Source organism: Burkholderia sp. Ac-20345 (genome assembly GCF_017104825.1).
GTDB lineage: Bacteria > Pseudomonadota > Gammaproteobacteria > Burkholderiales > Burkholderiaceae > Burkholderia > Burkholderia lata_B.
In genome coordinates, this window is sequence record NZ_JAAGPO010000018.1 from 1 (window position 1) to 89,278 (window position 89,278).

Annotated in this window: 82 protein-coding genes and 2 pseudogenes; 43 read left to right on the forward strand and 41 right to left on the reverse strand. The window is 67.0% G+C overall.

All coding sequences use genetic code 11. The features are described from left to right. The 3 genes from G3O06_RS09660 to G3O06_RS09670 all read right to left on the reverse strand — a co-directional run. Nucleotides 1-856: glycosyltransferase (locus tag G3O06_RS09660; protein WP_205815860.1), on the reverse strand; the 856-nt coding region annotated here is incomplete at its 3' end. A gap of 17 nt (nucleotides 857-873) precedes the next feature. Further along, on the reverse strand, nucleotides 874-1,443 hold the full coding sequence (locus tag G3O06_RS09665) for an isoprenylcysteine carboxylmethyltransferase family protein (RefSeq protein WP_205815861.1): 570 nt from the start codon (nucleotides 1,441-1,443) through the stop codon (nucleotides 874-876). Nucleotides 1,444-1,510: 67 nt separating this feature from the next. Continuing rightward, nucleotides 1,511-2,413 carry an alpha/beta hydrolase gene (locus G3O06_RS09670; RefSeq protein WP_174981201.1) on the reverse strand — a complete coding sequence of 301 codons (903 nt, stop codon included), beginning with the start codon at nucleotides 2,411-2,413 and terminating at the stop codon, nucleotides 1,511-1,513. A 720-nt stretch (nucleotides 2,414-3,133) separates the two neighbouring features. Here G3O06_RS09670 and betI point away from each other — a divergent pair. Genes betI through betA form a run of 3 tightly spaced genes read left to right on the forward strand, consistent with a single transcriptional unit; the run spans nucleotide 3,134 to nucleotide 6,946 of the window. Continuing rightward, on the forward strand, nucleotides 3,134-3,718 hold the full coding sequence (betI, locus tag G3O06_RS09675; RefSeq protein ID WP_059730775.1) for a transcriptional regulator BetI: 585 nt from the start codon (nucleotides 3,134-3,136) through the stop codon (nucleotides 3,716-3,718). A 32-nt stretch (nucleotides 3,719-3,750) separates the two neighbouring features. Beyond that, a complete protein-coding gene (gene betB / locus G3O06_RS09680; protein WP_205815862.1) occupies nucleotides 3,751-5,220 on the forward strand; it encodes a betaine-aldehyde dehydrogenase in 1,470 nt (489 codons plus the stop codon). 25 nt (nucleotides 5,221-5,245) lie between these two features. After that, entirely contained in the window at nucleotides 5,246-6,946 is a 1,701-nt protein-coding gene (gene betA, locus G3O06_RS09685; RefSeq protein WP_174916989.1) for a choline dehydrogenase, read from the forward strand. An 84-nt stretch (nucleotides 6,947-7,030) separates the two neighbouring features. On the opposite strand, the gene G3O06_RS09690 is transcribed toward betA, so the two are convergent. The 10 genes from G3O06_RS09690 to G3O06_RS09735 all read right to left on the reverse strand — a co-directional run bounded on the left by G3O06_RS09690 (nucleotide 7,031) and on the right by G3O06_RS09735 (nucleotide 17,049). Continuing rightward, nucleotides 7,031-7,615 carry a dual specificity protein phosphatase family protein gene (locus tag G3O06_RS09690; protein WP_205815863.1) on the reverse strand — a complete coding sequence of 195 codons (585 nt, stop codon included), beginning with the start codon at nucleotides 7,613-7,615 and terminating at the stop codon, nucleotides 7,031-7,033. A gap of 13 nt (nucleotides 7,616-7,628) precedes the next feature. Then, a complete protein-coding gene (locus G3O06_RS09695) occupies nucleotides 7,629-8,123 on the reverse strand; it encodes a hypothetical protein (RefSeq protein WP_174916991.1) in 495 nt (164 codons plus the stop codon). Then, nucleotides 8,120-9,262, reverse strand: a complete 1,143-nt coding sequence (locus G3O06_RS09700; protein WP_205815864.1) for a glycosyltransferase — start codon at nucleotides 9,260-9,262, stop codon at nucleotides 8,120-8,122. The genes G3O06_RS09695 and G3O06_RS09700 overlap by 4 nt, the downstream gene beginning before the upstream one ends. Before the next feature lie 415 nt (nucleotides 9,263-9,677). Further along, nucleotides 9,678-10,769, reverse strand: a complete 1,092-nt coding sequence (locus G3O06_RS09705) for a hypothetical protein (RefSeq protein WP_205815865.1) — start codon at nucleotides 10,767-10,769, stop codon at nucleotides 9,678-9,680. Nucleotides 10,770-11,002: 233 nt separating this feature from the next. Next, nucleotides 11,003-11,506, reverse strand: a complete 504-nt coding sequence (locus G3O06_RS09710; protein WP_205815866.1) for an activator protein — start codon at nucleotides 11,504-11,506, stop codon at nucleotides 11,003-11,005. 182 nt (nucleotides 11,507-11,688) lie between these two features. Further along, nucleotides 11,689-12,192, reverse strand: a complete 504-nt coding sequence (locus G3O06_RS09715; protein ID WP_205815867.1) for an activator protein — start codon at nucleotides 12,190-12,192, stop codon at nucleotides 11,689-11,691. 121 nt (nucleotides 12,193-12,313) lie between these two features. Continuing rightward, a complete protein-coding gene (locus G3O06_RS09720) occupies nucleotides 12,314-13,138 on the reverse strand; it encodes an OmpW family outer membrane protein (RefSeq protein WP_174916995.1) in 825 nt (274 codons plus the stop codon). Between the two features lie 73 nt (nucleotides 13,139-13,211). Next, complete coding sequence (locus G3O06_RS09725) at nucleotides 13,212-14,465, reverse strand: DUF2957 domain-containing protein (protein WP_174981224.1); 1,254 nt, start codon at nucleotides 14,463-14,465, stop codon at nucleotides 13,212-13,214. A gap of 71 nt (nucleotides 14,466-14,536) precedes the next feature. Beyond that, entirely contained in the window at nucleotides 14,537-16,135 is a 1,599-nt protein-coding gene (locus tag G3O06_RS09730) for a DUF2957 domain-containing protein (protein WP_205815868.1), read from the reverse strand. A 617-nt stretch (nucleotides 16,136-16,752) separates the two neighbouring features. Beyond that, the gene (locus G3O06_RS09735) at nucleotides 16,753-17,049 is read right to left on the reverse strand and encodes a cupin domain-containing protein (RefSeq protein WP_174969792.1); all 297 of its coding nucleotides are present in this window, start codon (nucleotides 17,047-17,049) and stop codon (nucleotides 16,753-16,755) included. Between the two features lie 434 nt (nucleotides 17,050-17,483). On the opposite strand from G3O06_RS09735, the gene G3O06_RS09740 reads away from it, so the two are divergent. From G3O06_RS09740 to G3O06_RS09750, 3 genes are all read left to right on the forward strand, one after another. Further along, nucleotides 17,484-18,428, forward strand: coding sequence for an ABC transporter ATP-binding protein (locus tag G3O06_RS09740; protein ID WP_174916999.1), 945 nt, complete (start codon nucleotides 17,484-17,486; stop codon nucleotides 18,426-18,428). A gap of 3 nt (nucleotides 18,429-18,431) precedes the next feature. Continuing rightward, on the forward strand, nucleotides 18,432-19,193 hold the full coding sequence (locus G3O06_RS09745) for an ABC transporter permease (protein ID WP_083266168.1): 762 nt from the start codon (nucleotides 18,432-18,434) through the stop codon (nucleotides 19,191-19,193). Between the two features lie 161 nt (nucleotides 19,194-19,354). Then, nucleotides 19,355-20,776, forward strand: coding sequence for an MFS transporter (locus G3O06_RS09750; RefSeq protein WP_122947884.1), 1,422 nt, complete (start codon nucleotides 19,355-19,357; stop codon nucleotides 20,774-20,776). 296 nt (nucleotides 20,777-21,072) lie between these two features. On the opposite strand, the gene G3O06_RS09760 is transcribed toward G3O06_RS09750, so the two are convergent. Further along, nucleotides 21,073-21,297 (reverse strand): hypothetical protein, encoded by a 225-nt coding sequence (locus tag G3O06_RS09760; protein ID WP_205815869.1) that lies wholly within the window; start codon nucleotides 21,295-21,297, stop codon nucleotides 21,073-21,075. Nucleotides 21,298-21,506: 209 nt separating this feature from the next. On the opposite strand from G3O06_RS09760, the gene G3O06_RS09765 reads away from it, so the two are divergent. The 7 genes from G3O06_RS09765 to G3O06_RS09795 all read left to right on the forward strand — a co-directional run bounded on the left by G3O06_RS09765 (nucleotide 21,507) and on the right by G3O06_RS09795 (nucleotide 27,160). Then, nucleotides 21,507-21,938: a YciI family protein gene (locus G3O06_RS09765; protein ID WP_174917001.1), complete on the forward strand. Its 432-nt coding sequence runs from the start codon at nucleotides 21,507-21,509 to the stop codon at nucleotides 21,936-21,938. 196 nt (nucleotides 21,939-22,134) lie between these two features. Beyond that, nucleotides 22,135-22,941 (forward strand): DinB family protein, encoded by an 807-nt coding sequence (locus tag G3O06_RS09770; RefSeq protein WP_174998040.1) that lies wholly within the window; start codon nucleotides 22,135-22,137, stop codon nucleotides 22,939-22,941. Continuing rightward, on the forward strand, nucleotides 22,938-23,678 hold the full coding sequence (locus tag G3O06_RS09775) for an alpha/beta hydrolase (RefSeq protein ID WP_205815870.1): 741 nt from the start codon (nucleotides 22,938-22,940) through the stop codon (nucleotides 23,676-23,678). Before G3O06_RS09770 ends, G3O06_RS09775 begins: the two co-directional genes overlap by 4 nt. Nucleotides 23,679-23,776: 98 nt before the next feature. Then, nucleotides 23,777-24,667 carry an alpha/beta hydrolase family protein gene (locus tag G3O06_RS09780; RefSeq protein WP_205815871.1) on the forward strand — a complete coding sequence of 297 codons (891 nt, stop codon included), beginning with the start codon at nucleotides 23,777-23,779 and terminating at the stop codon, nucleotides 24,665-24,667. A gap of 81 nt (nucleotides 24,668-24,748) precedes the next feature. Continuing rightward, complete coding sequence (locus G3O06_RS09785; RefSeq protein WP_174917005.1) at nucleotides 24,749-25,642, forward strand: LysR family transcriptional regulator; 894 nt, start codon at nucleotides 24,749-24,751, stop codon at nucleotides 25,640-25,642. A 132-nt stretch (nucleotides 25,643-25,774) separates the two neighbouring features. After that, complete coding sequence (locus tag G3O06_RS09790; protein ID WP_174969799.1) at nucleotides 25,775-26,101, forward strand: carboxymuconolactone decarboxylase family protein; 327 nt, start codon at nucleotides 25,775-25,777, stop codon at nucleotides 26,099-26,101. Between the two features lie 51 nt (nucleotides 26,102-26,152). After that, nucleotides 26,153-27,160 (forward strand): aldo/keto reductase, encoded by a 1,008-nt coding sequence (locus G3O06_RS09795; protein ID WP_205815872.1) that lies wholly within the window; start codon nucleotides 26,153-26,155, stop codon nucleotides 27,158-27,160. Nucleotides 27,161-27,257: 97 nt separating this feature from the next. Here G3O06_RS09795 and G3O06_RS09800 read toward each other — a convergent pair whose 3' ends face one another. Both G3O06_RS09800 and G3O06_RS09805 read right to left on the reverse strand, forming a co-directional pair. Further along, nucleotides 27,258-27,491 (reverse strand): hypothetical protein, encoded by a 234-nt coding sequence (locus G3O06_RS09800; RefSeq protein ID WP_205815873.1) that lies wholly within the window; start codon nucleotides 27,489-27,491, stop codon nucleotides 27,258-27,260. Between the two features lie 207 nt (nucleotides 27,492-27,698). Beyond that, nucleotides 27,699-28,598: a hypothetical protein gene (locus G3O06_RS09805; RefSeq protein WP_174917008.1), complete on the reverse strand. Its 900-nt coding sequence runs from the start codon at nucleotides 28,596-28,598 to the stop codon at nucleotides 27,699-27,701. 78 nt (nucleotides 28,599-28,676) lie between these two features. On the opposite strand from G3O06_RS09805, the gene G3O06_RS09810 reads away from it, so the two are divergent. Continuing rightward, a complete protein-coding gene (locus G3O06_RS09810) occupies nucleotides 28,677-29,015 on the forward strand; it encodes an XRE family transcriptional regulator (protein ID WP_174969801.1) in 339 nt (112 codons plus the stop codon). Between the two features lie 408 nt (nucleotides 29,016-29,423). Continuing rightward, a complete protein-coding gene (locus G3O06_RS09815) occupies nucleotides 29,424-30,830 on the forward strand; it encodes a methyl-accepting chemotaxis protein (RefSeq protein ID WP_205815874.1) in 1,407 nt (468 codons plus the stop codon). A gap of 24 nt (nucleotides 30,831-30,854) precedes the next feature. Here the strand turns inward: G3O06_RS09815 and pbpC are convergent, their stop codons facing one another. Both pbpC and G3O06_RS09825 read right to left on the reverse strand, forming a co-directional pair. Beyond that, nucleotides 30,855-33,269 (reverse strand): penicillin-binding protein 1C, encoded by a 2,415-nt coding sequence (gene pbpC, locus G3O06_RS09820; protein WP_205815875.1) that lies wholly within the window; start codon nucleotides 33,267-33,269, stop codon nucleotides 30,855-30,857. A 54-nt stretch (nucleotides 33,270-33,323) separates the two neighbouring features. Next, nucleotides 33,324-39,320, reverse strand: coding sequence for an MG2 domain-containing protein (locus G3O06_RS09825; RefSeq protein ID WP_205815876.1), 5,997 nt, complete (start codon nucleotides 39,318-39,320; stop codon nucleotides 33,324-33,326). Between the two features lie 300 nt (nucleotides 39,321-39,620). Here G3O06_RS09825 and G3O06_RS09830 point away from each other — a divergent pair, with 300 nt between their 5' ends. Further along, nucleotides 39,621-40,874, forward strand: a complete 1,254-nt coding sequence (locus tag G3O06_RS09830; protein ID WP_241019707.1) for a lipoprotein-releasing ABC transporter permease subunit — start codon at nucleotides 39,621-39,623, stop codon at nucleotides 40,872-40,874. A 39-nt stretch (nucleotides 40,875-40,913) separates the two neighbouring features. On the opposite strand, the gene G3O06_RS09835 is transcribed toward G3O06_RS09830, so the two are convergent. Continuing rightward, entirely contained in the window at nucleotides 40,914-41,726 is an 813-nt protein-coding gene (locus tag G3O06_RS09835) for a hypothetical protein (RefSeq protein WP_205815878.1), read from the reverse strand. A gap of 593 nt (nucleotides 41,727-42,319) precedes the next feature. Here G3O06_RS09835 and G3O06_RS09840 point away from each other — a divergent pair. After that, the gene (locus G3O06_RS09840) at nucleotides 42,320-44,269 is read left to right on the forward strand and encodes a Xaa-Pro dipeptidyl-peptidase (protein ID WP_205815879.1); all 1,950 of its coding nucleotides are present in this window, start codon (nucleotides 42,320-42,322) and stop codon (nucleotides 44,267-44,269) included. A gap of 136 nt (nucleotides 44,270-44,405) precedes the next feature. On the opposite strand, the gene G3O06_RS09845 is transcribed toward G3O06_RS09840, so the two are convergent. Further along, on the reverse strand, nucleotides 44,406-45,314 hold the full coding sequence (locus G3O06_RS09845) for a LysR family transcriptional regulator (RefSeq protein WP_174981287.1): 909 nt from the start codon (nucleotides 45,312-45,314) through the stop codon (nucleotides 44,406-44,408). A 142-nt stretch (nucleotides 45,315-45,456) separates the two neighbouring features. Between G3O06_RS09845 and G3O06_RS09850 the strand changes: the two genes are divergently transcribed. From G3O06_RS09850 to G3O06_RS09860, 3 genes are all read left to right on the forward strand, one after another. Continuing rightward, a complete protein-coding gene (locus tag G3O06_RS09850) occupies nucleotides 45,457-46,578 on the forward strand; it encodes an alkene reductase (RefSeq protein ID WP_205815880.1) in 1,122 nt (373 codons plus the stop codon). A 73-nt stretch (nucleotides 46,579-46,651) separates the two neighbouring features. After that, a complete protein-coding gene (locus G3O06_RS09855; RefSeq protein WP_205815881.1) occupies nucleotides 46,652-47,092 on the forward strand; it encodes a DoxX family protein in 441 nt (146 codons plus the stop codon). 76 nt (nucleotides 47,093-47,168) lie between these two features. Continuing rightward, complete coding sequence (locus G3O06_RS09860) at nucleotides 47,169-48,176, forward strand: zinc-binding dehydrogenase (RefSeq protein ID WP_205815882.1); 1,008 nt, start codon at nucleotides 47,169-47,171, stop codon at nucleotides 48,174-48,176. A gap of 96 nt (nucleotides 48,177-48,272) precedes the next feature. On the opposite strand, the gene G3O06_RS09865 is transcribed toward G3O06_RS09860, so the two are convergent. Further along, nucleotides 48,273-49,202: a 2-hydroxyacid dehydrogenase gene (locus G3O06_RS09865; RefSeq protein ID WP_205815883.1), complete on the reverse strand. Its 930-nt coding sequence runs from the start codon at nucleotides 49,200-49,202 to the stop codon at nucleotides 48,273-48,275. Nucleotides 49,203-49,369: 167 nt separating this feature from the next. Between G3O06_RS09865 and G3O06_RS09870 the strand changes: the two genes are divergently transcribed. The 6 genes from G3O06_RS09870 to G3O06_RS09895 all read left to right on the forward strand — a co-directional run bounded on the left by G3O06_RS09870 (nucleotide 49,370) and on the right by G3O06_RS09895 (nucleotide 54,496). Further along, nucleotides 49,370-50,293: an ABC transporter substrate-binding protein gene (locus tag G3O06_RS09870; RefSeq protein ID WP_174969812.1), complete on the forward strand. Its 924-nt coding sequence runs from the start codon at nucleotides 49,370-49,372 to the stop codon at nucleotides 50,291-50,293. Then, the gene (locus G3O06_RS09875; RefSeq protein WP_174969813.1) at nucleotides 50,290-51,468 is read left to right on the forward strand and encodes an ABC transporter permease; all 1,179 of its coding nucleotides are present in this window, start codon (nucleotides 50,290-50,292) and stop codon (nucleotides 51,466-51,468) included. The genes G3O06_RS09870 and G3O06_RS09875 overlap by 4 nt, the downstream gene beginning before the upstream one ends. Beyond that, nucleotides 51,465-52,403 (forward strand): ABC transporter ATP-binding protein, encoded by a 939-nt coding sequence (locus tag G3O06_RS09880; RefSeq protein ID WP_205815884.1) that lies wholly within the window; start codon nucleotides 51,465-51,467, stop codon nucleotides 52,401-52,403. The genes G3O06_RS09875 and G3O06_RS09880 overlap by 4 nt, the downstream gene beginning before the upstream one ends. Next, complete coding sequence (locus tag G3O06_RS09885; protein WP_174969814.1) at nucleotides 52,400-53,167, forward strand: ABC transporter permease; 768 nt, start codon at nucleotides 52,400-52,402, stop codon at nucleotides 53,165-53,167. Before G3O06_RS09880 ends, G3O06_RS09885 begins: the two co-directional genes overlap by 4 nt. Nucleotides 53,168-53,401: 234 nt before the next feature. Beyond that, nucleotides 53,402-54,076: a lytic transglycosylase domain-containing protein gene (locus G3O06_RS09890; protein WP_174917023.1), complete on the forward strand. Its 675-nt coding sequence runs from the start codon at nucleotides 53,402-53,404 to the stop codon at nucleotides 54,074-54,076. Nucleotides 54,077-54,097: 21 nt separating this feature from the next. Continuing rightward, nucleotides 54,098-54,496, forward strand: coding sequence for a lysozyme inhibitor LprI family protein (locus G3O06_RS09895; RefSeq protein ID WP_205815885.1), 399 nt, complete (start codon nucleotides 54,098-54,100; stop codon nucleotides 54,494-54,496). A gap of 30 nt (nucleotides 54,497-54,526) precedes the next feature. Here G3O06_RS09895 and G3O06_RS09900 read toward each other — a convergent pair whose 3' ends face one another. Continuing rightward, the gene (locus tag G3O06_RS09900) at nucleotides 54,527-55,402 is read right to left on the reverse strand and encodes a LysR family transcriptional regulator (protein WP_205815886.1); all 876 of its coding nucleotides are present in this window, start codon (nucleotides 55,400-55,402) and stop codon (nucleotides 54,527-54,529) included. Nucleotides 55,403-55,573: 171 nt separating this feature from the next. Here G3O06_RS09900 and G3O06_RS09905 point away from each other — a divergent pair, with 171 nt between their 5' ends. Beyond that, nucleotides 55,574-56,647, forward strand: coding sequence for an alkene reductase (locus tag G3O06_RS09905; RefSeq protein WP_205815887.1), 1,074 nt, complete (start codon nucleotides 55,574-55,576; stop codon nucleotides 56,645-56,647). A gap of 266 nt (nucleotides 56,648-56,913) precedes the next feature. Here G3O06_RS09905 and G3O06_RS09910 read toward each other — a convergent pair whose 3' ends face one another. Genes G3O06_RS09910 through G3O06_RS09935 form a run of 6 tightly spaced genes read right to left on the reverse strand, consistent with a single transcriptional unit; the run spans nucleotide 56,914 to nucleotide 63,950 of the window. After that, on the reverse strand, nucleotides 56,914-57,354 hold the full coding sequence (locus G3O06_RS09910) for a dihydroneopterin aldolase (protein WP_085042872.1): 441 nt from the start codon (nucleotides 57,352-57,354) through the stop codon (nucleotides 56,914-56,916). After that, nucleotides 57,351-57,983, reverse strand: coding sequence for a sarcosine oxidase subunit gamma (locus G3O06_RS09915; protein WP_174969821.1), 633 nt, complete (start codon nucleotides 57,981-57,983; stop codon nucleotides 57,351-57,353). The genes G3O06_RS09910 and G3O06_RS09915 overlap by 4 nt, the downstream gene beginning before the upstream one ends. Further along, entirely contained in the window at nucleotides 57,973-60,984 is a 3,012-nt protein-coding gene (locus G3O06_RS09920; RefSeq protein ID WP_205815888.1) for a sarcosine oxidase subunit alpha family protein, read from the reverse strand. The genes G3O06_RS09915 and G3O06_RS09920 overlap by 11 nt, the downstream gene beginning before the upstream one ends. Then, nucleotides 60,981-61,280, reverse strand: a complete 300-nt coding sequence (locus G3O06_RS09925; RefSeq protein WP_174379763.1) for a sarcosine oxidase subunit delta — start codon at nucleotides 61,278-61,280, stop codon at nucleotides 60,981-60,983. Before G3O06_RS09925 ends, G3O06_RS09920 begins: the two co-directional genes overlap by 4 nt. A gap of 24 nt (nucleotides 61,281-61,304) precedes the next feature. After that, nucleotides 61,305-62,549: a sarcosine oxidase subunit beta family protein gene (locus tag G3O06_RS09930; RefSeq protein WP_006480591.1), complete on the reverse strand. Its 1,245-nt coding sequence runs from the start codon at nucleotides 62,547-62,549 to the stop codon at nucleotides 61,305-61,307. Between the two features lie 15 nt (nucleotides 62,550-62,564). Then, complete coding sequence (locus tag G3O06_RS09935) at nucleotides 62,565-63,950, reverse strand: L-serine ammonia-lyase (protein ID WP_205815889.1); 1,386 nt, start codon at nucleotides 63,948-63,950, stop codon at nucleotides 62,565-62,567. A 300-nt stretch (nucleotides 63,951-64,250) separates the two neighbouring features. Here G3O06_RS09935 and G3O06_RS09940 point away from each other — a divergent pair, with 300 nt between their 5' ends. The 8 genes from G3O06_RS09940 (at nucleotide 64,251) to denD (ending at nucleotide 72,419) form a co-directional block, all read left to right on the forward strand. Continuing rightward, entirely contained in the window at nucleotides 64,251-65,318 is a 1,068-nt protein-coding gene (locus tag G3O06_RS09940; protein WP_205815890.1) for a GlxA family transcriptional regulator, read from the forward strand. 189 nt (nucleotides 65,319-65,507) lie between these two features. After that, nucleotides 65,508-66,212: a FadR/GntR family transcriptional regulator gene (locus G3O06_RS09945; protein WP_174917031.1), complete on the forward strand. Its 705-nt coding sequence runs from the start codon at nucleotides 65,508-65,510 to the stop codon at nucleotides 66,210-66,212. A gap of 64 nt (nucleotides 66,213-66,276) precedes the next feature. Next, nucleotides 66,277-67,173: an L-threonate dehydrogenase gene (gene ltnD, locus G3O06_RS09950; RefSeq protein ID WP_346779502.1), complete on the forward strand. Its 897-nt coding sequence runs from the start codon at nucleotides 66,277-66,279 to the stop codon at nucleotides 67,171-67,173. A 19-nt stretch (nucleotides 67,174-67,192) separates the two neighbouring features. Continuing rightward, nucleotides 67,193-68,488, forward strand: coding sequence for a 3-oxo-tetronate kinase (otnK, locus tag G3O06_RS09955; protein ID WP_205815892.1), 1,296 nt, complete (start codon nucleotides 67,193-67,195; stop codon nucleotides 68,486-68,488). Then, a complete protein-coding gene (locus tag G3O06_RS09960) occupies nucleotides 68,488-69,126 on the forward strand; it encodes an aldolase (RefSeq protein WP_205815906.1) in 639 nt (212 codons plus the stop codon). Before otnK ends, G3O06_RS09960 begins: the two co-directional genes overlap by 1 nt. A gap of 110 nt (nucleotides 69,127-69,236) precedes the next feature. Next, the gene (locus G3O06_RS09965; protein WP_175003255.1) at nucleotides 69,237-70,562 is read left to right on the forward strand and encodes an MFS transporter; all 1,326 of its coding nucleotides are present in this window, start codon (nucleotides 69,237-69,239) and stop codon (nucleotides 70,560-70,562) included. An 80-nt stretch (nucleotides 70,563-70,642) separates the two neighbouring features. After that, nucleotides 70,643-71,419, forward strand: a complete 777-nt coding sequence (otnI, locus tag G3O06_RS09970; protein ID WP_205815893.1) for a 2-oxo-tetronate isomerase — start codon at nucleotides 70,643-70,645, stop codon at nucleotides 71,417-71,419. A gap of 28 nt (nucleotides 71,420-71,447) precedes the next feature. Next, nucleotides 71,448-72,419, forward strand: coding sequence for a D-erythronate dehydrogenase (gene denD / locus G3O06_RS09975; protein ID WP_205815894.1), 972 nt, complete (start codon nucleotides 71,448-71,450; stop codon nucleotides 72,417-72,419). Nucleotides 72,420-72,462: 43 nt separating this feature from the next. Here the strand turns inward: denD and G3O06_RS09980 are convergent, their stop codons facing one another. The 3 genes from G3O06_RS09980 to G3O06_RS09990 all read right to left on the reverse strand — a co-directional run bounded on the left by G3O06_RS09980 (nucleotide 72,463) and on the right by G3O06_RS09990 (nucleotide 75,129). Then, nucleotides 72,463-73,551, reverse strand: coding sequence for a lysylphosphatidylglycerol synthase domain-containing protein (locus G3O06_RS09980; protein ID WP_205815895.1), 1,089 nt, complete (start codon nucleotides 73,549-73,551; stop codon nucleotides 72,463-72,465). Next, the gene (gene hpnI / locus G3O06_RS09985) at nucleotides 73,548-74,717 is read right to left on the reverse strand and encodes a bacteriohopanetetrol glucosamine biosynthesis glycosyltransferase HpnI (protein WP_205815896.1); all 1,170 of its coding nucleotides are present in this window, start codon (nucleotides 74,715-74,717) and stop codon (nucleotides 73,548-73,550) included. The genes G3O06_RS09980 and hpnI overlap by 4 nt, the downstream gene beginning before the upstream one ends. A 61-nt stretch (nucleotides 74,718-74,778) precedes the next feature. Beyond that, complete coding sequence (locus G3O06_RS09990) at nucleotides 74,779-75,129, reverse strand: hypothetical protein (RefSeq protein ID WP_205815897.1); 351 nt, start codon at nucleotides 75,127-75,129, stop codon at nucleotides 74,779-74,781. Between the two features lie 189 nt (nucleotides 75,130-75,318). On the opposite strand from G3O06_RS09990, the gene G3O06_RS09995 reads away from it, so the two are divergent. Then, complete coding sequence (locus tag G3O06_RS09995) at nucleotides 75,319-75,846, forward strand: cytochrome b (protein ID WP_205815898.1); 528 nt, start codon at nucleotides 75,319-75,321, stop codon at nucleotides 75,844-75,846. Further along, entirely contained in the window at nucleotides 75,843-75,968 is a 126-nt protein-coding gene (locus G3O06_RS49650; protein ID WP_277403703.1) for a hypothetical protein, read from the forward strand. The genes G3O06_RS09995 and G3O06_RS49650 overlap by 4 nt, the downstream gene beginning before the upstream one ends. A 144-nt stretch (nucleotides 75,969-76,112) precedes the next feature. Here G3O06_RS49650 and G3O06_RS10000 read toward each other — a convergent pair whose 3' ends face one another. After that, on the reverse strand, nucleotides 76,113-76,388 hold the full coding sequence (locus G3O06_RS10000; protein ID WP_205815907.1) for a DUF4148 domain-containing protein: 276 nt from the start codon (nucleotides 76,386-76,388) through the stop codon (nucleotides 76,113-76,115). 80 nt (nucleotides 76,389-76,468) lie between these two features. Further along, a complete protein-coding gene (locus tag G3O06_RS10005; protein WP_174931189.1) occupies nucleotides 76,469-76,813 on the reverse strand; it encodes a DUF4148 domain-containing protein in 345 nt (114 codons plus the stop codon). A gap of 243 nt (nucleotides 76,814-77,056) precedes the next feature. Here G3O06_RS10005 and G3O06_RS10010 point away from each other — a divergent pair, with 243 nt between their 5' ends. Beyond that, a complete protein-coding gene (locus G3O06_RS10010) occupies nucleotides 77,057-77,746 on the forward strand; it encodes an aspartyl/asparaginyl beta-hydroxylase domain-containing protein (protein ID WP_205815899.1) in 690 nt (229 codons plus the stop codon). 25 nt (nucleotides 77,747-77,771) lie between these two features. On the opposite strand, the gene G3O06_RS10015 is transcribed toward G3O06_RS10010, so the two are convergent. Next, entirely contained in the window at nucleotides 77,772-78,728 is a 957-nt protein-coding gene (locus G3O06_RS10015; protein ID WP_205815900.1) for a LysR substrate-binding domain-containing protein, read from the reverse strand. 80 nt (nucleotides 78,729-78,808) lie between these two features. Here G3O06_RS10015 and G3O06_RS10020 point away from each other — a divergent pair, with 80 nt between their 5' ends. Next, nucleotides 78,809-79,207 (forward strand): nuclear transport factor 2 family protein, encoded by a 399-nt coding sequence (locus G3O06_RS10020; protein WP_205815901.1) that lies wholly within the window; start codon nucleotides 78,809-78,811, stop codon nucleotides 79,205-79,207. 64 nt (nucleotides 79,208-79,271) lie between these two features. Here G3O06_RS10020 and G3O06_RS10025 read toward each other — a convergent pair whose 3' ends face one another. Continuing rightward, on the reverse strand, nucleotides 79,272-79,637 hold the full coding sequence (locus G3O06_RS10025; protein WP_205815902.1) for an ASCH domain-containing protein: 366 nt from the start codon (nucleotides 79,635-79,637) through the stop codon (nucleotides 79,272-79,274). 237 nt (nucleotides 79,638-79,874) lie between these two features. Here G3O06_RS10025 and G3O06_RS10030 point away from each other — a divergent pair, with 237 nt between their 5' ends. Beyond that, nucleotides 79,875-80,144, forward strand: a complete 270-nt coding sequence (locus G3O06_RS10030) for a MoaD/ThiS family protein (protein ID WP_205815908.1) — start codon at nucleotides 79,875-79,877, stop codon at nucleotides 80,142-80,144. 67 nt (nucleotides 80,145-80,211) lie between these two features. Then, nucleotides 80,212-81,360, forward strand: coding sequence for an exo-alpha-sialidase (locus G3O06_RS10035; RefSeq protein ID WP_205815903.1), 1,149 nt, complete (start codon nucleotides 80,212-80,214; stop codon nucleotides 81,358-81,360). A 45-nt stretch (nucleotides 81,361-81,405) separates the two neighbouring features. Here G3O06_RS10035 and G3O06_RS10040 read toward each other — a convergent pair whose 3' ends face one another. Continuing rightward, on the reverse strand, nucleotides 81,406-82,335 hold the full coding sequence (locus G3O06_RS10040; protein ID WP_205815904.1) for a LysR substrate-binding domain-containing protein: 930 nt from the start codon (nucleotides 82,333-82,335) through the stop codon (nucleotides 81,406-81,408). A gap of 147 nt (nucleotides 82,336-82,482) precedes the next feature. Here G3O06_RS10040 and G3O06_RS10045 point away from each other — a divergent pair, with 147 nt between their 5' ends. Continuing rightward, a complete protein-coding gene (locus G3O06_RS10045; protein WP_174998017.1) occupies nucleotides 82,483-82,908 on the forward strand; it encodes a PACE efflux transporter in 426 nt (141 codons plus the stop codon). A gap of 9 nt (nucleotides 82,909-82,917) precedes the next feature. On the opposite strand, the gene G3O06_RS10050 is transcribed toward G3O06_RS10045, so the two are convergent. The 5 genes and pseudogenes from G3O06_RS10050 to G3O06_RS10070 all read right to left on the reverse strand — a co-directional run. Further along, nucleotides 82,918-83,544, reverse strand: coding sequence for a trimeric intracellular cation channel family protein (locus tag G3O06_RS10050; RefSeq protein WP_205815905.1), 627 nt, complete (start codon nucleotides 83,542-83,544; stop codon nucleotides 82,918-82,920). A gap of 296 nt (nucleotides 83,545-83,840) precedes the next feature. Next, a complete protein-coding gene (locus G3O06_RS10055; protein ID WP_174950513.1) occupies nucleotides 83,841-84,788 on the reverse strand; it encodes a choline ABC transporter substrate-binding protein in 948 nt (315 codons plus the stop codon). A gap of 99 nt (nucleotides 84,789-84,887) precedes the next feature. Continuing rightward, a complete protein-coding gene (locus G3O06_RS10060) occupies nucleotides 84,888-85,886 on the reverse strand; it encodes a GlxA family transcriptional regulator (protein WP_174917049.1) in 999 nt (332 codons plus the stop codon). 391 nt (nucleotides 85,887-86,277) lie between these two features. Next, nucleotides 86,278-87,174 carry a choline ABC transporter permease subunit gene (gene choW / locus G3O06_RS10065; RefSeq protein WP_174969847.1) on the reverse strand — a complete coding sequence of 299 codons (897 nt, stop codon included), beginning with the start codon at nucleotides 87,172-87,174 and terminating at the stop codon, nucleotides 86,278-86,280. After that, a pseudogene (locus G3O06_RS10070) lies at nucleotides 87,167-88,458 on the reverse strand (glycine betaine/L-proline ABC transporter ATP-binding protein); the annotation flags it as partial. The gene choW and the pseudogene G3O06_RS10070, both read right to left, overlap by 8 nt. A gap of 493 nt (nucleotides 88,459-88,951) precedes the next feature. Between G3O06_RS10070 and G3O06_RS10075 the strand changes: the two are divergent. After that, a pseudogene (locus G3O06_RS10075) lies at nucleotides 88,952-89,278 on the forward strand (DUF2339 domain-containing protein); the annotation flags it as partial.

Sequence of the window (89,278 nt, forward strand, 5' to 3'; positions counted from 1 at the left end):
TCAGCAGGATCCCGCGCGCGCCGGTCGCGCGCAGCGCGTCCGCCACCGCGCGCGCGTAGGCCGCGTGATCGACGCGTGTCGAACCGGCCGTGAACACGACCGGGGGTTCACCGGCCGCGAGATACGCATCGAGTGCCACATCTTCATCGGGTGTCGCAATATCGTTGAACAACGGAAAGCCGCTTTGCAGGTGATTCGACGGCCAGTCCGGCTGCGGCGGCGCGAACCAGCCGGGAAACAGGCACAGCACGCCGTCGGTCGAATGCAGCCAGCGGCCCAGCACGCGCCGCGCGGGCGCGAGCCCGAGCTCGCGGCGCACCGCGTTGAGCGCGGGGCCGCACGCGCGATCGAGCACCTGGCGCTCGATCAGCGTCATCAGCGCCGCCTTCACGGTCAACGGCCAGCGCGCGGGAATCGTCAGGCGCGGGTGCGTCGGCGGCGCATGCGCGGACAGCAGCGTCGACGGCGACACCTGCACCGACACGTACGGCGTGCCGTGCAGTTCCTGCATGAAGCGCGCGGAAAACGCCCACAGCGTGCCGACGAGCACCGTATCGCCGTCGGTCAGCGCACGCAGCGCGTCGTAATGCGGGCGCAGCGTCGGCACGATCACCTGCCACAGCGTGCGGAACGACGTGCGCGAATCCCACAGCGCGGGGTTCGCCATCGCGGCCTCGTATTCGGCTGCGGTGCCGATCGGCACGAAGGCGAACCCGCAACGCCGCACGGCCGCCTCGAACGGCGCGTGCGTGCAGAACACGACGTCGTGGCCGCGCGCCGCGAGCGTGCGCGCGACGCCGAGCAGCGGATGCACGTCGCCCGCCGAGCCGATCGCGGTCACGATCATCTTCGCCATCGCGCGCCTCGCGGGGTTCAGTAGAAGCCGGGAATCAGCGCCGCGACCTCGCGGCGATACTGCGCGTACGCCGGCCCGAAATACCCGGTCAGCCAGCTCTCCTCGACGCGCACCTTGTACGCGAGCGACGCGAACACGAGCAGCACGCCGATCGCGCCGCGCCATTCGCCGCCGATCAGCGCGGCACCGACGAGCGCGATCAGGCAGCCCGTATAGATCGGGTGACGCACGAGCGCATACGGCCCCGTGCGGACGAGTTCATGGTCTTCCTTCAGCGTGACCGACACGCTCCAGTTCGTGCCGAGGTGCAGCCGCGCCCACACCGAGAACAGCAGGCCGGCCACCAGCACCGCGAGCCCGCACTGCGCCTGCAGGCCGAAGCGCTGCCAGTCCGGCACGAACGCTTGCCACGACGGATCGGGCAGGATGATCAGCGCGCCGCCGACGATCAGCGGAATCGACTGCAGCGTGCGCGAGCGCGACGCTTCCTTGCGCACGGTCGTCTTCACGCCTTGTGAAGTGGCGATCCAGTAGGCGAGCCACGCGGCCCACGGAACGACGATGGCGATGGTCTGAACGATATTCACGGCTGGCCTGCCTCGTTGGGATGGGAATTCGGGAGCGCCGCGCGTACCGGACGCACGGCGTGCGGCGTTACGACGACAGCGCGTGCATCGATGCGGGCACGCACGATTGCGCTGCGGCGAGCGCGATGCCGGCGGCGAGCGACGACCCGCCGCAGAAAAAGTCGAGCAGCGCCGAACGCGTGTATTCGCGCTGCGCACGGCCTTCGATGTCGAGGAAATGGCCGGCATCCGGCACCGTCGCGAACCGCGCGCGCGGCACGTGCGCGCCGAGCTGGCGCACGTCGGCGGGCGTCGTGTACTCGTCACGCTCGCCGTTCAGGAACAGCAGCTCGCAGCCGATGTTCGAGAACTCGCTGAAGTAGCGCTCGGGCTGCAGCGACAGGATCTGGTCGACGTGGAACGCGACCTGGTCCTGCTCGTCGCGCGGCAGGCGCGTGAGATACCGGTAGTTGTACAGCTTCATGATGCGCGGCAGGTAGCGGCCGACGGTGTCGTTCAGCAGCTGCGCAGCCTTCAGGTTCTCGCCGGCCGAGATGTGGTCGCGGGCGCGCGTCACGTAGTCGACCATCGCATCGTTCAGGAACGGCGAGAACGAGCAGATCGCCGCGCGCCGCACGCTCGGGCAGCCGCGTGCGAGCGCGAACAGCGACGCGACGCCGCCCCACGACACCGACACGAGGTACGCCGGCGCGAAGTGCTCGACCAGGTGCTGCAGGATCGCGGCTTCGTCGTCCTTCGTCAGGATGTAGCAGCCCGGGTTGTGCTGGCGCGACTGCCCCGCGTACGGCAGGTCGAAGCAGATCGTGTTCATCCGCTCGCCGAGATACTGGACGGTCTGCCCGAACGACGCGGTCGTCGCGAGTGCGCCGTTGACGAGCATCGCCGTGTCGAACGCCGGGTCGAACACGTTCCGTTCGACGTAGACCTTCAGACCATTCGGCAGCGGAACCACGTGTTTTTCGGTCAGCATCGTCGTTCTCCGGTGGATGCGGCGTCTCGACGTCGCGGCATGCTGCAGGTGCGCAATGACTGCGCCGGTTTTGGCGCGCAATCCGAATCGCGCTGTTGGCCAATGCACCGCGGCAATACCGGCGGTATCGATTCATTCCTCTTAGTGCGGCGCCATACTAATACGGACAATATTACTGACTCAAGTCATTCCAACGATACCCTCTACTCTGTTAGGAAATGCTTCAGTTTCAAATTATTTCGTCATTTTTTATGGTATGCGCAATGCTTTCGAGGGCGATCGCAATCGTTTGCGGAACATCGGCCGATTCCTGTCAATACGATAAATATCCCTGTTAAATCAACATATTGAACCGTTTAATTCGCCCATTTCAAACGGATTTTCGTGAATGAATCGTGACGACGTTTTGCAGGCCGGCTTCCCTGTTTCATCGAATATCACACAGCTCAAAACTCTTTCATTCCGTAATCGCTTCGGCACCTGCAACGATTAACCGGATTGATCACCCGCTTCAGAAAGCGTTTTAAACAAACTCCAGCTTTTTTAATCATCTTTCAATTATTTTTCCGCACCTGCACAACGCGCGATCGGGTGCCCTTCCCGCCTGCCGGACCCGCATCGTCACCGTCAGACCCCGATTTTTTGTTGATTGAACGATCAATAAAAAACCGCTAAGCTCTCGACTTCCATGGACGGCCCGTCCGGGCGAAAGGAGTCGCGATGCCGAAAGTCGGAATGCGGGAGATTCGCCGCGCACAGTTGATCGACGCCACGCTGCGTTCGATCGACGAAGCGGGCCTGCCCGGCACGACGCTCGCATCGGTCGCGCAACGCGCGAACATCTCGACGGGCATCGTCAGCCACTACTTCGGCGACAAGGACGGCCTGCTCGAAGCGACGATGCGGCACGTGCTGCGCGACCTGTGGTCGGCCACCACGCGCCGCCGCACGGCGGCACGCAAGGATCCGCGTTCGCGGCTGCGCGCCATCGTCGCCGCGAACTTCGACGACACGCAGGTCAGCGCGCCCGTGATGAAGACGTGGCTCGCGTTCTGGTCGCAGAGCATGCACGACCCGATGCTCAAGCGCCTGCAGCACGTCAACACGCGGCGCCTCCATTCGAACCTGTGCGCCGAATTCGCGAAGGCGTTGCCGCGCACGCAAGCGCGCGAAGCCGCCAGCGGCCTCGCCGCGCTGATCGACGGCCTGTGGCTGCGCGGCGCACTCGCCGGCGGCCCGATCGACACCCGGGCTGCATTGAAGCTCGCCCACGATTACATCGACCTGCTGCTCGCGTCCGACTGACGCGTCACGCAGTCGCCCTCAAGGAGATCCTCATGTCCGTATTCGGTTTGCAGCGCCTCTACATCGGCGGCGGTTACGTCGACGCCACGAGCGGCAAGACTTTCGACACCTTCGATCCCGCCACCGGCGAACTGCTCGCGCAGGTCCAGCAGGCGAGCGCGGCCGACGTCGATCGTGCAGTCGCGTCCGCACAGGAAGGCCAGCGTGAATGGGCCGCGATGACCGCGATGCAGCGCTCGCGCATCCTGCGCCGCGCGGTCGACCTGCTGCGCGAGCGCAACGACGAGCTCGCGGCGCTGGAAACGCGCGACACGGGCAAGCCGATCGCCGAGACGCTCGCGGTCGACATCGTCACCGGCGCGGACGTGATCGAGTACTACGCGGGCCTCGCCACCGCGATCGAAGGGCTGCAGGTGCCGCTGCGCGCCGAATCGTTCGTCTACACGCGCCGCGAACCGCTCGGCGTGTGCGCGGGCATCGGCGCATGGAACTACCCGATCCAGATCGCGTGCTGGAAGACGGCACCCGCGCTCGCGGCCGGCAACGCGATGGTGTTCAAGCCGAGCGAAGTCACGCCGCTCACCGCGCTGAAGCTCGCGGAAATCTATACGGAAGCCGGCGTGCCGGCCGGCGTGTTCAACGTCGTGCAGGGCGACGGCTCGGTCGGCGCGCTGCTGACGGGCCACCCGGACATCGCGAAGGTGTCATTCACGGGCGGCGTCGAGACCGGCAAGAAGGTGATGTCGCTGGCCGGCGCTTCGTCGCTGAAGGAAGTGACGATGGAGCTCGGCGGCAAGTCGCCGCTGATCGTGTTCGACGATGCAGATCTCGACCGCGCGGCCGACATCGCGGTGACCGCCAACTTCTTCAGCTCGGGCCAGGTCTGCACGAACGGCACGCGCGTGTTCGCGCACCGCTCGATCAAGGATGCGTTTACGCAAAAGGTGCTCGAACGCGTGAAGCGCATCCGCGTCGGCAAGCCGACCGATGCCGACACCAACTTCGGCCCGCTCGTGTCGGCCGCGCAGCTCGACAAGGTGCTCGGCTTCATCGAGAGCGGCAAGGCAGAGGGCGCGAAGCTGCTCGCGGGCGGCACGCGCCTGACCGACGGCCACTTCGGCGGCGGCCAGTACGTCGCGCCGACCGTGTTCGGCGATTGCCGCGACGACATGAAGATCGTCCGCGAGGAAATCTTCGGGCCGGTAATGAGCATCCTCGATTTCGAATCGGAGGACGAAGTGATCGCCCGCGCGAACGATACGCACTACGGCCTCGCGGCCGGCGTCGTGACCGAGAACCTGTCGCGCGCACACCGCACGATCCATCGCCTCGAAGCCGGCATCTGCTGGATCAACACGTGGGGCGAATCGCCGGCCGAGATGCCGGTTGGCGGATACAAGCAATCCGGTGTCGGACGCGAGAACGGCATCACGACGCTCGAGCACTACACTCGAATCAAGTCGGTGCAGGTCGAGCTCGGCCGCTACAACCCGGTGTTTTAAGAATCACGAAAGGAGATTGACCGTCATGACGACACGCGAATACGACTACATCATCTGCGGCGCCGGTTCCGCGGGCAACGTGCTCGCAACGCGCCTGACGGAAGATCCGGACGTGACGGTGCTGCTGCTCGAAGCGGGTGGCCCCGACTACCGCTTCGACTTCCGCACGCAGATGCCGGCCGCCCTCGCCTACCCGCTGCAGGGCCGCCGCTACAACTGGGCGTACGAGACCGACCCCGAGCCGCACATGGACAACCGCCGGATGGAATGCGGCCGCGGCAAGGGACTCGGCGGCTCGTCGCTGATCAACGGGATGTGCTACATCCGCGGCAACGCGCTCGACTACGACAACTGGTCGACGCACAAGGGCCTCGAGAACTGGACGTACCTCGACTGCCTGCCGTACTTCAAGAAAGCCGAGACGCGCGACGTCGGCCCGAACGACTACCACGGCGGCAGCGGCCCCGTGTCGGTCACGACCAGCAAGCCGGGCGTGAACCCGCTGTTCGAGGCGATGGTCGACGCGGGCGTGCAGGCCGGCTATCCGCGCACCGACGACTTGAACGGCTATCAGCAGGAAGGCTTCGGCCCGATGGACCGCACCGTCACGCCGAAGGGCCGTCGCGCAAGCACCGCGCGCGGCTACCTCGACCAGGCGAAGGTGCGGCCGAACCTCGAGATCGTCACGCACGCGCTCGCCGACCGCATCCTGTTCGACGGCAAGCGCGCATCGGGCGTCACGTACCTGCGCGGCACCGAACGCGCGACCGCGCATGCGCGCCGCGAGGTGCTCGTGTGCAGCGGCGCGATCGCGTCGCCGCAACTGCTGCAGCGCTCGGGCGTCGGCCCCGGCGCGTGGCTGAAGGAACTCGACATTCCCGTCGTGCTCGACCTGCCCGGTGTCGGCCAGAACCTGCAGGATCACCTGGAGATGTACATCCAGTACGAGTGCAAGGAGCCGGTCTCGCTGTACCCGGCGCTCAAGTGGTGGAACCAGCCGAAGATCGGCCTCGAATGGATGCTGAACGGCACCGGCCTCGGCGCGAGCAACCACTTCGAGGCGGGCGGTTTCATCCGCACGCGCGACGACGATCTGTGGCCGAACATCCAGTATCACTTCCTGCCGGTGGCGATCAACTACAACGGCTCGAACGCGATCGAGATGCATGGCTTCCAGGCGCACGTCGGCTCGATGCGCTCGCCGAGCCGCGGCCGCGTGAAGCTGCGCTCGCGCGATCCGAACCAGCACCCGAGCATCCTGTTCAACTACATGGCCGAAGCGCTCGACTGGCGCGAGTTCCGCGACGCGATCCGCGCGACGCGCGAGATCATGCGGCAACCCGCGCTCGACCGCTATCGCGGCCGCGAGCTGAATCCGGGCGCCGACTGCAAGTCCGACAAGGAACTCGACACGTTCGTGCGCGCCCGCGCGGAGACCGCGTTCCATCCGTCGTGCTCGTGCAAGATGGGTTACGACGACATGGCCGTGGTCGATGAAGAAGGCCGCGTGCACGGGCTCGAGGGGCTGCGCGTCGTCGATGCGTCGATCATGCCGATCATCACGACCGGCAACCTCAACGCGCCGACGATCATGATCGCCGAGAAGATCGCGGACAAGATTCGCGGGCGCAAGCCGCTTGCGCGCGTGGACGTGCCTTACTTCGTCGCGAACGGGGCGATGGCGCGCAACATCGCGAAGGCTGTGCGGCAGCCGGAAACGGTCTGACGACGGCGGGCGTGCTGCCCGCGCATCAGCGTACTGACGAAACGCCGCCGACAGTGATTGTCGGCGGCGTTTTGCATGTGTTCGTCAGCCGCTGTTCACTTCTCGCTTCAAACGCTCGACGTCCACATGCTGCAGGTAGTTCGTGATGTTCTGCCAGATCGGATGGAACCCGTAGCCGCCGTGCTGCAGTTCATCGAGCGCCTGCTCGCGCGTCCAGCCCTGGTACACCATCCGGTACAGCGCCGACACGAGGCCCGTGCGATCGGCACCGTGCTGGCAGTGGATCAGCACCGGGCCGTCCTGGTCGGCCGTGCGCAGCGCCTTCAGCGCGGTGACCATGTCTTCATCGCGGATGTCCCACGTGTTGATCCGGATGCGCTGCATCTTGATCTGCGTGCCGGCCAGGATGGTGTCGTCCGCGTGAAACGAACGGAAGCTGATGACCTTGCGGATGCCGAGCTTCTGCAGTTCCGGCACGTCCGAGCGCGACAGCTGCGCGCTGCGATACAGGGTCGGCGTGATGCGATGCAGGTTGTTCACATGCGCATCGGTCACGCTCTGCGCCCATTTGATCGGCCGGGCGGGCACCTCGGAGGCCGGGTCCGCGTGGGCCGGCTGCACGAGCCCGGCAAGCGTGACGGCGATCGCGGCAATGACGGCGATTTTCATGTCGGGTCCGGGATCAATAAAACGCGCGCTTGCGCTCGCGGGAAACAATGAACAACACGATCGCGGCGGCGCTCATCGTCCAGTAGTCGGTCGGGGCGATGCCCAGCCAGTGGATGTGCCACGGCACGTTGGCCGGATTGAAGCGGGCCAGGCCGTAAGCCGGATTCAGCACGAACCACAGGAAATCCTCGGTCAGCCAGAACACCATGATGCACGCGATGATGCGGGCTTCGATGCGCCACGACCACCGGCCGTTGAACACGGCCGGCAGGTGAAAGAACAGCGCGACGAACGGGAACACCCATGCGTGGTAGCCCGTCATCGGCCGCCCGCCCCAGAAGATGTCGAGCAGCCAGTGATGCTCGACGCGCCACGTCGGCAGGTTGGCGGCCCAGCCCGCGCTGCCTTCGATCTGGATCTCCACGTTCGCGAAGAAGTACGCGAGCAACACGACCCACGCGACGACGAACACCGTATGTCGCGTCGGCACAAAACGCGCGACACTCATGCAGCCGGCTCCAGGCCCAGCACGCGATCGAGCACGAAGCGGCCGGCGAGCGGCCGCCCGAGCGGCGCGAGACGGCGACGCATGTCGGCGAGACGCTCCGGCGCCTGCAGCAACGCGCGGATCCGGTAGACGAGCGCATCGTCGTCGATCGCCTTCAGCGCGACACCCTGTTCGAGCAGGAAATCCGCATTGCGCTCTTCCTGGCCCGGAATCGGCGAGTTGACGATCATCGGCAGCTGCATCGCGAGACATTCGGACGTCGTCAAACCGCCCGGCTTCGTGATGACGAGATCGGCGCAGGCCATCAGGCGTTCGACCTGCTGCGTGAAGCCCTGCGGAAACAGCCGGCCCGGATGCTGCGCGGCGAGTTCCTGCAACGACGCCAGCATCGCCTTGTTCTTGCCGGCCAGCGCGATCAGCTGGAAGTCGGCATCCATCTCCAGCAGGCGCGCGGCCAGCACGTCGAGCCCGCCAAGGCCCGCCCCGCCGGACATCATCAGGAACGTCGGGCGCGCGGGATCGAGGCCGAATTCGGCCGCGCAGGCCGCGCGATCGAGCGGCTGGCCGAACGCCGGCATGATCGGGATGCCGCTGACGTGCACCGTGTCGGGCGCCATGCCGCGCGCATGCATGCGCCACGCGATCTCGTCGTTGGCCGCGAAATAGCCGCGCATGTTCGGCACGACCCACATGCTGTGCAGGTCGAAATCGGTGACCTGCACCCACACCGGCGTGTCGACGCGCCCCTTGCGGATCTCGCGCGACAGCAGTTCGGCGGGCAGGAAGTGCGTGCAGATGATCGCGTCCGGGCGCTGCCGTTCGATCTCCGCGAGCAGTGCCCGGCAATTGAGCCGCTCGATCGCGCGTCGGACCTTCTGCGACGGCGCGGCGGGATCGACTTCGTCGGTCTTCTGGTACAGGTAGCCCCACAGCGCCGGCTGGCTGCTGACGAGCTTGATATAGAGATCGGTGTACAGCTTGCGGAAGCCGGTGGATACGAAATCCATCACGTCCAGGTGGGTGGCTTCGATGCCGGCCGGATGGTGGTCGGCGAACGCGCGGATCGCTTCGGCCGCGCGGGTATGGCCGGCGCCGGCGCTGACGCTCAGGAGGAGGATCTTCTTGTTTTGCTTTGACATCTGACTGACCGTTTCGATGAAGGTGGTCCGGATGCGGGTTCGCAACGGCGCTCTCACGCGGCGGCTGTTTGCGTCCGGCTTACAACAAGCTTGGCGGATCTTTGGCGGTGCGGGCGAGCGGTTATATCGAAGCGATCGCCGGCAACGTCTGCGGAATCATACTGCGTTCGGTCGATGGTGCCTGGATCGGGGGGATGCAGGCGGTCAGGAAGGAAAGATAGATGGCGTGGACGGCGCGGCGCGCAGCCAGTGTGGACGCCGAGCGCGTCGCCGCCTGACACCCGTTCGCGCGTGCGAACGGGGCCCGGCATTTCGGCTCGAGCGTGGACGCTCGTGCCGGATTCGTTTGGAATTCTTACGTGTTGATTCAGCAACGGCGATGCATCAGCCAGCCTTGTCCCACGTGCTCCCCATATCAGGGTGTTACACCACCCCGCTTGCGCATCCGCTTCCCGCGAACGATCGGATTCCATCGCGACGTCAGGCTCATCGCGCCTTGCAGGCGTTCGAACGCGGCGTCCTCCTGCGGCCCGAAGCGGCTGACCGCTGGCCACGCGAGCACGTGATCGAGCCACGCCTGCCACTCGTCACCATGAAAGCGGCGACCGACTTCCCGCACGGCGTCCGGTGCTGCGATCACGATGCCCGCCAGCAGGTAGTAGGCCCAGAAACTGCCCGCGCCGACGAGTTGATCCAGCCTGCACACGGATAACGCCGCGAGCAGCCCGTCCACCGACGCGAGATCGGCACGATGCGTGCGGATCGCCCGCGCAACGAGGTTGTGCTGACTGCCATACGCGGCAACGGAGGTACCGTCGCCGGCGGCGAGTACGGCCGAGAACGTCACGAGCGCAGCCATCTCGTCGATGCGCGATGCATCGTCGCGCGGCCCGCACAAGCGCAGCACGATCGCATCGATGACGGCGCCGGGCATCACCGACGTTTCTCCACTCGCCGCAGCAACGACGGCCAGCCTGTCTCTCAGGTTCTTCGCAGGCGGCGTGTCGTCCGGCTCGCAATTTTCATGTTCGGTGCGTTCGTCGGCATCGTCCCCGTTGCATTCGACACCACCGGCAATCCGCTCGAGCGCGGCCCAGCCGACATCGGGATCGTCGAATGCGCATGCATCGATCACGCCGTACGCAGTGTCGAACACAGTGCGCGAACCGGGGCAGCTGCGTTCGGCTTCGTCGAGTTGGGCCATCGAAGGCACATGCGAGCATGCACCGAGCGGGTCGGTCAGGTCGCAGGCGCAGACGCCGGCGTCCGACGCGATCCACGGTGCGAGCCGGTGAAGAATTGCTGTCGCTTCTCGGGACAGGCTCGCGCCAGCCCGCATGCGTATCGCGTGTGACGCCATGACGGTCGTGTCGTCGGCGTCACTCGCCTCCGCTGCACACGCGGCAGCGTCGAGTCGTTCGATCAGGTACTGCAGCCACGCGGCCGTGCGCAGCCGGTCAGGCGTCGCGCCGCGGGCATCTCCATACTTTGCTGGATCGGTAAGCATGGGTCTTCCGGGATAGTTCTGGCCAATTGGAATAGTGGTAATTCAGTCGGATCGGATGGCGCGGTATGCCGTGCCGACCCGCAAGACCACGCGCGTCGGATCGCGACACGTGTGGTCGGCCCGCCATCACGCCGATACGCGCAACGACATGGATACGTCGGGAAGACAGATGCCCGCCATACGTGCTGCACAGTCCTCGCACACAGCTGGCGCCTCTCTTCGATCCGCGACGCTTACTGCACGTGGAGCTTCGGCGACGCGATGAGCGTACCGGCCAACCGACAGTCCGGTGTCCATTCGGCGTTGTTGAACGTCAGCGACGAATTCGAATCATTCCAGGCCGCCACGAGCTTGCTCGGACCACAAGGGCCGAGCAGCGTGAAGTTCACCTGCGCATTGTTGATCGAGAGCTGGGTCGCGCTGTCCACCTGCCCCGTCCACGGCGATGTGCTGCTGGCCGTACTGCTGATCAGCGGGCACCAGTTGCCCCCGTTGAACTGCGCCGACGTGATATTGATGACTCCCGCCGGCGTGATCGTTCCGTTGAACGTCACGGAACAGTTGGTATTGATCGTCTTTTTACCGATCGTTGTCATCCCCGTCGCCGAAAACGGCTCACCGTTCGGATTCATCGGCTGGCCGTCCGCGCGCGAAACGGTCACCGCAAAAGCAGGCGCGGCCGAAACCACGGTAAATACCACTGCAGCAGCAAGCGATGCAATCTGACGAATTTTCATCTGTACGGCCCTCTCTCTTGATATGTGGCGGCCTTACACGAGAAACGCGACCGCTCTGCCGAATGAATCCGGCCGCCGCGCCCATGCACGCGACGGCACGAACCCATCGAAACCGCGAATACCCGCCGCACATACCGCACGGCCCTCGCGCGCGGCGGGCATCCGCTTCGATCCGCGATCGCTTACTGCACGTGGAACTTCGGCGACGTCAGAACCGTGCCAGCCACCGTGCAGTCCGGCGTCAGCACGGAGTTGTTGAACGCCAGCGACGAATTCGCATCGCTCCACGTCGTCACGACCTTGCTCGGCCCGCAGGTGCCGAGCAGCGTGACGTTCACCTTCACGTTGTTGATCGACAACTGCGTCGTGCTGTCAGCCTGCCCCGTCCACGGCGACGTGCTGCTCGCGCTGCCGTTGATCAGCGAACACGTCGCGCCACCCGTGAACGTCGTCGACGTGATGTTGACGATGCCGGTCGACGTGATCGTGCCGTTGAAGGTCGCGGTACAGCCTGCGCTGATCGCTCCCTTGCTGAGGTTCGTGAGCCCCGACGCAGAGAACGGCTCGCCGTTCGGATTCATCGGCTGACCGTCGGCCCGCGTAACGGTGACGGCGAAAGCAGGCGCGGCCGAAACCGCGGTGAAAGCCACTGCAGCAACAAGCGATACGATTTTGCGAATGCTCATTTGAACTGCCCCCTCTCTTCACAAATGGCGGCACGCCGCCAGGAACGCGACCTCCCGGCCGGAAGGGTCCGGCCAGCCGGTCGCAGGAAGCCGCCGGTGCGCGTCATGCGCACCGGTCGGCTCAGAACTTGTAGGAAATCCCGACGAACGTGATCAGCGGGTCAGCCTTCAACTTCGTGCGCGTGGTCGCGAGCGTCGAGCCGTCGGCCGCCTTGATCACGAGCGACGAGTAGGTCTTCAGCGGCATGTAGGTCAGCGTCGCCGTTACACCCCAGTGCTTGTCGATCGCATAGCTCGCGCCGACGTTGTAGACCGGCGTGAACGACGACGACGCCTTGCCCTCTACCGAAGTCGCCCCCGGCTTGCCGGCACCGGCCGCGAGCACGCTGCCGAGGTTCTCGTTGATGTCCTTCGCGAAGTTGCCGTTCAGTTCGATGTTGCTGAACCAGCTGTACGCCACGCCGATCCCGACGAACGGGCGGAACCGCGCCGTCGGCGAATTGAAGTAGTACTGCAGAATGATCGTCGGGCTCCACTGCCGAGCGTTCTTCACAGCCGGCTGGTTCGCCGGATCGTCCATGTTGACGCTGCCGAGCGCACCGGCCGGGCCGGGCGGCCGGATCGTGCCGTGCCCTGTCAGCGTGAACTCGGGTGGCACGCCGAGCACCGACGTGACCGCGATGTGGTCGGTGAAGAAGTGCGTGAGCGTGAGGCCGACGGTATCGGCGTTGTTGACCGTCAGGCTCGTGCCCGGCGACGTGAACGACCCGGGCAGGCGCAGCGGCCCGTTGATCGGCATGCCGGCAAGATTCGTCGTCAGCCCGTTGGTCGAATCCTGCGGCATGATGTGCAGCCAGCCCAGCGTTGCGACGTTGTCGCCCGCCTGCTGGGCCGATGCGAGCGTCGACACGCCTGCGACGACACCCGCGACAATCAGCTTCTTCATGAAGTCTCCCCTCATTCTGTCCGGGCGCCGCGCACCTGCGCGCGGCGCCACCGTGTCTCCATCCAGGCGTGCGTCACTGCACGAATGCGCCGACCGTGAAGTACGGGTTGCTCGTATCGTTCATGTCGAGGAACCCGAATACGCCGCCGGTGAACACGAACTTGCCGGTCGCCGGCCCCGACGCCGCATCCGCATGCACGGTCGTGACGACACCGGGCACCTTCTGCGTGTAGTCGAGGTTCAGCGCGCGCGTGAGCGCAGCCTGCGACGCATTGAACGGATCGAGCAGCGTGGCCTGCGCGCCGACGAGCGCGGTCGCGCGGTAGTTGAACGAGCTATCCACACCCGTGTACTCGCCGTTCTGCGAGCCGAGCGCGACCGCCGTCTGCGGGCTCAGGAACGAGATGCCCGATTCGTCGTCCGCGCTCGGCGGGCCTTGCGTAAGGTCCGCGTTCGCGGCGCCGGTGCGGATGAAGATCGGCACGAGCTGGTTGCGCAGCTTGCCGACGATCAGGATCCCCTTGCCGGCCTTCGCCGGATCGACCGCCGCGAGTGTCGGCGGAATCTGCGGCAGGTAGTTGAGCGACTGGAATGCCGGCGCATCGGGCCGCAGCGTGAACCGCTGGTTCACGGTCGCGCTCGACGCGAGCGGCTGCCCGCCGTTCTTCTTGCCGAAGTTGTCGGTCTCGACGTAGCTGCCGTCCGCGTTGATCGTCACCTTCTGGTCGAGCGCCACCGGTTGGAAGCTCTGCGACGGCACCTGGTGATAGCCGAGCTGGTTGTACTGGCCGGCGATCTTCGTCAGGTCGGTTTCCAGCGACGAGAAGCTGATGAACGGGTAGTACGGGAACGTCGTCTGCGGAATCTTGCCGACGCCGATCACGCCGTTGAACTGGATCGTCGCGCCGGGAATCGCGCCGCCCAGCACGCCTTCGCCGAGGAACAGCCGCGCGGGCCGGCTCGGATCGAGGCTCGCGTTCTGCATCCGGAACGTGCACTGGTTCAGCTTCACCGTCGGCAGCCCCGTTTCGTCGGCCAGCGTGCCGTCGACCACGTTGGCCGGCGCCGTGTCGCGCGTCGGCTGCACAGTGCCCGTGGTGGTCGGTACCGGCGACGCGAGGTACGTCATCCGGTACGTCATCTTCGTCGTATCGAGCTGCACCTTCACAAGCTCGCCCGACCCCGACCCGCCGATGAACACCGTGTTGTAGTCGATCGTCTGCGGGCACAGCCGGACCACCGGTGCGGGCGGCGGGTCGCCGTCTCCGCCGCATGCTGCCAGCACGGGCGCAAGCGACGCCGCGGCCATCCATTGCTTCAAATTCATAGGAATCCTCTTGAAATTCGATTCGCCGGCGGCGACGCATGCGCCGCCGGTGTTACGTGTTCGATGCAGGGTTACTGGACGAATGCGCCGACTGTGAAGAACGGGTTGACCTGGCTGTTGTTGACGATCATCGCGTAGACGTTGCCGGCCGTCACGATCCAGCCCGTATCGCCCTTCTTGAAAATCGCCACGTTGCCGTTCGCGCCCTTCGCGTTGAAGTTCTGCGTGGCAGTGACCTTGATCTTGCCGGGCGTCGCCTGCGTGTAGTCGAGCCCGAACTGCGAGGTCACCGACGACGTCTGAGGATCGATGAACGCCGCGGTACTGCCCTGGAACAGCGTGGACGTATAGTTCGCAGCCATCGTCGAGACGGCGGTACCGTCGTTGCAACTGCCCGCTACCGAATAGAAGGCGTTATTGGTGAAGGTACCGGGCAGGTCGGGGTGCGGCACGTTCGGGTTGAAGCTCGGCCCCGCCGTCGCCAACTTGTTCCCCTGGCCGCTGGATGTCACGATGCCGCATGCGGATGCACTGGTCGCACCGATAAATCCCCCCTTCAGGGAGTTCGCGGCAATCGCTTTCGTCGACGAAAGCATCGAGATGCCGACTTCGGCATCGGCGACCGATGCGAGCAGATTGACCGTATCGACGTGCGTGTAGCCGACACGAATCACGATCGGCACAAGTACGCCGTTCAGCTTGCCGACGATCATGATGCCTTTCGCCTGACTCGGTGCAATGATCAGCGTCGAACCCTGCCCCGCAATCGGATACCCCGGCGACGCGCCTGGATTGCTCACGAATACATTGTCTGCCGATCCGTCCGCGTTATTGCGTCGCGTCCACGGCGTCCCGGTCGTCTGACACGAGTAGTCGCTGCCCTGCGTGATCGTGCACGAGCCGTCCGCATTGAGCGTCTGATTCCAGTTGACGACGTCGGACTCCCAGCCGACTGTCCCGGTCGGGCTCTGACCATCACCGCCGATCGGCGACAGATGGATGCCTACCTCGTTGTAGTTGCCCGCCACTTTCGTGAAGTCCGTTTCGGTGTCGATGAAGCCGATGAACGGATAGAAATCGAAGGTGCGCGACGGTACGACGCCGAGCGCGACGCCCGGGGCCAGCGGGATACCGGCGAACGCAATCGTCGCCCCAGGAATCCCGCCGCCCACCACGCCGTTGCCGACGAACAGCATCGGCGGGTCCGCACGATTGATCGTCACCGAATACGCGCCGTCGCTCGTCGCGCCGCTGTCGAGCACGAATGCGCAGCGGTTCTGCTCGGCGGTCGGGAGCGTGGTCGGATGATGGAATGCGCCGCTGATCGTCAGGCCCGCGCGGGTATTGTTGACTTGCCCTGCCGACGTCGGCACCGACGATTCGAGGAATTGCATCTGATAGGTGAGCTTCGTCGTGTCGAACTTCACCTTCACGTACTCGCCGCTACCCGAACCGCCCGTATACGTCGTCGTGTAATCGAGCGCGTCCGGACACAGCTTCGTCACGACCGGCGGCGTCGTTTCAGAGCCGCTCGGCCCGCATGCGCTGCCCGAGCACTGCGGCACGTTGATCGGCCCCGGATCGTCACCGCCACCGCAACCGGCGACGAACGGCAAAGCGACTACCGCGCACGACAGAATCGCCTTCCGCCATTCAGGAATGCAAATCATCAACCCCTCCTTTTGAGGTACGACAAGTCTCGTCCGGACAGGCTGCATGGCCCGCCGGTTGGTATCGCGCCGCGGCGCGAACGCGCGGCGCATGACAGTGCTCGCTGGGCGAGCCGCGATGCCGGTCAGGCAAATGCGGCACACGCCGCAGCGGCAGGCAAGCGCTCTCCCGCGGGGCCGTCATGCGGCACGGCGCCGTGAGAACGATCGAAACGGGAAGTGGTTCGCCGCTACACGGCGATAGGACAACGCAGGTACGCGATCTGCATCGCGCCTGCATTCAGCGAAAAAACGGGAAACGGCAGTCCGACTGGCCCCGCGGAAAGGCGTCTCATGTATGGGTCTCCATCCGTACGCTTGATTCGTTATCGTGATGCGTCGTTTGTGGAGACTATGATCGGACGATACCCACAAGTAAATGGATACAGAGTTCCAAACGACCGAAACCGCGCGATCCTAGCGTTTACACGGTATTTGACAGATTTTCAAACAGCCTTCATTTTATTTGCTCAGACAAATACCCGGGCTGTGTAACACGCGTTTGAACGGCGACCGCCAACCCGCGCCGAGCCAAGCCAGCCGGGCCTGGCCGCTCGCCCGCATGCTGCGGCGCAACCTTACACGTCGATGATCGCGAGCGTGCCGTGGCTGCCCGGCAGCACCGCGTGAGGCGTGCCGGCAAGCGCGAGGTACATCTGCCCGGCCTCGACCACGACCGTCTCGCCCCCGACCTCGAGCATCATCCGGCCGTCGAGTACCAGCAGCCCCTCGTTGTAATCGTGCACTTCCGCTTCGTAAGCCTGCGCATCCATACGCAGCACCTTGATCCTGGCCGGCCCCACCTCGCCGACGATCGTGGATTTCCACGCGACGGCTTGGGCCGCCGCCACGGATTTGAAATCGATCAAAGACATGCGCTCCGCTCCATGAACGATGAAAGGAACGCATTATCGCGAGCGCCGCGCACGCCGTCCCGGTACGGCGCGACGGCCTTCGGGCGGCACAGTCGGCCGGCCAGCCGTGCCGCCGCCGCGCGCAAACGCGATCGCCGCCCGGTTCGCCGAAAAACGCATGAATTGTTCACACATCGCAAATAAACAACCGTGTTATTCAGCGATGCACCGTCAATTCACGCAAATCCGGCATCGGCAACACGCGCCCTTTCCACGAGAATGCATTTCCATCTACCGATTGCTAATATGGCGATCCCGCGATCCCGCACCACAATGCCGTTCGACATGACGCCCGTTCGCCATGCCGTCCCCGGTCCCGGCCGCTTCGCAGCGGCGACGACGCCGGGCACGCGCGGCGCATCCCGTCACGCCGGCCGGCCGTGCCATCCGTGAGCATGCAACCGATCCTTTCCGTCTCAGACCTCTCCAAGACTTACGCGTCCGGCTTCCAGGCGCTGAAGCACGTGACCCTCGACATCCGCCCCGGCGAGATCTTCGCGTTGCTCGGGCCGAACGGCGCCGGCAAGACGACGCTGATCGGCTCGATCTGCGGCATCGTCACGCCGACCGAAGGCCGCGTGACGGTCGGCGGCCACGACATCCGCGACCACTACCGCGCGGCCCGCGAAATGATCGGCCTCGTGCCGCAGGAACTGACGACCGACGCGTTCGAGACCGTCTGGGCGACCGTGTCGTTCAGCCGCGGCCTGTTCGGCAAGGCGCCCGATCCCGCGCATATCGAGAAGACGCTGAAGGCGCTGTCGCTGTGGGACAAGCGCGACAACAAGCTGATGACGCTGTCGGGCGGCATGAAGCGCCGCGTGATGATCGCGAAGGCGCTCTCGCACGAGCCGCGCATCCTGTTCCTCGACGAACCGACGGCCGGCGTCGACGTCGAGCTGCGTCGCGACATGTGGAAGCTCGTCGATTCGCTGCGCGAGAGCGGCGTGACGATCCTGCTGACCACGCACTACATCGAGGAAGCCGAGGAAATGGCCGACCGGATCGGCATCATCCTCGGCGGCGAGCTCGTGCTCGTCGAGGAAAAGCGCGAGTTGATGCGCAAGCTCGGCAAGAAGCAGCTCACCGTGCAGCTCGAGCACCCGCTCTCCGACGTGCCGCCCGCGCTCGCGCCGTTCGGGCTCGAACGCGCGGACGACGGCGCCGCGCTCGTCTACACGTACGACTCGCAGCGCGACGACGCGAGCATCGCGAAGCTGATCAATGCGCTCGGCTCGGCCGGCATCGGCTTCCGCGACCTGCACACGACGCAGAGCTCGCTCGAGGACATTTTCGTCAGCCTGATCGACAACCGCCGCAACGGCATGCAAGGAGCCTGACGCATGAACCTGCATGGCATCCGCGCGATCTACCGCGCAGAAATGGCCCGCACGCGCCGCACGCTGATGCAGAGCATCATCGCGCCGGTGATCTCGACGTCGCTGTATTTCGTCGTGTTCGGCTCCGCGATCGGCTCGCGCATCAGCGACGTGAACGGTATCGGCTACGGCTCGTTCATCGTGCCGGGGCTCGTGATGCTGTCGCTGCTGTCGCAGAGCATCTCGAACGCGTCGTTCGGCATCTACTTCCCGCGCTTCACGGGTACGATCTACGAGATTCTCTCCGCGCCCGTGTCGTACTGGGAGATCGTGATCGCATACGTGGGCGCGGCCGCGTCGAAGTCGATCCTGCTCGGCGTGATCATCCTCGCCACGGCCGGCCTGTTCGTGCCGCTGCACATCCTGCATCCGTTCTGGATGGTGCTGTTCCTCGTGCTGACGGCGGTCACGTTCAGCCTGTTCGGCTTCGTGATCGGCATCTGGGCCGACAGCTTCGAGAAGCTGCAGCTCGTGCCGCTGCTGATCATCACACCGCTCACGTTCCTCGGCGGCAGCTTCTATTCGGTCGACATGCTGCCGCCCGCGTGGCGCGTCGTCACGCTGTTCAACCCGATCGTCTACCTGGTCAGCGGCTTCCGCTGGTCGTTCTACGGGATCGCCGACGTCCATGTGGGCGTCAGCCTCGGTGCGACGTCGCTGTTCCTCGTGATCCTGCTGGCGATCGTCGCGTGGATGTTCCGCACCGGCTACAAGCTGAAGAACTGACGCCGGCGGGCATCGCGCGCGCCGCCCGCCGATGACGCATTTGAGCAAGCAGGCGGCGCTTTTCCTCTGATGCGGCAGTTTGTGGTCGCGTCTACTGAATATGAAGCATCGGGGCCCTGGAGCATGCGCTGCGCGGCCCCTTTTTCATTTCAGAGGACGCCATGCCCGCCGCCACCGCTCCAGCCTCCGCCGCCGCCCGGCTCGAACGCCTGCCGTTCTCCGGCTATCACAAGCGGATCTTCTTCATCATCGCGATCGCGTTCTTCTTCGACTCGGTCGACCTCGGCACGATGACGTTCGTGCTCGGCTCGATCCGCAAGGAGTTCGGCCTGTCGACCGCGGCCGCCGGCCTCGTCGCGAGCGCGAGCTTCTTCGGGATGGTGCTCGGTGCGGCCGTCGCCGGCCTGCTCGCCGACCGTTTCGGCCGCCGGCCGGTGTTCCAGTGGAGCATGGTGCTGTGGGGCGCAGCCTCCTACCTGTGCTCGACCGCGCAGAGCGTCGACGCGCTGATCGTCTACCGCGTGCTGCTCGGGATCGGGATGGGGATGGAATTCCCGGTCGCGCAGACCTTGCTGTCCGAATTCGTGCCGACCGAGAAGCGCGGCCGCCTGATCGCGCTGATGGATGGCTTCTGGCCGCTCGGCTTCATCACCGCCGGTATCGTCGCGTACTTCGTGCTGCCGCAGTTCGGCTGGCGCACGGTGTTCGCGCTGCTCGCGATTCCCGCCGTGTTCGTGCTCGTCGTGCGCCGCATCGTGCCGGAATCGCCGCGCTGGCTCGAGCATGCGGGCCGGCACACGGAAGCCGACACGGTGATGCACACGATCGAGGCGAAGGTGATGCGCTCGGCCGGCGTCACGACACTGCCGCCGCCGTCGCGGCTTGCCGAGCCGGTCGTCGCGCGCGGCCACGGCGCGCTGCGCGAAATCTGGAGCGGCGTGTACCGCCGCCGCACGGTGATGGTGTGGCTGCTGTGGTTCTTCGCGCTGCTCGGCTTCTACGGTCTCACGTCGTGGCTCGGCGCGCTGCTGCAGCAGGCCGGCTTCGAGGTCACGAAATCGGTGTTCTACACGGTGCTGATCTCGCTCGGCGGCGTGCCGGGCTTCCTGTGCGCCGCGTGGCTCGTCGAACGCTGGGGGCGCAAGCCGACCTGCATTGCGTCGCTGCTCGGCGGCGGCGTGATGGCCTACGCGTACGGCCAGAGCGCGTTGTACGGCGGCAGCACGACGCTGCTGATCGTCACGGGCCTCGCGATGCAGTTCTTCCTGTTCGGGATGTGGGCCGCGCTGTACACGTACACGCCCGAGCTGTACGGCACCGGCGCGCGGGCGACGGGCTCGGGCTTCGCGTCGGCGATCGGGCGCGTCGGCTCGCTGATCGGGCCTTATGTGGTCGGCGTCGTGCTGCCGGTGTTCGGCCAGGGCGGCGTGTTCACGCTCGGCGCACTGTCGTTCGTCGCGGCGGCAATCGCCGTGTGGACGCTCGGGATCGAAACGAAGGGGCTCGCGCTGGAGCAACTGGCGGCGGGCGACGAAGCAGGTGGCGGCGGCCGGTACACGGCGGCGGCGGACAAGGTGTCCTGAGCACCCGGTCAGCCTGGATGCTCCTGACGGCCGGGACGGCGCTCAGCGCCGTGCCCGGCTGTTGCGTAAACTGACAGGATTCGCGCCTGGACCGACGCTGCTAGACTGCATCGAGGCACCGTGTCGCGCGCCCCTTGGTGCATCGCGGCGATCGCGCGACGGTGGTGTCCGGCCCCCACGGCCCGGCCATCACGCACGACATCCCGCGCGTGCTCGCCGGCGCGATCGCGCATTGCGAGGCCGCCGCCGCGTAAGCAGCGGAGGCGGCAACCCGACGGCAGTGCGGCAGGTTCCGGTCAGGCGACGACGAACTCTTCGGCCGCCTTGCGCTGGACCGCGGCCATCACCGCCAGCTCGCGCTTGCTGCGCGCGTCGCCGGACACGACACCCGTCGCGTTCTTCGCCTTCGCACCCAGCGGGAAAAAGACAAACGATGCACCTGCCGGAGCCGCCGGCTCGGCGCGCAAGCGTTTGTTCAGGATTTTCAGGTACTTCTTCTTCGAGATTTCTTTAGCAGCCATGGCGCCCTCCGCGTGAACGTGGTGAGGATCAGCATACCAGTTTTGGCGACGGGCTCCGCGGCAAGGCCCGCCGGTGCGGCCGCACGCGAAAATTCTTCACGCACAATGTCGATTCGCGCCATCTTCATGCGTCGTGTTGTCGTAACCGATCGTTTTGCCGTCGGCACCGCCGGCGGCTCCCGTCAACACCTGTTCAAGGAGAAACAGCAATGCGCGTCATGGTCATCGTCAAGGCAACCGCCACTTCCGAATCGGGCGCGATGCCCGATACCGAACTGCTGGCCGCAATGGGCCAGTACAACGAAGCGCTCGTGAAAGCCGGCGTGATGCTCGCCGGCGAGGGACTGCATCCGAGTTCGCGCGGCAAGCGCGTGCACTTCTCCGGCAAGGACCGGACGGTCATCGACGGCCCGTTCACCGAAACCAAGGAACTCATCGCCGGCTACTGGCTGTGGGAAGTGAACTCGATGGACGAAGCGGTCGAATGGGTGAAGCGCTGCCCGAATCCGATGCCCGTCGAATCGGACATCGAGATCCGGCAAATCTTTTCGCCAGAGGATTTCGGTGCCGCGCTCACCCCCGAGCTGCAGGAGCAGGAAGCGCACCTGCGTACGGAAATCGACGCACGACAGAAGTCCTGAACGGCAGGCGGAAGCGCGGATCGCACACAGCGTGGCGCCCGGCGGCACCGGGCGCCACCGCAGACCCGGTGCCCCCAGCCGGACAATGCCCGGGATGCATCGTGTCGCTCCGTTGAACCTCCCCGGCAAACCGATTGACGAGGCCCTGCCGAGTAACGTATCGTTTTGATACGTTACTCGGCAGGGCCTCGTCATCATGCATTCCCGTTTCGACCGTTTCCGCACCACCGCGCTCGGCGCCCAGCTCGAAACACTGATCGCGCAACCCGAGCGCTACGTCGAGTTTGCGGCACTGTCACGCGTGGGCGTCGCCGCGATCGGCGCGATCCAGCACGAGATCGCACTGAAATTCCCCGAAATCGAAACCGACACGACCGCCCGCCAGTTCTGCGGCGCGATGGTCGCGGAAGTCATGCGCCGTCACGGCCACGACGTCGCGCAGGCGCGCGGCCGGCTCGGCGGCACGCTGTTCAGCTACGGCGCGGTGTTCAGCGCGTATCCGCAGGTGCTGCCGTTCGCCGATGTCGTCGCCGCGCTGGCCCGCCTGCCCGATCGGCTCGCCGCATATGCGGCGCACGTGCCGGCCGCGCTGTGGACACGCCGCCCCGACGGCACGGGCTTCTCGCTCGTCGAGCACGCCTGCCACCTGCGCGATCTCGACGCGGTGTTCGCCGAACGCATCGATGCCGTGCGCACGCTCGACCTGCCGGTGATCGCGTCCGTCGACGGTACCGTGCTCGCCGCGCAACGCGACTATCTCGCCCAGCCGCTTGATGCCGCCGTCACTGCATTCCGCACGAGCCGCGCCGCGCTGTGTGCAACCGCGGCCGCGCTGGATTCCGCGCAACTCGCACGCTGCGGGTTGCGCGACGGCATCCGCCGCATGTCGCTCGACGAACTCGTGCGCGAACTGCTCGACCACGACCGCACGCACGTGCTCGAACTCGACGAACTGCTCGCCGAACTCGAATTGCCGCCCCTTCCTTCCGCGCCCGCCCCATGACCCAGCCCACGCCCATCGTCTTCATCCACGGCTTCATCGGCACGCTCGACGTGCGCGGATGGAACGGCCCGCATCTCGCCCCCGACCTGCTCGGCTACGGCGCGCATCGCGCGGCACCGTTTGACGCGATCACGCTCGCCACGCAGGTCGAGCACCTTCGCCATACCGTCGATACGCACTTCGGCGCGCAACCGGTCGATGTCGTCGGCCACTCGGTCGGCGGCGCGATCGCGATGCTGTTCGCGCACGCCCATCCCGAACGCGTGCGGCGGATCGTCAACGTCGAAGGCAACTTCACGCTCGACGATGCGTTCTGGTCGGCGTCGGTCGGCCGCATGACGCCCGCCGAAGCCGACGCGATGCTCGACGGGCTGCGCGCCGATCCGCCCGGCTGGCTGCGTGGCGCGATCGACGCGCCGTCTCCCGGCCTGCTCGACGACGCCCGCCGCTGGCTCGCGCATCAGCCCGCATCGACGCTGCGCGCGATGGGCCGCTCGGTGGTCGCGACGACGGGCGAACCCGACTACCTGCAGGCACTCGCGCAAGTGTTCGAGCGTCACCCGGTCTGGCTGATGGCCGGCGAACGTTCGCGCGCAGGCTGGCACGTGCCCGACTGGGCGCTCGCACGCTGCGCCGGCTTCGACACGATCGCGCACTGCGGGCACCTGATCCCGGCCGAGCAACCCGACGCGTTTCGCGCGGCGCTCGAGCGCATCGTGTCCGCGCCGCCAGCCTGACAACCCGTAGGATTCGCCGAAATTTGGTTGAAAGGCGCGGTTGCTAGAGTCGCCAGAACAGGGTTTTCCCGGCGTCCGGCGCCGGACGGGATCGACACATGCGAGGATCGATATACCTGGCACACGCCATCTGGCTGCTTCTGCTGCTCGCCATTTCGGGCCCTGCTCTCGCATTCCATGCGCGGGTCGTCGTGATTCCCAGCGCCGCGATGAACGAGACGCTCAAGGCCACCGTCGTGCTGCCCGACGCTTATGCGCGCGGCCCCCGCGACGGCGACCGCTATCCAGTCGTCTATCTGCTGCACGGCTCCGGCGGCGACCATACCGACTGGACGTCGAACACGCACATCGCCGCGCTGGCCGACCGCTACCACGTGATCCTCGTAATGCCCGACGGCGGGCACGAGAGCTGGTACATCGACAGCCCGTTCGACTCGGGCAGCCGCTACGAAACCTTCATCGGCGACGAAGTCGTGTCCTACGTCGATTCGCACTTCCGCACGATCGCGACGCAACGCGCCCGCGCGATCACCGGGCTCAGCATGGGCGGCTTCGGCGCGCTGCGCATCGCACTCGACCGGCCCGACACGTTCGGCGCCGTCGGCAGCATCAGCGGCGCGGTCGATCCGCGCTGCTGCTCGGACGAGCCGGGCATCGCACACGTGTTCGGCGACCCCGGCCGCCATCCTTCGTTCTGGAACCGCAACGTGATCGCCGCCAGCGCCAGCGCGTTCGTGCGCGCGCATCTCGACCTGACGATCGATTGCGGCCGCGACGACGCGTTCGTCGGCTCGAACCGCACGCTGCACGAGCGGCTCGTCGCGCTCGGCGTGCCGCACGACTATGCGGAGCGGCCGGGCGGCCATACGTGGGATTACTGGGCGAACGCGATCCGCTACCAGATGCGCTTCTTCGCGATGTCGTTCCAGCATGGCGGCTATGCGTACCACCCCGCGCCCCATGCGCCGGGCATGACGCGCGCGGGCTGACGCGCCCCGCGTCGCCCGCCGCAACGCGGCCCGGTGAACCCGGTGGTACGATGCGCTGGCATCGACCACCCGACACCTTCCATGCCGCGCGACAACTTTGCGGACCTCCTCGCCTTCATCGCCGTCGCGCGCGAGCGCAGTTTCACGCGTGCGGCCGCCCAGCTCGGCGTCTCGCAATCCGCGCTCAGCCATACGATCCGCTCGCTCGAAACGCGCCTCGGCGTGCGGCTGCTCACGCGCACGACACGCAGCGTGGCACCGACCGAAGCCGGCGAACGACTGCTGCTGAACCTCGCGCCGCGCTTCGACGAAATCGAGGCCGAACTGACGGCGCTCGCGGAACTGCGCGACCAGCCGGCGGGCACCGTGCGCATCAATGCGACCGACTTCGTGATCCGCACGCTGCTGTGGCCGAAGCTCGCGCCGATCCTGCGCGACTATCGCGACCTGAAGGTCGAGTTCGTGAACGACTACGGGCTGTCCGACATCGTCGCGGAACGCTTCGACGTCGGCGTGAGGCTCGGCGACCAGGTGGCGAAGGACATGATCGCCGTGCGCATCTCGGCCGACATGAAGATGGCGATCGTCGGCGCGCCCGCGTATTTCGCTGAACGCGCGCGCCCCGTGTCGCCGCAGGATCTGGTCGCGCACGACTGCATCAACCTGCGCCTACCGACGCACGGTGCGCTGTACGCGTGGGAACTCGCGCGCGGCGATGACGTGCTGCAGGTGCGCGTCGACGGGCAAGTCACGTTCAACGGCACCTACGAAACGCTCGATGCGGCGCTCGCGGGCTACGGGCTCGCCTACGTGCCTGCCGAACTCGCGGCGCCGCATGTCGCCGCCGGCCGCCTCGACAGCGTGCTCGACGACTGGTGCCCGACGTTCCCCGGCCATCACCTGTACTACGCGAGCCGGCGGCAATCGTCGCGCGCGCTCGCGGTGATCGTCGATGCGCTGCGCTATCGCGCATGACCCAACGAGGCGCCGCCCATGCGCCGCGATTCATGAATCGGATCGATAAGTGCATGCGGATTGCCAGGGATTATCGATAAGCGCATCGGTGGCTACCATCTTCGGTGTTCCCCACCCTCCCCGGAGCCCTCGATGTCCGATTCGACTTCCGCCGCGCGCAAAGCGTTCGGCGCCATCGCCCCCGCCCTCGCCGACTACACCGACAACGTGCTGTTCGGCGACGTCTGGCAGCGCCCCGGCCTGTCGCCGCGCGATCGCAGCCTCATTACGGTCGCGAGCCTCGTGTCGCTGTATCGCGTCAACGAACTGCCGTTCCACCTGAAGAAAGCGCTCGACAACGGCCTCACGCGCGACGAACTGGTCGAAGCGATCACGCACCTCGCGTTCTACTCGGGCTGGCCGACCGCAAGCTCGGCGCTCACGATCGCGCAGCGCGTGTTCGACGAAGCCGGCGTGTAAGCGCGGCGTCCCTTCATTCAACCGGCGGGCACGCGCCCGCATGGAGCCTCCATGGATTACCGCTATCTCGGGCGCAGCGCGCTCAAGGTGTCGCCGCTGTGTCTCGGCGCAATGATGTTCGGCGGCGAGACCGACGAAGCGACATCGGCGCGCATCATCGACAAGGCGTTCGACCAGGGCGTCAACTTCATCGATACGGCCGACGTCTATCACGCCGGCCGCTCGGAAGAAGTCGTCGGGCGCGCGATTGCGTCGCGCCGCGACAGCTGGGTCGTCGCGACGAAGTTCGGCTTTCCGGCCGGGCCGGACGCCGGGCCGAACCGGCAGGGCCAGTCGCGCAAATGGATCGTCGAATCAGTCAACGCGAGCCTGAAGCGGCTCGGCACCGACTACATCGACATCCTCTATTTCCATCGTGCGCTGACCGATGCGCCGCTCGACGAAGGCATGCGCGCAATCGCCGACCTGATCCGGCAAGGCAAGGTGCGCTACTTCGGGCTGTCGAACTTCAAGGGCTGGCGCATCGCCGAGATCGTGCGGCTTGCGGACCAGCTCGGCATCGATCGCCCGGTCGCAAGCGAACCGCTGTACAACCTCGTCGATCGCACGGCGGAGATCGAACAGCTTCCGGCCGCCGCGCACTACGGGATCGGCGTCGTGCCGTACAGCCCGCTCGCGCGCGGCGTGCTGACCGGAAAATATGCGGTGGATGCGCAGCCGCCCGCCGATTCGCGCGCCGGCCGCGGCGACCGTCGCATCCAGCAAACGGAATGGCGCCCCGAATCGTTGCACATCGCGCAGCAGGTGGCCGCGCATGCGGCCGCACGCGGCACGACGTCGGTGGCGTTCGCGCTCGCGTGGGTCATGAAGAATCGCATCGTCAGCTCGACGATCGCGGGGCCGCGCACCGAAGCGCATTGGGACAGCTACATCGACGCGTTGAAGCTCGAACTCGGCCCGGATGACGAACGGTTCGTCGATTCGCTCGTGCCGCCCGGGCACGCATCGACGCACGGCTATACCGATCCCGGCTATCCGGTCGAAGGCCGCAAGGTTTGAAGTCGGAGCAGGATGAGTGAATGACATGCCGGGCGCGATGCCCGGCATGAAGATGAACGCGCGTCGCCCGACGCGCGAACGCGTGGAAGCGGCTGGATCAGTTGTCGTGCGCGGTTGCGTCGGCGCTGACTACGCGATCGAAGAATTCCTGCGCACGCGCCAGCTCGTCGAGCGCGCGATCGAGGCGCGACATCGCGCGTGCATATTCGGCCGACGAAACTTCGTCGTCGCTTTCGCCGCGCACGGCGCGAAAGGCCTGATCGACGTTGCGCGTGGCTTCGACGAAACGTTGCGCAGCCCGGGCTTCCCGCGAACAGATGTGGGTCGACATCGACACTTCTCCCTCAGGGTTGCAGTGTGAAGCACGCCGACGCTCAGTGTGCGTGGTGCGCATGTCGGCGGCGTGAACCACGACCCATCGAGTGTCGACGCATCGGCCGCCGCGCAGCGCGCTTCGTGCCGATTGTCTCTCTGCGCTCGCCGCTCCGCTATGGCGAGATTGCAACAAATTCTTGCGCGATCCGCTGCGCGCGATTCGTCACGCGCGCCCGATACGTGGATGTGCGAGGCCCGCGAACGCAGCCGCCTCACCCGGTGACAGGTCGAACAGGTCGCCGGTGAGATCACGCGGATGCTCGGCCGCCTGCCGATTGCGCAAGCGCGCGACGTGCGTGGGCGCGACATACGCGGCCGCCGTTTCGATCGGCGGCACGTCGAACAGATCGCGCGTGACACCGCGCACGGCGTCCGTCGGCGAACGGCCGCGCAAGCGCGCGACGAGTTCGACGAAGCGATCGAAATCGCCCGCGCGCGTGGCCTTGTTCACTTCCGCGAGATCGCGTGCCTTCAACACGCACGGCTGCGCGAGCCGCACGAAATACGGTGCTTCGAGCTCGACCGACAGCGCGAGCGGATAGCTCTTGCCCGTCTGCTCCTTCGCGCGCCCGACGCAATCGACCACGGCCGCACCCTGTGCGGCGCCGAGCGGCTGGCCGGTGCTCACGCTGCGCAGGTGATCGGGAAACACGCGCAATTGCGTGCCGACCGTCAGCGCGGTGGATGACGCGCACACGAGCGCGTAGTGCTGTTCGCGGCGCCGGCCCGACGGCAACGTCGAGCGGCTGGCGATGAACGTGTGCGGCGGCAACGGCCGCACCTGCCCGCTCGCATCGACCCATGCATTCCACAGCAGCATGTCTTTCCGCTCGCCTGCGCGCGGGCGCGACGCGACCGGCGAAAACAGTGCGAGCAGCGAGCCCGTGCGATGCGCGGCGACTTGCGCGCTGCTGCCGAGCGGCTGGTTGATGCCCCACAGAAAACGCCCGCCCCCGAGCCGGCGCTCCCATTCCTTGCGGAGCACGACGGTCGGCAGTTCCTCGCCGGACTCGGTACCGATCTTGGTCCAGCAGAACGTGGGTGGGAGGTGTTTCAGTGTCATCAACTTTCTCGGGATACAGCCTCGCTGGTGACAGCAAGCCCATTCAACAGCCGTAACTGTATAGGTATAATGCATCACATGGAAGTCCCGGACCAAGATTTTCCCGTTCAAGACCTGTTGCGCCGCCTGACGGCAGATACACGCTCGTCCAGCGAAATAGCGCGACTTTCCGGGGTCAGCCAGCCGACCGTATCGCGCCTGAGGTTGTCGAACGGGCATCGTCTGCGTCGCAGCGCGCCATTCAATAAGCTATGCAGTTTCTATGGTGTCGATACCGGGCCGTCGCGCCGCCAGTACAACGACCTGCTGCGCGACGCGATCGTCGACGCGTGGGATGGGTCGGATGAGCACGGGCGCGCGCTGCTGGTCGTGATTCAGGGGCTGAAGGGGCTGCAGGCGAAGGTGGATGATGGGTAACGTCGCGGCCGGGCGGTGCCGCCGGGTCGCATCGCTGGCTCGGCAGCGGAGCGCCGCGCGTTATCGGCGCGCGGCGGGATCGGTGATGAAACCGACCTTCGCAAGGCCGGCGGCCTGTGCCGCCGACAGCAACTTCGCGACGCTGTCGTAGCGGGCCGCGCGATCGCGCCGACCGGCGCACTTCCGGTTGGGGCGCGGCGCGAGCCGCCGCGGCAAGACGCGCCTGCAGTTCGGCGTCGGACACCGGATGCCTGTCCCAGCTCACGCCGCCTCTGGCGTCGCTCGCGCCGTCCGCACCTCGACGTTTACCCCACCTCAAGTCCGCGGCGGAGCTGCCGTCAAGTCAGGAGCGCGCACCCGATATCCGCCAGGAACCGGGCGTGCACGCCCTCAAGGAGACCCAGCAACGTGAACTTCTTCGGAATCGGTCGCGGCCGCCGTTCATCGCGCGCGCTCGTCGGCGACATCGCCGAGCAGGCCGGGAGGCTCGGCATCGAGATCTGCGACGTGTCGGGACACGTCGAGGAAGTCGCCGCGCGCGTCGCCAGGCAGGCGGAGGTCTGCCACACGTTGCGCGAATCGGCCGCCCTCACGCTGCGCGGCAACCACCGGATCGCCGAGGCCGCGCAGCAGGTGCGCGACGTCAGCGCCAATGCGTCGAGCGCGGTCCTGCAGTCGCAGCAGACGATCGAGGCGTCGCTCGCGGACATTCACGTCCTCGTCGAAGGCGTCACCGCGATCAGCAGCCAGATGGGTGCGCTGCGCGACGCGCTCGATCACGTGCGGGCCGTGTCCGAGGAGATCTCCGTCATCGCCCGCCAGACCCACCTGCTCGCGTTGAACGCCGCGATCGAGGCCGCGCGCGCTGGCGAATCGGGCCGCAGCTTCGCCGTCGTCGCAGCCGAGGTCAAGAACCTGTCCGCCAAGACCGGGCAGGCGACGGCCCAGATCGAAACGACCCTTGCGCGCCTCGCCGAGCAGACCGAACACTTGATCGCGGACGGAACCGACAATGCCGCACGCGCGCACCGGGTACGCGAGGGCACGCGCACGATCGGCGAAGTCGTGCACGCGACCGGAAACGCGATCACCGAGCTCGCCGGCGAGGCCGAACAGATCGCATCGCTGACGGACGAGATCGAGACGCAGTGCCATCGCCTCGACGAACAGGTGGGCGAGATGGCGTCGGGCGTCGAGAACTCGAGCGAGAACTTCTCGCAGGCCAAGGACCGGCTCGGCAATCTGCTCTCCGTCTCCGAGACACTCATCGAACTCACGGCCGCGACCGGCATCGAGTCGCCCGACACGCGCCTGATCGACACCGCGCGGAACACGGCCGCCGCGATCAGCAAGCTCTTCGAGGCGGCGGTCAGCCGCGGCGACATCGCGCTCGACGCACTGTTCGACGCGCACTACGAGCCGATTCCCGGCACCGACCCGCAGCAGTTCATGACGCACTTCACGGCCTTCACCGATCGCGTGCTGCCGGCCATCCAGGAGCCGGTGCTCGACATCGACGAGCGCATCGTCTATTGCGCCAGCTTCGACAGGCAATGCTACCTGCCGACCCACAACCGGAAGTTTTCGCTACCCCAGCGCGCAGACGCCGCCTGGAACGCCGCGAACTGCCGGAACCGCCGGATCTACACCGACCGGACGGCACGCACCTCCGTGTCGCACACCAAGCCGTTCCTGTTGCAGACCTATCGGCGCGACATGGGCAATGGCCACTTCGCGCTGATGAAGGACGTTTCCGCGCCGATCATCGTCGGCGGACGACCATGGGGGGTGCTGCGGATCGGCTACAGCGCCTGAACCGGCGCAGGCGGGCCGTCCCTACTATTGCTCCAACCCGACTGCCAACGGCCGCTGATCGCTCCGCCCGTGATCGTCGACCACCCGCACCGTGTAACTGCCGGCCGTCCCCGGCTGCCAGAACAGCGCATCGCCCGGCGCGCTGCGCCCGACAAACGCATCGTTGACGAACCAGTACAACGCATGCGCGCTTGCATCGGCCGTCGCGTTGAACGCGATGCGCGTCTCCTCCGTGCTCTTCACGCGCATCGCATACGTGCTGCCGCGCAGCGGCGACGTGATGCGCGGCGGGTCGCCTTCGACCTGCCCCGCGTCGCGGCAGTCCGCGTTCTGCGGCGGCCGCCGGCGCGGAATGCCGGCCTGCACGAACACCTGCTGCAGATCCGACGGCCAGAACTCGAAGATCTCCGTATGCGTGCGCTTGCCGTCGTACGGCGGGCACGCGGCCTTTCCCGTCGCATCGTCGATCACGACGGGCCGGTGCACGGTGCTCACGCGAATCGGCGACGTGCCCGGAACGAACCATGTCCAGCCCTGCTGCGGGCACCACTCGTTCGGCAATTCACCGCTCGCGAGGCAGATCCGCACGCGCTTCAGCTTCGGCGGCACCGCGCGCGGCGGCTCGACGAGCGTGCGTTCGGCATTCAGCGCATCGACGACCTGGAAGAACAGCGGCGCGGCTGCGTCGACGCCGACGAACGCCGTATTGGTCGAGTTGTCGAAATTGCCGACCCACACGACCAACACGTACGGGCCGAACACGCCGGCCGTCCACGCGTCGCGGAACGACCATGACGTGCCGGTCTTCCAGTAGACGGGCACGCTCGACGGCTGCGCGCCGCTCGTCTCGTCAGGGCGCAAGTGCTGGCGCAACATGTCCATCGTCATGTAGCTCGCCTCGGCGCTGAGCAGGCGCCGGCCAGGCAGCGCCGGTTCGTCCGCGCGCAGCCGTAGCGGCCGGAATTCGCCGCGATTCGCGAGCATCGCGTAGAGCGCCGCGAGATCCTGCATCGTCACTTCGCCGCCGCCGAGCACGAGCGCGAGCCCGTAGTGCTGCGCGCTCGCGAGCCGGCGCACGCCGGCTTCCTGCAGGAACCGGTACAGATCGGGCGACTTGAGCTGCGACGCGACCCACACGGCCGGCACGTTGCGGCTGCGGTTCAGCGCATCGGTCGCGGTGATCGGCCCGAGGAAATGGCCGTCGAAATTCTCCGGCGCATACGGGCCGAATGCGGTCGGCACGTCACGCAGCACGGTCTGCGGATGCAGCACGCCCTGGTCGAAGCCGAGCGCATAGATGAACGGCTTGAGCGTCGAGCCCGGTGAACGCCGCGCGAGCGTGCCGTTCACCTGCCCGTCGATCGTGCGGTCGAAGAAGTTCGCGGAGCCGACGAGCGCCTTCACGCCCATGTCGCGTGTATCGACGAGGATCGCCGCCGCGTTGCGCACGCCGCGCGTGTCGTTGCGCGCGACATAGCGTGCGATCTGCCGTTCGAGCGTGCGTTGAAGGTCGAGGTCGAGCGTCGTCACGAGCCGCGCGTCGGCGTCGCTGTCGTTCGCCGCCGCGCTCGAGGTCGTACGCCACGCGCTGCGTGCGGCCAGCGCCTGGTCGACCGCATGCGGCGCATCGAACGGCAGCGCGGACAACGGCCGCATCGCCAGCGGCAACGCGAACAGCGGCTTGAACGATGCATCGCCCGGATGCTTCGTCAGCCAGCGCGCATACAGCCGGTTGCGCGATACGGCCAGCGCGCGGTTGATCTCGTCCTGCCCGCCGCGCACGCGCCGCGCCGGGTCCTGCGGAATCACCGCGAGCGCAAGCGCCTCGGGCAGCGTCAGCGCGTCGGGCATCCGGTCGAAATAGACGACGCTCGCGGTGCCCGCGCCTTCGACGTTGCGGCCGTACGGCGCATCGTTCAGATACGCTTCGAGGATCTGCCGTTTCGAATAGAAGAGTTCGAGCTGCACCGCGCGCGCAACCTGCTCGAGCTTGCCGGCCGGCGTGCGCGTGTTCAGCCGCCACAGCGAGCGCGCGAGCTGCATCGTCAGCGTCGAGCCGCCCTGCGGATTGCCGCCGCGCACGTACGTGATCCACGCGCCGCGCGCGAGCCCGTACGGGTTGAAGCCGGGGTGCCACCAGAACCAGCGGTCCTCGTGCAGCATCACGGCTTCGACGAGCTGCGGCGACATCCGGTCGAGCGGCACCCACAGCCGGTAGCGGTCGTCCTTCGCGAGCGTGAGCCGCAGCAAGCGGCCCTGTGCGTCGGCCACCGCGACCGACGACGGCTTCCAGTCGCGCAGCGGCGGGTGCGGCCACAGCCGGCACGCGGCCAGCGCGCCGAACACGAGCAGCGCGCCGGCGATCCAGTTCTGCCAGCGATGCAGCCAGCGGCCGGCGCCGTGCAGCACGCGCCGGAGCACCGAAACGTCGTCAGCCACGCGCGGGCGCTCCTCGCACCCGGCGCGGCCGGCAGCGCCGTTGCAGCCGCATCGTCATCGCACGCGCTCCACCGTCAGCGTCGTGCCGCCGGGCGCCTGCGCCTGCACGCGGCGGTCGTACATCGACTCGCCGTATGCGGGCGGCGCGATGAAGCGGCCCGCGTTGCTCGCCTTGATCCGGTAGACGAATTCGCGCACGTCGGTCGTTGCGGTGCCGTAGATCACCACGCGATCTTCACGCACGTCCGCGAACTGCGGCTGCCACGTGGAACCCTTCACGCCGATCGGCGAACGCCACGGTGCATCGGCCACCGGCGCCGACGCGCCGCCATCGCCATTGCTGTCGCCATCCTGCGTGTCGGTGACGGGCGGCGGCGCGATCACCGGATCGAAGCCGCCCGGCAACAGGTCGACGATCGCGATGTTGCCGACGTTCGCAGAACCCGTCGCACGGATCTTCACGTGCACGTCGATCTCCTGGCCGAGCGTGATCTTGTCGAGCGGCTTGCCGTCCGTGTCGGTGTAGTCGCGCACGATCTCCAGCCCGTTCTTGATCGCCTTCGTCGACGTGCCGCGGTCGTAGCCCGACTGGCTCGTGATCCACCACGCGGGCAGCGCGCTGCCGTTCACGAAATCGACGCGCGACGCACCGGCCGACCACGTGCCCGAGCGCACGAGGTTCGCCTGGATCGACGACACGTCCTTCGGCGCGGCACCCGCACGCACCTCGTCGATCGAGAGCTGGTCGAGCTGGCCCGCGCTCGACGCCGCATACGCATCGAGCGCGAGGATCGTCATCGCCGACGACAGCGTGTTGTAGCGGTTGTCGACGAGCGGCGCGGCAAGGTTGTCCATCGCGCGCGGCGACAGCTTGCGCACGCGCTCCGGGAAGTGCTTCGCGATCAGGTACAGCACGCTCGCATCGCGCGTCAGCGGATCGAGGTAGTAGCCCGTCACGTAACCGCCGTCGGACGCGCGCTTGCGCTCGAGCAGCGCCTGCGGGCCCGCGATCAGCGCGGCAGCCTCCTTGTCCTGCTTCAGCAGCTGGTACGACGCAGCGAGCCACGCGGCCGCGAGATCGTTCTTCCAGTCGTTCGGATACGCATCCTGCAGCCGCTTCTGCACGGCCGCGAGGCTGTTGGTCGTCACGTTGCCCTGGCGCGTCAACAGATACACCGCGTACGCGCGCTGCCGCAACAGGTCGAGCGAGCCGAGCGAATCGTTCGCCGCGAGCCTCTGCAGATACGCGTTGCCCGCGTCGAGCATGTCCTTCGGCACCGCGATGCCGCGCTCGCGCGCGTCGAGCAGCACGTGCATCGCGTACGCGGACACGAACGGATCGGCATCGGGCGTCGCGCTCCACAGGCCGAACCCGCCCTGCGCGTTCTGCCGGCTGCGCAGCATGCCGAGGAACTGCGTGATCGCCGCTGCGTTCGTTGCGTCGGCACCGGCGTCGGTCGCATGCATCGCGCTCGTCAGCGCGCGCACCGACAGCCACTTCGCCGCGAACACGCGCGGCACGGCCGCACTCACCATCTGCTCGCTGCAGTAGTGCTCGAAGTTGACGAGATACGACGACAACCCTTCGGACAGCACGAGCGGCGCGGTCGAAATGCTTGCGTCGCGCGATGCATATGCGTCGTACATCGAGCGCAGGTTCGGCACGCTCGCCTTCTTGCCCGGATCGAGCCGCGCGATGTCGAGCTGCGTGCGGAACGCGGCAGCCGGCCGCACCGACACGTCGACACGCTGCTGCGCCCCCTTCGCGCCGTAGCGCGCGCCGAACGACAGCGAACCCGAGCCGAGCGTGTCGGTCGCCTTCACGCGGAACATCGCGACGCCCTCGTGCTGCGGCGCGAGCGCGACGTTCTGCGTGGCCGGCCCGATCACCTGCAGCTGCGGGCCCGTCTTCAGCGTGACCGCGACCGGCACCGGCTGGTTGCCGACGCCCGTCAGGTTGTTCGCGACGCCGACGCTGACGTCGGCCTCGTCACCCGGCGCGAGCGTCGTCGGCACGTTCGGCGACAGCACGAAATCGCCGCGCACCGTCGTCGCGCCTTCGAACGTACCCACGAGGTCCGGCGACACCGACACGGCCATCACGCGCAGCTTGCCGTTGAAGTAGTCGGGCACGGTGTAGCTCAGGCGCGTATCGCCGTTCACGTCGACGATCCCCGACCAGTAGACGACGGGCTTGTCGCGCTTGCGCTTGAACGGGTTCAGCTGCCGGCCGATCGCATCGTCGGCGTCGCCGCCCGGTGCGGCCATCGCCATCAGCTTCTCGAAGTCCGGCAGGATCAGGTCGAGGATCTGCGACGTGCCGACTTCGAGCATCCGCTTGCGGAAGAAGAACTTCAGCGGATCGCCGAGCTTGTAGCGCGCGACCTGCAGGATGCCCTCGTCGACCGCGAACACGACGACCTTCGCGGGCTTCGCCGAATGCACGGTGAAATTCACCGTGTCGCCGGGCTTCACGAGCGCCGGCGCATCGACCGACACCGCGTTGCGGCGCGCATCGAGGTTCACCGAGAACGGCACGACGCCGTAGCTCAGCGGGCTCATGAAGATTTCATCGGACGACGGATCGCGGATGTACTGCACGTTGATGTAGCCGTTGCCCTCGAAGCCGGCCGGCACCGTGATGTGCTGGATCGAGCTCGTCGTGTCCGCATGGAACCACGCGTGCGCATACACCTTGTCGCGCTCGATCGTGATCAGGCCGCTGCCCGCATAAGGCGCGCGGATCGCGATCTCGACCTGCTCGCCCGGCTTGTAGTCGTGCTTCGCGAGCGTCACCTGCAGCTCCGCGTTGCGGTCGAGCGAACGCGTGACGTTCGCATCGCCCGTGACCGAATACTCGATCCGGTTCACCGCGGCGCCGGCCGCGTTGCGGATCACGAGCGCATAGCTGCCCGGCTTGTCGGTGCGCAGCGTGAAGTCGAGCCCGCCCGCAGGTATCGTCAGCGGCTTCTCGTCGACCGGCACTTCCTTCAGCCGCGAATCGTATTTGTACGCGCCGGAATCCTGCTTGGTCAGCACCGACACGTAGCGCTCCTCGACGAGCTGCGCGCGCAGGTCCTTCACGTCGATCGCCTTCGCATTCGGATCGATCGCGACGAGCCGCACCGTGCGCGGGCTGCCCCGCTTCACGTAGCCGAGATCGTCGGCCGATTTGTAGCCGACGAGCCAGTCGTTGTTCGACACGAGCGCCTGTGCATTCGCGGCGACGTTGCGCCCGCCTTCCGCTTCATAGGCCTTCGCCTGGAAGTAGAGCTGGTAGGTTGCGTCCGCGTACTTGTCGAGATCGAGATCGAACTCGGCATGGCCCTTGTCGTCGGTCGTGCCGTCCTGCAGCGTCGTCGTATAGCCCTCCTTCGCGCGGCGTGCATCGAAGAAGTGATAACCCTGCCAGCTGCGGAACGACGGCCACACCGGGCGCAGCGTCAGCGTCGCCGCGACGCGGCGCTTCTCCGCCGGCGTGCCGAACAGGTTCTGCGCATCGACGACGCCCTTCAGCCCCTTCGGCTTCACCCACCCTTCGACGACCTGCTGCGACAGCTTCGCGTCGACCTTCATCCGGTCGGGCAGGAACTCCTTCACCTGCACCGTCGTGCTGCCGATCGGCTCCGCACCGGGCTGGCCGTCCTTGACGATGTACAGGTTGACCGTCCACGTGCCGGTCGGCGCCGTTTCGGCCGTCGTATAGCCGAGCTCAGTGAAGCCCGTCGCATCGACCGTCACCGGCTTGCGCTCGACGGTGATCCCGCGCGGGTCGACGATCTCCGCCTGCAGCGGCACGCCGGCCGGGCTGCGCGCCCAGCTCGCCGCGCGCACGATCAGGCCGATGTGGAACGGATCGCCGGGCCGGTACAGGCCGCGATCCGAGAACAGGTACGCGGACAACTGCCCCTGGCCCGTCGCATTGCGCTCGCCGTCGACGTCGAAACGCGAGAAGTCGAGCTGGCGATCGCGGCCGGCCACCGGCAGGAACGACAGGTCGGTGTCCTTCTTCACGACATACAGCTGCGGCCGCTTCTCGCGGTCGAGCCCCTTGAACGCTGGGAAATGCACGATGCCGTCGGCGCCGGTCGTCTGCGTGAACAGCGCCTGGCCGTTCACCGCGAGCACCGACACGGTCGCGCCCGCAACCGGACGGCCGTTGCGGATCGACTGGACGAACACATCCTGGCTGCCGTCCAGCGCCTTCTTGACCAGCATCCCGAGATCGGTCACGACGATCAGGCGCGTGTCGCCGAGCGCGCTGTCGCTGTCGTTGCCGTTGCTGTCGCCCGAATCGGCGTTGTCGGACTGATCCTGGCTGCCGTCGCCGGACGATGCGTCACTGTCCTTCGCATCGTCGGCTTTCTTCTTCTCGGCCGCCGGGTCGTACTTCGTCAGGTGCAGCAGGAACACGCCGCGCTTGCCGCCTTTCAGGTACTGGCCGAGATCGATGCCTTCGTAATGCGCCTTGCCGGGGTCGCCCGCCGGGAACGCGCGCGTCTGCACGAAGCGCTCGACGATGTGATCCTCGCTGAACGAATACGACAGCTCGGGCCGCGCGTACGTGCCGTTGTTGAAGCTCACGAGATGCTGGAGCTGGTCGGGCAGCACGCGGCCGATCTCGACCTTCATCCCCGGCAGGTTGCGCGACACGACCGACAGCCGCTTGCTGCCGCTCATCGACAGCAGCGAACCGTCGGCCATGAAGCGCAGCAGCTTCGGATAGTCGGGCACCGTGAACGCGGTCGTCACCGGCTCGGCGAGCAGGTAGCCGCCGGCCGATTTCAGGTCGCCCGCGAAACGCACGACGATGCGATCGCCCGGCGTCGCGTGATACTTGAAGCTTTGCAGCGTTGCGTAGTCGTTCTCGGTCGGCACCGCGTCGAGCGGCAGCGGCTTCGACTGCTTCAGCACCGCGTCGCTGATGTCGGCCACGTTCCATTCGTACGGCGGATCGTCGTCCGACTGATCGACGCCCGGCTTGCGCTTCGGCAGCACCCACGCCTTCGCGCGTGCGGCCAGGTCGGCGCTGCGCACGCCGTCGGACGCTTCCGCGACGAGTACCTGCTCGGGCTCGTAGCGCTCGTTGTCGACAAGCGTCGGCGCGATGTTGGCGATCGACAGGCTGTAGAGCCCCGGCACGCCGACCGACGCATGCAGCACGTCCGGCGTGCCGTTGCCGCCGCGTGCACTCTTCACGCCCTTGTCGACGTCGAGCCGTGCCACCAGCGGATCGCGCGGAATCTCGAGCGGCTGCGAGTAGACCCACGCGCTCGTCTTCATCTTGTCGTAGTTGACCGTATAGCGCAGCGGCGTCGAATTCTTGCCGTCGCGGCCGACCAGCACGAGGCCGATGCGCTTCTCGAACTCGGCCGGATCGACCGGGTAATTGAAGCGCAACTGCATCAGCGCCTGCTTCTCCGCCGGATTGTCGGGGTTCTGGTAGAACTCATTGTTGCCGAACGTCGCAGCGAACGCCGGCAGGTCGAAGGCGAAACGGTCGTCGTGCATCGTCACCTGCGGCGCGAACACCCGGTGCACCGCGAAACGCACCTCGACGTGCGCGCCGACCGGCCAGTCGGCCGCCGGCGTGAAGCGCAGCGTCTTGTCGTCGACCCACGCCCATGCGCCCTTCAGCGCGGGCGTCATCTCGATGCCGTCACCGGCCGGCTTGCCAACCTGTTCGATCGGTGCGGCCGATTGCGCGAACACGACTTCGAGCGGATGCACGGTGATCTTCGGCTTGTCGGTGTCGTCCACCTCGTAGGTGGTGATCGCCGGCGCCTTCACGGTGAAGCTGACGGTTTCGGGCTCGGGCGGCTTCGGGCGGTGCTTGAACCAGTACCCGCCATAGCCGAGCGCTGCCGCGAGCAGCACGAGGCCGCCGGCATGCCACGGACGGCGGCGCACAGCCGCGGCGGTAACGCCCATCCACGCGGGCGCCGTCCACGATACGTCGCCGACCAGCGGCCGCAGCGCACAGCCGAGCAGCCACCAGACGAAGCCCGCCACGCGAATCGGCAGGAGCAGCAGGAAGCGCAGCAAATCCATTGTTATTTCCTTGTCAAGGACATGCTGCCTGGTGCGGCAACCTTCCCCGAATTGTTATGGGTCTGTGACGGCGCGGCCCGGTTGCGCCGTAGTACTTGGAATATTCGACCGGATGCTGGGCGCCATTATCGATCAGACCCGAAACGATGGAAATATCGGTGTGCCGGCGCGCAACGCCGCCGGATAACCGGCCGGTCGGGCGGATTTCGGTCGTCCATCGCGCAACCTCTGCGCACGGCGGCACCGCGTTCGCTAGAATGCGCGGCTCGGCAGGATCGAATCGAAATGAAAGGAAACCGCTTGAAACTCCCGTTCGAATGGCAGATCGGGCTGCGCTACGCGCGCGGCGGCCGGCGCTCGGCCGGCGACGGCTTCGTGTCGTTCATTGCCGGTGCCGCGATGGCCGGCATCGCGCTCGGCGTCGCCGCGCTGATCGTCGTGCTGTCGGTGATGAACGGCTTCCGGACCGAAGTGCGCGACCGGATGCTGTCGGTGCTCGCGCACGTTGAAATCTTCTCGCCGACCGGCGCGATGCCCGACTGGCGGCTCAGCGCGCACGAATCGCTGCAGAATCCGGCCGTGCGCGCCGTCGCGCCCTATGTCGACGCTCAGGCGCTGCTGACGAACGCGGGCAGCGTGACGGGCGTCGCGCTGCGCGGCATCGATCCCGTGCTGGAGCCGCGCGTGTCCGAGATCGCGCGCAAGCTGAAGACCGGGCGGCTCGACGCGCTCGTGCCGGGCGAGATGGGGATCGTGCTCGGCTCGGCGCTGGCCGACGCGCTGCACGTGAAGATCGGCGACCGCATCACGTTCTTCGCGCCCGGCAATACCGCGCGCATCGGCGACGCGCTGCCGCAGTTCCGGCAGTTCAACGTGGTCGGCACGTTCGAGTCGGGCCACTACCAGTACGACAGCGCGCTCGCGTACATCCATATCCGCGACGCGCAGACGCTGTTCAACGCGCGCGCGCCCACCGGCATCCGGCTGCGCCTCGACGATCTGCAGCGCGCGCCGGAGATCGCGCTGGCGCTGTCGCGCACGCTGTCGGGCGACCTCTATATCCGCGACTGGACGCGGCAGAACCGCACGTGGTTCGAGGCCGAGCGGCTGCAAAAGCGCATGCTGTCGCTGATCCTGATGCTGATCGTCGCGGTCGCCGCGTTCAACCTCGTGTCGTCACTCGTGATGACCGTCACGCAGAAGCAGGGCGACATCGCGATCCTGCGCACGCTCGGCGCGCCGCCCGGGTCGGTCATGAAGATTTTCGCGATCCAGGGGATGACGATCGGCCTCGCCGGCACGCTGGCGGGCGTCGCGCTCGGCTGCGCGATCGCGGTGAGCATCCCGTGGGTGCTCCCGGCGGTCGAGCAGTTGCTCGGCATCCGCTTCCTGACGCCGTCCGTGTACTTCCTCAGTTCGCTGCCGTCGAAGCTCGCGGCGACCGACGTGATCGAGATCGCCGCGGCCGCGTTCCTGATGTCGTGCGTCGCGACGCTCTACCCGAGCTGGCGCGCCGCGCGGGTGCGGCCGGCCGAAGCGCTGCGCGACGAATAGGCGCGCGGCGGCCGGCGCCCGGCTCCGCGACGCGCATCGTCATGCGATCTCGTGGAAGCCGATGCTGTTGCGCCCGTTCAGGATGTCCTCGAACGCGGCCCCGAAGCCGACGTCGATCAGGCCCGCGCGCCTGCCGTAGGTCTTCTGCCCCAAGTTGTCGACAAAGATCGCCGCGCCCGACGACAGCTGACGGTCGGTATCCAGCAGCGCGAGCGTGCCGCGCGCGCTGCCGGCCGACTGCTCGAACTTCAGCGGCGTGCCGTCCTGCGCGGTGAAATGCCCGCCGACCTCTTCAAACTTCTGGTTGCGCGCGACGGACGTATTGATTTCCTTCATAAAGAGGAAGTCCGCGTCGGCGCGCTGGCTGGCCACCTTGCGATCATCATCCGTGAACGTCTCGCCCACGGCGGCCGCGCCCTGCCCGGCGAAGTCAACGGCCTGCTGGTGAAACTCGCGCGTCGCGAGCACGAGGCCCGCGTTCGCGTTCAGCGTCGACTCCACCCACGCGCGATCGGCTTCCGTCATCGTCTTCGACACGACCGTGATCCGGCCGTCGTCGGTCTTGAAGTCGAACTGCGCGTCGGCCAGATCCGGGCGCTTCGCAATGATCTCGTGCATGCTCGTCGCGAGCTGGCTGGTGACGCCGCGCAGCTTCGTCGACAGGTCGCCCAGCATCGACATCTGCTTCATGCGCGCCGCCTGCATCGCGTCCTGGTCCAGCGCCCGGACGGTGATCGGCGTGTCCTGCGGTTTCCCGGACGCCGCATCCGTCTGTTGACGCCCGTCGAGCGCGGCTTCCTGCGCCATCTGCACGAGCGAAAGGCCGCTCGCCGCGGTAACTGAAATCGTCATGCCCTCTCTCTCCTTTCAATCTGTTTTTTTTACCGTTTACGGACAGATTGCCCGGAAATTTAGACCGATCGCACGTCGATCGCGGGACGGAAAAAGAAACTTTGTTTGACTAAAACTAAAAAAGTTTGACACCGAGATTTCACTGAGATAAGTTTTGCGCAAGCTTCCGGAAAGCAATCCGGCCAGCCCCGCCGACTCACGTCGCGCTTTCCTGCCGTTGCAGCACCGCCGTTCGCAACTCCCCGCCTCATCGCATCGTGCCGTTCCGTTTCATCTGAAACCTGAAGGAAGATCGGGCATGCCCGCATTTGATTCGCACTCCTGCGTTCATGTCGTACCGCGTGCCTCGCACCGCCCGCGCGGCCCGAACCGGCCGCCGCGCTGACGCTTTCCGGTCGGGGCGATGAAGTCGCCCCGACACCCGCCGGGTTGCGCGATGCGTGACGCGCGTCGACGCCGGCCGTGACACCCGGGCATCGCGCCCGGCGCTTTCGAAGGTGCAGTTCCGTTTCATCCGATGCAGCACCCGGCCGGGCCGCAGGGGGCATATCGCGGGCCGTCCGGTTCCAGACAATCACAACAAGAGGTCGACAATGGACATTCATCGAACCGGATTGCGTCGTGCGTGGCTTCCCGCGCTCGTTGCAGCCGCAACGCTCGCCGCATGCGGCGGCGACGACGGCGGCAGCGTGGCGGGCGTCTCCGCGCTCGCGCAGGGCCAACAGGAGGGGGCCGCCGCCTCGGCGGCCGACAAGCAGTCGCTCGCATCCCGCATTTCGCCGTCCGGCGTGCCGTACGCCAATCCGGCCAGCGGCGGCCGCTACCGCCCCGTGATTACAAACGGCCAGGTGCAGCCGTCGCTGTCGGGCGGCACGATCGAGGAGAACGCGTGGGTCGACACGCCGGTCGATTCCGACGGCGACGGCACGCGCGACCGCATTCACGTGCGCATCGTGCGCCCGACCGAAACCGCGAACGGCGCGCGCACGCCCGTGATCGTGCTCGCGAGCCCGTACTACGCGGGCCTCGCCGACAGCCCCAACCACAACGTCGACGTCGAACTCGACGGCACGGCGCATCCGGCCGCCACCGCGGCAGCGACCGGCGCCTCCGCGCGCATCATGGCCGCCGCGCCGCAGGTGCGGCTGCAGCAGCAGGTCGAAGCGGCCGCCGCCGGGCGCTCGTGGATCGAGGGCTACTTCATTCCGCGCGGCTTCACGATCGTCTACGCGGATTCGCTCGGCACCGCCGGCTCGGACGGCTGCCCGACGATCCTCACGCGCGACGAATCGGTCGCAATGGCATCGGTGATCCGCTGGCTCGGCCGCGACGCGACCGCGAAGGACGCGAACGGCAAGACGGTCGTCGCGAACTGGTCGACGGGCCACGTCGGCATGTACGGCGTGTCGTACGACGGCACGCTGCCCAAGATGGTCGCGAGCCTGCGCACGCGCGGGCTCGACGCGATCGTGCCGGTGGCCGGGCTGACGAACATGTACGGCTACTACCGCTCGGGCGGGCTCGTGCGCGCGCCGGAAGGCTATCAGGGCGAAGACGTCGACGTGTACATCAAGGCGCTGCTGACGAACGCGCATCCGGAGCGCTGCACGCACCTGATCGACGAAGCGGCGCAGCAGGAAGACCGCAAGACCGGCGACTATTCGCCGTTCTGGGCCGCGCGCGACATCCCGAGCGCGTTCGCGGTCGCGCCGGCGCTCGTCGCGCAGGGGCTGACCGACGACAACGTGCGCGTCGACCAGTCGACGGCGTGGCATCTCGCGATGCGGCGCCAGGGCGTGCCGACGCAGCTGTGGCTGCATCGCCTGAAGCACACCGACCCGACCCGCGTACCGGCGATGGCCGATGCGTGGACCGCGGAAGTGAACCGCTGGTTCACGCGCTACCTGATCGGTTTCGACAACGGCGTCGAACGCGATCCGCGCGCGGTGATCGAGCAAGCGGACGGCACGCTGCTGAAGGAAGCGGACTGGGCCGCACGCCACGCCACGCCGGTCACGTATTTCGCGGGCGGCGACGGCGCGGGCACCGGCACGCTGCTGCGGCTGCCGAGCGGCGGCCCGCTCACGCGCTTCACCGACGATGCGCGCATTCCCGCGCTCACGCTGGCGAACGCACCGACGGGCGAGAATCGCAGCCGATTCGAGACCGCGCCGCTCACCGCCGCGACACGCCTGTCCGGCGCCGCGACCGCACGCGTCAGGCTGACCTTCACGGGAGTGGCCAACGTAACCGCGCTACTGGTCGACCGCGCACCGGACGGTACGGCCACGATCGTCACGCGTGCGTGGACCGACCCGCGCAACCGGTGGTCCGAGTGGCGCTCGGAGCCCGTGCTGCCCGGGATGCCGTATGACCTGAAGCTGACGTTCATGCCGCGTGACTACAAGCTGGAAGCCGGCCACCGGCTCGGGCTCGTCGTGCTGTCCAGCGACAACGAAGCCACGCTGCGGCCGACGCCGGGCACGGGCCTGACGCTCGATCCGGCCGGCACGTCGGTGACGGTGCCGCTCGCTTCGTCCTGAGCGGGCATGCGCCGCGCAGAACGCACGCCAGCCAGCCGGCGTCGCTGACACGGCCGAACGTCCGGCCGGCCTTCAATCGTTGCGGATTGCAAGGCTGGCCGGGCGGCCTGCCCGGCCGGCCGCCGCCGGGCATGGGTCAGGCCCGCTGGCCGTTCGGATCGCCCTGGCGACTCAAATAATCGATCAGCCACTGTGCGGCCGGACCGCTCGCCCGATCGGCACGCCGGATCAGCGATAGTCCGTAGCGAAACGTACGCCGGTCGGCCAGTTGCACCGGCACGAGACGGCCCGACTGCAGATCGTCCTCGATCAGATGCATGGGCATCGATCCCCAGCCAAGCCCGGCGAGCAGCAATCGATGTTTCGCGCCGAGGTCGGCCACCTTCCAGGTGCGGGTCGCATAAATTCCGAACGATTGTCCGTCGGTGACCTTGCTGCGGTCGGTGAGCACGATCTGCGTATGCTCGCGCGCCTCCGAGAGCGGAATGGGCGCGTCGCGCAGCGCGAGTGGATGCATGGGCGCCGCAACGCTCAGCAACTCGATCGCCCCCATCGATGTCGCGTCGATCGCATCCGGCCAGTTCGGAATCGGGCCACTGATGCCGAGCGCACAGCCCCCGTCGAGCACCAGCTTCATGACCCCGCCGAGCGCTTCGATCGTCAGGTTGAGCGCGACGGTCGGGAACGCGTCGGCAAACGCCTGCATGCCTTCGACCAGCTTCGGCAACGGAAACATCACGTCGACGGCCAGCGACAGCTCGGCTTCCACGCCACCCCGCAAACCGGCGGTCTTCGCCTGCAACTGCCCCATCAGCATGTCGACCCGACGCGCATCGGCGAGCACGACTTCGCCTGCCGCCGTCAGTTGCGGACGGCGCCTGCCACGCTCGAACAACGGCATGCCCAGCTGTGCTTCAAGGCTGGCGATCGCATAACTCACCACTGATTGCGCCCTGCCGAGCCGTCGCGCCGCCCCTGAAAAGCTGCCTGCCTCGACGACGGCGACGAACGCACGAAGCTGATCCAGATTGGGGCTGCGATCCACGATCTATCCAGAAAGTTGATTTTAATGATTCATTTTAGCCAATTGTTTGGATTGAAACGATCCCATACATTCCTGTCACGCCATGTCGATCGCGGACCACCGCGTCGACCGTTCCCCGCCAACGTCACAGGAACATGGAACCATGACTACCGACAGCTTTCTCTCACCGCCCCGGGCGCCTGCGCGTCCGACACTGTTCGATCCGGTCGAACTCGGACGCATCACGCTCAGGAATCGCATCGTGATGGCGCCGATGACGCGCAGCCGTGCCGGTGCCGGCGACGCACCCGGCCCGATGAACGCGGCCTACTACGCACAACGGGCCTCGGCCGGCCTGATCGTCACCGAGGGGACGCAGATCTCGCCACAGGGCAAAGGCTATCCGTTCACGCCGGGCATCTACAGCGACGCGCAGATCGCGGGCTGGAAACAGGTGACCGACGCGGTGCACCGTGAAGGCGGCCGCATTTTCGTGCAACTCGCCCATGTCGGCCGCATCGGTCACCCGGACCTGCAGCCGGACGGCGCACGACCGGTCGCGCCGTCACCGATCCGGCCCGACGGCGATGCCTATACGCCAACCGGTCCGCAGCCGTACCCGGTACCGCGCGCGCTCGACACCGCGGAATTGCCTGCCATCGTCGACCAATACGCGCTGGCGGCTCGTGCCGCATTGCAGGCCGGGTTCGACGGCGTGGAGATTCACGCCGGCAACGGCTATCTGCTTGACCAGTTCCTGCGTGACGGCACGAACCGGCGGACCGACGACTACGGCGGCACGATCGACAACCGGCTCCGGCTGCCACTCGAGGTCGCGCGTGCAGTCAGCCTCGTTTCAGGCCCTGATCGATTAGGTATCCGTATCTCCCCGGTCACGCCGCATTTCGGCGGAATTGCGGATAGCGATCCGCAAGCGCTGTTCGAGCGATTCGCCGGCCGGCTGAGCGACCTTGCAGTCTATCTCCATGTCGTCGAAGGCATCCCTCAGGCCGCGCCGGACGCGGTGCCCGCATTCGACTACGACGCGCTGCGGCACGCGTTCGGCGGGCACTACATCGCGAACAACGGCTACACGAAAACACGCGCGGAAGCGGCGCTTTCCGACGGCCACGCAGATCTCGTGTCGTTCGGCTACCCGTTCATCGCGAACCCTGATTTCGCTGAACGCCTCCGGCACGACCGGCCGCTCGCGCATGCGGACATGTCCATGGCCTACGGCGGCGGCGAAGCCGGCTATACCGACTACCCGCCGTTCAGCGCATGAGCGCACCCCTGAACCTGAACCACTGAACACGGCGGCCGGATCGCCGATCCGCCCCCTCGCACAAGGAGTCACCATGATTCGATCGATCAACCGCGCACTGTACCGAACCGCTGCGCAAACGCCCGCCGTCAACGCCGTACTGTCCGTCCTGGTGCGCATCCTCATCGCCGGCGTCTACGTCGGCGCGGGCATCAGCAAGATCTTCAACTACGCAGGCACCGGGCAATACATGGCGCACATGGGTGTACCGAGTGCCCTGCTGCCGCTCGTGATCTTCGTCGAGGTCGCCGGCGGCCTCGCGTTGATCGCCGGCTTCATGACGCGTATCGCCGCGCTCGGGCTCGCGATCTTTTCGGTCATCGCCGCGGTGATCTTCCATAGCGGCGGCGATCAGACGCAGCAGACCTTCTTCATGATGAACCTGTCGATGACGGGCGGCCTGCTCGCGCTCGTGCTGAATGGCGCGGGCCGCGCCTCGTTCGATCGCGGCGATCGATCGTCCCTGCCGGACTGATCCGGCCGACCCCGCGTCCTGCCCGACACCTCACACATCCCGGGGGCAACGCCCCCGCATCCAGCGAGACTTTCCCGTGAATACCATGAATGCCATCCAGATCGATCGTTTCGGCGATCCGTCCGTACTCCGTCCGGTCGTGATCGAGCGCCCGACACCGGCTTCCGACGAAGTCCTCGTGCGCGTGACGCGCGTCGGACTGAATTTCGCGGAAACGCTGCAACGCGCCGGTATCTATCCGGGCCCGGCGCCGGCTTTGCCCGCGATACTGGGATCGGAAACGGTCGGCACCGTCGAAGCCGTGGGCGCGAACGTACGGGACTTCCGGGTCGGCGAACGCGTGGCTGCAGCGCTGTTCGGCGCAACGAGCGGAACCGGCGGCTATGCCGAATATGTGACGGTACGCGCCACGCTGATCGTCGCAATTCCCGACACGGTTTCGGACGACGACGCCGTCGCGGTCATGCTGCAGGGGCTGGTCGCCCGCGTGCTGCTGCGCGAGACGCCGGTGGCTGCAAGATCCGTCGCCATCACCGCGGCAGCCGGGGGCGTCGGTTCGATGCTCATCCAGCTGGCGAGACTCGACGGCGCAAGGACGATCGTCGGCCTGGCCGGTTCCACGGAGAAGCTATCGACGGTGCGGGCACTCGGTGCCGATCAGGCCGTCAGCTATCGCGACGACGCGTGGGTCGATCGACTGGGCGCCGCAACCGGCGGCACGGGCCCCGACGTCGTCTTCGATTCGATCGGTGGCACCGTGGCCCGCACGCTCGTGTCCAGCCTTGCGCCGCACGGTCGTTTCGTCAGCTATGGCGCGGCAAGCGGCCACTTGCTGACGGTCGATGAAAGCCTGATGAACGCGCTCATCTTCGGCTGCCGCTCGCTGTCCGGTTTCGCTTTGCATGCGTTCCTCGCCGATCACGTCGTGCGGCAGACGCTCGGCGAGCTGTTCGGTCTGCTGGCCACCGGTGCGCTGAAGCCGCTGATCGGGGGCAGCTATGCGTTCGACGCGATCGTCGACGCGCACGCGGCACTCGAATCGGGCGGGACGACCGGCAAGCTCGTGCTGCGCATGGATCGATAGCGCGTCGCATCCGCCCTCGACAGTCGCGGAACGCCGCTCACGCGGACATCGATCACGGACGAAGCGGTTGGCGGCGAATCACCGTCCGGGCGCCGCTCACACCGGCGTCAACACCGGCTGCCCTGAAAAGTGCCGCTCGGCATTGTCGATGAACTGCTGCACCGAGCGATCGAGCGCCTCGGGCGACCAGCCGCCCATGTGCGGCGTCAGCACGACGCTGTCGAGATCCGTCAGCGCGCGCGGCGGCTCGGGTTCGCCTTCGTACACGTCGAGCCCCGCGCCCGCGATGCGCCCTTCGCGCAACGCATCCGCCAAAGCAGCGGTATCGACAACACTGCCGCGCGATACGTTGACGACGAAACCGCCGGGGCCGAGTGCATCGAGCACCGCGCGATCGATGAGATGCCGCGTGAGCGCGCCGCCCGGCGTCGCGACGATCAGGAAATCGGCCCACTGCGCGAGTGAGTCGACGCGGTCGAAATAGCGGTAAGGAACGTTCTTCTCCGACCGGTTGTGATACCCGATCTCGATGTCGAAGCCGGCCGCGCGGCGCGCGCACTTCTCGCCGATCTTGCCGAGCCCGACGATGCCGAGCTTCTTGCCCGATACGTTCGGCGGCATCACCAGTCCGTCGCGCCACACGCCCGCGCGGGCTTTCGCATCGAGCTGCACGACGTTGCGCACCGCCGCGAGCAGCAGCGCGAACGCGTGATCGGCGACGCAATCGTCGTTGGTGCCGGCGCCCGTGACCACGGTAATGCCGCGCGCCTTGGCATGCGCGACGTCGATGTGCTCGTAACCGGCGCCGAGCGCGCTGACGAACGTGAGTTGCGGAAGTCGATCGATCTCGGCGGCGGTGAGCCCCGTGCTGCCGTTGGTCAGCACCGCGCGTATCGTGCCGCCGTGTTCGGCGATCGCGCGTTCGCGTTCTTCGGATGTCGGGGCAAGGCGCACGTCGAACGACGCGGCGATCTCGCGATGCGCGTCGCCGCGCAATGCGATCAGAACCAGCAGCTCAGGCTTCATGTCAGGAAGTGTCGGCAAGGCGGGAACGAATTTCAGTGTAGCAAGCCCGCGCGACGGATGCGGGTTATCCCCACACGGGCTGTGGGCACGCCGCCGCACGCGGTTTGCCAAAGCCGGCTCAGTCAAGTAACTTTCGGCCTACGTCCCCGCCCTGGAGAATGGCCCGTATGAAGCTTTCCCTGCCCGCCCGGATCCTGGGCCTCGCGCTCGCCGCTACCCTCGTCGCGCCCGGCGCGCACGCCGACACGCCCGTCGTGGTGTCGTCGAAGATCGACACCGAAGGCAACCTGCTCGGCAACCTGATCGCACAGGTGCTGAAGGCGCACGGCATCGCCGTCACCGAAAAGATCGCGCTCGGCACCACGCCGATCGTGCGCAAGGCGCTCACGAGCGGCGAGATCGACATCTACCCCGAATACACCGGCAATGCCGCATTCTTCTTCAACAAGGCGGACGATCCGCTGTGGAAGAACGCGAGCCAGGGCTACGACACCGCGAAGCAACTCGACTACGCGGCGAACCATCTCGTATGGCTCACCCCGGCCCCCGCGAACAACACGTGGGGCGTCGCCGTGCTCGCGCCCGTCGCGCAGTCGCAGCACCTGAAGACCTTCTCCGATTTCGGCAAGTGGGTCACGGGCGGCGGCAAGGTGAAGCTCGCGGCGTCGGCCGAATTCGTGAACAGCGCGTCGGCGCTGCCGTCGTTCGAGAAGGCGTACGGCTTCAAGCTGAAGCCCGACCAGCTCGTCGTGCTGTCCGGCGGCGACACGGCCGCGACCATCAAGGCCGCCGCGAACCAGACCGACGGCGTGAATGCCGCGATGGTCTACGGCACCGACGGCGGAATCTCGTCGAGCGGCCTCGCGGTGCTCGACGACGACAAGCACGTGCAGCCCGTCTACGCACCCGCGCCGGTGATCCGCGAAGCCGTGCTGAAAGCGCATCCGCAGATCGCCGACTACCTGAAGCCGGTGTTCGCGAGCCTCGACCTGAAGACGCTGCAGACGCTGAACGCGCGCATCCAGATCAACGGCGAGCCGGCCGCCGGCGTCGCGAAAAGCTACCTGAAATCGAAGGGCTTCGTTAAATGACGGGTCGCGCGGCAGCGTCCGCGCGGCGCATCTCGGCGGACAAGGTCGGCATCCTGATCGGCGTCCTGACGATCGTCGCCGTGCTCGGCCTGCCGTTCGCGGTGCTGCGGCCGAACCGTATCGCGGCCGGCACCGACCTGTCGGTGTTCGCCGCGCTGCCGGCCCTGCAGGGCGCCGTGCTCGCCGCGCTGTGGATCGTCGGCGCGCTGTGGGCGATGACGGCAAGCCGTCCCGCGTGGCGCGTCGTGGCCGGCTGCGCGTGGCTCGCCACGCTCGCGTACGCGGTCGGCGCGGCCGCTACGCATGTCGTCGCACCTGACGACATGCTCGCCCGCGTGTCGCCTTCCTCCGGTGTCTGGCTGCTGCTGTTCGCGTGGGCCGTGCTTGTCGCGGATGCGCTCGCCCGTCTCTCGTTCGGCCCGTGGCGGCGTCTCGCCGCGCTCGTCGTCGCGATAGCAGCGATTTCGGTGCCGCTCGCGAGCGGCTGGTGGGACGGCCTCTCCGTGATGCGCGAATACGCGGTGCGCAGCGACGATTTCTGGCGCGAGGCGATCCGGCACGTGTCGCTCGCCGGCGGCTCGGTGGCTGCCGCGCTCGTCGCGGGCGTGCCGCTCGGCATCGCATGCGCGCGCATCGCGGCGGTGCGTACCGTCGCGATGCCCGTGCTCAATGTCGTGCAGACCATCCCCAGTATCGCGATGTACGGGCTGATGATGGCGCCGCTCGGCCTGCTCGCCGCGCACGTGCCGCTCGCGGCCGCGCTCGGCATCCGCGGCATCGGCGTCGCACCGGCCGTGCTCGCGCTGTTCCTGTATTCGTTGCTGCCGATCGCGTCGAGCGTCGTGGTCGGGCTCGGCCAGGTGCCGCCGCACGTGACCGAAGCGGCGCGCGCGATGGGCATGACGCGCGCGCAGCGGCTGCTGCGCGTCGATCTCGTGCTCGCGCTGCCGGTGATCCTGAGCGGCGTGCGCATCGTGCTCGTGCAGAACATCGGGCTGACCGCGGTCGCCGCGCTGATCGGCGGCGGCGGCTTCGGCACCTTCATCTTCCAGGGGATCGGGCAATCGGCCGCCGATCTCGTGCTGCTCGGCGCGATCCCGACGATCGCGCTCGCGCTGGTGGCGGCCGTCATATTCGAAGCCGCGACCACGCTCGCGAAGGGGCGTGCAGGATGATCGAGATCGAACGTGCGGGCAAACGCTTCGGCGATATCGTCGCCGTCGACGACGTATCGCTGACGATGAAGCGCGGCACGATCACCGCGCTCGTCGGCGCATCGGGCAGCGGCAAGTCGACGCTGTTGCGCATGATCAACCGCTTGATCGCGCCCACCAGCGGCACGATCCGCATCGACGGCGTCGATACGGCCACCGTCGCGCCCGAACAGCTGCGGCGGGGCATCGGCTACGCGATCCAGGGGCACGGGCTGTTTCCGCACTGGAGCGTCGCGCGCAACATCGCGACCGTGCCGCGCCTGCTCGGCTGGTCGGCCGATCGCATCGACGCGCGCGTGAACGAATTGCTCGACCTGTTCCATCTCGCGCCGGCCGAGTTCGCGGACAAGCTGCCGCACGAACTGTCGGGCGGCCAGCAGCAGCGCGTCGGCGTCGCACGCGCGCTCGCAGCCGAGCCCGCGATGCTGCTGATGGACGAGCCGTTCGGCGCGCTCGATCCGATCATCCGCGGCAAGGCGCAGGACGACCTGTTCGCGCTGCAGCGCCGCCTCGGCATCACGGTCGTGATCGTCACGCACGATATCGAGGAAGCGTTGAAGCTCGGCGACACGATCGCGGTAATGGACGGCGGCCGGCTGCTGCAGGTCGCATCGCCGGCCGAGATTCTCGGCAAGCCGGCGGCCGGCGTCGTCGAGCAACTCGTCGCGGGTGTCGACCGGCCGCTGCGCCTGCTCGCGCTGACGCCGATCGGCGCCGTGGCCGAATCCGGTCATGCCGACGGCGAACCGATCGCCGCAACCCGCACGCTGCGCGATGCGGTGTCGGAGTTGCTGTGGCGCGGTGTCGACGTGCTGCCGGTGGAAGATGGCGACGGCCGCAACACGCGCCGCATCACGCTCGATGCGATCCGTGCGCACGCAAGGAAGCCGGCATGACGTCGCGCGGCAACGTGCGGCCCAGGCCGTCGGCACTTCCCGCGACCGTCGCACGCGCGGCCGCGCTTGCACTGCTGCTCGTGCTGCTGCTGCGCCCCGCATGGCTGCAAGGATTGTTCGCGCCGTTCGCGGACAACGGCGCACCGGTCATCTACGATCGCGCGAGCCTGCTCGACCTCACGCTCGCGCATCTCGGGACGGTCGCGTTGTCGAGCGTGATCGGCACGATCGTCGCGGTCGCGGCCGGCATCGCGGTCACGCGGCCGTGGGGTGCGGATTTCCTGCCGGTCGCGCGCAGCGTCGTCGACATCGGCCAGACCTTCCCGCCCGTCGCGGTGCTCGCGCTCGCGGTGCCGGCAGTCGGCTTCGGATTGAAACCCGTGCTGATCGCGCTCGTGCTGTATGGCCTCCTTCCCGTGTTCGAAAGCACGATCGCGGGGCTCGAGGACGTGCCGCGCGACGTCGTCGATGCCGCGCGCGGAATGGGAATGAGCGGCTGGCAGCAACTCGTGTCGGTCGAGCTGCCGCTCGCGTTTCCGGTGATCGTCAACGGCGTCCGGCTCGCGGTGGTGATCAACCTCGGTACCGCGACGATCGGCTCGACGGTCGCCGCGCGCGGGCTCGGCGACGTGATCATCGCGGGGCTGCAGACATCGAACACCGCGTTCGTGCTGCAGGGCGGCGTGATCGTCGGGCTGCTCGCGGTGCTCGTCAGCGACGCGATAGGTGCGATTGCACGCGTGGCGGCCGCACGGCGCGCGTAATGCGCGCAGTGCCCGTAGGGCCATATCCTGTCGCACGCGGACGCATGTAAAAACGACCGAAACGCAGCGCCGGCGACGTTCATCCGGACTCCGATGCGTGTCCGCGCAACGATCGGCTCGCCGCCCGACGCGGGTCGACACAAGCCTACATGCCGCTTTCATTCGAGCCGGCGTTCGACCACCTGCGGCAATTGGCCGATATACTAGGCGCCTTCCAATTCCCCGCACCCCACCATGCGACGGTTTCTCTGGCTGATCGTGCTTTCGCTCGGCATCGCGCAACAGGCATCGGCGCAGCAAGCGCCCGCACTGCCTGCGTCCGCGCCCGAAGCAGCCGCATCGGCGCCGTCCGTCGCATCCGCGCCGCTCGCCGACGCCAACGATCAGCCGAACGAAGCAAACCGCCGCATCACGTCCTACCTGACAAAGAAGTTCGGTGTCGCGAAGGAGCGGGCCGCAAGGCTCGCCGATATCGTGAGCGTTACTGCGACGAAATATTCGCTGCCTCCCGCCCTCGTTTACGCCATTATTTCGATCGAATCGCGCTTCCAGGAAAAGGCGCGCGGCCAGCATGGCGCGACCGGGCTGATGCAGGTCGTGCCGACCGCGCACCGCGGCCTGCTGCGCAACGTGAAGGACCTGACCGAACCCAACGCGAACGTCGAAGTCGGCTCCGCAATTCTGTCGGGCTACGTGCGGGCGGCCGGTGGCGACGTGCGGGCCGGACTGAGGAGCTACAGCGGCGGTTCGAACGCGTATGCGGCGAAGGTGATGCAGCGCGTCGATTCGTTCCGCTTCGTGCTCGAACCTGACGACGACGCGAAAGCCGCGAATCCCGCGAGCGATGCGAAGGGCCGCATGGTGCCGGTCAGCGAAAAGACGAGCCCGACGTCGGCCCGCAGCAACTAGTCCCCGTTTCCTCCGACGCGCATGCGCCACGTCTCGCGCTTCCTTGCCGTCGCCGCGCTGGCGATTGGCCACACCATCGCGTTTGCCGCCGTCGATTGCGAAAAGCACGCGCTGACGATGAACGACGTGCGGACCTGCGTACTCGGTCAGAACGATCAGGCCGTCGAGCGCGCATACCGGTCGCTCGAGCACAAGCTCAAGCAGCGCAACCCCGATGCCGCCAGCGCGCTCGCGAAGTCGCAGGCAAGCTGGACCCGCTTCGCCGATGACACCTGCGACTACGTGAAAGCCGCCAATCCGCAACAGATGATCCCGGAAGACGCGCGGATGAACTGCTGGGTCGATTTCAGCCAGGCACGCGTGCGCATCCTGAAGAAATGGGAAGCGCAGCTGGACGCGCCACAACCGGCACCGAACTGACCGACGAACGAATGCCTGCGCAACTGCCCGTCACGCCTGCGCGAAACGCTCCCGCAAAAATTCGATGAAATGCTGTGTCTTCGCGGGCAGCAGCCGCGTTTCCGTCATCGCATAGACGGCAATCGGCTCGCCTTCCCATGCGGGCATCACGCGGCGCAGCCGGCCGGCGACCAGATCGTCCGCGACGATCGCCTCGGACAGCACGATGATGCCCGCATCGAGCGTGGCCAGGCGCCGCAGCATGCCGACACTGTTTGCCCCGAAACGGCTGCTCACCGGCACCGCGACGGAACGCGCGCCGTCGTGCAGCGTCCATGACCCGCTCCGTTGCAGGCCGAGGCACGCGTGCCGCGCGAGGTCTTCGGGCTCGCGCGGCTCGCCGGCGCGCGCGAGATAACCGGGCGACGCATACAGGTAGTTCCGGAGCGTCGCGAGCCGCCGCGCAATCAGTTGCGAGTCCTCGGACGGCCCCATGCGGATCGCCACGTCGAACGGTTCGCTCACCAGATCGACACGCCGCGATGTCAGCTCGAAATCGAAGGCCAGTTTCGGATAGCGGTTCGAGAATTCGACGACCAGCGGCGCCAGAATGACCACCGCGAAATCAACCGGAAACGACGCGCGCAGCACGCCGGTCGGCTCCGCCAGCAGCCCGCCGAGCTGCTCGTGCGCAAGCCGCGCCTCGTCGACGATGCGCTTGCAGCGCTCGAAGTAAAGCTGGCCGGCCTCCGTCAGCTCGATCCGGCGCGTCGTGCGATGCAGCAGCCGCAGCCCGATCGCCTTCTCCAGCGCGCCGATGCGCCGCGACAGCGTCGAGTTCGGCATCCCCAGCGTCTCGGCCGCGCTGCGAAAGCCCTTCGCCTTCACGACTTCGACGAACAGCGCCATGTCGTTCAGCAGTTCCATGCTCATTGCCCCACCAATGGATCAATGTTATCCAGATTACCCTGTTTATCCCGAAAAGGAAGCAATGGATGATGGGTGCGTGGAGGCGAGGTCCGCGCAACGATGCGCGGCCGGCGCCTGAACCGGCATCGTCCCGGTGCCGCCGTCCCGAACTTCGAGGAGCAACGCATCATGAGCCAACTGTTCACCCCGGCCCGCGTGGGCCGCTACACGCTGCAAAACCGCCTCGTCATGGCGCCGATGACGCGCAGCCGCGCCGCCTTCGATGGCACGCCCGGCCAATGGGCCGCCGAATACTACGCACAGCGCGCGAGCCTCGGTCTGATCGTGTCCGAAGGCACGCAGCCTTCCGACGACGGACAGGGCTATCTCACGACGCCCGGCATCCATACCGACGCGCACGTCGCCGGCTGGAAGGCGGTCAGCGACGCCGTGCATGCACGCGGCAGCCGCCTCTTCATCCAGTTGATGCACGTCGGGCGCATGTCGCATCCCGACAATACGCCGCATCACCGGCAGGGAGTCGCACCTTCGGCGATCGCGCCTGGCGCGCAGATGTTCACGGTGAAGGGCATGCTGGACATCCCCGTGCCGCGTGCGTTGACGACCGACGAAGTACGAGAGACCGTGAACGACTTCCGTATCGCCGCACGCCGTGCGATCGAGGCGGGCGCCGACGGCGTCGAAATCCACGGCGCGAACGGCTACCTCGTCCAGCAGTTCTTCGCACCGAACGCGAACACCCGCACTGACGCGTACGGCGGCTCGATCGAGAACCGCGCGCGCTTCGCGATCGAGGTCGCGACGGCGATCGCCGAAGAGATCGGCGCGGATCGCACGGCGATCCGCCTGTCGCCCGGCGCCACGCTCGGCGGCGTGGACGAAGGCGAGCAAGGGCCGGACCTGAACCGCTATCTGGCGACCGAACTCGACCGCCTCGGCCTCGCTTACCTGCACGTGATGCATCACGGCAATGAAGCGCTGCTTGCCGACCTGCGCGCGCGCTGGAGCGGCATGCTGATCCTGAACCGGCCGGGCCGCCCGCGCGAGACGATCGGCGAGGATCTGAAGTCCGGGCTGGCCGATCTCGAAGCGTACGGGCAGATGGTGCTGGCGAATCCGGATTTCGTGACGCGGGTGAAGACCGGCGCGCCGATGAACGACGCACGGCGCGAATCGTTCTTCGGCGGCGATGCGCGCGGGTATGTCGACTATCCGGCGCTGGATGGGGCGGCTGCGGCTTGACGCTTCGGCTCGGGGCGATCGTTGCGACCTGCCGCAACAGGGGGTTACGGCGATCGCCGGTACGATGACGTCATACCGGTCAGCCCGGCAGGTTGAAGCCGCTTCAGCCTGTACGACACCGGGGCGGCAAGATTAGCGGGAGCAATTGTTCCGATATTCCAGGAACAAAGCCAACGACATTCACCGTACGCCCATTGTTCTGATATTCCAGGAACAATGAGCAAAACACGGCAAACCAGGACACTGGCTTGCCGTGGCACGACACATCAAAACTGCCCCGCCGCTCCCGTCCACCGCAAATAATCCCCGCGCGTCCAGTCGAGCGACACGCCGACGCGCTTCGTGCCGGGCCGGATCTTCGGCTTGTACACCGACAGCGTCAGCGACTCCAGCGCCGGCCATTCGCGGAACGACAGCACCGCGATATCGGCGACGAGCGTTTCGAGCAGCCGCGTATGCGGCTTGTGCGACAGGAACGCCGCAATGCGCGCGCAATAGCCGTCGTAATCGATCCACTCGCCCTGCTCGCTCGGCTCGCACCGATAGCCGAGCCGCGCATCGATCACGATCGGCTGCGGCGCTTCATGCTCGTGCGCATGAATGCCGATCCGCGCGGGCACCTTCAGTTCGTCGACGAACACGCTCCAGCCGCGCCCGCGCAGGCGCGGCGCGTCGATCGCCACGAACGGTTCGTCGAACGGCTTCATGATGCGAGCGGCGCGGCCGCGTCGAGCATGATGCGCAGGAAGTAGTCGGCGAAGCTGCGGCGCAGGACGATCTCGAACGCATCGTCACCGGTCGGGATCAGCACGATCGACGACTTGAAGTAGTGCGACTGCGCACACTGGCCCGGCTTGAACGCACGCGGATGGAGATCGAGCGGGCAGCCGCGTGCGAGCACGTCGCGCACGCGTTCGCCGCTGATCTCGACGACCGTATAGCCGCTGCCGACATCGACGGCCGCCGCATACGTGCCCTGCACGGCTTCCGCGAGCTTCGCTTCGAGCACGCCGGCCTGCACGGGCCCGTTCGAGCGCACGAGCCACTCGTCGGGACCGAGCCACAGCACGTCGTACTCGGCGCCGCGCGCAATCGTGTTCGGCTCCGCGGGCGGCCGGCAGCCGACCACGCGCTCGAACGCGCTGACGAACGCCGGATCGCTCAACTCGCCGCGCACGTTGACGAGATCGAGGAACGGCCGCTCGCGCAGCGTGAACTTCTTCGATGCGCGCGCCTGGTGCGGCTTCAGCACGTCGGCCGCGCCGACGAACGGCGATTCAAGCGTCACGCCGCCCGCGCCCGCCACCTGCGACTGGTTTCTGGTTTCATTCCACATGCTGGCGCACCCCTTCGGTATCGTAGAAAACCGGGCTCGAGATCTTCGCGGTGATGCGCTTGCCGTTGGCCAGCGGAATCACGACGCTCTCGCCCATCTTGTTCAGGCCGCCCTTCACCACCGCAAGCGCGATCGAGCGCTTCAGGATCGGGCTGTAGTAGCTCGACGTCACGTGGCCGATCATCGGCGTCGGATCGACCGCCGACACCTGCGTATCCTTCGCGATGATCTGCGCGCCTTCCGGCAGCACGAACTGTTCGTCGTCGGTCAGGAGGCCGACGAACTGCTTGCGGCCTTCCTTCGTGGTGTCCGAGCGCGCGAGCGAACGCTTGCCGAGGAAGTCCTTCGACTTCGCGACGACGCCGCCCATCCCGAGGTCGTACGGCGTGACCGAGCCGTCGGTATCCTGGCCGACGATGATGTAGCCCTTCTCCGCGCGCAGCACGTGCATCGTCTCGGTGCCGTACGGCGTGATGTCGAACTCGGCACCGGCCGCCATCAGCGCTTCCCACACCGCGCGGCCCGCATTCGCCGGCACGTTCACTTCATAGGCGAGCTCGCCCGAGAAGCTGATCCGCATCACGCGCGCCTTCGCGCCCGCGACGGTGCCGTTCCGGTAGCTCATGAACGGGAACGCCTCGTTGCCGAAGTCGATGTCCTGGCACACCTTCTGCACGACCTTGCGGCTCTTCGGGCCGACCACCGCGAACGTCGCCCAGTGATCGGTGACCGACGACAGCCGCACCTTCATGTCGGGCCATTCGGTCTGCAGCCAGCGTTCGAGCCACGTAAGCACGCGCGCCGCGCCGCCCGTCGTGGTCGTCATCATGAAATGCTGGTCGGCGAGGCGCACCGTCACGCCGTCGTCGAACACCATCCCGTTCTCGTCGAGCATCAGCCCGTAGCGGCACTTGCCCACTTCGAGCTTGTTCCACGGGTTCGTGTACATCCAGTTCAGCAGCTTCACCGCGTCCGGGCCCTGGATATCGATCTTGCCGAGCGTCGACGCGTCGAGAATGCCGACGCTGTTGCGCACCGCGAGGCATTCGCGCTTCACGGCCGCGTGGAGATCCTCGCCGTTCTTCGGGAAGTACCACGGCCGCTTCCAGTTGCCGACGTCCTCGAACAGCGCGCCGTGCTCGACGTGCCACTCGTGCACGCAGGTCTTGCGGATCGGGTCGAGGAAATCGCCCAGCTCGCGGCCCGCGAACGTGCCGAACGACACGGGCGTGTAGTTCGGGCGGAACGTCGTCGTGCCCGTTTCCGGAATCGTCTTGCCGAGCGCCCCCGCGAGGATCGCCATCCCGTTGATGTTGCCGAGCTTGCCCTGGTCGGTGCCGAAGCCCATCGCCGTGTAGCGCTTCACGTGCTCGACCGACTCGAAGCCTTCGCGTGCGGCCAGCAGGATGTCCGCCGCCGACACGTCGTTCTGGAAGTCGACGAACTGCTTTGGCCCGCGCGCCGCGGCCTCGCGGCTGCCGACGAGCCACAGCGGTTGCAGTGCGCCTTCGACGGTTTCGGCAACTTGCGGCGCGACCGCGCGCTGAGTAGCCGTGAAACCCGCCGCCTTCGCCGCTTCCACGCCCGCATCGACCGCGAACCGCAGTGCGCGCGCCAGGCCGAATTCGCCGGCCGCCGCACCGATACTCGCTTCCGCCTGCACGGGCTTGCCCGGCAGGAAGCACGCCTTCTCGTCGTTCCAGCACGCCTTGCCGCCCGACTGCGCGAACAGGTGCAGCACGGGGCTGAAGCCGCCCGACATCGCGACGAGGTCGCACGGCAGCGTCTGCAGCTTGCCGCCCACCTGGCCGTTCGAGATCGACGCGACGTCGACCGACGATACGCGCCACTTGCCCGATGCGCCCGTCACGACCGCGCCGCTCATCACCGTCACGCCCTGCCGCTTCGCCGCGGCCGGCAGCGCACCGTTCGACGACGCGCGCGAATCGACGACCGTCACCTTCGCGCCGCACGCCTTCAGGTCGAGCGCGGTCTGGTAAGCGCGATCGTTGTTCGTGAATACGACCGCATCGCGGCCCGGCAGCACGCCGTAGCGATGCACGTAAGTGGACACCGCGCCTGCCAGCATCACGCCCGGCAGGTCGTTGTTACCGAATACGATCGGCCGCTCGTGCGCGCCGGTCGCGAGGATCACGCGCTTCGCGCGGACCTTCCACAGCAGCTCGCGCGTGCCCTTGCGCATCGACACCGGCAGGTGATCGGTCAGGCGCTGCGTGACCGTCACGAGGTTGTGGTCCTGGTAGCCGAACGCGGTGCTGCGCGACAGGATCGTCACGTCGGGCAGCTTGCGCAGCTCGGCCTCGATCTTCTCGACCCACTGCAGCGCGGGCTTCGCGTCGATCTCGGCGCGGCACGACAGCAGGCTGCCGCCGAGCTCGCGCTGGTCGTCGACGAGGATCACGCGCGCGCCGGCCGTGGCCGCCGCATGCGCGGCCGCGAGGCCCGACGGGCCACCGCCGACCACGAGCACGTCGCAGTGCGCGTAGCACTTGTCGTAGCGATCGGCGTCAAGCGCTTCCGGCGCCTTGCCGAGGCCGGCCGCTTCGCGGATCTTCTCTTCGTACTTCGGCCACATGTTGCGCGGCCACATGAACGTCTTGTAGTAGAAGCCGGCCGGCAGGAAGCGCGACAGCTTCTGGTTGATCGCGTACTTGTCGTTCTCGAGTGTCGGCTCCGCGTTCACGCTGGACGCAACGAGGCCCTGGTACAGCTCGATCTCGGTCGCGCGTGCGTTCGGCACCGTGTACGGGCCCGATTCGAGCTGCACGACGGCATTCGGTTCCGCGACGTCGGCCGTCACGATCCCGCGGGGACGGTGGTACTTGAAACTGCGCGCGACGAAGTGCACGCCGTTCGCGAGCAGCGCGGACGCGAGCGTGTCGCCCTGGAAGCCTTGATACGTGCGGCCGTTGAACGTGAACGTCAACGGAATCGCGCGATTGATGCGGCCACCAGTGCCGAGGCGGTCTTTCTGGCTCATTTGCTCGTGCCCTCTTCGTGTGCGTTGCCGGCAGCTGCGCCACCGAACTTTTCGTAGCCCTTGATATCGTAGGTCACCGTGTCGCGCGTGGCCTTGAACCAGCGGCGGCAACCCTGCGCATGCAGCCATTGCTCCTTGTGCAGCCCGCGCTTGTTCTCGCGCATGAACACGTACTCGCCCCATTCTCGGTCGGTCATGTTCTCGTTGTTCACGGGGCGCACGATGTCGGCTTCACCGCCGCACGAGAACTCGGATTCGGCGCGCGGCCCGCACCACGGACATTCGATCAGCAACATGTTTCTTTCTCCTCGTGTGCGTGGTCAGTGCGCAACGGCGGCAGCGCCGTGCTCGTCGATCAGGTGGCCCGTATAGAAACGGTCGAGTGCGAACGGCGCGTTCAGCGGATGCGGTTCGTCTCGGGCGATCGTGTGCGCGAACACCCAGCCCGAGCCGGGGGTCGCCTTGAAGCCGCCGGTACCCCAGCCGCAATTGAAATAGAGGCCCTTCACGTCGGTCTTGGTGATGATCGGGCATGCGTCCGGCGACACGTCGACGATGCCGCCCCACTGGCGGTTCATCCGCACGCGCGAGAACACCGGGAACATCTCGACGATCGCCTGCAGCGTGCTTTCGATGATGTGGAAGCTGCCGCGCTGGCCGAAGCCCGTGTACTGGTCGATGCCGGCGCCGATCACGAGGTCGCCCTTGTCGGACTGGCTGATGTACGCGTGCACCGCGTTCGACATGATCACCGAGTTGACGACCGGCTTGATCGGCTCGGACACCAGTGCCTGCAGCGGGTGGCTTTCGATCGGCAGGCGCACGCCGGCCATGTCGGCGAGCGTCGTCGTGTTGCCGGCGGCAACCACGGCAACCTTCTTCGCCTTGATGAAACCCTTCACCGTGTCGACGCCGACTACCGCGCCGCCTTCGCGGCGAATGCCCGTCACCTGGCAGTTCTGGATGATGTCGACGCCCGCGCGATCCGCGCCGCGTGCGAAGCCCCAGGCCACCGCGTCGTGGCGCGCCACACCCGCGCGGCGCTGGATCGATGCGCCGAGCACCGGGTAGCGGCTGTTCAGGTTGATGGTCGGCTCGATTTCCTTGATCTGCGCGGGCGTCAGGAATTCGGCGTCGACGCCATTCAGCCGGTTCGCGTTCACGCGGCGCTCGGTGTCACGCACGTCCTGCAGCGTGTGGGCCAGGTTCATCACGCCGCGCTGGCTGAACATCACGTTGTAGTTCAGGTCCTGCGACAGCCCTTCCCACAGCTTCATCGCCTTTTCGTACAGCGCGGCCGATTCGTCCCACAGATAGTTCGAGCGCACGATCGTCGTGTTGCGCGCGGTGTTGCCGCCGCCGATCCAGCCCTTCTCGAGGATCGCGACGTTCGTGATGCCGTGCTCCTTCGCGAGGTAGTACGCGGTCGCGAGGCCGTGACCGCCGCCGCCGACGATCACGACGTCGTATTCCTTCTTCGGTTCCGGGCTCTTCCACTGTTTTTCCCAGTTCTCGTGGTACGAGAGGCCGTTGCGAAACAGGCTGAATATCGAGTAGCGGCTCATGTCAGTGATCCTTCGTTAGCATTCGATGACGTTCACGGCCAGACCGCCGCGCGACGTTTCCTTGTATTTCGTCTTCATGTCGGCACCCGTTTCGCGCATCGTCTTGATGACCGAATCGAGCGACACGTAGTGCTGGCCGTTGCCCTTGAGCGCCATGCGCGACGCATTCAGCGCCTTGATCGCGCCCATCGCGTTGCGCTCGATGCACGGGATCTGCACGAGCCCGCCGACCGGGTCGCAGGTCATCCCGAGGTTGTGCTCCATGCCGATCTCGGCCGCGTTCTCGACCTGGTCGGGCGTACCGCCCATCACCGCGGCGAGCGCGGCGGCGGCCATCGAGCACGCAACGCCCACTTCGCCCTGGCAACCGACTTCCGCGCCGGAGATCGACGCGGTTTCCTTGTAGATGATCCCGATCGCCGCGGCCGTCATCAGGAATTCGACGATGCCGGCTTCGTTCGAGCCCGGCACGAACTTCACGTAGTAGTGCAGCACCGCGGGAATCACGCCGGCCGCGCCGTTGGTCGGCGCGGTGACGACACGGCCGCCGGCGGCGTTCTCCTCGTTGACGGCCATCGCATACAGGTTGACCCAGTCGAGCATCGACAGCGGGTCGCGCAGCGACTCTTCCGAGCGCTCGCGCAGGCGGGCATTCAGCTCGGCCGCACGGCGCTTCACGCGCATCGGGCCCGGCAGGTCGCCCTCGACCTTGCAGCCGCGCTCGACGCACGCGGCCATCGTGCGCCAGATCGCGAGCAGCCCGCCACGCACTTCGTCGGCGGGACGCAGCGCGCATTCGTTGCGCATCATCAGCTCGGCGATCGACAGCCCGTGCTCGCGGCACTGGCGCATCAGGTCGTCGCCGGTGCGGAACGGATACGGCACCTCGATCGCCGCGCGCACGCCGTTCACGCGATCGCCGTCGCGGTTCACGACGAAGCCGCCGCCGACCGAGTAATACTCTTTCTCGACGAGCAGCTGGCCGTGCTCGTCGAAGGCCTGGAAGCGCATTCCGTTCGGGTGCACGATGCTCGTGCCGCTCATCAGCTTGCGATAGAAGCCGATGTGCTCCTTTTCCTCGAAGCGGACGGTCTGCTTGCCGAGCAGCGACAGCGATTTCTCCGCGCGGATCGCGGCGAGCCGCGGCTCGATCAGGTCCGGATCGATCGTGTCGGGCAGGTGGCCCTCGAGACCGAGCAGCACGGCCTTGTCGGTGCCATGCCCCTTGCCGGTCGCGCCGAGCGAGCCGTATAGTTCGACCCGCACGCGGCGCACGAAACCGAGCAGGTTCGCGTCCTCCACGTGCGACGCGAAGCGGCACGCGGCGATCATCGGGCCGACCGTATGCGAACTGGACGGACCGATGCCGATCTTGAACAGGTCGAAGACGCTGACGTTCATCTGGCTTCCTCTGGGTGGGACACACGTGAAATATCGTTGGCGTCAGTACATCAAAGCGTAAAATTGGCCGATAGAACAAAAACGGCATCGACGTGGGATAGCGCCGCCAAGCGACACTTCGGCGGGCTCGAAAGTGCGTTTTGGCGATGGTTCGCGACGGAAAACCACAAGTCGGGCCGGAACCGATCAGCGACGCTGGCTGCATCCGCGCCGCCCGGCCGCACCCGACCGACGCCCCCGCATTACCCGTATCAACAGACTGAGTGAGACCGCCCGCCCGGCGTGAAGAGATTGGCCGCGATGACAACCGACGTACCCGCTTCCCCCCTCGCAGAACCCGCGCCGCGGCGCATCCGCTTCGGCATCGTGCTGCTGCCGAACTTCACGCTGACGGCCTTCTCGGGCTTCGTCGACATGCTGCGGCTGTCGGCGGACGACGGCGACTACAGCAAGCCCGTGCGCTGCGCGTGGAGCGTGATCGGCGAGACGCTCGCGCCGGTGCGCGCGAGCTGCGGGATCCAGATCACGCCGTGGGAAACATTCGACGCGGCCGAGCCGTTCGACTACGTGGTGGTGGTCGGCGGGCTGCTGCATTCGGGGCCGCAGGCGGGCCCCGAGACGCTCGACTTCATCCGCCGCGCGGCGGCGGGCGGCGCGACGGTCGTCGGCATCTGCACCGGCGTGTTCACGCTGATGCGCGCCAGCGTGCTCGACGGCTATCGCACCTGCGTGAGCTGGTTCCACTACTGGGATTTCATCGAGCGCTTTCCGTCCGCCGACCCCGACCTGCTGATCGCCGACCGGCTGTTCGTGATCGACCGGCGCCGCATCACCTGTTCGGGCGGCCGCGCGTCGATCGACGTCGCCGCCGCGATCCTGCTGCGCCATTTCGATCACGCGACCGTGCAGAAGGCGCTGCGCATCCTGCTGGTCGGCGAAATGCAGAAAGGCAATGCGCCGCAGCCGCATCCGCCGGGCCTCGAGCCGGCGACGCACCCGAAGGTCAAGCGCGCGATTCTCCTGATGGAACAGCATGTCGGGCGCGCACTGTCGCTCGACGAGCTCGCGAGCAAGCTCGATTTGTCAACGCGGCAGCTCGAACGGCTGTTCAAGGCGGAAACGGGCAAGAGCCCGCAGGCGTTCGCGAAGCAGGTGCGGCTGCGCACGGCCGCGTGGCTGCTGACGAGTTCGGACCGCACGGTGGCCGATATCGCGTCGAGCTGCGGGTTCGCCGATGCGTCGCACCTCGGGCGCGAGTTCCGCAAGCAGTTCGGCGTGCCGCCGGCGACGTATCGGGAGCGCGGCGGGGACGGCGCGGAAGCCGACACGGCAATCGCGGCGGACCCCGTCGAGGACATCGCCGACTGACGGCCACGGGCACCCGCCCCATTTTCAACCGATCGCCAGACAACACGCAAACGCATCGGTTTAGGCCCAATTGGAACCGGTTCCAATCAATTTAACCGACGTTGCATTCCGTTAACCAAGGGTTATCACGGATGCTGTCGCACACTCAAATTTGTATGATGACCACATAACCTTACAAGCCAGAGCACCATGTTCGAGAAAATTCCCGCCCGTGCGATGAGCGACCATGTCGCGCAGCAACTGCTCAAGCAGATCGAAATCGGCAGCTTCTCCGCCACCGGCAAGCTGCCGACGGAGGCCGTGCTCGCGCAGGAATTCGGCGTGAGCCGCACCGTGATTCGCGAGGCGATCTCGCGGCTGAAGAACGAAGGCGTGGTCGAGCCGCGCCAGGGCAGCGGCGTGTACGTGAACCAGCACGGCGCGATCCGGCCGCTGCGGATCGACTATGCGGAAGCGGTCGAAGCCACCTCGCTGCCGCACCTGCTCGCGGTGCGCCGCGCGATCGAGGCCGAGGTCGCGGCCGAAGCCGCGCTGCATCACACCGATGAAGACATGGCCGACATCGACGATGCACTGAGCAAGATCGACGATGCGGTGGCCGAAGGGCGCGACGGTGTCGCGGAAGACGTCGCGTTCCACCGCACGATCGCGGCCGTCACCGGCAACCCGTATTTCCTGAAGACGCTGCAGTTCCTGAACCAGTACCTCGAAGCCGGCGTGAAAGTCACGCGGCGCAACGAAGCGACGCGCGAGGACTTCTCGCGCCAGGTGCGCGAGGAGCACGCAGCGATCGCCGACGCGATCCGCGCGCGCGACCCGATGGCCGCACGCAACGCAGCACGCACGCACATGTACAACGCCGCCCGCCGTCTCGCGGAAGCCGGCATTTGCTGAAGCCCGCGGCCTCAGCCTTCACAGGCGCCGCCGCTGTCACGAACCTCTTCCGAATCAATCAAGGTTGACCATGTCACGAAATGTTGGAGTCATCGGCCTCGGCGCGATGGGCCTCGGCGTCGCCCGCTCGCTGCTGCGCGCCGGCCTGCGCGTGCACGCCTGCGACGTGCGCGACACCGTGCTGCAGGCGTTCGCCGCCGAAGGCGGCATCGCCTGCGCGACGCCGGCTGAACTCGGCGCGCAATGCGACGTCGTCGTCACGCTCGTCGTCAATGCCGCGCAAACCGAAACGGTGCTGTTCGGCGAGCACGGCGCGGTCGCGGCGATGAAACCGGGCGGCGTCGTGATCGCAAGCGCGACCGTCGCGCCGGAATTCGCGGTCGCGCTCGGCGTGCGCATCGAGGCCGCCGGCCTGCAGATGCTCGACGCGCCCGTGTCGGGCGGCGCCGCGCGCGCGGCCTCCGGCGAGATGACGATGATGACGTCGGGCCCGGCCGCCGCGTACGCGGGCTGCGAAGACGTGCTCGCGGCGATCGCCGGCAAGGTCTATCGCCTCGGCGACGCGCACGGCATCGGCTCGAAGGTGAAGATCATCAACCAGCTGCTGGCCGGCGTGCACATCGCGGCGGCCGCCGAAGCGATGGCGCTCGGCCTGCGCGAGGGCGTCGATGCCGATGCGCTGTACGACGTGATCACGCACAGCGCCGGCAACTCGTGGATGTTCGAGAACCGCGTGCCGCACATCCTGAACGGCGACTACACGCCGCTGTCGGCCGTCGACATCTTCGTGAAGGATCTCGGCCTCGTGCTCGATACCGCGCGCCGCAGCAAGTTCCCGCTGCCGCTGTCGGCCACCGCGCACCAGATGTTCATGAGCGCGTCGAGCGCCGGCCACGGCGGCGAGGACGATTCCGCCGTGATCAAGACTTTCCCCGGCATCACGCTGCCGCCCGCCCGCTGATTCGACCGACGTTCCTGCCATGACCGCTTCCGCTTCCCGTCCCCTGCTCGGCTGCATCGCCGACGATTTCACCGGCGCGACCGATCTCGCGAACATGCTCGTCAAGAGCGGCATGCGCACCGTGCAGACGATCGGCGTGCCGGCCGACGGCACCACAGACACCACGCTCGACGCCGACGCGATCGTCGTCGCGCTGAAGTCGCGCACGATCCCCGCGGCCGACGCCGTCGCGCAATCGCTCGCCGCGTACGAATGGCTGCGCGCGCAAGGCTGCCGGCAGTTCTTCTTCAAGTACTGCTCGACGTTCGATTCGACCGACGCGGGCAACATCGGCCCCGTCGCCGATGCGCTGCTCGATGCGGCCGGCGGCGGCTTCACGATCGCGTGCCCGGCGTTCCCCGAGAACGGCCGCACGATCTATCGCGGCCACCTGTTCGTCGGCGACGTGCTGCTGAACGAATCGGGGATGGAGAACCATCCGCTCACGCCGATGAAGGATGCGAACCTCGTGCGCGTGCTGCAGCGGCAGACGAAGTCGCCGGTCGGCCTGATCCGCTACGACACGATCGCGCTGGGCGCGGCCGCCGTGCGCACGCGGATCGAACAACTGCGCGCGGAAGGCGCGCGCTTCGCGATCGCCGATGCGCTGTCGGACCGCGACCTCTACGTGCTCGGCGAAGCATGCGCGGGCCTGCCGCTCGTCACCGGCGGCTCGGGCATCGCGCTCGGCCTGCCGGCGAATTTCCGCCGTTCGGAGCAACTGCCCGAGCGCGACAATGCGGCGTCGCTGCCGCATATCGACGGCCTGTCGGCCGTGCTCGCCGGCAGCGCGTCGAAGGCCACCAATGCGCAGGTCGCCGCCTGGCGCGCCACGCGACCGAGCTTCCGCATCGATCCGCTCGCGGCATCGCGCGGCGAACCCGTCGTCGACCAGGCGCTCGCGTTCGCGCGCTCGCACCTGCCGCAGCCCGTGCTGATCTACGCGACCGCGACACCCGACGAAGTGAAGGCCGTGCAGCAGGCGCTCGGCGTCGACGCGGCCGGCCATCTCGTCGAAGCCACGCTCGCGGCGATCGCGCGCGGCCTGCGTGATCTCGGCGTGCGCAAGTTCGTCGTGGCCGGCGGCGAAACATCCGGCGCGGTCGTGCAGGCGCTCGACGTGAAGTCGCTGCAGATCGGCGCGCAAATCGATCCGGGCGTGCCGGCGACGGCCACCATCGACGCGCAGCCGCTCGGCCTCGCGCTGAAGTCCGGCAACTTCGGCACCACGGACTTTTTCGACAAGGCGCTGCGCGCGCTGGACGGAGCCGCATGATGAGCGACGAAGCGAAACTGCGCGAAGAGATCTGCATCGTCGGCGCGAGCCTGTATGCGCGCGGCCACGCGGTCGGCAGCGCCGGCAACATCAGCGCGCGCCTCGCCGACGGCTGGCTGATCACGCCGACCGATGCGTGCCTCGGCCGGCTCGACCCGAACGACATCGCGAAGGTCGGCCTCGACGGCCAGCCCGTTTCGGGCGGCAAGCCGTCGAAGACGCTCGCGCTGCATCGCGGCATCTACGCACGCAATACCGAAGCGAACGGCGTCGTCCACACGCATTCGACGCACCTCGTCGCACTGACGCTCGCGGGCGTGTGGCGCGACACCGACGTGCTGCCGCCGATCACGCCTTACTACGTGATGAAGGTCGGCCACATTCCGCTGATCCGCTACCGCCGCCCAGGCGATCCTGCCGTCGCGGCCGAAGTCGCGGCGCTCGCCGACAAGGTGCGCGGCGTGCTGCTCGACCGCCTTGGCCCCGTGATGTGGGGGCCGTCGGTATCGCACGCGTCGTATGCGCTCGAAGAGCTCGAGGAAACGGCGCGGCTGTGGCTGATGACGCACCCGAAACCCGAGCCGCTCGACGACGCGGCGCTCGACGAATTGCGCACCAGCTTCGGCGCGCGCTGGTAACGACGCGCCACGCAACGATTCCCATGCCCGCCGTGTGCGCGGGCCCTTCCGTCAGCACACACGATCCGGCGACGTACGCGCCGCCGGCAAACAACATCCTGGAGACGACGATGACTGCTCTCGACGCGGCCGCTGGCCGCTCGCCCGCCGCGCCCGCCCATGCCGCGGAACTCGACCGCACCTACAAGAAAGTATTCTGGCGCATCGTGCCGTTCCTGATGCTCTGCTACGTGGTCGCGTATCTCGACCGCGTGAACGTCGGCTTCGCGAAGCTGCAGATGTCGCAGGATCTCGCGTTCAGCGAAACCGTGTTCGGGCTCGGCGCCGGCATTTTCTTTCTGGGCTATTTTCTGTTCGAACTGCCAAGCAACCTGCTGATGCACCGCATCGGCGCGCGCATCTGGATCGCGCGGATCATGATCACGTGGGGCCTGCTGTCCGCGCTGTTCGCATTCGTGCAGACGCCAACGCAGTTCTACGTGCTGCGCTTCCTGCTCGGCCTCGCGGAAGCCGGCTTCTATCCCGGCGTGATCCTGTACCTCACCTACTGGTTCCCGTCGCATCGCCGCGCGAAGATCATCGCGGTGTTCATGTCCGCGATCCCCGTGTCGGGCATCTTCGGCAACCCGCTGTCGGGCTGGATCATGGAGCGCTTCCACGGCGGCTCGGGCTTCCACGGCTGGCAATGGATGTTCATGATCGAAGCCGTGCCGGCCGTGCTCGTCGGCATCGCGACGATCCTGTATCTCGACAACAGCATCCGCAGCGCGAAGTGGCTCGACGAGCGCGAGAAGCAGCTGCTGGAGGACGAGATCGCCGCGCAGCCGCAGGAACAGCAGCAGCACGGCCATTCGCTGAAGGCCGTGTTCTCGGACCCGCGCATGTGGTGGATGTCGCTGATCTACTTCGCGTTCGTCACGGGCCAGTACGGCCTCACGTTCTGGATGCCGACGCTCGTCAAATCGACCGGCATCACCGATACGCTGCAGATCGGCCTGCTGTCGGCCATTCCGTTCCTCGTCGCGATCGTCGTGATGAACCTGTTCGGCCACAGCGCGGACAAGCGCCGCGAGCGTCGCTGGCACCTGATCGTGCCGGCGCTGATGGGCGCGCTCGGGTTTGCGGTTGCCGCGTCGTACTCGCACAATACGGCGGTGTCGATCGTGTTCCTGTCGCTCGCGGCGGGCGGCGTGCTGACCTGCGCACCGCTGTTCTGGTCGCTGCCGACCGCGTTCCTCGCGGGCTCCGCGGCCGCGGCCGGGATCGCGATCATCAACTCGGTCGGCAACCTCGCGGGTTTCGCGAGCCCGTACGTGATCGGCTACCTGAAGGATGCCACCCATAGCACGGCGTCCGGCATGTACGTGCTCGCCGCGATGCTCGTGATCGGCGCGATCGCCGTGTGGCTCACGCCCGCGAAACTCGTGAACCGCTGATCCATTGAATCGCTGAGCCTGCCGCCATTCGACGCGGGGCGCCGTGCGCCCCGCCCCATTCATTCACAGGACCCGCTGCCATGCCACGCTTCGCCGCCAACCTCTCGATGATGTACCCCGAGCACGCGTTCCTCGAACGCTTCGCCGCTGCCGCCTATGACGGCTTCAAGGCCGTCGAGTACCTGTTCCCGTACGACTTCGCCGCCGAGGACATCCGCGCGCGCCTCGACACGCACAACCTCGAACAGGCGCTGTTCAACGCGCCGCCCGGCGACTGGGCTGCGGGCGAACGCGGCACCGCGTCGCTGCCGGGCCGCGAGGACGAGTTCCGGCGCGGTATCGACCAGGCGCTCGACTATGCGCGCGTGCTCGGCAACAAGAAGCTGCACGTGATGGCCGGCATGGTGCCGCCGGGTGCCGACCGCGCACGCCATCGCGACACCTACCTGGCGAACCTGCGGCATGCGACGCAGGCCGCCGCCGCGCAGGGCATCACTATCCTGATCGAGCCGATCAACCAGCGCGACATGCCCGGCTATTTCCTGAGCCGCCAGGACGACGCGCAGGCGATCTGCGCGGAAGTCGGCGCGCCGAACCTGAAAGTGCAGTTCGACTGCTACCACTGCCAGATCGTCGAAGGCGATCTCGCGATGAAGCTCAAGCGCGATTTCGCGGGCATCGGCCATATCCAGATCGCGGGCGTGCCCGAACGCCACGAGCCGGATATCGGCGAACTCAACTACCCGTATCTGTTCGCGCTGATCGACGCGCTCGGCTACGACGGCTGGATCGGCTGCGAGTACCGCCCGAAGGCCGGCACGTCGGAAGGGCTCGGCTGGCTCAAGCCGTACCTGTAACTCCCGTATTCCTTTGAGGGTATAGAACATGAAAGTACTGATCACCGGCGGCGCCGGCTTTCTCGGCCAGCGTCTCGCGCGCAAGCTGCTCGAGCGCGGTGAACTCACCGGCCCCGACGGCCGCGGCGAGAAGATCGACGAGCTGGTGCTGCTCGACGTCGTCGCAGGCAGCGATTTCGGCGACGCGCGCGTGACGTCGATCGTCGGCGACATTGCCGACCGCGCGGTGCTCGAGAGCGCGATCGACACGCAGACGGGCACGATCTTCCACCTCGCAGCAATCGTCAGCGGGCAAGCCGAAGCCGATTTCGATCTCGGCATGCGGATCAACCTCGACGCGTCGCGCACGCTGCTCGAGGTGTGCCGTGCGCGTGGCCATCGGCCGCGCGTCGTGTTCACGAGCTCCGTTGCGGTCTATGGCGGCACGCTGCCCGACGTCGTGCAGGACGACACCGCGCTGAACCCGCAATCGTCGTACGGCGCCGAGAAGGCGATCGCCGAGCTGCTGCTGTGCGACTACGCGCGGCGCGGCTTCGTCGACGGCCGCGTGCTGCGGCTGCCGACGATCAGCGTGCGGCCGGGCCGTCCGAACGCGGCCGCGTCGTCGTTCGCGAGCGGCATCATCCGCGAGCCGCTGAACGGCGAGGAAAGCGTGTGCCCGGTGCCGGGTTCGACGCGGCTGTGGCTGCTGTCGCCGCGCGGCGCGATCGAAGCGCTCGTCGCAGGCTGCGAGATCGACGGCGCGAAGCTCGGCAACAAACGTGTGATCAATCTGCCGGGCCTGTCGGTATCGGTCGACGAAATGATCGCGGCGCTGCGCGAAGTCGCGGGCGACGAAGTCGTGAAGCTGATCCGCCATGTGCCGGACGAGCGCGTCGAGAAGATCGTCGGCAGCTGGCCGGGGCGTTGGGATACGTCGCGCGCGGAAGCGCTCGGGCTGAAGGGCGACACGTCGTTCGCGGACGTGATCCGCAGCCATCTCGCCGACGAACGGCGCTGATCCCCGCGCCGCCCGATGCGCGGGCACGGGCTCCCCGGTCGCGTCAATGCGGCCGGGCGGATTCCCCGATCGGCAACGACGCGCGTTTCGTTCCGCCCGGCCGGTTCGCCGAACCGGCCGCCCACTGCCACGCGAGCAGGCCCGGCAGATAGAACAGCAGGTCGCGCACGCGGCGGGCGCCGGCCAGTGCGAGACAGGTCGGCGGGTCGAACCCGAGCAGCCCGCCGATCAGCACGAACCCGCCCTCCTGCACACCGAGGCCGCCCGGCATCAGGAACGCGATGCTGCTCACGAGCTGGATCAGCGCCTCGATCGCGAGCGCCTGCGCGAAGGTCGGCTCCGCGCCGAGAAAATACAGCGCCAGCCAGATTTCCAGCGCATAGCCGACGAACTGCAGCGTCTGCCAGATCAGGAGATAACGCACGACGATGCCGGTCTTTCTCCAGATCATCCGGATCGACTGATCGGTACGCGCCGATTCGCCGACCAGCGCCACCACCTTGCCGCTCGTGATGCGGTTGAGCACGCGCATCGCGCGTTCGAACGGCCGCGCATGCTGCACCAGCGCGAACAGCAGCAGCACCGGCACCAGCGCGGCCATGCCGATCGCGAGGTTGCCGGCCACCCGCGCGGCATCGGACGACACGTGCTCGAGCACGTAGCCGATCGCGACCAGCGCGAACACGAGCTGGCTGATCAGCGTCAGCTGCATGTCGGCGACGAGGCTGGCCACGACGGTCGCCGGCCGCACGCCCGCCTGACGCAGCAGGCCGAACGACACGATCTCGCCGCCGATCCGCGCGACCGGCAACAACCCGTTGATCGATTCGCGGATCCACACGAGCTTCAGCATCGTCGCGAACGACGGGCGGCGCGGGCCGCGGATCAGCATCCGCCAGTCCCACGCATTCGCGAGCATCGGCAGGATGTGCGCCAGCGCCGCGAGCAACAGCCCCGCCCCGGCGATCTGCAGGCGATGCAGGATTTCCAGCGGATGTTCGTGCCAGATCAGCCACACGGCGAGCGCGAGCCCGCCCAACGCCGCCACCTGCCCCGCATGGCGCAGCCGCGCGTCGCCCCGCGCGGCATTTCGTTCCGCGGTATCGGCGCCGGGGTTCGTCGGTGTCGTCATGATTCGCTCGCCGGCGACAGCAGGCCTTCCCGGTCGACGCGAAAGCGCGTGCCGCGCCAAACGACATGCGACGAGAAGAAGCTCGACACGAACACGAAGAATTGCAGGAGATCGACGAACGGCAGCCAGATCGCGCCGCGCAGGCCCGCGCCGGTCGCCCGGCTCGTCTTCAGCATCAGCAGCACCCGCGCGGCGAGCGCCGCGGCCGCCAGCCCGCACGCGGCCGCCGTGCCGCCGGAGAACAGCAGCGCCAGCAGCGCGAGCGGCAGCGGGTGCATCAGCACCGAGCCCGCATGACCGAGCCGGTCCGCCGCGCGGATCGTGCAGCTCCAGCGCAATTCGTGTGCGTACAGCTTCGCGAACGTCTCCTCGACGCACGCATGCCCGACGACGAACGGCGGAATGACGACCTGCGCGCCCACCTGCCGCACCGCTTCGCCCAGCGCGTGATCCTCGGCCAGGTGATGCGCGAAACGCGTGAGCCCGCCGATGCGTTCGAGCGTCGCGCGCGAGATCGCAATCGTCTGGCCAAAGCATGGCCGTGCGCGCCCGATGAAGAGCCCGGTGATCACGCCCGGCAGGAAATGGTAGTTCGTCATCGCGACGGCGACACCGGGCCAGAAGCCCGGCGATGCGATGCCGCGATAGACGCTCGTCACGATGCCGACATCGGGCTGCTGTAGCGCGCCGACGACCGCGCGCAAATAATCGCGCTCGACCAGCACGTCGCTGTCGGCGAGACAGAGCACCGAATACTCCGCGTGTTCGAGCATGTTCACGAGATTCGCGATCTTGCGGTTCGGCCCGTACAGCCGCGCGTCGGCGACGACCTTGATGTTCGCGTCAGGGTAACGCGCGCGCAGCGTCTCGACGGCGGCGAGCGCTTTGTCGTTCGCATCGTGCACGCCGAACAGGTGCTGAACCGGGCCCGGATAATTCTGCACGAAGAAGCTTTCGAGATGCTGTACGAGTTGCCACTCGTCGCCGTGCAGCGGCTTCGCGACGGTGACGCCCGGATAGTCGCGCGGCTGGGCCGCCGCACGGGAAAAGAACCGGCCGACCAGCACGCTGGCCGTGATCGTGTACGCAATGCCCAGCAACACGCCCAGCCCGCAGACGATCGACATTGCCTCGGCCAGCGCACGCAGCACATGCAGCAAAACCATGCTTCTCCCCAGTGGTGACCCGTACGACCACGACACCCGGGAGCAGCCGCGCGCTCGCGGTTCACCCGTGCGCGCCGCCGTATCGATTCCCGTGGAGCCGGATGTGAAGGACGACCAACCGACGGTACGCGCAATCAGATGACACTACCACCGTGCGGCGATCGATTCCTGTCACGCGCACACAGCCGCATGCAACGGCGGCCTTGAACGCCGCATCGGCAAGCTTGCGGGCCGAAAGGATCGCGGTGGCAACCGCGATGACGGCCCAGATGCGAAACGTCATCGTGGTGAAAAATGCTTCGGGTACGCGCCATGCAAGCAACGAAATCAGCACGAAGCACTGAATGAACATGCCGGCCAGTGCGGCGATCTGCAGGTAGGCGCGCCATCGCTCGATCATCGAAGATGCCATGGTGAAAGAGTCTCCCGTGCGGACGACCGGTATCGATCTGAAAGATTCGAAAGGTCGCGTGGATCAGGATCAGGAAAAGCGGAAATCCAGCGGAGAACGATTGTGGCGACGCCTGCTTAACGTTTCGTTAAGAAAGCGACCTTAGAATCCATTCAACCGACACCGTCCCCGTCGTACGCAGGAGTCTTCATGTCCACACCCGCCCGATATGACACCGTTGCGCGTTTGCTTCACTGGTTGATCGTCGCGCTGGTCATCGCGCAATATGCGATCGGCTGGACGATGCCGGACGTGCATCGCGATACGCAGCCCATCGGCCTGATCGCCGCGCACCTCCTCGTGGGAACCGCACTGCTCGCCGCGATGGCTTGCCGCGTGTTGTGGCGCGTGACGCATCGCCCGCCCGCGAGTGACCTGCCGCCCGCGATGCGTGCACTGTCGGGCGCAACGCATTTGGCGCTCTACGCGCTGCTGATCGCGGTGCCGCTGCTCGGCTGGATCAACGCGTCGTCGCGCGCATGGGGCGTGACGCTGTTCGGGGTCGTGCCGTTGCCCGTGCTGTCGGCGGCCGGCTCCAGCTTCGGCCATGCGATGGGCGACGTGCACGGCATCCTCGCATGGGCGCTGTTCGCCGGTATCTGCCTGCACGTCGCTGCCGCGCTGGCGCACCGCTTCGTGCTGCGCGATCAGGTCACGCAGCGCATGATGCCCTGGTGATCGACGCGTTGGCGGCACCGCATGCCATCGCGCGCATGAACCGGGTGGCCGCCGATAGCGATACCGTCTTCGTTCCGGTTCATCGCACGGCCGACCGGCCGCTCATCGCACGCGGCCGATGAGATGATCGCGACGTCGCGAGAAGCGGCGCGCGATGACGGGCAGCGCAGCCGGCGCTCTTCTGCCGCGTCGAGCGGCGCGAAGGGCTGCCGTACTGCCGTGCCGCGAACACGACGGCCTGTAGTCACACAAGACCATATCGGCACCTAGTTGCTGGTCTGCGCCGGCGTGGCGGGGGTCGGTGCATGCGCTGTGGCAGCCGCCATCCTCGCCCGGTCTTGCTCGGCGAGCTTCGCTTCCGCCGCCTGGATGTCCGCCGGATACTCGCCGTCGTCCCCTTTCGCCGGGTCATACCCCGCTGCTTCCAGGCGGATCAATTCGTCGCGAACCTGTGCACGCGTCAGCGGCGCGGCCGATTGCGCGAAGGCCGACTGACCGACGATCGCACCGATCATCGTCAGTACTGCGATATATGTTTTCATCATGAACTCCTTCAATGTTCCGTATCGATCAATCTTGTTGAATGCCTTGAATGCCTGACCTGCGAACGCAGGCGGGCGCGTCAGCTTCCGAAATAGATCGTGCAGAAGCTCGCGGGGCCGACGCATGCGGCAGAACCCTGGCGCGGCGACATCGTCGCCGGCTTGCCCGCTTCGGATGACGCGGCCGGATCGCTGCCGACCGCCGTGCTGGCCTGATGCTCCGGCATCTGTTCGGCCTGCCGCTGGAACAGCGGGCTCACGTCCGGATACGACGTATCGGTCACGAAGCGCAGCCCGTTGTTTTCGGCGTCGATCAGTTCCTGCCTGACCTGCGCGCGTGTCAGTTCCTGTGCCGACGCTTGCGTCGCGATACCCGCGAGAGAAATCGCCGCCACGGCGGCGGCCACCAGCCAATGCGTGTTCATGTTCCACTCCTTGAGAAGTCAACGAGACGACGTGCTACACCCGTATGACGACGGAGCGTGTGCGTTTATTCCCGCGCGTCGTGCAGTCCGGATCAAGCGGCTTCTCCGGCGCCGCGAGCGCCCGGGACGGACGTTCATGAAACTGTCATTGTTTCGTCAGCCGGCGTAACCTGACGTAACGCAGCGCCCGCCGCGCTTCGTGCAGACTGACGTCACTCCTTACGGATCGCCCTTCGATCGATCATGTCCGTCGCCTACGACTATGTTGCCGGCCTGCTGCGCACGCTGTACGACCGCCATATCGACGGCGGCGCGGTGCTCGACACGGCCGTGTTTCCCGATGCCGAGCGTTTCGTCCGTGCGTGGACCGACATCCAGGCAGAGGCATTCGCCGTGGCGCGCGACATGCCGCGCATCCCGCGCTTTCACGAGATCATGCGCGAGCAGTACGACATCTCGGCCAACGACGCACGCGACTGGCGGATGTTCATCATGCAGGCGTATGGCCAGCCGTTCCCGCGCAACCTGTCGCGCTGCCCGACCGTCGCGTCGATCGTCGCGGCGTCGCCGGACGTGCTGTCCGCATCGCTGTCGTTCCTCGCACCCGGCAAGCACATTCCCCCGCATCGCGGGCCGTTTCGCGGCATCCTGCGCGGCTATCTCGTGCTGTCGATGCCGAAGCGCGCGGACGGCACGCCGGCCGCCGTGCTGAAGGTCGACGGCCACGAATACCGGCTCGAGGAAGGACGTTTCCTGCTGTGGGATGACACGTTCATGCACGAGGTCTGGAACGACAGCGACGCCGTGCGGATCGTGCTGCTGCTCGATATCCGCCGGCGCGGGATGCCGCGCCTGCTCACGTGGCTGTCGAATGTGGTGATCGGCGTCGTGCGGCTCGGGATCAGGATGCGCGGGCGATCGATTCCGGTTTAGTACGTGTGACCGCCACGGCTTCCCGTCAAGCCATGCGCGGCGAATCGTCGTGTGCCAACTCCGTCAGGATCGACGTCAGCGCGCGAATCCTGGGTTGCGTCGCACGCGGCGACGGGTACACGAGAAAATAGCCGAGACCGTTGTCCACGACGTCACCAAAGGGGGCAACCAGCGTCCCGGCGGCAAGCCGGTCCCGGGCCATGCGCGGGTCACCGATCGCCACGCCGTGTCCCTGCTCGGCGGCGGTGAGTGTCAGCTCGAGCGTGTCCAGTACGAGCCCGGTTTCCGGGTCGACCTGCGTCGCGCCGACGGCAGCGAGCCAGCAGCGCCACTCTTCATGCCCGGGGGCGGGGTGAAGCAACGTGGCGTGCGCGAGGTCGGCGATCGATTTCAATGAAGCGGCCAGCGTGCCGGTACACATCGGCGTCAGCCTTTCTGCAAACAGCGGAACCGACACCATGCCGGCCCAGTGCCCGGCCCCGCGTACGACGATCGCGTCGACGTCCGTTCCGGCGAAATCCGGCGTGTCGTCCGCCGACGTCTGGATCCGCAGCTCGGTCTGCGCCAGCGCGTGATTGAGCGCCGGGAGACGCGGCAGCAGCCAGCGGATCGCGAAGGTCGACGGCAACCGCAGCGTGAGAACCGGCGCGACGCCGGCATGGGCCTCCGCGTGGCGTGCCAGTTGCGTCAGCACGTCGACGGCCACCGTCAGCAACGCGCCGCCTTCCGCGGTCAGCGTCAGCCCCGACGCATGACGCACGAACAGCGCGCACCCGTAATGCACTTCCAGTTGCTGCACCTGACGGCTCACTGCGCCCTGGGTTCTGCACAGATGATCGGCGGCCCGGCTGAAGCTGCCCAGTTCGGCAGCGGCGACGAAGGCCTGAAACGCCGTCAATGGCGGCAGCGCCCGCGTGAGTTCAGCCAGCGGGTATGCACGGGCCGCATGCCCGGGTTGCGGATTTTTCGATTGTTCGGACATCGGTGCATCGCTATCGTGATTGCGCCGGATCCGCAGCGGTTACTGCGGCCCGGCTCGTCAACCATCAGCGGAGAAAGAGAATGGTCTCGTCGTCGAAGGCACTATACACGCGGCAGGTCGACACTTACCTGAAGGCGCTCGAGCGCGGCGACGTCGCCGCGATCTGCGCGCTGTTCACGCCGGATGCACGGATTTTTTCTCCGTTTCTCGGCTGGATGCAGCCGACACCGTTCTTCGAAAAGGTCGTTTCGGCATCCGGACAAAGCCGGATCACGGCGATCGACATCTGCGTCAGCGCGACCGGCGCACGACGGGCAACCGGTTACTTCGTGTACGACTGGGGGCTGAAGGACGGCTCGGCAGTGCAGTTCGAATGTGTCGACGTGTTCGAGTTCGACGACAGCGGACTCGTCGAGCGCATGGTCATCGTCTACGACACGCATCCGGTCAGGGCGGCGGTGGGCGACAAGTACGCGTAGTACGACTGCACGATATCTGCCCGGCAAACCTCACCGATGGCTCCGTCGTTCCCGGGCGCGGGTGTCAGGATGCATGACGCTGCGCGGTCTCCAGCGCATAGACTCCGCGTTTCGCTGCGCATCGGAATGGCGGGGCGATCGCCCGCACATTCGTCAGTTCCCAGCACACGTATCCGGCACACCATTGCTTGCCTTGCGAGCGCGCTTCGTCGGGCGTCCAGTCATGCACGCCCACGACGTCGACCCGCGCGAGCGCAATGCCATCCGGATCTTCCTGCCCGTCCTGGCGCAGATAGATCGTGTTCTGCACCAGCACGAGGTCGGTCAACGGAATCGTCGGCGGCGCCCAGGAACGGATTTCGACCTGCTTGCGTCCCGCGAGAATGTCGTCGACGGCAGGCGCGATGATCGATAGGGCCAGTCGTGACATGACGGGTATTTCCTGCAGTCAATTGGAGCGTGTTTCGTGACCGTCAGGCGACCTACCGGTCAGGACAGGCATGCAGCCACGGTCGCGGCATGATTGTTGCCGATTCGCCGAATCCTGTCGAATGGGCGCGGCGATCGTGTTGTCCGCGCCTCTATCTTTCGACCCCGCCCTGAAACGCCGGACGGATCGCCTAAACTACAGACCGTCCCCTCCGCGCGGCTCCCGCCAGCCACCGCCATGGCGCACCTCTTCTTCGCCGCCTCGATCCAGCGGCATATCGAAACGCCCGAGCGCGAAATCGACGCTCACACGCTCGGCGAAGCATTCGACACCGTTTTCGGCGAGCAGCCGCGGCTGCGCGGCTACATCCTCGACGACCAGGGCGCGCTGCGAAAACACCTGTCGGTATTCATCGACGGCCAGCCGATACGCGACCGGCAACGCCTGTCCGATGTGCTCGGCAACGCCAGCCGGGTCTATGTCGTACAGGCGCTGACGGGCGGATAAGGGGACAAATGCATCAGCCCCGATCCGGTGCCGGAACGCGAGGTCGGGCCATCAGGAGACATCCCACATGAACGATCGACTGCTCGTCGCCACCCGCAAGGGCCTGTTCGTCCTGCAGCCCGACCGCAGCGGCAGCTGGACGCTCGGTGAGCCGCACTTCGCCGGCGAGCCCGTCAGCATGGCGCTCGCCGACCCGCGCGACGGCACGCTGTATGCGGCGCTGAACCTCGGTCATTTCGGCGTCAAGCTGCACCGCAGGCGCGCCGGCGCCGCCGACTGGGAAGAATGCGCGGTGCCCGTCTATCCGCCGCAACCCGCCGACGCCCCGCCCGCCGATGCCCGCGTGAATGCCGGCACCGCCGACGCGGACGACGCGCCTCCCGGCCCGCCGCCCCCACCGTGGACACTCCAGCAGATCTGGTCGCTCGAAGCCGGCGGCGCCGACGAGCCGGGCGTGCTGTGGGCCGGCACGATTCCCGGCGGGCTGTTCCGCTCGGACGACGGCGGCAGTTCGTGGGTGCTCAACCGGGCACTGTGGGATCGCCCGGAGCGCGCCGAATGGGGCGGCGGCGGATACGATGCGCCGGGCATCCATTCGGTGATGGTCGACCCGCGCGACAGCCGGCACGTGACGATCGGCATCTCGTGCGGCGGCGTCTGGCAGACGGCCGACGGCGGCGCGACGTGGCGAGTGACCGCCGACGGCATGGAAGCCGACTACATGCCGCCCGAGCGGCGCGGTGACCCGAACATGCAGGACCCGCACCGCGTCGTGCAGTGCGCGGCCGACCCGGACGTGCTGTGGACGCAGCATCACTGCGCGATCTTCCGCTCGACCGACGGCGCCGAACACTGGCGTCGGATCGAGGCGCAGCCTTCGAGTTTCGGTTTCGCGGTGGCCGTGCATCCGCGTGAGCCGGATACCGCGTGGTTCGTGCCGGCCGTGAAAGACGCATGCCGGATTCCGGTGAACGGCCGGTTCGTGGTCACGCGCACGCGCGACGGCGGGCGCAGTTTCGAGCAATTCACGAACGGGTTGCCGCCTGCGCCGGCCTACGACCTCGTGTATCGGCACGGCCTCGCGGTGGACGATTCGGGCACGCGCCTCGCGATGGCGTCGACGACCGGCGCATTATGGACGTCCGACGACGGCGGGGAAAACTGGCGGCTGGTGTCGGCGCATTTGCCGCCGGTCTACTGTGTGCGGTTCGGGTGATGGTGTGCAAGCGGGCCGGTTCGCGCACCGCGCGCACGGCCCGCTTTATCGCTCAACGCCCGTCCCCATCCGCGCCACCGCCTCCCGCGTCTGCGCAATCTCCGCCTCGAGCCAGTCGAGAAACGACCTGACCTGCGGCTCCCGCTCCCGCCCCGGCCGGCACAGCGCGACGAAGCGCGCGCCGTCAATCCGCACCGACGGCTCGATCGGCGTCAACGCCCCCTGGGCGACATGCTCGGCGGCCAGCACGGAACTGAGGAGCGCGATGCCCTGCCCGTGCAGCACCGCCTGCAACGCGTAATGCTCGTCGTCGTAGTGGCGAAATACCGCGCGCTCGAGCCACGCGTCGCGGCCGGCCGCGCGGCACCACGACGCCCAGTCGACCGACACGGGCAGCGGCGTATCCCAAACGGTCTCGATCAGGTCCAGCGGCTCGTTCGCGCGATGCGCGTCGAACCCGGCAGCCGCATACGCGCCGAAATACTCGTCGATCAGCGCAATCTCGTGCAGCGCCGGAAATGTGCGCGACGTCGCGCGAATCGCAAGATCGATCCGTGCATCGCGTTCGAGATCCGCGAGCTCGTTGCCGGTCTCGACCTTGATGTGCAGGTGCGGATCGATGCGACGAAACCGGCCGAGGCGCGGAATCAACCACATCGCGGCGAACGCGGGCGTGGTGGTCAGCACGAGGGTGCGCTCGCCGGTCGACTCAGGCCGCACCGCATCGAGCCCGCGGCTCAATGTGAGCAGCGCATCGTGACTCGCGCGAAACAGGCGCTCGCCCTCCTCCGTGAGCCGCACGCCGCTCGCACCGCGCTCGAACAGCAACACGCCGAGCCGGCTTTCGAGCGACTTGATCTGGTGCGACACGGCGGCCGGCGTCACGGACAGTTCATCCGCGGCGGCCTTGAATGCGCCGAGCCGCGCCGACGACTCGAATACACGCAATGCGGTCAGGGGAATTTTCGAGAACACGGGGCCTCGCGGGCCGGATCAGGCCAGGTTGAATTCAATTGAATCGGGGTGAGATTAGGTGAATTGAAGCGTGCGTGCAACGCGGATAGCCTTGCGGGACGTCGCGGCACGGTGCCACGGCGCGTGGCGACGAACCGGAGCAACAACGTGCAAGGCCTACCGCGCAGGATCACGCAGGCGGTGCTCTACGAAGCGATTGCGATTTCCTGCATCTCGCCCGTGATCGCGGCGATCTTCAAGCAGGACCTCGTCTATTCGGGCGCGCTGTCGGCGACGATGTCGGCGATCGCGATGCTGTGGAACATGATCTTCAACGCGCTGTTCGAGCGCTGGGAAGCGTCGCGCCGGCAGCCGTCACGCACGCTCGGGCGGCGGATCCTGCACGCGACCGGATTCGAAGGCGGGCTGATCTTCATCCTGGTGCCCGTCGTATCGTGGTGGCTCGACATCTCGTGGCTCGACGCATTCGTCGTCGACATCGGGCTGTTTGCGTTCTTCTTCTGTTACGCGTTCGTGTTCCAGTGGGCGTTCGATCGGGTGTTCGACGTGCCGGCGGCGACGAAGGGGTCGTGAGCCGAACGCTCACACGCCCGTGGCAATTTTCGGCAATTGCCAGCCGAAGCGCACCGCCGCCATCCGCAGCGCAAAGCACGCGACGCCGCCCAGCACGGCCGCGGCGATTGGCGGACAACCGAGCCGCCTGCACGACACAACGCACACCGCGCCGAGCAGCGCCGCGCTCGCATAAATATCCGTGACCAGGACGACCGGCACCCGCGCGAGCAGGACATCGCGCACGACACCGCCGCCGCAACCGGTCACGGCGCCCATCAGCGTGGCAATGAACGGATGAACCCGGAATTCGAGCGCCTTCACCGCGCCCGCGACCGCGAACAACGCCAGGCCGGCCGCATCGAGCGCCGTGAGCAGCGACGGAGAAAACGCGGCGACCCGCTCATGAAACACGAACGCGAACAGCCCTGAAGCGAACGCGAGCGCCGGATAGCGCCAGTCGCTCACGGCACTCGGCGGCCGTGCGCCGATCAGCAGATCGCGGATCACACCGCCGCCGAGCGCGACGACGAGCGACAACACCATGACCCCGAACAGGTCGAGTCCGGCACCGATCGCCGCATTGGCGCCTTCGATCGCGAACACCATCGTGCCCGCGAGATCGGCGGCGAGCACCACTTGCTCGATGCGCTTCATGCGAAAGAACCGTCGGGGTGTTGCGTCATCCGGTTGCCGCCTGCGGCGACACGAGTGGACGCGCCGCTCAGCCGCCTGCTGTCTTCCTGCCGCCATCCGGATACATCGCGCGTGCTGCGGATCATGGCCGCCTCCTCGATCGGGATCGAGCAGTCTAGCGTATCGTCCGCTCGCCGTCGGGCCATGCGTGAAGCCGAATGCAAAAAGCCGGCGGAGGCAGGATGTACGTCCTGCTTCCGCCGGCTCAAAGACACGTCAGGCTTCCGATCAGGACCGTGAAGCCCGGTGCACGTCGCTCAATGCACGCCGAGATAAGCCTTCACCGCCGGCAGGCCCGGCTTGCCGTCGAGCGTCGTCACGCCGGCAAGCCACTTGTCGAGCGCCTGCGGGTTCGCCTTCAGCCACTCGGCCGCTGCCTTGTTCGGATCTTCCTTGTTCATGATCGGCATCATCACGTGGTTCTCGATCGTCGTCGTGAACTGCAGGTTCGACACGAACTTCGCGACGTTCGGGCAGCGCTGCGAGTAGTCGGGCGGCGTCGCCGTCAGCACCTTCGCTTCGCCGTAGTTCGGGCCGAACACGTCGTCGCCACCGGTCAGGTAGTCGATCTTCATCTGCACGTTCATCGGATGCGGTTCCCAGCCGAGGAACACGATCCACTGCTTGTCGCGGATCGCGCGATTCACCTCGACCAGCATCCCGGCCTCGCTCGACTCGACCATCTTGAACTTCCCGAGGCCGAACTGGTTGCCGTCGATCATCTTCTTGATCAGCAGGTTGCCGTCGTTGCCCGGTTCGATCCCGTAGATCTTGCCGTTGAGCTTGTCCGCGTACTTCTGGATGTCCGCGAACGACTTCAGGCCGCCCTGGTACACGTAATCGGGCACCGCGAGCGTGTATTTCGCGCCGGTCAGGTTCGGCGTCGAGAGCACCTTGATCGTGCCGGCCTTCGTGAACGGCTGGATGATCGGGTCCATCGTCGGCGACCAGTAGCCGAGGAACACGTCGATCTGCTTGCTCTTGATACCGGCGAACGTGATCGGTACCGATGCGATCGTCTTCGTCGGGCTGTAGCCGAGCCCCTGCAGCATCGTCGATGCGAGGCCCGTGGTCGCCGCGATGTCGGACCAGCCGACATCCGCGAAGCGCACGTTCTTGCACACGGGCGGATCGGCCGCATACACGGCCGACATCGGCGCGGTTATCCCGACCCCGCACACCGCTGCGATCAATAGGCGCTTCATCTTGCTTCTCCTCAAAGTGATGTCGTTTGCTTGAATGCGGGATCGTTTTATTGAAGCCGCGCGCCGCGATCCCGGCGGCGTCGCGGACCATAGGGTCGGTCAGCGCCCCGGCAACCGGCGCTCGTAGCTCGGCGCATGGCCGAACTGCGCACGGTAGGCCTTGCTGAAATGGCACGGCGAATGAAAGCCGCAGACCGTCGTCACGCGCGCGATCGATGCGTCGGTCGTGCGCAGCAGGTCGCGAGCGCGCTTCAGGCGCAGCGTCAGGTAATAGTGGGTCGGCGACACGTTCAGGTATACCTTGAACATGCGCTGAAGGTGCCGCTGCGACAGCCGCACGAGCCGCGCGAGTTCCTCGAGCGACAGCGGCTCCTCGATGTTCGCCTCCATCAGCCGCACGACCTCGATCAGCTCCGCGCGCGAGAAGCCGACGCGCGCGTCGACCGGAATCGGCTGCGTATCGGTCGAGCTGCGGATGCGCTCCAGGATGAACTGCTCGGAAACCTGCGCGGCCAGCTGCTGGCCGAACCGCATGCCGACGAGGTTCAGCATCAGGTCGAGCGGCGCGGTGCCGCCGGTGCAGGTCAGCCGGTCGCGGTCGACGACGAACAGCTCGTCGGCGAAACCGACCTGCGGAAACTCGGCATGCAGCGCGGAAAGGTTCTCCCAGTGCACGGTGCAGCGATAGCCGTCGAGCAGCCCGCTCGACATCAGCGCATACGCGCCCGTGCAGATGCCGCCGAGCGGCAGCCCGCGCTCGGACAACGCCGCGAGCGTATCGCGCGCGCCTTCGTCGACCACGTCGCGGATACGGATGCCGCCGCACACGATCATCACGTCGGGCAGGTTCGTATAGTCGAGCGCCTGCGTGGGCCGTACCGCGATGCCGTTGCTGGCGTGCACCGGACTGCCGTCGAGCGAGTAGATCGACCACTGGTAGTGATCGGCACGCCCGACGTAGTTCGCCATCCGAAGTACTTCGACGGCGCTCGAAAACGCGATCATCGAGAAGTTCGGCAGCGTCAGGAAGCCGAAATGGGCGAGGGACGAAACCGGTGAAACGCAGGCGGCGGGCGCGACAGCGACGGCGGACGTCACATCGGTCTCCTAGGGTCTGTTTCCAGATGGAACGCGCATGCGTTGCCACGAGAACGGCCGCTCGCGAGGCGCGTGACGCCGCGAATACTGACGTATTCGCAAGGAGCGCAACGCGGCGAGCGGCCGTTCTCGTGGCAACCCCAAAATAAAAAGTTCATGTCACGGGAATGCCCGAAATCGCCCGCATGGCGGCGTCGCTCGTCGCTTGTTTGGCTCGGCCAAACGGCGCTCCTCACTTCTTGCCCTGCGAGCGATTTCGGGCATTCGCATGTGCGTTCCATCTGGAAACAGACCCTCGAGGAGGTTGCAGGGGGCCAGCCCCGCGGCCAAAGCCGCGGAAGCCGTTATCTATATTCAGGGTGAGCGGCCGGGAGGCGCCGGCCGCCGGAGGTCAGGCCTGTGCGGGTGCTGCCTTCACGCGAAACAGCTGCTTGAGGCCCGAGAACAGCGGCGCCTTCACGGTGCCCGGTGCACGGCCGAAGCTTTCGGTGATGCGGTCGAGAATGATCGCGAGCAGCACGACCGACAGACCGCTTTCGAAACCGAGGCCGATGTCGAGGCGCTGGATACTGGCGAGCACGTCGTTGCCGAGGCCACCCGCGCCGACCATCGACGCGATGATCACCATCGACAACGCCATCATGATCGTCTGGTTCACGCCCTGCATGATCGACGGCAGCGCATTCGGGAACTGCACCTTGTACAGCAGCTGCCACGGCGTGCAGCCGAAGGCCTGGCCGGCTTCGACGATCTCGCGGTTCACGTGGCGGATACCGAGGCTCGTCAGGCGCACCGCCGGCGGCATCGCGAAGATCACCGTCGACAGGATCCCCGGCACGCGGCCGAGACCGAACAGCATCGCGGCCGGAATCAGGTAAACGAACGCGGGCATCGTCTGCATCAGGTCGAGAATCGGGCGCACGGTCGCGGCGACCCACTTGCTCTTCGCGGCCCAGACGCCGAGCGGGATGCCGAGCACGAGGCTGATGATCGTCGACGACAGCGTGAGGCCGAGCGTGATGACGGTCTGATCCCAGAAGCCCGTCGCGAAGATCAGCAGCAGCGACGCGGTGGTGAACAGCGCGAAGCGCCAGCCCACCCGCCACAGCCCGACGCCGATGAAGATCGCCATCATCAGCCACATCGGGATCGCCTGCAGGCTGTGCTCGACGAATGCCGCGAGCCCCTCGATCGCCTGACCGATCGCGTCGAACGTCTTGGCGTCGTGGTCGAGCAGGTAGTGAACGGACTGGTCAACCCAGGTACCGAGCGGAATCATTTCAGACATGGGAGCCTCGCGAACGCGTGATGGCCTTCAGGATGAGCGCACGATCGACCGAGCCGCAGTAGCAGCCGTCGTCGTCGACGACCGGCAGTGCATTCGGGCTCGCGACCACACGCGCGACGACATGTTCGAGCGACGCATCGCGCCGGATGCTTTCGATCGGCCGCACGGACGGCGTGGCCTGGCCGAGCGCATCGCGCGTGACGAAGCCGCGGATCTTGCGTTCGGCGTCGAGCACGAACGCGTATTCGGCACTGCCGTTCAGCGTCGCCGCGACGTTCGCGGCATCGCACTTCGACACGATCGGCACGGCGCCCGTCTGCATCAGGTCGCCGGCCGTCAGGTAGCGGCTGGTGTCGATGCCGTCGAAGAACGCGCGCACGTAATCGTCGGCCGGGTTCGCGATGATGTCCTGCGGCGTGCCGACCTGCACGAGCCGGCCACCTTCCATGATCGCGATGCGGTTGCCGATGCGCAGCGCTTCCTCCAGATCGTGCGACACGAACATGATCGTGCGGCGCTGTTCCTTCTGCAGTTGCAGCAGCACATCCTGCATTTCCCGGCGCTTGAGCGGATCGAGCGCGGAGAACGCCTCGTCCATGATCATCAGCGACGGGTTCACGGCCAGCGCGCGGGCGAGGCCGACGCGCTGCTGCATCCCGCCCGACAACTCGGACGGCAGCTTGTGCGCGAACGGTGCGAGGCCGACCTGCTCGAGCACTTCCATCGCGCGGCGCTCGCGTTCCTTCTTGCCGACGCCCGCGACTTCCAGGCCGAATGCGGCATTCGACACCACGGAGCGATGCGGCATCAGCGCGAACGACTGGAACACCATGCTCATGTCCTTGCGGCGCAGCGCGGTCAGCGCCGAGCGGCGCGCCGACGCGACGTCGAGCCCGTCGATCATCACCTTGCCGGCGCTGGGATCGACCAGCCGGTTCACGAGGCGGATCAGCGTGGACTTGCCGGAGCCCGACAGGCCCATCAGCACAAAAATTTCGCCTTCCTGCACATCGAAGGAGACGTTGTGCACGCCGACGACCTGACCGGTGCGCTTGAGCACATCGTCCTTCGTCGCGCCGGCGGCGAGCATGTCGAGCGCCTGCTGCGGGTTGCTTCCAAATACCTTGCACAGACCTTCGACCACGACCTTGGGGGCATCCATCGAAACCTTCTCCTCGTGTAGCGGGGACTCTCGCTTGTCATAGCGTGCCTACATAGTTGCCAGAAAAAACCCCGACCTGCCGACGAATTACGACAAACGCTTGCGCAAATACGACACGGCCTCCAGCCCCGCCCGGCGGGCCGCGGCACGCGGCGCCACCCGATTGCGGCGGCGCAATACGCGGACGGCCAGCAACGGCGGGCATCGCGCGTCGGACTTGTGCGCAGCAGCGCAGCGCGTATCGCGTCGCGTTTTGCGCCAAACCGCATCGGACGCACGTCGCTTTACGACAATTTCACGTCCGATCACGCGTCGATCTATTCAGACGAAAGCACGCACGGCATTCACCAATAAAAAGCATGACCGTGCAAAAAGCCGCGCGGCGACACCGGATGGTGCACGCCGCGATACCGCGCCAACCCGGAAAATCCGCGACGGCCGCTGTGATACATTCCCCGCAAACACGCTGGTCGCGACGTTGCCACGGGGCTTTCTCACGAAGGTCGCCCGCTCGACGCGCACATGCCGGTTCGCCTGCCGGCCGTGCTGAAACCGCCTCGATACGGTACCAACCGCGATCGATGGACGATAACGATACAGAGAGGGAGCAAGGCGTTGAACTGGGCATTCGCCGTAATCGGCTTCATCGTGGGCGGCATCGCCGCATTGGCCGGGGATTTCCCGGCCGCGAACGGTTCGCTGCTCGGCGCCGCCGTCGGGTTCTGCATCGGCCACGCGCTGCAGCAACACAAGCGCAAGGGGAAGCAGGCCGCACCGGACGCGTTTGCGATGTCCGCGACACCGTCCGCGCCGGCTCCGCTTGCCGATCGCGTCGCACGTCTCGAAGCGACCGTCGAAACGCTGACGCGTGAAGTCGCGTCGCTGCGCGGCCAGTTGGCCGGCGCGAAGGTCGGCTCGGCCACGAGCGACGCGACGGTGCAC

Coding starts and splice junctions, on each gene's coding strand:
- G3O06_RS09670 (WP_174981201.1), bottom strand. CDS start 2,413: ATGCTGACCGAAAAACACGTGGTTCCGCTGCCGAATGGTCTGAAGGTC.
- betI (WP_059730775.1), top strand. CDS start 3,134: ATGCCGAAAGTCGGAATGCGGGAGATTCGCCGCGCACAGTTGATCGAC.
- betB (WP_205815862.1), top strand. CDS start 3,751: ATGTCCGTATTCGGTTTGCAGCGCCTCTACATCGGCGGCGGTTACGTC.
- betA (WP_174916989.1), top strand. CDS start 5,246: ATGACGACACGCGAATACGACTACATCATCTGCGGCGCCGGTTCCGCG.
- G3O06_RS09690 (WP_205815863.1), bottom strand. CDS start 7,615: ATGAAAATCGCCGTCATTGCCGCGATCGCCGTCACGCTTGCCGGGCTC.
- G3O06_RS09695 (WP_174916991.1), bottom strand. CDS start 8,123: ATGAGTGTCGCGCGTTTTGTGCCGACGCGACATACGGTGTTCGTCGTC.
- G3O06_RS09700 (WP_205815864.1), bottom strand. CDS start 9,262: ATGTCAAAGCAAAACAAGAAGATCCTCCTCCTGAGCGTCAGCGCCGGC.
- G3O06_RS09705 (WP_205815865.1), bottom strand. CDS start 10,769: ATGCTTACCGATCCAGCAAAGTATGGAGATGCCCGCGGCGCGACGCCT.
- G3O06_RS09710 (WP_205815866.1), bottom strand. CDS start 11,506: ATGAAAATTCGTCAGATTGCATCGCTTGCTGCTGCAGTGGTATTTACC.
- G3O06_RS09715 (WP_205815867.1), bottom strand. CDS start 12,192: ATGAGCATTCGCAAAATCGTATCGCTTGTTGCTGCAGTGGCTTTCACC.
- G3O06_RS09720 (WP_174916995.1), bottom strand. CDS start 13,138: ATGAAGAAGCTGATTGTCGCGGGTGTCGTCGCAGGCGTGTCGACGCTC.
- G3O06_RS09725 (WP_174981224.1), bottom strand. CDS start 14,465: ATGAATTTGAAGCAATGGATGGCCGCGGCGTCGCTTGCGCCCGTGCTG.
- G3O06_RS09730 (WP_205815868.1), bottom strand. CDS start 16,135: ATGATTTGCATTCCTGAATGGCGGAAGGCGATTCTGTCGTGCGCGGTA.
- G3O06_RS09735 (WP_174969792.1), bottom strand. CDS start 17,049: ATGTCTTTGATCGATTTCAAATCCGTGGCGGCGGCCCAAGCCGTCGCG.
- G3O06_RS09740 (WP_174916999.1), top strand. CDS start 17,484: ATGCAACCGATCCTTTCCGTCTCAGACCTCTCCAAGACTTACGCGTCC.
- G3O06_RS09745 (WP_083266168.1), top strand. CDS start 18,432: ATGAACCTGCATGGCATCCGCGCGATCTACCGCGCAGAAATGGCCCGC.
- G3O06_RS09750 (WP_122947884.1), top strand. CDS start 19,355: ATGCCCGCCGCCACCGCTCCAGCCTCCGCCGCCGCCCGGCTCGAACGC.
- G3O06_RS09760 (WP_205815869.1), bottom strand. CDS start 21,297: ATGGCTGCTAAAGAAATCTCGAAGAAGAAGTACCTGAAAATCCTGAAC.
- G3O06_RS09765 (WP_174917001.1), top strand. CDS start 21,507: ATGCGCGTCATGGTCATCGTCAAGGCAACCGCCACTTCCGAATCGGGC.
- G3O06_RS09770 (WP_174998040.1), top strand. CDS start 22,135: ATGCATTCCCGTTTCGACCGTTTCCGCACCACCGCGCTCGGCGCCCAG.
- G3O06_RS09775 (WP_205815870.1), top strand. CDS start 22,938: ATGACCCAGCCCACGCCCATCGTCTTCATCCACGGCTTCATCGGCACG.
- G3O06_RS09780 (WP_205815871.1), top strand. CDS start 23,777: ATGCGAGGATCGATATACCTGGCACACGCCATCTGGCTGCTTCTGCTG.
- G3O06_RS09785 (WP_174917005.1), top strand. CDS start 24,749: ATGCCGCGCGACAACTTTGCGGACCTCCTCGCCTTCATCGCCGTCGCG.
- G3O06_RS09790 (WP_174969799.1), top strand. CDS start 25,775: ATGTCCGATTCGACTTCCGCCGCGCGCAAAGCGTTCGGCGCCATCGCC.
- G3O06_RS09795 (WP_205815872.1), top strand. CDS start 26,153: ATGGATTACCGCTATCTCGGGCGCAGCGCGCTCAAGGTGTCGCCGCTG.
- G3O06_RS09800 (WP_205815873.1), bottom strand. CDS start 27,491: ATGTCGACCCACATCTGTTCGCGGGAAGCCCGGGCTGCGCAACGTTTC.
- G3O06_RS09805 (WP_174917008.1), bottom strand. CDS start 28,598: ATGACACTGAAACACCTCCCACCCACGTTCTGCTGGACCAAGATCGGT.
- G3O06_RS09810 (WP_174969801.1), top strand. CDS start 28,677: ATGGAAGTCCCGGACCAAGATTTTCCCGTTCAAGACCTGTTGCGCCGC.
- G3O06_RS09825 (WP_205815876.1), bottom strand. CDS start 39,320: ATGGATTTGCTGCGCTTCCTGCTGCTCCTGCCGATTCGCGTGGCGGGC.
- G3O06_RS09835 (WP_205815878.1), bottom strand. CDS start 41,726: ATGACGATTTCAGTTACCGCGGCGAGCGGCCTTTCGCTCGTGCAGATG.
- G3O06_RS09840 (WP_205815879.1), top strand. CDS start 42,320: ATGGACATTCATCGAACCGGATTGCGTCGTGCGTGGCTTCCCGCGCTC.
- G3O06_RS09850 (WP_205815880.1), top strand. CDS start 45,457: ATGACTACCGACAGCTTTCTCTCACCGCCCCGGGCGCCTGCGCGTCCG.
- G3O06_RS09855 (WP_205815881.1), top strand. CDS start 46,652: ATGATTCGATCGATCAACCGCGCACTGTACCGAACCGCTGCGCAAACG.
- G3O06_RS09865 (WP_205815883.1), bottom strand. CDS start 49,202: ATGAAGCCTGAGCTGCTGGTTCTGATCGCATTGCGCGGCGACGCGCAT.
- G3O06_RS09870 (WP_174969812.1), top strand. CDS start 49,370: ATGAAGCTTTCCCTGCCCGCCCGGATCCTGGGCCTCGCGCTCGCCGCT.
- G3O06_RS09875 (WP_174969813.1), top strand. CDS start 50,290: ATGACGGGTCGCGCGGCAGCGTCCGCGCGGCGCATCTCGGCGGACAAG.
- G3O06_RS09880 (WP_205815884.1), top strand. CDS start 51,465: ATGATCGAGATCGAACGTGCGGGCAAACGCTTCGGCGATATCGTCGCC.
- G3O06_RS09885 (WP_174969814.1), top strand. CDS start 52,400: ATGACGTCGCGCGGCAACGTGCGGCCCAGGCCGTCGGCACTTCCCGCG.
- G3O06_RS09890 (WP_174917023.1), top strand. CDS start 53,402: ATGCGACGGTTTCTCTGGCTGATCGTGCTTTCGCTCGGCATCGCGCAA.
- G3O06_RS09895 (WP_205815885.1), top strand. CDS start 54,098: ATGCGCCACGTCTCGCGCTTCCTTGCCGTCGCCGCGCTGGCGATTGGC.
- G3O06_RS09900 (WP_205815886.1), bottom strand. CDS start 55,402: ATGGAACTGCTGAACGACATGGCGCTGTTCGTCGAAGTCGTGAAGGCG.
- G3O06_RS09905 (WP_205815887.1), top strand. CDS start 55,574: ATGAGCCAACTGTTCACCCCGGCCCGCGTGGGCCGCTACACGCTGCAA.
- G3O06_RS09910 (WP_085042872.1), bottom strand. CDS start 57,354: ATGAAGCCGTTCGACGAACCGTTCGTGGCGATCGACGCGCCGCGCCTG.
- G3O06_RS09915 (WP_174969821.1), bottom strand. CDS start 57,983: ATGTGGAATGAAACCAGAAACCAGTCGCAGGTGGCGGGCGCGGGCGGC.
- G3O06_RS09920 (WP_205815888.1), bottom strand. CDS start 60,984: ATGAGCCAGAAAGACCGCCTCGGCACTGGTGGCCGCATCAATCGCGCG.
- G3O06_RS09925 (WP_174379763.1), bottom strand. CDS start 61,280: ATGTTGCTGATCGAATGTCCGTGGTGCGGGCCGCGCGCCGAATCCGAG.
- G3O06_RS09930 (WP_006480591.1), bottom strand. CDS start 62,549: ATGAGCCGCTACTCGATATTCAGCCTGTTTCGCAACGGCCTCTCGTAC.
- G3O06_RS09935 (WP_205815889.1), bottom strand. CDS start 63,950: ATGAACGTCAGCGTCTTCGACCTGTTCAAGATCGGCATCGGTCCGTCC.
- G3O06_RS09940 (WP_205815890.1), top strand. CDS start 64,251: ATGACAACCGACGTACCCGCTTCCCCCCTCGCAGAACCCGCGCCGCGG.
- G3O06_RS09945 (WP_174917031.1), top strand. CDS start 65,508: ATGTTCGAGAAAATTCCCGCCCGTGCGATGAGCGACCATGTCGCGCAG.
- otnK (WP_205815892.1), top strand. CDS start 67,193: ATGACCGCTTCCGCTTCCCGTCCCCTGCTCGGCTGCATCGCCGACGAT.
- G3O06_RS09960 (WP_205815906.1), top strand. CDS start 68,488: ATGAGCGACGAAGCGAAACTGCGCGAAGAGATCTGCATCGTCGGCGCG.
- G3O06_RS09965 (WP_175003255.1), top strand. CDS start 69,237: ATGACTGCTCTCGACGCGGCCGCTGGCCGCTCGCCCGCCGCGCCCGCC.
- otnI (WP_205815893.1), top strand. CDS start 70,643: ATGCCACGCTTCGCCGCCAACCTCTCGATGATGTACCCCGAGCACGCG.
- denD (WP_205815894.1), top strand. CDS start 71,448: ATGAAAGTACTGATCACCGGCGGCGCCGGCTTTCTCGGCCAGCGTCTC.
- G3O06_RS09980 (WP_205815895.1), bottom strand. CDS start 73,551: ATGACGACACCGACGAACCCCGGCGCCGATACCGCGGAACGAAATGCC.
- hpnI (WP_205815896.1), bottom strand. CDS start 74,717: ATGGTTTTGCTGCATGTGCTGCGTGCGCTGGCCGAGGCAATGTCGATC.
- G3O06_RS09990 (WP_205815897.1), bottom strand. CDS start 75,129: ATGGCATCTTCGATGATCGAGCGATGGCGCGCCTACCTGCAGATCGCC.
- G3O06_RS09995 (WP_205815898.1), top strand. CDS start 75,319: ATGTCCACACCCGCCCGATATGACACCGTTGCGCGTTTGCTTCACTGG.
- G3O06_RS10000 (WP_205815907.1), bottom strand. CDS start 76,388: ATGAAAACATATATCGCAGTACTGACGATGATCGGTGCGATCGTCGGT.
- G3O06_RS10005 (WP_174931189.1), bottom strand. CDS start 76,813: ATGAACACGCATTGGCTGGTGGCCGCCGCCGTGGCGGCGATTTCTCTC.
- G3O06_RS10010 (WP_205815899.1), top strand. CDS start 77,057: ATGTCCGTCGCCTACGACTATGTTGCCGGCCTGCTGCGCACGCTGTAC.
- G3O06_RS10015 (WP_205815900.1), bottom strand. CDS start 78,728: ATGTCCGAACAATCGAAAAATCCGCAACCCGGGCATGCGGCCCGTGCA.
- G3O06_RS10020 (WP_205815901.1), top strand. CDS start 78,809: ATGGTCTCGTCGTCGAAGGCACTATACACGCGGCAGGTCGACACTTAC.
- G3O06_RS10025 (WP_205815902.1), bottom strand. CDS start 79,637: ATGTCACGACTGGCCCTATCGATCATCGCGCCTGCCGTCGACGACATT.
- G3O06_RS10030 (WP_205815908.1), top strand. CDS start 79,875: ATGGCGCACCTCTTCTTCGCCGCCTCGATCCAGCGGCATATCGAAACG.
- G3O06_RS10035 (WP_205815903.1), top strand. CDS start 80,212: ATGAACGATCGACTGCTCGTCGCCACCCGCAAGGGCCTGTTCGTCCTG.
- G3O06_RS10050 (WP_205815905.1), bottom strand. CDS start 83,544: ATGAAGCGCATCGAGCAAGTGGTGCTCGCCGCCGATCTCGCGGGCACG.
- G3O06_RS10055 (WP_174950513.1), bottom strand. CDS start 84,788: ATGAAGCGCCTATTGATCGCAGCGGTGTGCGGGGTCGGGATAACCGCG.
- choW (WP_174969847.1), bottom strand. CDS start 87,174: ATGTCTGAAATGATTCCGCTCGGTACCTGGGTTGACCAGTCCGTTCAC.